Source organism: Pseudarthrobacter cremeus, from assembly GCF_051857465.1.
GTDB lineage: Bacteria > Actinomycetota > Actinomycetes > Actinomycetales > Micrococcaceae > Arthrobacter.
In genome coordinates this window covers 1-115,343 of record NZ_JBPZHC010000005.1, presented here as the reverse complement: position 1 = coordinate 115,343, position 115,343 = coordinate 1, and the positions used below count along the sequence as shown (strand labels likewise).

Sequence of the window (115,343 nt, the reverse complement as noted above, 5' to 3'; positions counted from 1 at the left end):
TATTTGCGCTGTTCGCTTCCGCCGCGGCTCTGGTGACCGGCGCGCTCGGACGGGTGCTGAGTTTGGCCGGCATGGCGATCGGTGCGACGAGCATTGCCGTGCTTGCCGCAACCGGCCTTCCCGCCAACGAGGATTTCTTCGTCTGGCCCTTCCTGCTCGTGGTGCTGTGGATGGCTGTGATCAGCCTGCGCTGGGGCTTCGCCCGCAACCATCCAAGGGTGCGGGCCACCGCACTCAGCCCGGCCAACCCCGTCACCAGCTAGGACCAGTGACATGTCCAAGGGAGCCAGCAGCGGGCTGCCGTGGCTTCCTGCAGCATGTTTCGTCGATCTTCTGCCTTGCTGCATGGTGCTGTGCCTGGATCTTGATCCAGGCACCACCTCCATGGATCACGTGTCCTCGGCCGTGGGCCTACTCGCTGCGGGAACCCTTCTGGTTATAAAACCGTCACCTGCCCGGGCGCTGCCGTCCATCCTGCCGGAGGATCACCGAGAGCATGTGAAGTATGCGGTCCGCTTGGGAGTCCTGCCACTGGCCAGTCTGTTCAGTGACTGGCGCGATGAACTCGCGCAACTGAAGAGGGTGTACTCGCTTGCCATCCGAGTCCTGCCGGCCGGGACAGCGCTGGCCATCATCATCGATGGCTACGGGATCCTCCGTGATCCCACTGGGTCCCTCTTTTTCCTCTGCTGCACCGTGGCCACCGCAATATTGGGGGTTGCGGTGTTTGCAGTCTCAGCGGTCCGGCTGACGAACATTGAGGCCGTGGAGGGCAAGCTGCGCGAACAGATCCGCCTACTGGATGCGCGTTTCTGACCGTTGCGGACGCGGGTGGGCGTGGCTCCGGTGGCCACTCCTGATTCCACTGTTGCCACCGTGCGGCAGCGGCAGGATGATCGGAGTGTTGGGCTCCTGCCGGTCAGGCGGGCCGGAAGAACGACGGCGAGTGCCCAGCCAAGGACTGAGGCGGCGGTGAGCGGGCCATGACAGAGCATCAACGGCAGCTGCGGCGGCTGCGGGTATCCGACATCAATGTCGTGAACCAGCGCACGCTGCGGAAGGCGCTGGGCGGGACCATCGTCGGTAACACGATGGAATGGTACGACGTCGGTGTGTTCGGCTACCTCATCACCACCATGGGGCCGGTCTTCCTGCCCGAAGCGGACCGGTCCGTGCAGAACCTTTTCCTGCTGGGAACGTTCGGTGCCACGTTCATCGCCCGGCCCCTTGGCGGTGTCTTCTTCGGCTGGCTGGGCGACAAGATCGGCCGGCAGAAGGTGCTGGCCATGACGCTGATGCTCATGGCTGCCGCGACGTTCGCCGTCGGCCTGCTTCCGGGGTACGCGGTGCTGGGCATCTGGGCGGCGGTGCTGCTGGTGGTCCTCAAGCTGGTGCAGGGTTTTTCGACCGGCGGCGAATACTCGGGTGCCACCACGTTCGTGTGCGAGCATTCGCCGGACCGCCGCCGGGGGTTCTACGTCAGCTTCCTGGACATGGGCAGCTACCTCGGATTTGCGGCGGGCGCGGCCGTGGTGTCCGTCCTTCAGCTGACCCTGGGCCAGGAGCAGATGGAGGCGTGGGGCTGGCGGATCCCGTTCCTGTTGGCCGGCCCGCTGGGCGCCGTTGCCGTGTACTTCCGGATGAAGATCGAGGAATCGGCCGCCTTCAAGGCCACGCTGGAAGCCGAAGCAGTGGCGGCCAAGCAACCGGAGACCGGTGAGGATCTCCGCCCGGTGGGGCCGGTGGGGATCCTGAAGGCGCACTGGCGGCCGATCCTGCTGGCCATGATCCTGGCGGCGGCCGCCAACACGGTGGCCTACGCCCTCACGTCCTACATGCCCACGTACCTGACCAGCAACAAGGGGTACAACGAGGTGGAGGGGACGCTGCTGACCATCCCGGTTCTGGTGGCCATGGCGCTGTGCATCCCGTTCACGGGGCTGCTCTCGGACCGGATCGGCCGCCGTCCCGTGCTGTGGATCGGTGCCGCCAGCACCGTGGTGCTCGCGGTTCCGGCGTTCCTGGCCATCGCGGCGGGCAGCGTACCAATGACATTGCTGGGACTCGCACTGATCGCCTTCCCGGTGGCGTTCTCGGTGCCGAACCTCGCCTCGGCGCTGCCGGCGCTGTTCCCCACCGAGCACCGCTATTCCGCCATGGGGATCGCCTACAACCTGGCGGTGGCCATCTTCGGCGGGACGGCCCCGTTCATCATTGCGTCCCTCATTGAACTCACCGGCGACGACATGGCGATTGCGTACTACCTCATGGCGGTGGCCGCGGTTGCCGCCGTGGCCATCTGGTTCCTGCCCGAATCAGCCCGGCGGCACCTGCCCGGGTCCATGCCCAGCGTGGAATCGGAGGAAGCCGCCCGCAAGCTGGTTGAAACGCAGGATACAAACCCGCTGCTGGACCTGGACTCGCTGCCGTTCGAGAGCAGCTTCGAGATCGCGCGGGCGGAGCACAAGGGGCGGCCCGGGAAGCCAACGGTGATGTGAGGCAAAAACGTACGACGGCGGCACTTGGGGGAGTGTCGCAGTCGCCATACCGGGATGCTATCCCTGTGACAGGTGTTGCGGCGCAGTTTTGTCCCGTGGCGCAGCCCGCAAGGGGAACTTTCCTGGCATTTCTGCCAGCGCCGACAACGACGTCCTGCGGACAACCGAGACTCATGGACGGCACCCCTGAGGATCTAAATTCGGCCCAGCGCGTCCGAAGCGCGTGGGAAGAGCCAGATGCCTGCGGACCTATTCGTCGTCAACTCCGTCAACTTCGTCAACTTCGTCTGCGCTCTCCGCGGCGACCAGTTCTCGGTATAGCAGTCTGGGACAGACCCCGCTGCAAGCTCCGTTGAGCGCTCCTTCGGCGCCAAACACAAGTAGGTAGACGCATGTGCTACGCAGTCCTACGCGGTCCGTATTCAGTATTGTTTTGTGCTAGAACATGAGCTACGCTGTTCTACATAGAGCTAGAAAGTAATAGAACATCTACTGGAACTATGAAGGACAGACTATTATGACCGAGTACAACGCCGATTCCCTCAGTCGAGCACTTGCCGCTGCTGCCGAGGCCTTTCTGACTACGCTTCGCAACGAGGAAGAGCACTTCAACCCAGTGACCCGGCCCGAGGACGTTACATGGGCACCTGCCACAGCGGAGCCAATCTTGTTCGATCCGTTGACCGACCCGCTCCCGATGAAGGCCACACCCGACAGGGAAGCGGACCAGAAGTTCCAGGACATGTGCTCACTGGTCTACATTGGCAGCATTGGTCGGTACTACGCCGAGACGGGCGAGGGCGCTGGCGCCGAAGAAATCCGCCGATTCGCCCTTAAGGCTGGATACAGGAACGGTCGTGCCGTGAACGGTTGGAGTTCACGGCCCGGCAGCATCCGTGCCGTGGAAGTGATAGACGGCAAGCGATATATCAATCAGACCGCCGTGAACTGGCTTCCCAAGCTGGAGCGCGCCCTCGGTGTGAAGATCAAGGGCGACACCCGGTGGGTCGAGGTCGATGATGAAGGGAACGTAACCTTTTCGTAGTTCGCAAACCGCGTAAGGCCCGTTGGCTTCTGACACGTGGACTTTCGCCAACCTTCGGGGGGAGTCCACGTGTCGGTCCCAGCTGAGTGCCGGACTGGGCCGATGCTTTTGGTGTCCCGCCATAAGAGTCCCACGTCTCGGAACTGGGCACCCTTAACTTTCATTTTTTCGTACTTTGGATCGATTTGGTTGATCATCATCTTCGTGGCGTGTATATGACCGCCGCCGTGAGGATCCGCAACTGTTACCGCCCTGACACAGCCCGCCTAAGGCCGGATAAGGGACTGAATCGGCCCACCCCGACGATTAGCCATACAGGCCGTTGACCCATCAGGAAACCGCCGTCGCCGGAGGCCAGCACCAGGGTGCGGCCGTCCTCCACGGCGCAGGCTGCCCCGCCGGCGCTGGCAAGGCCCAGGCCGATGGACTGGAAAGCGGTCCCCACCATGACCAGGTCCTGGGGCCTGGGGATGTGCAAGTACATGGGTGCCCAGGCGACGAAGTGCCCGCCGTCCCGGACCACCGTGCGGCGCTCCGGCAGCCTGGCAGGCGGCCGGCGAGGATCAGGGGCCGCTTCGCCTGGGCGAACGAAGGTGAACTGAGGCAAAGCTGGATTTCCTTGCGGGCTGGCGCTTCGTAAACCAGCCGTTAGTAATGGTAGCGGGCCTGCAGGATGGTCACGTACTGGTCATCCGCCATGTAGACGAGTCTGTGTTCCTGGTCGGTGCGCCTGGACCATGCTCCGGCCAGCGCGTGTTTCAGGGCCTCCGGCTTTCCGATGCCCTCGAAGGGATCATCGCGCAGCGTGTCTTCGATGAGGGTGTTGATCCGTTTGAGTGTCTTGCGGTCCTGGGTCTGCCAGTAGAGGTAGTCCTCCCACCCTTCGGCGGTCCATGCCAGCCTGCGGCCTTCAGTCACGGATCGGTAAGCTCGTGCTCGGTTACTTGACCATTCCGCACGGCAGCAAGGGATGACAGCAATCGCTGGGCGTTTTTAGGCGACCGCAGCAGGTGGGTGGTCTCCACCAGGGCGTCGTACTCTTCCTTGGACATGAGGACTGCGGATCCGCGCTTGGACGTGATCTCGACTTCGGTGTGATCGAGGTTGACGCGCTCGATCAGGCCGAAGAGATCACGCCGTGCCTCGCTTGTGGTGATTGCCATGTTTCCCTCCTTGCTGTACTGGATATGGTACCAGTCGGACCTGTGGTCACGCTGGTTGTTTGGCCTGCGGTCATTGCCCGGCAGGCCCCCAGGGCTCCGGTGAATCGCAGGCCTACCGGCCGCTGGCGGTTCGCTACCCCGCCACCGCAGCCTTCGCTGCCCGCGAGGCCTCCATCCACTCGCTCAGCCACGGGGCACGGACGCTCGACGTGATGCGGCAGTCGGCCACGAAGGTTCCCTTTGCGCCGGCGTCGATCCAGTCCGTGAGCGCGGAGAGGTCCGCCAGTGAGCGGATGATCGCCGACTCGGCACCGAGCGCGCGCGCCACACCGCTGAAGTCCACCTCCGGGATCAGCATGGGCTTTTCGGTCAGGCCTTGGGAGCCGTACTGGTGGATTTCGGCTCCGTAAGCGGCGTCGTTGTAGATCACCACGATGGCGCTGCTGGCCGCCCCGATGAGCGATTCGAGGTCGGACAGGCCCATCAGGAAACCGCCGTCGCCGGAGGCCAGCACCAGGGTGCGGCCGTCCTCCACGGCGCGGGCTGCCCCGACGGCGCTGGCAAGGCCCAGGCCGATGGACTGGAAGGCGGTCCCCACCATGACCAGGTCCTGGGGCCTGGGGATGTGCCAGTACATGGGTGCCCAGCCGACGAAGTGTCCGCCGTCCTGGACCACCGTGCGGCGCTCCGGCAGCACCGCATCCAGTGCCTTGGCGAGGGAACGCGGGTCCAGCCGGCCGTCCGCAGTCTCTACGGAGCCGGCCTCGTGGCCCGGTCCCTCGGCCAGGCGCTTGCGGGCTTCCGCGCGCCACGCTGCTGCGCGGCCGGCGTCCGGAGCCTCGGCATCCAGCAGCTGAAGCAGGTGCCTCGCAGCGGACTTCACGTCCGCGCTGACGAACGTGTCCACCCGGGGGTGCGTCGGCTGCAGGGCGGCATCGATCTGGATGACGGTGCTGTCCGGGCCGAGCAGGTGCCCGAACCGCATGGTGAACGGGCTCAGGCTTGCCCCGGCCACCAGGACCACATCGGCCTCGCCCATGAGCCCGGCCGCGGTGTCCGTGCCGAAGCCGCCGGCGACGCCCAAGTACCCCTCGCCTTTGAGGAGGTTGAGCGCCAGGGCTGTTCCGGCGGTCAGTGCGCCGAGGTGGTCGGCGAGTTCCCGGAGTTCCGGGCCGGCTCCGGCGAGGTGCGCACCGCGGCCGGCGAGGATCAGCGGCCGCTTCGCCCCCGCGAGCAGTCGGGCTACCTGCGCGAGGCCGCCGTCGACGTCGTCCGTCACCTTTGGTGCGTGCGGCGCCGGAAGTTCCTCGTCCGCAGCTTCGAGTGCCGCGAGGTCGTAGGGGATGGCAATTACGACGGCGGTGCGCCGGGTGAGGGCGTATTCCACCGCCTGCCGGGTGATGGAGCCCGCGGCGTCGCGGGTGACGGTGAAGGTGGCCGCGCCGAGGCCCGCGGCGATGGCCGCCTGGTCCACGTCCTGGGGCCGGGTGCCGGTGCTCGGGGCGTCCCCGGTGACCAGCACGACGGGGACCTGCGCCTGGACCGCCTCGGCGAGGGCGGTGAGGGCATTGGTGTAGCCGGGGCCGTAGGTGGTGGTGCCCGCCGCGAGGCGTCCTGACGTCCGGTAGTAGGCGTCGGCCGCGGCGATGGCGGCGCCCTCGTGCCGGACGGGGGAGAATCGGAGGCCCAGCTTCTCAGCGGCGTCCAGGAAGTAGACGTTGCCGTTGCCCATGACGCCGAAGACATCCGTGAGGTAGCTGCTGAGAACCTGCGCCACGCGGCCGGAGACGGTGAGAGTAGTCATGCAGGAATCTTGTGCGCTGGTTCACAGATCGGCAAGAGAGTCGAATCGGGTTGGGATATTTGGCAGGACGGAGCTAGCGGAACTGAAAATCTGCCCACTTGTGGCCCGCATCACTCGACTTTAGGTGGAGGGGCGGGATTCCTGTTCCGACAGCCGGTTCAGCAGGCCGTCGTAGCGCGGCGGCATGAGTTCCAGCACGGAAATGGCCGTGCTGGTCCGCTGGATCCCCTCGATTTCCAGGATCTGGTTGGTGATGCGGTAGAGGTCGGCCGTGCCGCGCGCCACCACCTTGGCCATGAGGTCCGCGTCCCCGGTGGTAGCGTGCACCTCGATGACCTCCGGAATCGCGGCGAGCCCGTCATCCACCGAACCCGTCCGCGTCTGGCTGATGGACAGTGAGAGGAAGGCCATCAGGTCATAGCCGAGCGCCGCGGGGTCCAGCCTGCGGCTGAAGGAGCGGAGGGCGCCGCTGCGCTCGAGCCGTGCCAGCCGGGCATGGACCGTGTTCCGCGCGACGCCGAGCGTCCGGGAGAGCGCCAGGGCGCTGGCCTCGGGATCCTTGTCCAGGGCAAGGATGATCCGGCCGTCGAGGGAATCGAGGGTGCGGGGGTTCGCGATGGTCATATTTTCACCACATGCAGTAGAAGTTGAGCAGAAGTCCCAATGGGTTGAGTGTATGTTGCAATGTGCGCCGGGTCACAACCATGATCGGTGTTCATGACCATCACTCAGTTCCGGACAACACCGGAAACGGCGCACCCCACCCTTCGTGACGCAGTGACCGGCCTTCCGTCCTACGTCCCGGGCCGGCGCAGCGCCGGCGTGGACATCGCAGCCCTCGCCAGCAACGAAAGCCACTACGAGCCCCTGCCCGCGGCCATCGCTGCGGTGACCACAGCGGCCGGTGCCATGAACCGCTACCCGGACACGGCCGCCGTCGAACTCCGCGAACGGCTCGCCACCCACCTCGGCGTCACCGCCGGGGAGATCGCGGTGGGGCCCGGCAGCGTGGGCGTCCTCCAGCAGATCATCACCGGGCTGTGCGACGCCGGGGATGACGTGATCTTCGCGTGGCGCTCCTTCGAGGCCTACCCCATCCTGGTGGAACTGGCAGGCGCCCGGCCGGTCCGCATCCCGCTTGATGCGGCTGAGGGCCACGACCTCGACGCCATGGCCGCAGCCGTCACCGACCGCACGAAGGTCATCCTGCTGTGCACCCCCAACAACCCCACCGGCGTGCCGATCAGCCACGAACGCATCGAGGCGTTCCTGCAGTCCGTCCGCTCCGACATCCTCGTGGTGATCGACGAGGCCTACGTGGAATACGCCGAGGCGGGCAGCGGCCCCGATTCCCTGGCCCTCTACCGCGAGTACCCGAATGTCTGCATCCTGCGCACTTTCTCGAAGGCCTACGGGCTCGCCGGCCTTCGCGTGGGCTACGCCGTGGCAGCGCCGGCCATCGCCGAGGGACTGCGCCGGACCGCTCTGCCTTTCGCCGTGAGCGCGCTGGCCCAGAAAGCGGCCATCGCGTCGCTGGACGCCGGCGGTGAGATGGAAGCCCGGGTTGGCGCCGTCAAGCAGGAGCGCGCCCGGATGGCCGCGCAGCTGGAAGCCCAGGGCTGGACACTGCAGGCGAGCCAGGGCAACTTCCTGTGGATCCGTGCCGACGAGCACCTCATGGCGAGCCTGGTGGACGCGTTTGACCACGCGGGCATCATGGTCCGGGCGTACCAGGGCGACGGCGTGCGGATCACCGTGGCCAGCCCCGCCTCCAACGACCGCGTGCTCCAGGTTTTCGAAGCCCACGCAGCCTGACAACCGACTGACCCTTAATCCCCAATCCGTTCCACCTACAACCAGAGGAATCCTCATGGAACAACAGACAAAGACGTCTGCCCGCCCACTCGGCGCCGCACTCAAACCCCGACAGCTCACCATGATGGGGCTCGGAAGCGCCATCGGCGCGGGCCTCTTCATCGGCTCCGGCGCAGGCATCCAGGCCGCGGGCCCGGCAGTGCTGATCTCCTACCTCGTGGCCGGCACCCTCATCATCCTGGTGATGTGGGCCCTCGGCGAGATGGCCGCCGCCAACCCGGACAGCGGCGCCTTCTCCGTCTATACCGCCAAGGCCTACGGCCCGGTGGCCGGTGCCACCGTGGGCTGGCTCTGGTGGCTGCAGCTCGTGGTGGTCATCGCGGCCGAAGCGCTCGGCGCGGCAGGCCTGCTGGCCACCATCTTCCCGGCCCTTCCGGTGTGGCTGATGGCCTTTGTGTTCATCGTGGTGCTCACCGCCGTGAACCTGACCAGCGTGAAGAACTTCGGCGAGTTCGAGTTCTGGTTCGCACTGCTCAAGGTGGCGGCCATCGTCGGGTTCCTCCTGGTGGGCGCGGCCCTGCTCTTCGGCTGGCTCCCGGGGGTGCAATCGCCGGGCCTGTCCAACTTCACCGGCGCCGGATTCGCGCCGGACGGTTTCGCCGGGATCGCCACGGCACTCTTCGTGGTGGCGTTTGCGTTCGGCGGCACCGAGATCGTGTCCGTGGCGGCCGCTGAGACCGCCGAACCAGCCCGCAGCGTGAAGAAAGCAGTCCGGACCGTGCTGTGGCGCATCCTGGTCTTCTACATTGGTGCAATCTTCATCATCGCGGCTGTTGTTCCCGTAGGTTCGGCCGGGCTGAAGAGCCCGTTCGCTGCGGTGCTGGACGCGGCTGGCATGCCCGGTGCGGCCACTGCCATCACCCTGGTTGCCGTCGCGGCACTGCTTTCCGCCCTCAACGCTAACCTCTACGGTGCGTCCCGGATGGCATACTCCCTCGCGGAGCGGGGCGAAGCCCCACGCCTGCTCGCTTCCGTATCCAAGGCACGGGTCCCGGTTGTCGCAGTCCTGGCCAGCGTCGCTTTCGGTGTTGTCACGGTGGTGCTTGAGCTGGCGTTCCCCGAGATGGTCCTTCCCGTCCTGCTCAACATCGTGGGCTCGACCTGCCTGCTGGTGTGGACCTCTGCATTGCTGGCCCAGCTCGCGCTGCGCCTCCGTGCAGACCGCGACGGAACGGCGCTTCCCCTGCGGATGCCCGGCTTCCCGTGGCTCACGGTGGTTGGTCTGGTCATCCTCGCGGCGATCTTCACGGTGGGCTTCATCGGCGAGGATTCCCGTCCGCAGCTCCTGAGCACCTTCGGACTCGTGGCGCTTCTGGCCGTGGCAAACTGGCTGCACCACCGGAACCGCAAGGTTTTGCCGGTTGTTGAAGCTTCGGATGGTGACAAGGAGCCGGTGCTGATCGACTGAACCAGGTGCCGTGAACCACTGACGGTTCAGGACACACGAAGGGCGCGTCCGGTCTGGCCGGGCGCGCCTTGCGTTTCCACCGGGACGCGGTTGCCGAGGCTCAACAGGCTTTGGCCACGGCGGCACCCGTGCTCAGATCCGGTCCTCTAATGGAGCATGCAACATTCTACGATTTCGCACGTTTTTCCCATCAGAAACGTGAACCGGTTACGTCAGCACTCGGACACGTCTACTGCTTAGCTGGCCACCTCTTCTGTGACGGCTACGCTTACGGGAAGCTCGCCGGCTTCTGCGCAATTAATGTGCTGCCACGTAATTAGGAACTATAGCTGGCGGGCGCACTGCTCTGGCTCCCGCTCTTATGAGCCGCGAACGGAGCTTGCATACCTAGAGAGGACCTCTGCTAGTGAACTGGTCGGAAGTTGAAAACGAAGTCCGGACTATCGCCGAAGCGGTTTGGTCGATGCCGTGCGTGAGCGAAGTCGTGTCGGGAATACAGTGCGACGGAGTGATCAAACTGAAAGAGGACTACTGGGTTCTCATTGAAATTTCCGTTCGAGATGACTTGGACAAATTGCGCAACGACATCACCAAGCTCAGTACATTGCGCAATATCCTCATTGGCCAAGGAACCTACGCCGAGTGTTTCTTCGTGACCTCGGGTGACAACCACCCTTCACTGCGTGAGACGGCCAGGGCGGCAAAAGTTCAGTTCCACACATTATCGACGTTCGCTGGCCACTTCTTGGGAGCCCGACAGTACATGCACGAACGGGCTCAGAGGCCGTTCGGAAGTGCAGTGATTCCTGAAACAGGCGACACTGACACGAGTGAATATACCCCAATTGCCTACACGGACGATAAGGGCAAGCGGTACAACGTGGCGGACATTTCGCGGGCCGTAAATGACGGGAAACGGTTCATACTTTTAGGTGAATTTGGTACCGGGAAGTCTCGATGTATTAAGGAGACTTTTAGTGAGATTACAAAGACCTCTGATGCCTTCGCGCCAATTGCCATAAATTTGCGTGATAATTGGGGGTACCGAAGCCTTAGTCATATCCTGCGGAACCACCTCGATGACATGGGGATGGGCCAGTATGCTGACAACTTGCTTAAAAGCCTCCGTCGAGGGAATCATCCACTCCTTCTCGACGGCTTCGACGAGATAGGCTCCCAGTCTTGGACTGGCGACCCGGCTCGGTTGGCCGAGACTCGCAGGAAAAGCCTGGAGGGTGTGCGCGACATCGTTCAGTCTTGTGCCAAATCCGGAGTTCTGATAACGGGACGTGAGCACTACTTCAGTTCTGATGCAGAAATGTTGGAAGGTCTTGGACTTAACTCTTCGTGCATCATCCTGCGATGCCCCGAGGAATTTACGGAGCAAGAGGCACGTCAATATTTGAGCCGAAACTCATTGATTGACTTTATTCCCGATTGGATGCCCAGAAAACCCCTGATATGTCAGCTTTTGGCTAAGTTGGACCAAGATGAGTTGGCGGCAATCCAAGAGAACTCCGATGGCGAAGTTCAATTTTTCGAGAGCGTCGTCGATGCAGTCTGTGGTCGTGAGACTCGTATTCATTCGGCTTTGGATGCAACTACGGTAAAGCGTATTTTGCTTCATCTCGCACAGTCTTCAAGGATACAAAGTGCAGTGGCCGAGACTCTTTCTGCAGCTGAAATAAATCAGGCGTTTTATCTAGTGGCGGGATTTGCACCTATTGATGAATCGTCTGTTTTGCTACAACGCCTTCCGTATCTCGGACGCGTTGGCTCAGGAAGCTCTGATCGAATCTTTATAGATGACTACGCGAAGAATGGCCTGCGTGGCCTTGCTATGAATGATACGTTCAGCCAAAGTGATCCGGACATAGCTCGACAAAGGTGGCAACAGCCATTGGATAACTTCGGGTTACGCGTTTGGGCTCAGAATTTGCCAGCCGATCAGTCGCCGTTAAAGTATGTCCGTCAGTGCGTTAACCATGGAAACGTTCAAGCCGCTGCGGACTTTGTCGCCGCCAGACTGTTACAGGACCGAGACGCTTGCGATTTTGAAGGCCTATCTGTTGATGGTGGAGCAATCACGGAGTTGCGACTCGTGGAGAAATTCGTTTCTAAACTTTCTTTGACGAATATCTTCTTCGATACGATAATTATTGAAGACGCTAAGTTTAGTGACGTCTGGATTGATGACTGCATCATAAGGGAACTAGAGGGAGTGAGCTCCCGAGATGCTCTTCCGGATGCTTTTGGGCCGCTGTGTGAAGTGGGAGAAATTCGCTACAGTCTAACCGCTTCTCGTATCAGCACTCTGAACCTCACAAACGGTCAAAAGACGCTATTGGCCATGATTAAGAAGCTCTTCTTTCAACCCGGATCAGGACGAAAGGAAGAAGCGCTTCTTCGCGGTACAGAGGCATACTGGGATGAGTCTTGCGCTCACTCCGCCTTGAATTACATGGAGCGCGAGCAGATAATAAGAAAAATAAAAGGCAATAGGGGATGGGTGTACGTACCAAGGCGTCAGTATATGACGCGTATGGGGGCCATTGTTGAATCGCAGAAAGTTTCAACTGATCCACTCTGGGAACTTATCAGCTCATCCTAACTAATGTTCCGTTGCCAGCTTATTTATGTTCAGCTGGAATGAGTATATTGAGCGCAGGATGTGATTGATGGTCTGGTCTGTTTTGGGCGTCGGGAAGCGCCTATCAGTGGCGGCTAGGTGATTGCACCTTGAGGTCTCGATGGGCCGTCACGATTACTTTATCAAATGATCGTGATTTTGCATTGCATTCAACTTCTTGTGAAACGTTATAAGCTAATTCACGTTCTTCGAGAGAATAGATTTATCGGCAGCTTCGCTCACTGCGGTTGTCTGGATTGTCGTTCTGTTGGAGTATTCCATGCCAGCAGAAAGCAGAAGCTTTTTGGTGGACGCGATGTATCGGTCAATATCGGACATAATAAGGATAGAAGCTCTCCGGCCGTATGCCTGGAGCTCCGCATGGGGAAGCAGCAAACACAGGAGCAGGGTCTTGACAGTTACATCCACACACCGGGAACTCAACGTCGCACCCGGTTCGGTGGTCCGTGTCCGTGACGAGGACTGGCTGGTCACCAGCGTCGAAAAGTCGATAGACGGCACGCTCATAAGGGTCCAGGGCCTCAGCGAGCTCGTCCGAGACACCACGGCGGCCTTCTACTCTGCACTGGACACCATCGAAGTCGTGGACCCGGCCAAGTCCAAGGTCGTAGCCGACGGCACCCCCAACTACCGGCGAGCCCGCCTGTTCCTCGAGACCACCTTTCGCAAGACACCGACACCCCAGTCGGCGGAGTACCTGACGGTCTCCACTCGCATGCTGTCGCGAAACCTCAAGTACCAGCAAATCGCCGTCGCGAAGGCCCTGGATACCAAGAACATCCGCCCGCGCATCCTGATCGCGGACGCCGTGGGCCTCGGCAAGACGCTCGAGATCGGCATGATCCTTAGCGAGCTGGTCAAACGCGGCCGCGGCGAACGCATCCTTATCGTCACCCCGCGCCACGTACTCGAGCAGATGCAGCACGAACTCTGGTGCCGGTTCGCACTGCCGTTCGTCCGCCTCGACTCCGCCGGCATCCAGAAGATCCGGCAGAAGCTCCCGGCCACGCGTAACCCCTTCACCTACTACAAACGCGCCATCATCTCGATGGATACCCTCAAAAGCCCTCGCTACCGGGCCCAGCTCGGCAAGCTGCACTGGGACGCGGTGGTCATCGACGAGGCCCACAACGTCACCAACACCCAGGCCATGAACAACGAGCTCGCCCGGGTGCTCGCGCCAAACACTGAGGCCCTCATCCTGGCATCCGCGACCCCGCACAACGGACGCAACGAGTCGTTCGCGGAAATCCTGCGGCTGCTGGACCCCACTGCCGTTCGCCCGGATGGCACCTTCGACCCCAAGCACGTGGAGAACCTCATTATCCGCCGGCACCGGCATAGCCCGGAGGTCGCTCAGGAAGTCGGCGCGGACTGGGCCGAGCGGGAAGAACCGGACAACAGGCTCATCTCCGCCTCCGCCGCGGAGAACGCTATCGCCGAGGAGCTCTCCGACGTCTGGCTCTATCCGGAAGGCAAACCGGCACCGTACTCGGGCCAGAATGGCGCGCTATTCTCCTGGATCCTTGCCAAGGCCTTCCTCTCCAGCCCTGCCGCGCTTCTCGAGACGGTCACGGAGCGTCTCAGGAAGCTCGACGCCGATTCCCCCTCCGAGGCCAAGGAAACCGAAGCCCTCAAGCGACTCAGCAAGCTCACCGAGTCCGCCAACACCGGTGAATCCGCCAAGTACACCGAGCTCGTCAGTTACCTGAAGAAGATCGGCGTCGGCAAGGGATCCCCGATGCGGGCGGTGGTCTTCGCCGAGCGCGTCGCCACCCTCAAATGGCTGAAGGAAACACTGCCCAAGGCCCTCGGCCTCAAGCCGGAAAACATCGGACTCCTGCACGGAGGCCTCAGCGACGTCGAACAGCAAAGCATCGTGGATCAGTTCAAGCGCGGAAACAGTCCGCTGCGGGTCCTGGTCACCGGCGACGTCGCGTCCGAAGGCGTGAACCTTCACGCCGAATGCCACCACCTGATCCACTTCGACATCCCCTGGAGCCTCATTCGGATCGAGCAGCGGAACGGCCGCATCGACCGGTTTGGCCAGCGCCAGAAACCGCAGATCACCACCCTGCTCCTGAACCCGCACAACACCCGCTTCTCCGGGGACATCAAGGTTCTCACTCGCCTGATGGAGCGCGAATACGAGGCGCACACGGTCCTCAACGACGTCGCCTCCCTCATGGGTCAGTACAGCGTCAAGCAGGAGGAAGACGCCATCCGCGACGTCCTGTTGGGCAAAAAGGACTTCGAGGACGTCGTCGGCGAGCCCGACGCCGATCCTGACTCCGGCGACCTCTGGGACTTCCTCGACTTCGAGGCCTTGCAGGACGGCGGGGAAACCGAAACCATCCCGGTGGAGAAACCGCTCGGTCTCTACTCCACGGACCTGGACTTCCTGGACGAAGCCCTCAACGAGGCCTTCGGCGATCCCCACAAGGTCCTCGGCTGGACCGTCCACAGCGGACACGGCCTCGCCGAACTCAACCCGCCCGTCGACCTACAGCACCGCCTGGGCTACCTCCCGCAGGACTATCTGTCCGAGCGGCGCGTCACCGAGCGGCTCAAACTCGCCACAACCGTCGACGCCGGCACACGGGAACTGAACCGCGCTCGCGAATCCGATCACATGAGCTGGCCCGAGGCCCACTACCTCGGCCCGCTCCACCCCGTCCTGGACTGGGCCAGCGACCGGGCCCTGTCCGAGATGTCCCGCAGCGAAGTCCTTGTGGTCCGCGGCGAAGTGGACGCTGCCCAAGTGCTGCTCATGGGGACCTTGATGAACCGCCGCGGGCAGGTAGTCTCCAAAGCCTTCATCGCGGTGGACTTCCCCGACCCCGCCAACCCGACGTTCTGCCTCTCCGAACCCCTCGAACATCTGGGCGAGCACCTGAGCAGCATCGGCGTCGACGCCAAGGCGACCAACCCCGGACCGGTCACGATAAACGGGCTGCAGGCCCTGCTGCCGCAGGCAGTGGAGAGCGCCCGGCAGACCATGCAGCTGACCTTTGAAGCAGCCGCCAACTCCGCCAATCAGCGGCTACAAGCGTGGAAGGACCGGGCCACCGGTTGGACCCAGCTGTCCTTCGACTTCGCTCAGCGGGCGGAAGTGAAGAAGCAACGCGCGCGTGTCAGCGAGGAGCAGCGCATCGCGGAGTCGCTCGCCCCGGCCCAACGCCTGGTCCGCCCCCTTCTGATCGTCGTTCCCCGCGCAACCCCTGTCGCCGTCCCGGAAGGTGCTGACCAGTGACGCAGTCCTTTGATTCAATCGTTGTAGGCGAAGACTGGATTAGCGAACACTTCTTCACCACGGACTCCACTAAGGAATCCTTCCAGGCCGAGGTCGTCAAACTCCGCAAGAACTGGGACGAGGAAGGCAAGCAAGGCCACTCCACGACCCCGACCCGCTTCGCCGAGGTCCGCGGACGCCTTCAGATCCTGCTCGCCGGGCTCTCGGAAGACCCGGCGCGTGCGTCCGAGGCCTACGCCCTGCTGTGCGGTGCCCTCGGGTTTAGGGGCACGACGGCGGCCGCCACCTTCGAGCGCAGCGGCACCGAAACGCTCGTCCCCGGCGTGTGGGCAACGGAGAGCTCCGAGGTCTTGTTCGTCGAGGCCGCCCCGGCGGAGGCCCTCGAAGACGTGCTGTCCACGGTGCTGCCCCTTGGGCGGGTTCTGGTGGACGGCAAAGAACCGTTCACGGCTTTGACGGTGGCGAAAACCGTGTCCGAGGCGTATCTGTCGGACAAGGCCCCGAAGTTCGTGGTGATCATGGCCGGCCGGTGGCTGGTGCTGACCGAACAGGAACGCTGGGCCGAGGGCCGCTACCTGGCCGCGGACGCGCTCCTGGTCGCGGACCGAAATGACACCAAGAAGAATGCCGAGACGGACCGGTTCCTGGCGATCTTCGGCCGGGACTCCCTTATGCCGACGCCGGACGGCTCCATCTGGTGGGAGGGCGTCCTCGAAGCCTCTGTCAAACACACCGTGGGCGTCTCCCAGGACCTTCGCGAAGGTATCCGGCGCTCCATCGAAATCATCGCCAATGATGTCCTGGACCGCCGCCGTGCAGCGGGTCTGGGCGTGGAGGACGTAGACGGCCAGGTCCTGGCCCGCCAGTCCCTGCGTTTCCTCTACCGGATCCTCTTCCTGCTCTACGCTGAGGCCTCCCCGGAGATGGGCGTCCTCCCGGTCGGAGCCGGCGAATACAACGAGGGCTACGGCCTGGACCGGCTGCGGGAACTGACTCTGGTCAACATCCAGACCCCGGAGTCCCGGCGCGGAACCCACATCTACGAATCGCTCGCGCAACTCTTTCATCTGGTGGACAATGGCCACGCCCCGGCAGGGACCAGCCCCTCGGATGATGCCTCCGGCCAGAACGAAGGCCTGGTCTTTCAGCCGCTCAAGGCCGACCTCTTCCACGATGCTGCAACGTCCCTCATCAATGACGTCATGCTCAGCAACGCCGAGCTGCAGCGCGTCCTCCAGCACTTGTTGCTGAGCAAGGAAGCCAAGGGCAAGGACCGGGGTTTCATTTCCTACGCGGAACTGGGCATCAACCAGCTTGGGGCCGTCTATGAGGGCCTGATGTCCTACACGGGATTCATCGCCGCGGAACCCCTGCACGAGGTGGCCAAGGACGGGAATCCGGAAAAGGGATCCTGGGTGGTCCCGGTGGACCGGTCAGAGTCCATTGACGCCAAGCACTTCGTTGTGGAAGAAGACGAAAGGACGGGGGAGCGCCGCCCTGTGCTGCACCCCGCAGGCTCGTTCGTCTTCCGGCTGGCCGGCCGCGAACGCCAACAGTCTGCCTCTTATTACACCCCCGAGGTGCTAACCAAATTCGTCGTCTCCCAGGCGCTCGAAGAGCTTCTGGACCAAAACGACCAGACGACGGCAGCGGACGACTTTCTGAACCTGACGGTCTGCGAGCCGGCCCTGGGGTCCGGCGCGTTCGCACTTGAGGCCGTTCGCCAGCTCGCGGATGAATACCTGAAGCGGAAGCAGGATGAGCTGGACGTCAGAATCCCCGCGGACGAATATCCGGAGGAGCTTCAGAAGGTCAAAGCCCAAATCGCGTTGCACCAAGTCCATGGCGTGGACCTGAATTCAACGGCGGTGGAACTCGCCGAAGTCTCCCTCTGGCTGGACACCATGGTGAAGGATCTGCAGGCGCCGTGGTTCGGCCTGCGCCTGCGCCGCGGCAACTCGCTGATCGGCGCCCGCCGGGCCACGTACTCACGGCAGGCAGTCACCGACAAGTCATGGCTGAAGAGCGCTCCGCAGGATGCACCCCTGACCGGGCTCGTCGAGGCCATGACTGCAGAGACCGACGACCCCAACGTGGTAGGCCGCATCCACCATTTCCTGCTCCCTGCCGACGGCTGGGGCGCGGCGGCCGACGCGAAGGAAGTCAAGGATCTGGCAGGGGAATCCCAGCAGGAGCTCAAGACCTGGCGCAACAAGATTAGGTACAAACCCAGCAAAACGCAGATCGACCGCATGGTGAACCTCGGGCGCCGGGTGGAATCCCTGTGGAAGCTCACGCTGCGCCGGCTGCAGGTCGCCGAGGCTGAGGCCCGCCGGGACATCGACTACTTCGGCAGGCACGCCACGGCTGTTGGGCCCGGTGATGCAGGCACTCCAGTCCAGGCCGTCACCCGCGAACAGATTGAGCAGACTCTCAACGACCAGAATGGCGCTTACCAGCGTCTCCGCCGGGTCATGGATGCCTGGAACGCGTTGTGGTTCTGGCCGCTGACCGAGCGGGCGACCGGCGGGGCCACACCTCCGACACTGGACGAGTGGCTCGCAACGCTGGAAATGATCCTTGGCCTGCAGGGCAAAGAGTCGAAGATGGCAGGGCAGCAGACTTTTAGTGCTGCATCGACCTGGGCAGAACTGAACGACGCCGAAAGGGCCGACCTTGAGTTTGCTCTGGTGTCCGACATCGAGATTGCCAAGAAGCAAAATTCATGGCTGCAGGTGTGCGAGAGCATCGCCGCTGACCAGGGCTTCTTCCACTGGGAGCTGGACTTCGCGTCCGTCTTCGGCCGCGGTGGCTTCGATCTGCAGGTAGGTAACCCTCCATGGGTTCGGCCGGACTGGGACGAGAATGCTGTCTATGCCGAGTTTGATCCGTGGTGGCAGCTGAACGACAAACAGACGCAAGCGCAGAAAGCCGAAAAGCAGCTCCTAGCCAGGGCGGATCTTACTCAGGTCGAGTTCATGTGTTCCCAGGCTGCCGGGATCGTGGCGGTTCGTGAGTTTCTGACGTCGCCGGCGTCCTACGCGATCGTGGCTGGCCTCCGTCCGGACCTTTATCGCTCCTTCATGGAGCGGACGTGGGCGTCTGTAGCGAAGACCGGAGTTGTGGCTCTTGTTCACCCCGAATCACATTTCACCGAAAAGAAAGCCGCACATCTCCGGGCCGAGACCTACCGCCGTCTTCGAAGGCATTGGCAGTTCATCAACGAACTGTCGCTCTTCGAAATACATCATCTGGTGACCTACGGTGTGCACGTCTATGGTGCACGTCGCGAATCCCCACGATTCAAGATGGCGGCGTCGCTCTATCATCCGGACACTATCGCCCGCTCTGAGGTCCATGATGGATCGGGCGAAGTTCCGGGTCTCAAGGACGGCGACGGAAAATGGGATACCCGGCCTCACTTGGAACGCATCATCAACGTAGACGAATCCGTTCTGAGTGTCTGGGCTGACATCCTGGACGAGCCGGGAACTCCCGCCGTCCAGGCCCGCATGGTATACCCCGTCAATAGGGCAAGCTCGCGGGTACTGGAAAAGCTCAGCAGAGCGCCACGCGTTCGTGAGCTGGGGCTGCAATATTCATCCGGTTGGAACGAGACGACAGACCGGAAGAACGGATACTTCGAGGTTGGATCTGCTGTCCCCGCTTCCTGGGACGATGTCATCCTGCAAGGCCCGCACTTCACCGTTGCGAACCCATTTGCCAAACAGCCCAACCCAACAATGAAGAACAATCTCGACTGGACAGAGCTTGACCTCGAGGCTCTACCCGCAGATTTCATACCGCGGACTAGCTACCAGCCCGCAGTTGACCGCAGAGCCTATGATTCGGACTACACCAAGTGGAAATTCGGTGCGACATCAAGCTCTGCCCGCACGCAGGCGAGGATTGCATGGCGCCGAATGGCGTCTGTCACTGGAGTTCGCACCTTCTATTCAACAGTCATTCCAGCCGGGCCAGCCCACGTAAACACGGTAATCTCAGCCGGAGGCCCAGCAGTTGCGGAACCTATGCGGTTAATGAGCCTTGTCGGATTCCTATCGGCACTTCCGGTCGATTTCTTAGTCAAGTCAGCCGGGATCGGAGATTTCTACGGCTCAGTTGTAGAGACATTGCCCTTTATCGAAGGGCATTCACTTAGCCTCGCAATCGCTTCAAGGGCTGCGAATCTCACTTGCCTGACCCAGCAATACGCCTATCTGTACGAAGCCGTAATCGGACTCCCCTGGACAAGAGAAAGAGTTTGTACAAGTGCTGCCGATCGAAGACTTACGCAGGTCGAACTTGATTCGGCAGTCGCTCTGGCAGCAGGCCTATCGGCAGACGAGCTGTGCACTATCTATCGCACTCAGTTCCCGGTCTTGCGCGGCTACGAGGAGAACGACCTGTACGACGCGAACAGCCGGAAGGTTCCCGGCGACATGAACCGGCTATATCGCAAAGTCGGCGAGAACTTGACCCTCGAAGATCGGACCTGGACCCACCCGCAGAGCGGCATCGAGTATGTCTTTGAGTTCCCGTTCCAGAGTTTCGACCGCGAGGAAGATATGCGGAAGGCCTACGCTCGCTTCTCGAGCATGCTTGAGGAGAAAGCCTGATGTCAGAGCTTCTGCCCACCACCCAGGCCGGGGATCTGCGCCGGGGGCTCTCTGACTACCTCGCCACCACGTTCGCGCTGACGGACGGGAACGCGCAGTCAGCCATCAAGGACTTCCTTTCGGATCCGGAGCAGGGGCTCTTCAAGGGCGCCTACGTCCGGCTGCGGCTTCCCTTCGAAACCGCCGAACCTGACTGGAGGGACTGTCTGGACTGGCATCATGGCTTGGAGCCATACGGCCACCAGGCGAGGGCTTTCCAGCGACTCAGCAGCAAAGGCACCGGTGGGGCCCGCCGTCGCCCGCTACCCACTTTGGTCACTACTGGCACAGGCTCCGGTAAGACGGAGGCGTTTCTTTACCCGATCCTGGACCATGTGCTGCGCGCCAAACGGGACGGCATCACTGGCATCAAGGCGCTCATTCTCTACCCGATGAATGCCCTCGCCAACGACCAGGCCAAACGCCTGGCCGAGCTGCTGACGACCCACGCGGAGCTGTCAGGCGTCACCGCCGGCATCTACACCGGCCAAAAGGACACCAATCGCACCCGAGTCGCTCCGGGCGGCCTCATCAATGACCGCGATGTCTTCCACCAGGATCCGCCGGACATCCTGCTGACCAACTACAAAATGCTGGACATGCTCCTGCTCCGCCACTCGGACGCACCGCTCTGGCAGAAGTCGGCAACCAGCCTGCAATACGTGGTCCTCGACGAATTCCACACTTACGACGGCGCCCAGGGCACGGACGTCGCCATGCTGCTTCGCCGGCTCGGGCTGACGCTCAAGAGCTACTGGCCGGACGACCTGACCGACCATCCCCACGGGTTGAGCGGGGAAGACCGGGCCCGCCCGCTCGGCCGGGCCACGCCGGTCGCCACGTCAGCAACGCTCGGCAGCAAAGGCGACCCGGACGCGATGCTTCGCTTCGCAGAGACCGTCTTTGGCGAGGTGTTCCCGCCCGACTCCGTCGTCACCGAATCGCGGCTCACCCAGGAGGCATGGACCGAGCTCGCCAGCGGAACCGTGCAGTGCCGGGATCTGAACGCCATCGCCCTCGACGTCATCACCGCCAATAACGCCGTCGCGGAACTGCGCGAGGCCGGTGGCGGCCCGGAAACCGTCATCGGGCCCGTCCTCGACACTCTCTTCGGCGAACACCCCGCAGACCTCTTGGACGCGATGCGCACGCACCCGCTGACCGCGGCTCTGCTGAGACATGCGAGCACCGCCGTCGCTCTCTCGGACCTGACCGACGCCATCTTCCCGGCCCATTCGCTACCGGCGGGGGTGCGACCGGACGCCGCGGAAGAATTCATCGCCCACGTCATCGCACTGCTCAGCCACATCCGCGCCCGCCACGGCAGGGCGGCAGTGACGGTGGAAACACATTTGTGGATCCGCGAGATGTCCCGCGTGGACGCCGCCGTCGACACTTCACCGCGCTTCCGCTGGTCCGACGACGGCGTGGATCAGTCCCACGACATGTTCCTGCCGGCACTCTACTGCCGGCACTGTGGCCGCTCGGGCTGGGGCGCTGTCCTGGCGCCCACCGGCCTGGACCTGGAGCTGGACGATTCCAAGATCCGTGAAGCACGCGTAACGAACAACCCGCGCTTCCGGACCCTCATCTCGGCCGCTGGCGAGGCGGACATCATCGAATTCCACCAGGACGGCTCGGAGCAGGTGCAGGGCCTGCACTGGCTGCACACTGTCAACCGTGGCCTCTCCACCATGCCGCCGAAGGCGGACAGCGCCGACCTTGCCGAAGGGCGCATCATTCCCGTCCTAATGCTCACCGGGCAGGACGCGGACGACCAGTCCAAGAAGGACGTCTGCCCGTCATGCCTGGCCAAGGACGGCATCGCCTTCATGGGCAGCGCCATCGCCACTATGCTCTCCGTAAGCATCTCTAACCTGTTCGGCGCCGAGGGCCTGAACGATGAGGAAAAGAAAGCCCTCGTCTTCACCGACAGTGTCCAGGACGCCGCGCACCGGGCCGGGTACGTGCAGTCCCGTTCCCACACCATGACGCTTCGCACCGCCCTGCGGCGAGCCCTCGACGTGCAGCCGGCCACGCTCTCGGAACTCGTGGACGCCGCGATTGCCCGCGCGGACACACCCGGGGCGCGGTACCAGCTGATCGCACCCGAATTCGTGGACCGGCAAAGCTTCCGGCCGTTCTGGGACCCGAAGGCCTCCCCGGCGGAACGCGTCCGGGCCCGGCGCTTCGCCAAACGCAGGCTGCAGTTCGACGCCCTCCTGGAGCTCGGCCTTCAGTCCCGGACCGGCCGGACCCTGGAACTCACAGGGTCCCTGGCCGTCGAAACCGACGCCGGTAACCCCACCCGCATGCTCTCCGTGGCCCGGAAAGCCTACGACTCGGCCCTTCACCAGACCATGGTCGGGGAGGCCGCGCCCACGCAGCAGCAGCTGCTTCAATGGATCCGCGGCACTGTGGAAAGGGTTCGCCTTCAGGGCGGCGTCCATCATGAATGGCTCAAAGGCTACATCGTGACCGACGGAAAACGCTGGCAGATCTGGGGCGGGCGGCCCAAGGGAGAAGGCATGCCGGCGTTCCCCTCCGGCCGGCCGGCCCCGGCCTTCCCCCGGATCGGCAACGCCGCCGCGGCGACCGACAACCTGGACGGCGTTACATCCTCGGCATCCTGGTACGCACGATGGACGGCCCGCTGCCTCGGCGTAGCTCCTGCTGACAGCGGCTACCTTGCCAAGGCACTCATCACGGCACTTGCAGACGACGGAACCCTCGGCAACTCCAAGACAAACTCCGGGGCCGATGTCTACTGGCTGGATCCGGAGAAGATCGTGCTCTCCGTCCCGGACGCCGAGGATCTGGCCGCCGGGCGGCACACGGTTCAGTGCAAGGTCTGCCAGGCAATCACCCCCGGAAGTCTCACGGTCATCGACCAGCTGGTCGGGGGCCCCTGCACCCTGGTCCGGTGCAGCGGGACCCTGCAGCGGCACGCCGCCGACGCCCGCAACTTCTACCGGGACCTGTACTCCTCACGCGAGAGCAAGCGCGTGGTGGCCCGGGAACACACGTCGCTGCTGGACGACGCGACGCGGATTCTCTACGAAACGCAGTTTAAGTCCGGCGCGGACAACCCGCAGGCTCCCAACGTCCTGGTCGCCACCCCCACGCTGGAAATGGGCATCGACATCGGCGACCTCTCCTGCGTCATGCTGGCCTCGCTGCCGACGTCCGTGGCCTCCTACTTGCAAAGGGTGGGCCGCGCGGGCCGCCTGACCGGCAACTCGCTGGTCCTTGCCTTCGTGCGCGGCCGTGGAGAGCACCTGCCCAAACTCCACGAACCGCTCTCCGTCATCAACGGCGAGGTCCGGCCGCCGGCCACGTATCTGGATGCCGAAGAAATCCTGGGACGCCAGTATGTAGCCCACGTTGCAGACCGCTTCGCCCGGGTTGCGGGCCGGCCGCACCCGGTTGACGCCATCCAGGCCCTCGGGAGCGTCGCGCCCGGATCATTCATCGGCGACCTCATCGAGGACGCCACGGCGAACGCTACCGCGTATCTCACCGAGTTCCTGGACCAGTTCGGCGAGCGGATTTCCGCGGACAGTGCCGCCCGCCTGACAGCGTGGGCGTCGCGGCACGACGACGGCGAGCCCAGCGGCCTCGCCCGTCACCTGGTCCGGGCGGCAGGGGAGTGGAAGGCCGACGTCGACGAACTGGACACCCGCCGCAAAGAGATCGGCAACGCCCTGCCCGAGCTGGAGGCCGCGGCCGCCCAGGCGGAACGGCTGGACGACAAGACCTCCGACGCGCACCAGGCCCTTCGGACCGCCAAAGCCACCCTCAAAATGATCCGGGACCAGCTCAAACAGCTCCGCGGCCAATATTGGATTTCGGTCCTGGAGGCTTACGGCGTGCTGCCGAACTACACACTTCTGGACGACTCGGTCAGCCTGGATGTGGGACTGTCCTGGAAGGATGCGGACACGCAGGAATTCGTCACTGACACGGTGACCTACAACCGCGGCGCATCGGTGGCTCTGAGCGAATTTGCTCCCGGCGCCACGTTCTATGCGCAGGGCATGGAAATCCTGATCGACGCCGTGGACCTGGGCCCCCAGCAAAGCCATATCCAAAAATGGCAGGTCTGCCCGCAGTGCGGCTGGATCAAGACTGACCTCGGCACCGCCGCGGCCGTGCAGAACTGTCTACGCTGCGGCACCTCGGCGATCGCGGACATCGGCCAGGTCCTCGACGTAGTGGTTATGAAGAAAGTCTCAGCTGAGGTCCGCCGGGACGAAGCCGCGATCAACGACCGCCGCGACAACCGCGTGCGGGAACGCTTCACGATCGTCGCTGCGGCGGATATCGATCCGCAACACCTGCAGAAGCGCTGGTTTGTGGAGGGCTACGACTTCGGCGCCGAATACTACAACCGGGTTGACATCCGCTGGCTCAACACGGGACGGACGGCCTCCAACGGCGGGGTGCGGACCATCGCCGGCGACGACGTCCGGACGCCCATGTTCCGGCTGTGCTCCTATTGCGGTCAGCTGGACCAGTCCGCAAAGGAGAATCTGCCCACCGAGCACCGGTTCTGGTGCAAGTACCGTAAGGCAGCCCAGGAAAGCCTCAAGGAAGTGGTACTGGCCCGGGAACTGAACACTCAGGGAGTGGTCCTGCACCTGCCCCTGGACGTGACCTACGGCGACGACTTCTCCGTCCCCAGTCTTCAGGCCGCCATGCTGCTGGGTCTCCAGAACGTCCTTGGCGGGGCCCCGGACCACCTTGGAGTCCTGCGGATCAATGATCCCGCGCACGGTGGGAACCGCGTCGCCTTGATGCTGCACGACAAAGTGCCCGGCGGCACCGGCTACCTTGCCGAATTCGCCAACCCTGAACGGGTATGGGAGCTGCTGCACACCGCGTGGCAAACAGTGCGCGACTGCAGCTGCCGCTTCGAGGAGCGGCTGGCCTGCCACCACTGCCTGCTTCCCTTCGCCGATCCGTGGACGGTGGACAAGGTGGCCCGGGCCAGCGCGGAACGCCTGCTTGGACTGCTGCTGCGCTCAGGTGAGGCAGCCAACGACGGCGCCGTCCCGCCGTCGTTCTCCGACTGGGCCGTCACCGAAGAGGCGCCCGACGCCGAGACCTCGATCGAGTCGCTACTGGAAAAGCGTTTCCGGAAAGCCTGGATGGACCGGCTGAAGGCGGTGGGCGCACACACGAAAGTGACCCCCGGTGCGATGGCCGACACCATCACCTTCCGGATCCCCGGGCAACAGTTCCAATGGCAGCTCATCCCGCAAGTGGATGTCGCCGGAACCCGCCCCGACTTCCTGCTCAAGGGACCGCCGGACCCCAACTTCCCCGTACTCGCGATCTACACGGACGGCTTCGCCTTCCACGCGTCCCCGGAACACAACAGAATCGCGGACGACGCAACCAAGCGCGACAAGCTCCGACACAGCTCTGAATTGTCCGGGGCAGCCGTGCCATGGGCCGTGACGTGGCAGGACGTGGAGGCGTTCGAAGCCGGCCGCGACGCCATTGTGGCGCTGCCTTCCTGGGTCAGTGCCAAGCTCAACGCGCAGCTCATGGCCAACTACCCTGTGAACGCAGCGATCATGGATCTGCTGGGCAGGGACGCTGTGACGATGCTCTGGGAATGGGTCAACCGGCCGGATCCCGAGGCATGGGTGGACTTCTCGGAGCTGGTGCCGCTCATGCTGATGACGCAGCGGCCCGAGCCCAGTGACGCCGACGCGATGTACGCGCATGCGTCGGCGCTATCCCAGGGCACCAAGCCGGCTTTCCCTCCTGGTACCGTCACGGCTTGGACGCACAGCTCGGGGAGCTTGGGCTTCGCGGCGGCTGGGTCGCCCAAGAGCCTGTCCACTATCGCTGTGGGGTTGTGCCTGGACGACAGGCACGAAGCGGTCGGCTCGCCATCGCACGAAGCATCCTGGCGTGACTGGCTGCGGCTCTCTAACCTCCTGGCGTTCAAGCCCATTGGTCTGACGATCGGGTCGGTGATGTCTGCCGTGAGTGCCGGTGGATCGGTAGAGGAAGAAGCTGCCCGTCTGCAGATGTCGGACGGGCTCAGCCCGGCCTGGAACGAGCTGTTGGCGCAAGCCACCGAATTCGAGAAGACTCTTCTGCTGGCTATTGCCAATGCGGACATCCGCGTCCTGCCTGAACTCGGCTTCGAGGTGGACGGCCTGCCGGTCTCGATCGCCTGGCCGGAGTACCGGATCGCCGTCATGCTGGACGGCGATGACGGGCAAGCGGAACTTCAAGCCGCCGGCTGGGCAACTGTGGGAACAGACGTTGACGATATTCGCGAACTGCTGACGACGAAGGGAGCTTGATATGGCGCTGGTGACATGGATCAAGCAGAAGGACAAGATCGACGGCACCATGAAGAACAAGGTCTACTCCTTCTTCGAGAAGCTCCAGAAGGACGACACCGCGCCCGGGCTCCATATCGAACCCATGCATATGCCCGCAGACCCCCGCGTGCGGACGGGCAGGATCGACCTCAACTATCGGGCAGTCCTCTTCAAAGTTGCGTTCGACACCATCCCGCACTACTTCTACTACGGCGCGTGGCCGCACGACGAGGCAATCGACATTGCCCGCTCCAGCGTGCTTCAAGTCAACTCCGTCAACGGCGTTCTGGAGGTCATCCGGGCTTCCACGCCTGACGGCGATACGCCTTCTGTCCCGAGCGTTCCTTATGGTGCCGTTGTTCCTGCCGCCCCGACGCCGGAGCCCGACGTCGAGCCTTTGGTTCACGTGGAGGTGCCGGAGTCGGGCAGCGACGAGATGGCCGAACCCTGGACGAACCCGCTCCTGGCGTGCGGCATGGACCTCGCTGGATTGGTCTCAGAACTTGGCCTCGCCCCGGATCTTGTGGGCCGGGCATTCGCTGCCTCCTCGGACGAAGATCTCCTGAACGTCTTGGACGAGGCGCCAGAGTGGCAGGCAACTGCGCTCCTTGAACTGGCTGCTGGGACGTCCGTTCAGGAAGTCCAGGACAAGCTCGCGCTGAGCCGCTACGTGGACGACCCGCAGGCGTCAGAAGAAGAGAAAATCCGGAAGTCACTGGAGCATCCGGCCACGAAGATGCAATTCACGTTCGTGGGTGACAACTCCGACGAGCTCAAGAAGGTCATCGAGGGTGGAGACTTCGATTCCTGGCGCACGTTCCTTCATCCGGAACAGCGTGTCTATTCCGAACGCCGCTATAACGGTTCCTTCCGTCTCTCCGGTGGTGCTGGAACCGGCAAGACGGTGGTCCTACTCCACCGCGCCCGGATGTTGGCCGCGGCCGAACCGGCGACGCGGATTGTCCTGACCACCTACACAACGACCCTAGCTGACTCGCTGGAAAGCGGGTTGGCGAAGCTGGATGCCGATCTTCCCCGGGCGGCAAAGCCAGGTTCACCCGGCATCTTCATTTCCGGTGTGGATTCACTTGTCAGCAAAGTGTTTCGCGGTGCCCAAGAAACTGAGCAGCGTCTCGCCATGAAGGATCTTTTCGGGCTGGAGGTCTCTGCGCCGGGGAAGATTCTGGACGCCGATAGTGCCCGCCAGCAATGGGAGTCAGCACTGGCCGACGTCGATCATCAGCTGGAACTCGAGCTCGCCAATCCGACCTTCCTCCAGCAGGAGTACGAGACGGTGATCCTGCCCAACTTCATCAGCGGCAAGGACGAATACTTGAAGGTGCCTCGCGCCGGCCGCGGCACGGCCTTGAACAGGGGGAAACGGCTTGCTGTCTGGAAAATCGTCGAAGCATACCGCTACTACAACCGGATCGAAATGCACGCCTCGTTCGTGGAGCTGGCGCATCTGGCTGCTCTGGTGCTCCGCCAGCGTGCAGAGGCCAGCGGAGCACGTCTTGTTGATCATGTACTCATCGATGAAGCGCAGGACCTGCACGCTGGCCACTGGCTGTTTCTCCGGGAACTGGTCCAGCAGGGTCCGGATGACCTGTTTATTGCCGAGGATTCGCATCAGCGCATTTATGGCCAAAAGGTCCCGTTGTCCCGCTTTGGAATTGGCATTGTCGGGCGGTCACGCAGGTTGACGCTCAATTACCGCACCACCCAGCAAAACCTGGCGTACGCCGTCGGACTTCTTAGCGGAGCCCCGGTTACGGACATTGAAGGCGATCAGGAATCAATTAACGGATACACCTCCTCGCGGGTGGGGCCGCGGCCCGAAGAGATAGCGTCGGCTTCCATCGCTGAGGAACTCGACAATCTTGCTGACTACCTGCGGAAGTGGAAGGACGAAGGGGTGCCGCTGGAGACCGTTGGAATTCTGGTCCGCTCCAACTTCCAGATAGGCAAAGTCATCAACGGTCTGAATGAACGTGATCTCGAAGCCAGAACTGCGGGTGCAGCGACGATGCCCGGCGTGCCGTCTGTCATGACCATGCACCGGTCAAAGGGCATGGAATTCACGCGGGCGGTTCTTTTTGGCATTTCGGACCAAACCCTTCCGGCTTCCTATCAGGTCAAGGGCCTGGCGCCGGCCGAGCAGGCCGACGCTATTCTCCGTGAACGCTCGCTCCTGTACGTCGCGGCAACACGCGCACGCGACGGACTTGTCGTGTCGTGGAGCGGCAAACCGTCGGAGCTGCTTGGTACAAAGTAGGTTCAATATTCACGACTATCAGTGACGACTATTTGGGGGAGTAATGACTATTAGTGCGGTTGGGAACAAGGCGCGTTGGTGGGACGGCGACGCCTCGCAGCGTTACTGGATGGAATTGGTCAATGTGGACACTTGGGGGAGCGAGCTCATTGCACCCGACACGTCTCGCTACGACTTGATGAAGGACGTGCGCGTCGGCGACGTCGTGCTTCATTGGGTGGGGAAAAACAACCCAATGGGATTTAAATCGGGAATGTACGGCGCCTCGATAGTGGCTGGGGAATTGCAGTCCCGTGCGGGTGACTGGTATGGAAAGCCCGCCAACACCATCCCCCTGACCGGCTATACCCCGCTGCCGAGCCCTTACCTCCTGACGGATCTACGTGCCGACCATCAGGCGGACATCCTTGGCATAAAGGGAAACCTCGAATCCGAATATCCGACGGGGCGCGGCAAATTCACAATTTATTTCCCTTTCCAGAAACACCCCACCAGCGGCCTGAAACCTAACCAGGGATACTTGTTCAAGCTACCTGCGGAAGTCCTCCAAGCTGCCCCGGATCTGCTTCCTGACAGCGACTGGGGCGGGTTCGACCGGCCACTCGTCGCACCGCCGGTGAGTGGACAAAATGGCGTTAGGCAGCGCTACGCGGGCTTCTGCGCCGACCCTATATTGAAGAAGGCAATTGAGATGCAGGCCGTCCGGCAGGCGATTGTTCACTACGAAGCAGCCGGCTACAGTGTGGAAGACGTTGGTGCCTTCCGCTCCTACGATTTGCTGGCAATACGTGGTGACGAAGAGAGGCACATCGAAGTAAAGGGATCTCAGGGATACGTCCAGAAGGTCATTCTTACGCGCAATGAGGTTACGCACGCTAATGACTATCGTCTGACGGATTTGGTTGTGGTGGCTGATATCAAGTGGGAGCGCCACCTCGATGGTTCTATAGCAACCGACGATGGAACGATGAGCGTCTACCCGGATTGGCGGCCTTCGCCGGAGAACCTGAAGCCGCTGAGCTACGAGTACTTCCTAGACTAGAGCCGGCTCTGCTGTGGGGGGCGGAGGACCGCCCCCCACAGCAGGACATTAGTAGACCTTGTCGGCCAGCTTGTCTGCGAGGTCCGCGGGTGCAAAATCGTTCGTATGGTAGGTAGTCCAACCTTGCTCCGCGAGCCAGTCGTCGCGTTCGTCATCCCGTTCGACAAGTACCGCCACCCGCGAAGCCGCCCAGGATAGATCAACTTGCCACTGGTTGTCGGGGCCGATGTCGGCGCCCCAATCGCCGAGCTCAACGGCGACTTCTACGAGCTCGGGAATGAGTTCCTGGAGCTGAGGACCTGATTCGGCGAAGACCGTCAGCCATGGGCTTTGACGCACGCTGACGGGGATGCTGTCGTCATGGGAAACCTCCGAAGCGCTGCCCGGTTTTTCAGCGCCAGTGGTGGCACCGGGGTTCAACGATGCCCAGTCCAAAAAGCCAAGCCCAATCTGACCATGGACGCCAAACAGGGAGCCCCGGTCGAGATTGGAATTGTAAAGTTCGCAGCTTGTTTCCGGCACGAGGACGCAGCAGTGGCAGGCGGCCAGGTTTCGCGCATCGGTACCAGAACCGCGGGATTCGATGCAGACAGGATCCGCTGAACACCAGGACGTGCGGAACAGTCCTTCATCCAAGGAAGGGCCGAGACGCGCGGGGCTGGCCTGTGCTGCGACGCCGCCCAGGCTGCCTGCAGAGTCGGACGATGCCGTATACAAGAGCACTCCGACTTGATCGGGACCTACATACAAGCGTTCCCGGATCGACGACGCAGGGTAGCCAGCGTCCAGAGAGAGCTGGTCGATGATGATGTGGGAGAGCGTGTGGATCAGTGTCTCCACAATGCTGACTGGAATCGGGTCCTGGCCGCGTTGCGCAGCTGCGCGCTTCGCATTCAGGCGGAGAGTTTTTTCTCTGCCTGCTGCGAAATCCGTTTCAGCCCAAGCCTCAACCTGTGATCGGTCCAGCGCAACGAAGAGGCCCTCACCCAGCGTCTCAATCGCGGGCAGCCAATTCTGGCGGTTGTCGTCAGGTGACAGCGGCGACAACTTGGCGTCAGGCTTGTCTTCGCTCCTGGGGTGCAGACGACTAAAGCCGTACAAGGCGCGGACCTCCCTGAGTCGGGTGACCTTTCGTGCCGCCTTGATCCAGTGTTGGTGGGCCTCCGGTACGGCGACTTTCTCAGCGACAAAATCGGTGTCCGGACTGTCGCGGCGGCCGTTCATCAGTGCGAGGAACTCCTGCTCACGTAGCTGGTCCTCGGAAAGCTCAGTTTCCTCACTGCCATGGAATTGGCGCCTGATTTCAGCGCGAAGCTCGTCAACGGAGAAGCGGCCGTCAAATTCCTGAACCACGCCTTCGAGAACCCAGGTGGAACCGGGATCCAGAGCCTGCGGTTGACTGAGCTGGGAGGCTTTTGACGTCACCACCTTGGCGAGAAACTCCGAATATGGCGGGATGGAAATTGCAGACCTCACCACCGGGAACCAGACATTTGACGCACCGCGCTGAACCGTCTTAGGAGCTTTACCGCAGTCGCGTTCCCGATAACCCCAGCCGAGCCAAGGACGATTGCCTTGGCATTTCATCTCCCTCAACGCCACGGAATTGAACGCGTCCGCCATGGTCCGGGATTGTCCGCAAGAGCACCGAACCACCATGTCTGCCAGCGATGAAGTGCGACCTTCGGAAGCAAGGGAGAGCAAATGGTTAGCATCTTCAGTCGGCGTGAACCCGTGTACCCAATATGCATAGGGGAAGTCATCAATGTGCCCGTCCTCGCATGCTACGACGAAACGGGAGGGAGTCAGCGGTGCCAGGGACTTGCACAAGCCACACTTGGGGTCCTCATAGGAGGCCTGCAGCTGCTGGACTCTCCCCAGACGGCTGCAATTCGGGCATATCAGCAACTGCGGAAAGCGGACGACCGGGATTTTCCCCCGTGCACCCGCCGGAGGCAGGAGGAGCTCGGATACTCCCAGGCTGCGCGCCAGGCGCGGCTCGCTGACTGGCTTCAAATGCTTCTTATCCCATTGGTCAATGCTGGTGATCATGAAGCTGTTGTTTTCGGCCGGAAACAGACTTCCCACCCCAAATGTTGAGACTAGCTGACTGCGTCGGGCGGCGTAGGTTTTCTTAGCCAAGGGAGGCGTCCTTCCTCATCGGTGCTGGCCTGAGCGTGGTTTCAGCGTCCACGTCACGCATACTTCGCGGTGTGGGCCAGGGAATGGTGCTGGTGCTGTAGACGAAGTCCGGATCTTCGAGGGCCTTGCTTGAGTCGATGAGGAGCGAGCGAGGGGACTTCTTTGTGTCCTGGTACGGGAGATCGTCGTCGGCAAGTGCCGCTTTCCGCCAGATGTTCAGCAGCCGCTCGAGCTCTTCACTAGTGGCCGCTGCTTCCTCCGGGTCAACTGAGAGGACCCGATTGCGTATCCACGCCATTATTTCGTCCACGGCTGGTGACTCATCCCGGACATGGCCGCCGGAATTTCTCAATTCGGGGACCAGCATTCTTAGCGCCGAGACCAGGGTGGCGTGAAGGCCTCGGTCGCGTGACCGGGCAGCAAACGGCGTTGCGCTTGTTGCTTCGACTGCACGGTAAAGCGCAGCGTGGAAGTCGTTGAACGACTCGTAGTGCGACCGGTCCCGTGTTCGCGCCGCGTTCAAGATGGTCACAACCAGCCCTGGGTGAACGCGGCCAACCCGGCTGGTCGCCTGAATGTATTCGGCGCTGGACTGTGGCTGGCCCATAACGGCCATCAAGCCCAAGCGGTCAACGTCCAACCCCACGGAGATCATGTTGGTGGCCAGCACGACATCTTCGGGAGTTTGACTACTCATCAAACTCTTCTCCAGGGACTTGAGAGCCTCCGGAATTTTGTGGTTTTCCACTCGGCTTGTGAGCTCGCTCAGTTGGACACCGCGACCCTCTAGACGACCTTCTCGTTTGGCTAGGAGATTCAGTCGCGCCCTCACGTCGTCATAGACCTGGAGGTACGCCGAGCCGAGAACGCGGAGACTGTTGAAATACCCGACCAGCGTCCAATATGGATCGCGATCTTCAGCAGTCGCCCCTTCGATGAGATTGGCGGAGTGCAGCAACGACGCGTAAGTACGAACCATAAGGGTGGCGTGACTTGTACCGGAGGCTAGAACCCCGACATACTGCCGCGTCCCGAGCTGGTCGGACGAGGCTTCCTTGGCGAAGAAGGAGTCGGCAGGGTCAAGCCCGGGAGGTGGAAACAAGCTGGAATCACGATTGAAGACAGAACGAATCTGGTCCTTGGCTCTTCGGATGGTCGCCGTCGAGGCAACGATCTTGGGCTTACGACCGGCTGATCCGTCCCCACGTCCGACGCCGCTGGCGGCCAAATCAACTGCCGTTTCGAAGAGCCCAACTGTGGAGCCGAGCGGCCCGGAAATGAGGTGCAGCTCATCCTGGATGATGAGATCCGGGCCAAGGTCGGTGGGAGAGATTCTTCCGAAGAGAGTGGCAATTTCTCCTCTCCAGGCCATTCCGGCGAACTTGTCTACTGTACCGATCACAAGTTCGGGTCGTTCCCTGTAGACGTCTGTGTCGATGATGTGGACAGGGAGTCCGTTAGAGAAATCGCATGATTGGTTGGAGCAGCTAACCACCATTCGGTCAGACGGCACCTTGACGATTCGGTAGTCGTCGACCGTGAGGCGGGTGCCGCACCAAGGGCATGCTTCGATCTGCTTTGGATTTCCTTCGACGACTTCCTGGTTGTTCCTGAGTTTGCCAAGGTTCGTCCTTGCAGTCGCGACATCGTTCGGTGTGGCGCCTCCGCCGACCCAGAGGCCTATTCCGAACGGGGCAACCCCCAGACGGTTCTCGTCCTCCAGCCGGACTGACTCGAGAGAACAGATCAGCATGGCGGCCCGCTCGAACTGCTGGATGGTGAGGAGTCTCAGGGTATAGCGCATAATCACGGCGACACCGCGGACGCTTGCATTGCGCAGGCGTCGAAGTAGTAGGAGGTACGCGACAAGGCCCAGGTAGGCTTCTGTTTTTCCTCCACCTGTGGGGAACCAGAGGAGGTCAGCTATGTCCCTCTCTGGGTGCTGGTCGTCTGTCACAGAGGGCAAGTTGATGAGGATGAACGCAATCTGGAAGGGCCGCCAAGCCTGGGCACCCAGCACGAACTCGCCCTTGGCCCCGTTTCGGACCCAGTCCTGACGCGAACGCTGCATGTGCATAGCCTGGTTGGCCAGCTGAAACGCGGCGAAGGCTTCGTCGTCGTGGGCCAGCAGATTGATGCCCGCCGTGATTCGCTGGTGAGCCTTCCCGGCCTGCGACATATGATCAGCCGCCACCCCCCGGAGATGAGGTGGAACGTGCGCTGGGCCGGCTTCTGTCATTGAATCAGTGGATCCAGAAATCCACGAAGAGTAGTCCTTGGCGAGAAGAGTAAGCTCAGCGACTACCTTGTCGCGCGTGGATGAGGCCATAAAGGACAGCGACAAGTTTGCGTCGCTGCCGCCTGCCATCGACCTATGGACATCCTGGCGGGGGACAAATGTTGTGGACACCCTCCGGCATAGCCGGCCGTCGACGTCGGACGCCTTGACGTCAACAGCGCAACCATGACCGGCGCCGAAGATCATGTGGGTACGGTAAAGCAATTCGGAGGTAGCCAGATCCGGGTCGGTGGGAATATCGGTGCGCAGTTTGGACCGGTCTACAAACGCGGGCACATTGCTGTGGAGCGACAAGCCCACTTGGAACCAGCACGCCACATCCTTATCTGCTGACGGACCAGGCTTTGGCTGAGTGTTTCGAAGGACGACTGTCACAGTTACGACATCGCCCTCGGCCTCCCGGACCAGTGCATACAACTCCAAGGCTCCGCCCTCAAGCAGATGACGCTGAGGACCTGGAACAGAGAGGTCGACCTCGACTTCTGGGAGCATCGCGGCGACGCGCTGCCAGTCGTACGTTTCGTGTCGTTTACTCCCGCTTTCACGAACTGTTGGAATGGGAGAGTACTTTGCCGCCTCCGGCGAGGCGAGAAGGACCGACGAAAGCTTCGTATCAACAGAGACCGTGAGGCCAACGCTGCTTGGATAAGTCAGCCGTGCATTCGCGACGGGGCTGTCAACGGAGGCCTCCCCGGTAGCAGCAGCGACGGACTCCGGCTCGTCGGGAGCTTCCGCATAGCTGTCATCGGCCGCTGGCCACAGGACCCCGGTGACATAGCGTTCCAAGGGACGTTCTGTGATCAGTTCTTCCGGAGAACCGGGTCCGTAGAGGTCTGTTACGAGGCGGTCCACCATTTCACGGCGGAATGCGTACTTGGAATCTAGCGTCGACAATTTGCTGCTCCTAATTCTTTGTTCGCGTGATCAGGCCGGTCAGCCGGGGCACTAACCACATGCCCGAGGAGCCGAGTCCCATGAGCTTCGTCTCCTCTGGGTGGCCGGTCGCGCACTCAATAGACGTGACGCGGGCGCCAGTGAAACCTGATGGCCACGCCTGATTGCGGCTGTATTGAAGGCCGAAGCTCTTCTTCAGTGCGGAGGCGAACGATTGGCTGGTCCGGCCGATTATCCTGCCGTCACTGGTAGTCAAGACGTACCGTGGGAATTCGCCGTGCGCTGGCTCAGTCTCCAGGGAACCGGATACCACGCTGCCCAAGAGCTCGTCCAACACAAGGTTGTTCTGGACAGCACAAGCGTCGCCGTCGGCAGGGTAATAAGGCGAGACGTCGTCCACATCCGAGTTGAGGAACTCCATCCGGGCGTTGTACTGCCCATATTTGCCATAGGCCTTCTCTAACCAACGCCCCGAGGAGCCATCGGCACGCTGGAGCAGCTTCTTGGGCAACTTGGTAGAAATGACTTCTTCCCTGGCACGGCTCAACGCAACGTACTTCTGCTTTAACGTTTCCTCGTTTTGCTCTGCTGCCGGAGAGCCGAACTCCGGTTGAAGGTAGAGGACGTTGGTAAATTCCAGCCCCTTCGCCCTGTGTACGGTGGAAACAACAAGGGGTGCGGCGTCATCCACAGTCAGCGTCAAGGGAATTGATCTGCTGCGGAGCCGCTGGCTCAGCTGCGATACGTTGAGCGAGTTATAGGCGGAGAAATTGCCTTCAGCCGTCTTGAGTGCAAGCCACAAATCCCTTGCGGTCGCACCGTAGAGGGTGCTGAGCCTCGACTTGATTTCATCGGCATCGTAGGTCTTATCTTCGAGGTCCTTGAAGACCTGATGCACCCACGGCGCTACGCTCATATCCTGCGCTTTGCGGCGGATCAGATGCGGATAACCGTTCTGCCACAGCAGTTCACTCGCGATCAGCACTTCGTAATTCGTTGAACACAAAAGAGCCGTCGTTTCCCCAAGATTGGGACTAAGAGCTCCCGACTCGTTCAATACGGACGTGCTGGATACCTGCCTGCGGAAGTCATCGATAAGGCCGTGCGCCGCCTCACAACGCGGGTCGTCGAGGGTTCCGAGGCCGCGTATTTCGTCGCCTACCGAGATGAGCTCTCGGGTGCGCTCCGTCATGGCCCGATAGTGCTTTGTCAGCACCTCACGCTCGGCGCCGAAGTCATTGACCAGGTTCTCAATTAATTCGGCAGACGTCAGTTTTGACGTGGACTCCTCCAATTGGAAGTCGTAGATGCCCTGCAGGGGGTCGCCGAGCACAGTGAAGCCAAGATCATCCCCTAGCGCGGACAATAACGCCATGACGAGCTCAGCCCGATCTCCAACGAGGTCCTGGGCCTCATCCACCAGGACGTGCTTTAGATGGGTGATCCGATCCGGTGTTTCTTCGCCGGCGATGTATTTGGTGGCTTTCCTGATCCGAGCGTCGAAGCTGTTACCCGCGGTTTCTTCGTCCATGTCGATCAGGATCTGCGCCGCAAACGAATCAAAGGTCCTGATCTGAAGCCCGTCTACGTCGTGCATTCTTGCCCGCTTCCGCACAGCCTCTACGGCAGCCCGGGAAAAGCTGAGCACCAGGATTTCGTCGGCCGGGTTCAATCCGTCCTCAACCAGGGTCTTCACACGAGCCAGAAGTACTTCCGTCTTTCCTTGCCCTGCCGCGGCCGTGACGAACATCCGGGCATCTGATTCTGCCTCGGCCACCGCTCGCTGACTTTCGTCCAGTTGAATCTCAGCCAGCACTGACTGCCTCGTTCCGCCACAGATAGTCGAGTTGCGTGAACGCCAGCTTGTGCCCGTACTGATCGAGGTTGTCCTTGACGTTCACAATCAGGACCTCTTCGCTGCCGCCGTTTCGTGGCCCGCGCAGGCCGCGCCCGATCATCTGGATGTATTTGTTTGGTGAGAACGTCGGACGGCACACATAAACGGCGTCGACCTTGGGTGCATCAAAGCCTTGGGTGAGGACATCGAAGTTGGTCAAAACGCGGATCTTGCCGTTGCGGAAGTCCTCGATGATTGAGCGTCGGTGCCCTAAATCGGTTTTGCCCGAGATGGCGGCTGCAGGGATGCCTTCGACGGACAGTACTGCCGCGAGGGCTTCAGCGTGTTCCACTGAAGCAGCAAAAACGAGAGTTGGCCCCGTCGTTTCCGATGCCATGATGTGATTCAAAATCGCTTCGTTACGCTTTGTGCTGTCCGCTACTTGTTGGAGGTCAATCCTTGCCTCCAACATGGCGCTTTGGGAGTCTTCATCCGTGGCAGACTGCATATCCTTCAGCTTGAGCTCGATACCCTTGAGCTCTTTATGGTTCACCCTTGCCAAGACTTTGAGGCCTTGAAGATACTCGTGGGCGTTGTCCGCGGTGAACTCGTCAGGCTCAATGAGGTTCTTGCCAAATCGCGCTACGAGCCGTTCTGTCTCTTTCTCATTCGAACCCCGGTAAGGAGTCGCAGAGAGTCCGAGGAGCGACCTCGATTTTTCGGTGAAAGAGCGGCCGAACCATGCGAGCACGGGGGTGTATGACGTCGCAATGGCACCGTGAGCCTCATCGATAATGACGAGATCCGGGTTGGACATCCAGTCGTACATCTGCCGCCGGCTTTGCTGGATGCTGGCAAGTGTCTGAATCGTCGCAACAACGAGGTGGAGCTTGGTTTCTTCACGAATGGCTCTATTGCCGCCCCAAAGCCTGCTCACAGCCATTCGTTCGCCGGGGGAGCCGACGGCCTGCCAGACATAAGTCCACGTTTCGATCGCCTGCTCGCAGAGTTCTTCGGATTGCGCGATCCAGATGACGAGACGGTGATCTTCCTTGGGGGAGGCTGCGATGTCGCGGATGACAGACTCGACGGCGACGCGGGTCTTGCCTGCACCGGTGGGAAGTTGGACGAGACCACGGCTGTTGGTGGTACGCCCAGCAAGGAGATCGACGATCTTTCTGCTGGTTGTTTCTTGGTACTGATGTAGCGGGTTCAAGCCAACCGGTCCGACGAACTCTTCCCGTTCCGGCTTCTTCTTGATTGACTCGCCCGCCATTGCAGGGGAGAACCCGAGTTCTTTGACAAACTCTTGGGCTGTACGGCCACCACGGAATTGGTCTGGGGTTTCAATGCCGGCTTCAGAGAGGGCAGGCTTGAGAACTTTCAGGAGGCTGGTGCCGTGCAAATTGCTAACGATCTCGAATAGGCGCTCGTCGGTCAGCTCAAGTTCACGGGCGTCCAGCATCCTCATGACAGCGTCGGGAATCAGCTTGCGAAGGGTGTCACGACCGACAAGTTCGGCGATCTTTCCGGCATCCGTTTTTTGCTTGTTGACTCGTCCAATTCGAGCTTGGGCTTCGTCATCCTTTTTTAGCTGCCGCATGGTCTGCATGACTTGCGCGGACGCACGTTTGCTGCCGAACGCGCCGAGAATTGTTGTGAGTAGAGCCTGGTCCCCTTGTGGAGCTCGGTAGTAGAGCACACCATCCTGAAGATAGGAAGCTCTAGGCGTTGCTTCCGCACGTGCGTCGAAGCTGTTTGTGCGGACTTCATCCACCGAACTGCATGGAACGCAAAGGGTTTGGACGGCAACTTCACCGGCTGCGCGTTTAAGGAATGGGAACCTCGACTTTACGCTTTCCGGCGCTTCCCCTTCTATTGGAGCCGCGCGCGCTGAGGTGTAGAACTCGACGGCAACAGGCTTGAGCCCCCAGTTCTCGGTCAGGGCTTCATCCAGATCTGGATGGCCGGTGTATATGACGGGCACGTCGGCTGTTTCCACGAGGTAGTCTCGGGACTCGATGTCCATCGCAAGAACCAAGTCCGAGGTCAGATAGCGCGTGTTTCGTCCTTCACTGAGGGGGGCTAGTAGCTCCTTCGGAGGGCGAACATCCAGGACAGCTAAGGCGCCGTAAAGTTCGTGCAGTTGGCGGATAGGCAGGAGCTGCTCTGCCAGTGAGAGGACCGAGGTCCACTGGATTTTGCGTATGTCTGTTGGCAAGCCCAGAGCCTTTGCCTCTTCCTCGCCAGGAAAGGGCAAATAATCTGTGGGGATCCCATCGATTTTTCCAACGCAGTGCCTGGTGTCTATGACTCCAAGCGGGGTTTCAAGGGCCCCGTGGTTCTTCACCCACCAAAGGTCCGGCCCATCAATGGTTTCAGGGGCACGGAAACCGCTGCTGAATTCTATTTTGGTTGGATACTGTGGACGGCTCAGAACTGTGCGGGTGATCTTTGCGCGGGTGGCTGCTGACGCATCAACTAGGAGGTGAAGGCCATCCGTTGTCAATGCTTGGCCAAAGCGGATTCCCGCCTCGGAAAGCCGAACAGGGCCGTTTTTCGATTGCTCGGAAAAGCGGCCCGCTTCCCCTGTTTTCCATAGATCGTAGGAGCCACCAGCACGGACCATTCTTGCGTCCGCAAGTGACGTTCGTGCTCCAAGGTTTCTCAGTAGAGCGATGTCGTTGGCATGAAATTGATCATCTACCAGCAAATGCTCGTCACCAATGTTGGTCTGAGGAATCAAACCACCGGATAGCCAGACGTCACCCAGCTGACGCCATTTGTGATCTCGGCAGCGGACCAGAATTTTCGTGGGGTCTGTTCGCTCGTTTACAATCGCCAGACTTTCTGGGACGGCGAGCGAACGGGTCAATTTCCAAAGGGACGCCGCCAGTTCTGCATCTGCATAATCGCCAGCGACACTGCTGGCGACGCGGCTAACGATTCCCCGGCCATCTTGCGCCTGGAGGTCCAGGGCGCGAAGGTACGTGTTCGCATTCCCGTGATGCATCAGTTCGTAGGACACGACATTGGCTGACTCGTCGTCGGCCTTCATCGGTAGAAAGACCCTCGAACTGATTGGCGGTTGGACGCTGCCATCTGACATCAGGACAATTCGACTCTGCCGCATTGCGTGCCGGTAGTCGGTGTAAGACTTGTCGATCATCGCCGCGATCTGCAGGGCGTTCTCGTAATCCTGTAGTTCTCCACCTGCGACAATTTCTTCGAGCCATTCTTCAATGGATGCGCGCTTGAGGTTCGCTTCCCTCAAAATTCGTATGACTTGGGATTCCCGTCGCAAGGCGGATGAGTGTAGCCAGTGCCTCTCCGCTGGCACCCATGTGTCCCACAGAGCGATCAGTCGAGTGGCTTCTTCCAGTGCCGGTTGTACTTTGATTTCACTGGGCAGCCTGAGGATGCCTGATCTATCGGGCAGACATGGTGCGAACGGCAGAATTTCAAAAATGGGTTTATTGATCACGGAGTCGGCCCACGAACTTGACTCTTTTTCACGCGACGGCAGAATGTCCAGAAAGAGCGCCGGATCTTCGGGTGTTCTTAGCTCCTTCAGGGCGCTCGCCACCATGCGAGGAAGCGTCCGGGTGAGAATTTCCCGGTTGTAGAGGGTCTCCAGCATGCTGTGGCGGTCTTCGTTCATTTTGAAGGCCGCGTTAACGATGCCGCGAAGCGAAGTCTCGTGCTGCGTCGGGAAGTAGTTCCAGAATCGGCCCATGTTGCGGCGCTGGTTGCCTGTCAATGGAACAGCCCAAGTCACGTCGACATTTTGTCGCGCGACGATGCTTCCTGCCTCGACCGCAGCCTGGGTGCTGACCTCGTGCCGATTCTGAAATATGAGCCATTCGCTGCTGTTGGCGCCGTCGGAGAGGCTGACGCGGTTGCCGTCCCGCGCTGCTGTCCACGCCCAGGAAGAACTTTGGGCCCTGTCTTCGAATTCGAGGGAACCGATTTTGTCGGAGAAGAGAAGGAACTCCTCAGGAAACTTCTTCATTTCGTCCGAGAGCCAGGTGACGCTGCCGCTGAGGGGAAGCTTGACCACCGTGGTGGCCCACTCAAAAAGTTCAGAGAGGACTGCGTCCTGCGCGGCTTCAATGTCAGGGTCCACAGGGGTGGCCAAGCGCAAGATCGGATAGGCGGCAAGTCCCGGATACAGGCCTTCTAGAAGACCTCGGCTGTGATCCTGGCTCCATGAGACCGAGCCGCTTCGGCTGAATATGCGGGGTTCGGCGGTGACCTGAATAACTGATTTGAATCCGAGGCCGAACCGGCCGATCTCGTCGTCCCGTTTCTCGGAGGAATGGGACAGCATCAGTGTTCTGAAGCCAGCTTCGGTGAAGGGCTGTCCTTCGTTGGCGCAGTAGAGTGCATCTTTGGTCAGGACAACCCGGATTCGGCCGCCTGGTTCCTTGATGGCATCAGCTGCGTTTTGCACCAGCTCATTGAGCTGCTTACGGCCGTAGCCGCCCTGTGAGATCGCCGCCTCAATGTTGCTATGTTCGCGCACGAGGTCGGGGCGGGCTCGGTAGGCATTCAGCGCACTAGCGGTTTCTGCCGCAACAAATCGGCTGAGCGAAGACGTCGTTCCTGCCCATGAATCTTGAACCACCATTGGTTCCATCCCCCAATTCGACACTGGTGCTCTCGGCCCCTGCCGAAGTCTTCAGATAATATCTACCATCCAAAGGCGACATTTAGGGGAATCCTTCGTTGCCAGCTCGGTTGTGGCGTCAAAAGGGCCCTAGAAATGCTGGACCAGTTGGGCAGCTATGGCCTGTCCCAGCGCCGTGGGAACTGCATTTCCGATCTGCTTGGCAATCGCCGTCTTGGATCCAACCCACAGCCGATTGTCCGGGAAACCCTGTAGTTTGGCGGCCTCAAGATGCGTAATAGCGCGGTGTTCTGTGGGGTGGAGGTACCGGCCCTTCTCCGGCTTGAAGAACTCAGTCCTGACAGTGACTGAAGGCTTATCCCAATGCATCCGCCCCATCACGTCACCCGAACCCGACTTGTGGTCCTTCCAGCACCGAGCAAGCAGAGCCTCCGGCAGGTCAAATCTGTTTCCTCCCAACGGGATGTTCACAAATCTATTGAGAGAGAGCTCCGCGTAGTCTCGGGCAAGGTGCAGCTCGCTTGTACGAAAGGCGCCGGCAAAAGTCCGGCCCGCGTACTCCGTCGACCGAGTCGGGAGAAGCGTGGCGGTGACGCTAGGCTCTATGCCCTTCAGTGCGTGCCGCACCGTCCGGTGGCGCCCGATGTGGGTCGGCATCGGGAACCCAGGAAAGGGTAAATCCCTTCGGTGGCCGATGAGAATAGCTCTCTTTCGCGCTTGGGGAGCGCCGTAGTCGGCCGAATTCAGGACGTGCCATTGGAAGTCGTAGTCCTCGATGAGGCCACCTTTGGCAGTTGCGTCCCTGAAGTCTTGAAGCTGCTGGGACTTGCTGAATGCCGGCACGTTTTCGACGATGAAGTATTTGGGCTTGGCCCTGGACAGCGCTTCGGCATACGGCTGCCACAAGCTGTTCCTGATGTCTTCCGGGTCCTGTTTGCCCAGCTGTGAGAACCCCTGGCAGGGTGGGCCTCCGATGACCACGTCTACGTTTGGGACGGTTTCCTTCTTCAGCCAGTCCTGAATTGGCCCGGGGTATACCTTGTCGCCAAACGTTGCAGCGAACGAAGCCGCAGCTGCTGGTTCGAACTCCACTGCGCGTTCGGTGACGAAACGAGGAGAGGCAGCATAGAAGCCCTGAGTGAGTCCGCCAGCCCCCGAGAAGAGGTCCAGCACGGTGATGGATTTACGGGTCTTCTTGCGCTGGTAAGGAGCGACTCGCGGAACGGTGACTGTACTCATGTTGGACTAAGAATATCGGTCCATGAGCCTCGCCTCGTGTCTTCACTCCGTGTCCTTGCCGTTCAGGTTGTACCGTCGGCTCAATTCGCAGTTCACTGGCGAGCTGCTGTTGGGCCTTAGCCAGCTGCGCAGCCTGTGCATTGCATTGGGGGTGATCGCCCTGCAAACCAGCTCGGGGCCAGCTCAAAGTGGTGGCGGGTGACCGGCCAAATGGGCTACATACCTGGAGCCCATTCCTCTCTATAGTCAGGATGGTCTTGGTACGGCGCGGCCAGACAGCGGACCAAGCAGGCATTGATGGGGTCCAGCTGTTGGCCTTGTTTTTCAATGACGTTAATGATTCGCGTCTTTGCGGCGCATTCTGCGATCACTTGCCTGGGACTATGTTTGTCGATGTGCCGGAATGCCCGACGCGTCGCTTGGTAGTGTCCCTGCGTCAACGGCTCGGTGAATGCCCACCAGCTTGAGTCCGTCGGATGCGCTTCCGAAGCATAGCGCGCCCTGTCTTTTTCGTCGATAACACGGGCGCGTAGGAACTCGATGATCTCCATGCCGCTAATTCTTGCGGGGTGAAGCGCTGAGTCACCGGAGGAAAATGGCTCAAGGTGGCTTCCGCCACCTGGAAGCCACCTTGAGGGCCTGGCCGTGGTAGGCCGCGCAAATGCCGTCCTCGAAGGTTAGGGCGCCGGCGCCGATGAGCACGCAATTTCTTAGGACGGTGACTGCAAGCCACTGCGGCTGCTGGGTGCAGGTGAGGATGCGGGTCTGAGGCGAGGTCGGGCAGCTCTAATAAATACACCAAGAAACCCTGCGTTGAGGCGCTGAGTTGGAAATACACAAATGGTGACAAATCGATGGTCGAGGCTTCCGGTTGTGGTTCTCCATCGCTCAGTATGACGTTCTCATCGATAATCTATTGAGCCAAGATAAAGCGAGCAGGTCCAGAAGTGGCTAATCTTTGACGTGATCTTGAGCAAAACTGTCGTTCTTCAGCCATAAGCTGCTCCGACACACTGGCACTCGAATCCTGAGGTACATCGAACGAAATTCAAATTGTTGGGGATAATGGCTTTCTTGCCGCTTGTACTCGCAGGGTGCGGAGGAACACCTCAGGTCACGCAAGCAGCGGAGTCAGTTGATGCGGGCTCCGGATCCAGCCCTTCGGCAATTGCAGCACCAACTCCCTCACTTACAGCGACGCCTTCTCCGAGTCCCGCTAGCTCAAAAACAGCACGCGGCAACGTTACAAAAAATGTTGGTGAGACAGCTTGGGTGAGGAATAAGGACGGATCCATGGCTGTCAGTCTCATCGTCAAATCAATCCAGGTGGATCCGATCTGCACCTCCGGTTTTAGTAGAAAAATCTAGGTCTGGCCACTTAGTCGTCCTTGAAGTTGATGTGGAGACCACTTCTGCCTTGGCGGAGCATGTCAACAAGCAGTTCCTGTTCGCAATCCATGGCTGGAAGGTGATAGCCGAAAACGGCACGACCGCCAACGGAAAATTCGACTCTTTTGAGGCCTTCGCCTACTTTCCCGACGCCGAGAAGCTACCTTCGTCCATTGGCCCTGCAGAAAAGGCCAGCGGCAAGATTGTATTGGACGTTCCCACGTCAGCGGGAATCCTCATAAATGATCCCGACGGTGCTGGAGGTTGGGAGTGGGACTATCCGGCGAAATAAAGGGTTGCAGGGGCGCGGACTAGCCCCGCAGCGGCATGGACTCGTAGTCGGCCGGCGGTGCGGCGCTGGCGGACTTCCAAAAAGCGAGCCCGGCCAAAACGCTATTGGAAATTGCATTCAATGTCATAGGCGCTGACTATAGTTGCGTTCATGGGGAAGACAACAGGTTTGCTTGAAGAACGGTTCGTGGGAGACATTGAAGGCAAGTTCTTCATTCCGGCCTATCAGCGCGGATACCGTTGGGGCGTCGACGAAGTCACGCGTCTTCTCGACGATATTGCTGAAAGCCGTGAGCAATCGTCTTATTATCTGCAGCCAATCGTCGTGAAGCGCATGGCCGACGGTCGTTGGGAACTCGTAGACGGCCAGCAGCGACTAACCACCTTGTTTCTGATTCTGCAGGACATCCGACGATCGTTACCGTCAGCGAGTGCGCGGTTCGAGCTCGAGTACGAGACCCGAGGCGGGAGCCAGAAATATCTGAAAGACCCAGACGTGGTGGGAAGCGCGCTCAACATTGACTTCTACCACATCCACAAGGCTGCTTCTACGATCAGATCATGGTTCGAGGCCCTGGGGGCCGGAGAGATTCAGGCGGCAATCGACCTCTACACCGATCTGTCGCGTCGCGTGAAGGTCATTTGGTACGAGGCGCCCGAAACGACAGATTCGACTGATTTGTTCACAAGGTTGAATATTGGGCGCATCCCGCTGACGGACGCCGAACTTGTCAAGGCGCTCCTGCTGACGCGGGCGAAGGGTTCTCCGGGCCAGCCAGATCGGTCGCAGGAGATCGCCGCGCAGTGGGACACATTCGAGCGCGATCTGCGCACACCCGAGGTCTGGGCATTCCTTACGGGTCTTGCGAACAGCCAGGCAACGCACATAAGCCTGCTGCTCGACAGCCTTGCGGGCGGGCCTAGGGGAACCGAGCGTCCGCCCTTCCACACCTTTGGGGCGCTGCGAGCCGAGATCGATGCCAATTACAAGACTTTCTGGAACAGCGTCATTGACCGGCATTCCCTGATCCTCGGCTGGTTCGAGGACCGAAACTTGTTCCATAAGGTTGGGTATTTAGTCGCGACGGGGACGCCGTTCGACGAACTCGTTGCTGCCGCGGGCGGCAAGTCCAGAAGCGGCTTCGATGCCACGCTCGACGACAGAATCAAGACGAAATTGGCCTTGACGGAGACAGCACTATCCGGGTTGTCCTACGAAAACGCATCAGGACGGGAAAAGGCGTCGCAGGCACTGCTATTGATGAACGTCGAAACAATTCGCAAAATGCAGCATTCCTCGGAGCGCTATTCATTCCGTGCGCACGCCGCCGGCACATGGTCGCTGGAGCACATCCACGCGCAGAACGCCGAAGCACTCAATACGGGCGAGCAATGGTCGAGTTGGCTCCGATTGCATCGTGACGCGCTAGTCGGCCTGCCGCTCAACGAGGAGCGTCGTCGCGAGATTATCCGTCGGATCGACGACGCGATCCCGACGATTACCCGGGAAACGTTCAGGAAGCTGGAGCGCGAGGTCAATGAGATCTTTTCCTTTGGTGATGAGGGTGCGGAGGGTGACGTGCACGTCATTGACAACCTTGCTCTTCTCGACAGCCGGGACAATAGCGCGCTGAGTAATTCGGTCTTCGAAGTAAAGCGGCTAGAAATACTCCGACGAGACCGCGTGGGCTCGTACATCCCCGTGTGCACACGAAATGTGTTTCTGAAGTACTACACAGACGAGAGCGCACAGCAGATCCACTTTTGGGGCGCATCGGATCGTCGCGCCTATCTCGACGCATTCCGCGATGAAATCGGCGCGTATCTAACGGAAGAAGTGAGCGAAGCATGAGTACCCAAAGCCGGCCCACGACGTTCACAGGCCTCTTCTTGCCCAACGAAATAGATGAGATTCAAGCCATCGAGATCCCGCTGATTCAGCGGGACTACGCCCAAGGACGCGAAAGCCAGGCAGTCGAGGAGATTCGCAAGAACTTCATCGATGTCCTTCACTCAGCCATCGCTGGGGAGAAACCGGCGCCCGTCGACCTGGACTTTGTCTACGGAGAAGTGAAGTCAGGTGTACTGGAGCCTCTCGATGGTCAGCAGCGGCTCACCACGTTGTTTCTGCTGCACTGGTATCTCGCATCGCGAGCAGGGGAGCTTCGTTCCAATCAGGCGTGGACGAAGTTCACGTACGCCACTCGGCCGGGTGCCCGTCTATTCTGCGAACGGCTTGTGACGACCACGCTGCCAGACACCGTTGAGCAGCCGTCATCATGGGTCATTGATCAGCCTTGGTACCTCTTCGTCTGGCGCCACGATCCAACAATCCAGTCCATGCTTGTCATGCTCGACGCAATCCACAAGCGATTTCGGACAGCGGACGCCAAGGTGGCTTGGGAGCGGCTCGTAGACCCGATCGAGCCGGCGGTGTCCTTCCTCCTGCTCGCGCCTTCTGACATGGGGTCGGCATCAGACCTCTACATCAAGATGAACTCCCGCGGGAAGCCTCTGACTGAGTTCGAGAACTTCAAAGCGCATTTTGAGAAATCTATCGAGTCCACCGAACACGCCAAGGAGTTCGCGGAAAACGTGGACGGTGCGTGGTCAGACCTACTCTGGGGATTCCGGGGCGACGACGACTTGGTCGACGACGAATTCATGCGCTATATCCTCTACGTAACCGAGTTGTGCGATTGGCTCGATCCTGACGGCGAGGTCCGTGAGGATCCTGAACGTCCTAGCCACCGAACTGAGCGGGTCTTCGGCGCAGGCAATCCCAGGCGCGCAGAGTCACTGGACTTTCTGTTCACGGCGTTCGACGTATGGGTCGGACGCGATGTAGCCGGGGTATTTAGCGGGCTCTTCAAAGGCACTACCGAGCGGCAGGACGGAGTCGAAGCGGATCTTGTGGCGCTCTTCTTCCGGGACCAGCGGACCAACCTGTTCGACGCCTGCTGCCGCACCTTCGGAGATACAAGCGGCAGAACAAGGGTCTTCACGTTCGGGCAGAGCCTCCTGCTTTTCGCGGTACTCCGCCATCTCATGTTTGAGACAGGCGCTGTTCAGACCCGGATCCGCTCGCTGCGCAATCTAATAGAGGCTTCCACCAATGAGCTACGCGTTGACCGGATGCCTAGGTTGCTCCGGGACGTCGAACGACTTGTGCGCGACGGCGCCCTCCGTGAAATTGACAGTTTCAACAAGCAGCAGGTCGAAGACGAACTGCTGAAACGGGAGTTCCTGGCCGCCAACCCAGAGCTCACGGAGTCGCTTCATCGCTTGGAAGATCATCACCTCCTGCGTGGGTCTATCGGTGCGTTCGAGCTGGAGCCAACGAAATTCGATGCTCGGTCCAATGCGTTCTTCCGTTTGGCGTCAGATCCCGAGTGCTGGCTCGACGCAACGGGTGCGCTCCTGGCTGTCGGCGAGTATCAGCGGACGACGAACAACAGAAAGTTTCAATTCGGAACAGGTTTCAAGCGTTTTGAGAATGCTTGGCGCGAACTGCTCACGGGCGCAGACCGTGAGGCACTTTCCGAAACGCGTTGCGCTCTTGCCAAACTCCTGGACGCCATCGATGAGGGCGACGATTTGAAGCAGACCCTTGTGGCCGTGCAATCCGAATGGCTCGCTCAGCGTGAATCGGAACCCTACTTCGACTGGCGGTACTACATGATGAAGTATCCGGCCATGCGTGAGGGCGGCTCGGGAACCTACTACTCAGAAGGGGGAGCCCTCGGCTACTCGCTCTGTATGCTCCGCGGTGGTACGAGCACGCTCAATAGCAGGTACCGGGATCCATACCTCCTTGCGATATGGCGCAATCTCGGTAACCCACACCACGTGGATGACCCTTGGTTCACTGGCCATGAAACCATTCCCCGATGGTTAAAGCTCGGACGCAGCGGCGTCAGGATTCGCTCAGTATCCACAGGGTTTGAACTGGAAGGGTCGGTGTTGGATGATTCGCTTCGGCGCCAGCTCGGTGCGTCGCAGGAGGGCCTCATCGAGATCGAACAGATAGACGGAATCGACGCGGTTGACCGCATCGCGATCGGAACAGAGATTGTGCGGCAGCTTCTTGACCGAGGACTGTGATGTCCGGGTCATCCCTGGACTGGAATCCCGATTCGATGCGTTCGAGAAATAGATGCGGGGCGGCCGCGAGGATCTGCTGACTGCATCGAAGTCAGCCAGCGTCGGCGGTCCTTCTCGCCGATCTTGAATCAGGTGGTCCACCCAACCCTGGATGATGTGCTGGGGGCAGGCGGCATGGCAGTCAAATATTGACGTCGCATGTGGCGCTGGTCGTGGGGACGACAATCCGGCAGCGACTATGTCGAAACCCTTTGATGTCAGAGCCAAGTGCAGGAGTGACCCAAGGGAGAACAAGAAGTTCACCCGGAAATACGCTGTTGTCGTACTGGGGGACAAGACCATGAACGCAGGATTCGCCGTCGTCGATGTGGAAACGACAGGACTCTTTCCGGGGAGCCATCGCATAGCCGAGATCGCAGTGGTGCACGTAGAACCGGACGGTACCGTCAGCAATCGCTGGGAAACGCTTGTGAATCCACAGCGCGACCTGGGACCGCAGCATATCCATGGCATTCGGGCTGCGGATATTTTGCATGCGCCCGTCTTCGGTGACATCGCCCATGACGTGATGGAGCTGTTGGCCGGCCGTGTACTCGTTGCGCACAACGTGCACTTCGATTACCGCTTCGTCGCACACGAAATGGGCCGCGCGGGATTGGAATTGCCGTTCGAAGTCCACGACTGCATGTGCACGATGAAGCTTGCCCGCCAGTATCTTCCTGGCGCAGGCCGTTCCTTGAAGGACTGCTGCGACAGCTTCGGGCTGGATCTGAGAAGCGCGCACTCCGCCGGTGATGACGCTGAGGCGGCTGCACATGTCCTGAGCAACTACATCCGTATGGATGGAGAGAACCCTGACTGGTTCTCTGCCTTGGATAGGGCTTACTTCGCTTCTTGGCCCGCTGTGAACCCGCAGCGTTTGCCGCAGGCGTTTCGCCGTTCCGGAAGTGAGCCCCAAGCGCACTTCCTGGAGCGGCTCGTGGACCGCATGCCGGATATTGCGGGCCCAGATAAGCACAGCGCTTATCTGGCAACTCTTGACCGGGCACTCCTGGACCGGCAAATTTCGGTGTCGGAGGCGGATGGGCTTGTGAACCTTGCCGATTCGCTGGGCATAAGCCGAAGCATCGCTGAACAGCTACACGTCACGTACATGATTGCCATGCTGGCGGCAGCGTGGGATGACGGGGTCATTACTGACGAGGAGGCAGCTGACCTTCGGATTGTTGGCGATCTCCTCGACATCAGCCAAGAGTCCGTAACTCAGGGACTCGCTGCGCCCGTCGTCGGACAGAACGAACAAACGGGTGCAGCAGTCCAATCTTTGGAACTGGAAGCGGGTGTGACAAAGTCGTCCTGACGGGCGAGATGTCCCGGGATCGCGATGACATCGAAGCTGACCTGCGCGCTGCGGGGTTCATCCCTCATCCGGCGGTCACTAAGGCGGTCAGACTGTTGGTTGCAGCGGATCCGGACAGCCTGTCCGGCAAGGCGAAGAAGGCACGCGGCTATGGAATTCCGGTAGTTGGCGAGGGCTACCTGGCAAAGCTGCTGGGGAACTAACGAGGGACTGCTTTAGGGCAATCACGAAGCTTCGACATAGGAGTACTCAATGAAGATGGACAGACAGACGCTCATAGATGACGGGTTCAGAGGCTTCCTGTCATTCGCAGAGCTGGAAATCAACCAGGTTCCACAGGTACCGGGAATTTATGCGGTGCTGAAACCAGAGGGCTTTCAGCGGCTGTTCCTAGCGACGAGCGTGGGAGGACAGTTCAAAAAGCGGGATCCGTCCATCCTCCAACCCTCCTTGGAATCGCACTGGATCGACGACGCAGAGGTCCTCTACATCGGGAAAGCAGGTGCAGGAACCGCCGGCACCAGGGGACTTCGAAAGCGTCTTCAAGAGTTCGCTGACTTTGGCCGAGGAAAACCCGTAGGGCATTGGGGTGGGCGGCTGCTGTGGCAGCTCGCCGACTCTCAGTCCTTAGTCATTGCCTGGAAAGAATTGGAGGCGGCCGAGGTCACTTCCGCCGAAGCCGAATACCACGCAGAGTTCATCAGCCTCTACGGACGGCTGCCCTTCGCCAACTTGGTCCAGGCTCGGTCCAACGGAGCTCAGTAACTGGGACGATTCCTTACGGCGTTCTCGGCCACCGCTGCGAAGTGCTTAGATGTGCCGGTACCCGAGGTACTGGGTGACCTCGAGTACCGAGCCGGTCGGGGGAGGTGCGTCTGGGTTCCAGGTCTTGCTGGACCTGCCTCCCGTGACGAAGGTGCCGAGCCGGTCTCCGTCCATCAGGAGTTCGCCGTCCGGCGCCAGCACCCGGAGGGCTGTGACGCGTTCGCCTCTGCTGCTGATGACGAACGAGCCGCCATCCGCGCTGATCTGCAGGTCGAGGCCGGCGAGGTCCGGGGTGCGGACGGGTCCGGGTTGGAACGGCACGCGGCTGGTGCGGAGGATGTCCTCGGCGAGGACCCTGAAATCGACAACCAGTGAGGCGAGACTTCCGTCTGCGGCCACGCCCCAGTAGCACGGGTACATCCCGTCGCCGTACCCGCTGGAGACCACGGCCGCATCCACCACGTCTCCGGCGAGGCCGAACATTGTGCCCGGTGTTCCCACCAGCAGTGCCGCCTGCTCCTGGAACAGCTCCTCGATGTGCTGGGCCTGGCATCCCACCAGCGACCCGGCGTCGAGGATGGCGACGTTCCCGGCGTCGACCCCTACACCTTGCGCACCATCGGTGAACTCGGCGGGGTGCCAGCTGACCGCCGGCGCCCCGGAAAGCCGCAGCCGTACTGCGACGGTCATTTCCGCCACGGTGGCGACGTCCACGGCGTACGTCCCCGGCATGATCCGCCGTGCCAGAGGGGCGAATCGTGCGTCGACAAAACCCAGGTCAAGGACCGCGAGCACGCCGGAAGCACAGGTGAGTTCGCCAAGGTGGACGACTTCGAGCTGCGCCGGGTTGCCGAACGGTGCTACTACCCGGCCGGCGGTAAACAACCCCGGAAAGTCGAGTTCCAGATGGGGCGGCAGCTCGGGGAGCGCCGCTTCAGGTGTTGCACCGAGCAGGAGCGCCTCGGCCGTCGCCGGATCGATCAATGGTTTGCCGGGCGGGTCGAGGAAGGCCGAGAGATGGGAGATCCGCCAGCCGTCACCGCCGCGCAGCAGCCGGTACTTGTAGTAGGAGGTCTGGTTCCCTGCGGCGTGCATGACCGAGCGGGCCGTCGCAGTGTCCCCGTCAACCTCGATGCCGGTGATTTGTTCGGCGTCCGGTTGGTGCGCGGGAGTGGAACTCAGCGCACCTTCCTGGCCGGTGCGCATCCCGGGCGTGCCATGGGTGTCCACCAGGGCCGCCAGCTCGTTTGCCCACGCTTCGAACACGCCGGGGTCGAAAGCGAACATCCCGGGCGAGGTGCCTGACCGCTGCCAGCTGGTGTGGAAATCGGCCACGAAGGCCTCGATTCTGCCGCGGACCTCTTCCTGAGTCATGCGACACACCCTACCTGTGCCGTTGCCGGTGGAGGTGATGGAGGTGCAGACCAGTTCGGATCCGACCACGGGGGAGGCGGGGTACTTGTAGCCCACTTTGACCTCGTTGGCCCAGTTGCGGTGCACGTCGCCGGTGATGACCACGGCGTTGCGGACGCAGACAGGCCAAAAAGCCCGATGATTCGAAACGCAGAACCAGAACCACCGGGCCCTGAGTTTCGGCACGCCCCTGCCACCGAACTCCTAAGTCTTTATCACTCGCAGCCCACGCCATCGCGATCGTTGTCGAGGCCGTAGATGTCAGATCCGATGACTGTGACGGGTCCGCGGACATAGGCCGGACCATTGCCGCTTCCTCCGGCGCAGTCGACGTCCGATGCAATGGGCACGCACCCGCCCGCGTAGTTCGGGTCGCATCCGGAGGGCGCTGCAGGCCGCACGGGCGCCGGGGCTTTTGCAGCTGCCGCGGCCGCTGCAGCCGCAGCAGCGGCCTGCTGCTGGCGGGCGGCTTCTGCTGCGGTAGCTTTCTGGCGGGCCGCCTCTGCAGCCTCCTGCGCTGCCTTGTCGGCAGCGGCCTTGTCTGCGGCCGCCTTCTCTGCCGCGACCTTCGCCGCCGCTGCCGCTCGCGCGTCAACTACCCTTTTCGATTCCGACTGCTCCATCCACAGCAGCTTTCCGGCGTCGGTCTTCGTGCAGACGAAGAGCTTGGGCGCGTACTTTTCGGTCGCGTTCTCGGTGAGGCAGGCGGATGAAGCCGGCGCGGTTGCACTGGGTGTCGGCACTGCCGTCGCGGACGCGGAGTCACTGACACGGGAAGAACTCAGCGAGGCCGCCGATTGGCCTCCGCAGGCCGTCGCTGAAATCACTACGGCGACCGCCAGAGCCCCACCAGCCACCCGCCGTCGGGAAATCCGTGAACGCTTCGATGTCCGGAGCATATGGCCACCTTCAACACCGGCCGGCTTCCGCGCGTCATTGCGTGGGAAAAGCGTATTCATTTATTGCTCCCGTATTTCAGATTGATACGAACTCACCTTGCGGAACGCCATGGAAATTCTGACGGCGCTGCCTCAAGGCTTCCTCAAGTTCCTCGCAGCTTTGGCTCAGGAACACGCACCGCCGAATCGGGACCGGTGGTTTCGTGCAGTTGGGCGGCCTCCTTGTACTCCGGGAGCCTTTGCGACGTCAGCGGCGACGACGCACACGTAATTAGGGGTTCAGGTTCATGCCGCTCTGCACTACCTTTCTCCTATGGCCATGGGCAAGCAACGGTGCTCTGACCCCTAACAGGAATTTCTACTCAGAAGGAGTGGGAAAGGTCATGAATCGACGAAACAGAATATTCATAGCCCTAGTCGTCCTGCTGCTGGTTGTTGGCGGGGCGACTTTATTTGTCCTGGACAACACACAACGGAGCAGGGCCGCGGAGTACAACCCGCAGATCAACCCTGCCGACTTCACCACCAAAATAACCAACAAATACTTCGCCCTCCCCGCCGGCAAGAAGCTGACCTACGAGACCACCGAGCAGGGAAAGGCCACCGAGAGGATTGAAATCGAGATCCTCCGGGAGACCAAAACCATCGAGGGCATTGAGACGGCCATCTATCTGGACAAGGAATTCAAGAACGGCCAGCTGGTCGAGGAGACCCGGGATTACCTGGCGCAACACACAAACGGTGACGTGTGGTACTTCGGCGAGGACGTGGACAACTACTCGAACGGCATCCTGCTGAACCACTCCGGCAGCTTCATCCACGGAAAAGACGGGGCAAAGGCAGGCATCTGGATGAAGGCCGAGCAGCGCGTCGGCGATTCCTACAAGCAGGAGTTTTACCCCGGCCATGCCGAAGACACGCGCGACACCGTCGCCATCGGCGAGACCGTCACCACGAAGAACCGGACCTACACGGACTGCGTCAAGGTGTACGACTGGACGCCGCTGGAAAAGGACGCGCAGGAGCACAAGTACCACTGCCCTGAGGTGGGCGGGCTTGTCCTGACCGTGGACCTGAAGTCCGGAAGCCGCTCGGAACTCGTGGATGTTGTCCAGCAATAGCCTCTGAAAGCACACCGTCGGCTCCAAAGCCCTCGCCGGCCGGTTCCCTAGGCTGCTGGCGCGGGCTGCGTAAACCTGCGGGCGGCCCGTGAGCCGGCGATGGTGCTCGCCCCGATGCTGATGAGGGCCCCGAGGATAATGGCCGCGGCTTCTCCCGGTTCCAGCAGATGCAATTGGGAGCCGATGGTGGCGGCGGCAACCGGCACTCCCAGCTGGGACGCTGCAAGCACCGCGAGCGGCAGAGGCTGGCCGAGCAGCCGCAGGCTTCCATGGACCAACAGCGTTCCAAACCCCAGGCAAATGCCGAGGAGAATCATCTTGGGGCTTCCCGCAAGGGTGTGCAAGTCAAGCGATGCGCCCAGCCATACAAAGAACACCGGCCCCAGAAAGCCATCGCTGACGGCGAAGAGCTGATGAGCCAGCCGCCGGGGTTCTCCCACGGCTGCGACCACCAGGCCGAAGGAGAACCCGGCCAGCATGATGGACACGTGGCCCGCGACGGCAAGCCCGGAGAGCGCGAAGAGCAAGGCAAGCTGGATCCTAAGCTCCAGGGCGAACTTACGGTCCTCGGACACGTCATGCATCCGTGCGCGCGTGCCGTTACGCTCCAGCCAGCGAAGGACAAAGAACAGGACCGCAGCGCACGCCGCGACGACGGCCGCCCCTATGGCTGCCCTCGGCGCGTTGGGCGGGTCCAGAGCAAGCGGAAGCGCCACAATACAGGCGATGTCTGCCACCGCCACCTGCGCCGTCGTCGTCAGGACTTTTGGTCCCGTCAGCCGCAGTGAATCGACGATCGGCAGGACCATTGCCGCCGAAGAGGAAGCAAGCAGAACGACGTACAGGGGAGCATGTCCCGTGCCAAAGGCAAAGGCAATGACGATTCCGACGGCGGCCGCGAGCACTGCGGCGATGCCGGCCCGCAGGGCGCCACTACCCAGTGCTCGGCGGATGGCTTGGTCCCGCACGGGGACATGCGTCCCGGCGACGAACATGACCAGGGCGAACCCGATGTCGGCCACAAAGGTGAACGTGGGATCCGAGGAGTCCACCAGTCCCAGACCTGTGCGACCGATGGCGATACCAGCCAGCAACTGCCCCAGCACCACCGGAAGGTGCCAATTTTGGGACAGCGCCAGCAGCGGTCCGAGGAGCGCGACCGCGGCGATCAGCGAAAGCTGAAAGAACGACACATCCCTCCTTCTACCGGCGTTGCGGTTCGCTTGCGGTGGTTAGCGGGGCGCGTCAGCCAGTTTGAGTGGGATGTCGGTGTTTTCGTCCGTGTAGTAGCTTGCGCACACCCGGTGGTAGCCGTCGGCCACCTGCGCGGGAATCCCCCTGGCCAAGTCACCTCTGACCATCAGGATGGGCGAGAGCTTCTTGCCTTCCTTGATCTTCTTCAGGTCCGATGCCACGTGGGCGTTGTCCTCAGGTAGCAGCACCAGCCTCGCGGCCCGCAGAATGTCCTTTGCCTTGCGATGCTGGATGGGGGCGACCCTGAGAGACGCAACAATGGCGGCAACGCCGTCGTCGGATTCAACCAAAGACAGATAGGCCGCCGCGCCCGGATAATCTTGATCCTCCGGCTGAGGCAACCAACGGACCTCGCCCCTGTTTTCGTCAGGCATGTGAGTCTGCGCTCCTCTTGTAATTGCCGCCGATTGCCGCCTTTCCACGGCCCGGATTAATAATGGACTCATGCTGTCACACCTGCGCCGCGCCTGGCCATGACCTAGCCCTCCGGGCAATTTCCCGACGGGTTTCGGACGGGCTCAACCACCGATGAGCGAAGTGTCCGGGAAGGCTAACTGGATGGTGCCAGCAGTCCTGCCGCGACCAGCAGGCTCAGCAGCACGATGATGATGCTGATTGCGCCGACGATCCAGATCCGGCTGTGCTTCCCTTTGGGTGCCCGCCAGATGGCGATGATCGCGGCGAAGAGCAGACCGGCAGCCACCGGGATGAACGCCAGCTGCCTGGGTTCTGTGTTGAGGGGGAGCAGCCGGTCGGCACCGTAGAGGGCCAGGACCAGGGCCGGGATTCCGAGGCCGAGCGAGGCCACCGCGGCAAGGGTGTTGAACGCGGACTGTGAATCGGCTTCCCGGGAATTTGAAACGCTGGCGGCTGCGGCCATGAGGTCGCGGGCGGAACCGGACTCGGCATCAAGCTGTTTGCGCATCTCCAGACATTGGCGCACTCCGGCGTCATGCAGCCGCATCCAGCTGCGTGTAGCCGCGGTTGCCGCCGCGGCAATATTGATGATCGTCGGGTCCTGGAGCCTGCGGTACGAGTGGTAGGCCTCGGAATCCGATAAGTGCAGCCAGAGGCCTTCCCGGACCGCTTCCCGCGCCTCGTCCGCAGCCCGCCCACAGATGATGTTCAGCTCGAGCAGCGACGCCACAATGGGTGTGTTGCTGGTGGTGGGGTGGCCCTTGCTGCTGAAGTGGGCCAGTCGGTGTTCGAGGTCGTAACGGATCTCCCTGACGCTGGCTACCGCGTTGCGGGACAGCTCGGCCAGAGCCTTGGCGTGTTTGGCGATGTGCATCTGCCGGTCGTCCGCGGAGGCCGGGTCAGGCCAGTCCGGGAGGTCGCGCTCGAACTCTGCCGTTGCGGCCGCGACCCGTTTGTCTGCAGGCGCAGCATCAATTTCCACCCGGGCGAATTCACCCTGCTCTGTCCCCTCCACCCACGCGTTGGTCACAAAGGACTCTATGGCGACCCGGTCAATGTCCTGGATGACCAGGCGGCTGTGGCCCACCAGCACCACGCGTTTTCGTTTTGGCCCCGACACCCGGAGAAGCGGCACCACGCGCAGGATGCTGGGACCACCGGCACTGCCGGAGTGCCCCGCCGCTGCTCTTGCCTCCATGCCTGTCTGGGTGAGGAGGTGGTTACTGTGCTCGGTGATGACAGCCGGTGAGGTGGCGGCGGCGAGGTCCGAGGCAGAAGGTGCATGCATGGCCTCATCGTATGTTCAGGCCGAACAAGGAGTGGGTATCGACAGGCTCAGTCACCGGAGGTTTCGCGCGAAACCCCCGGCCGAGTGTACTCGGCCGGGGGTTCGAGGGTTTCGGAAGGTTCTACTTGGCAACCAGCCCCGGAACCCCGTCCTGGATCGCGAAGGAGGCCTTCGTGCTGACGGGGGATCCCGGCGTCGTGACGTAGTCCAGGACGCGGAAGTCCGCGGTCATCGCCTCCTTGGTGATGGTGGTGTTCACGTAGCCGCGGTTGTCGTTGTAGAACTTCAGGTGCGGGTTCCAGGCCATGGTTGGATCTGCGGTGGAGCCTGTGCCGTTGCCGGTGGAGGTGATGGAGGTGCACACGAGTTCGGAGCCGACCACGGGGGAGGCGGGGTCCTTGTAGTCGACCTTGACGTCGTTGGCCCAGTTGCGGTGCACGTCTCCCGTCAGTACGACGGCGTTGCGGACGTTCGCGTCCATCCAGCCCTGGGTGATGCGGCGGCGGGAGGAGGCGTAGCCGTCCCATCCATCCATGGAGACGTCGTCGATCTCCGGGGCTGCGTTCCTGTCCCTTTCGGCGAAGAAGACCTGCTGGCCCAGGATGTCCCAGCGCTGGGTGGAGTTCTTGAAGCCGTCCAGCAGCCATTTCTCCTGCTCGGCGCCGGTGATGGTGCGGTCCTCGGCCAGGCGCTCGGTGACGTTCTTGCGCCAGCCGTCGCCGGCGAGCTGGTCGTCGCGGTACTGCCGGGTGTCCATCATGTGGAAGTTGGCCAGCTGGCCCCATTGGATGGTGCGGTAGATCTTCATGTCGTACCCGGCCGGCACGGACGAGGCCCGCAGCGGCATGTTCTCGTAGTACGCCTGGAACGCGGCGGCCCGGCGCTGCCGGAAATGCTCGGTGGTGTCGTTCAGCTGGGCGGGATCCGTGTTCTCCGGGACCTCGTCCGCCCAGTTGTTGTCCACCTCGTGGTCATCCCACACCACCAGCCACGGTGCGACCGCGTGCGCGGCCTGCAGGTCGGCGTCGGCCTTGTACTGTGCGTGCCGCTGGCGGTAGCCGGACAGGGTGGTGGTCTCCGGGCCTTCGTGGTCGCGCGGGTTGCCGCCGCCGATCACGTAGCTGCCCTTCTTGTACTCGTACAGGTAGTCACCCAGGTGCAGCACCAGGTCCGGGTGGTCCTGCGCCAGCCGGGTCCAGATCACGAAGCCGTTGGCTCTCGCAAGAGCGTTTAGCGTGCGGGCTGGGTCCGTGGCGGCGTCTATATGCTCTAGGGAGACCGTGAAGACGAAGGAGAAACCATGAACACCGCACCGTCAGTCATTGTTTTCGACGTCAACCAAACGCTTTCGGACATGTCGCCGATGGGGGAGCGGTTCGCCGAAGTCGGCGCCCCTGCCCAACTGGCGAAGCTTTGGTTTGCCATGCTGCTGCGGGACGGCTTCGCGCTCACCGCGGCCGGGGGCAACGGTGCCTTTGCCGAGATTGGTGCAGAGGCCCTGCGCGGGCTGCTTGCCTCTTCTGATTTAGGGATGGATCTGGACCAGGCGGTGGAGCATGTCACGGCGGGAATGGCAGGACTCGGCCTGCACCCGGACGTTCCGGGAGGCGTCCGGGCCCTGCGGGCAGCCGGATACCGGCTGGTCACGCTGACCAACGGCTCCGCCCAGGTCGCAGAGAAACTTTTCGCGCCCGCCGGGATCCGGGACCAGTTCGAACGGCTGCTGTCCGTGGAGGATGCCCCGGCATGGAAACCGGCCCCGGCCGCCTATCACTACGCCGCCAGGGCCTGCGGCGTGGAACCGGGAGAGATGCTGTTGGTTGCTGTCCACCCCTGGGACATCCACGGCGCAGCGCAGGCCGGGCTGGCAACGGCATGGATCAACCGCACAGGATCCACCTACCCTGCCTATTTCTCCGCACCGGACTACACCGTCGCTTCCCTGGACATACTGCCGGAGGCGCTGGGGGCGGTGCCGGCGTAGAGGTCCTTGGGGCGGTGGGGGTTACGCACCGAGCCGGTGGGCGAGTTCAATAATGCTCGACGCCGTGAGGTCCCAATCGCTCTCCGGCGTCAGGTCCGCCACCTGGCCAGGGCCGTATTCGGTGGGGCGCGCGACGAATGCCGTTGCCAGCCCGGCCTCCCGGGCAGCACGCAGGTCAGTGTTGTGTGCGGCCGCGAGCATCACCTCGCCGGGCCGAAGGTCCAGGAACTCCGCAGTTCGAAGGTAGGCCGCCGGCAGCGGCTTGTACGTGCGCGTCATGTCCGAGCCGATGATCACGTCCCAAGGAAGACCGGCGTTTTTGGCCATGTCCAACAGCAGTGAAGTGTTGCCATTGGACAACGGTCCCACGATGTAGCCGCGGCGGACCGCGGCCAGGCCCTCCACGCTGTCGGGCCACGGGGGCAGGCGGTGCCAGGATCTGTTCAAGTCCGCCAGGGTCCGTGCGTCCAGCCGGTCCGGGTCCAAGCCGTGGCTGCGGAGCACCTGGTCCAGGTTTTCGCGGTGGAGGGTGTCCAGGGTGGCGAATTCACGGGATCCGGAGCGGATGGCCTCCATGGCTGGCTGGTACAGCGCGCGCCACTCACCGGCGAACGCCTCGGCGTCGAGCTCCTGCCCGCGCGCCGTAGCGAAGGCAGCCACCTGCCGCGCAACGCCGGTGCGCCAGTCCACCACCGTGCCGAAAGTGTCGAAGAGGACGGCGCGCACCTCGCACCCCGTTGATGGTGAACGGTATGGCTGGAACCTCATGTCCCGTCTCCTTCCCTGCCCGTAGTCTGGCAGCATGCGAACTGATTTCAGCCCCACTGACACGTCCGCCCGCGATTTCTACCGGCTACTTACCGCCGTGGTGGTGCCCAGGCCCATCGCGTGGGTTTCCAGTGTCTCCCCGGAGGGCGTTGACAATCTTGCCCCGCACTCGTTCTTCACGGTGGCTTCCACGAATCCGCCCATTGTGCAGTTCACCTCGGTGGGGGAAAAGGATTCGCTTCGCAACATCACGGCATCCGGCGAGTTCGTGGTGAACCTTGCCCCGGCCTCGCTGCTGGAGGAGGTCAACGCCACCGGCACGAATTTCCCGCCGGACGTCAGCGAGTTCGACGCCGCCGGCCTCACGCGGGAGCCGAGCCTCACCGTGGGTGCGCCGCGGGTCAAGGAATCCCCGGCGGTGTTCGAATGCCGCCTCCACTCGGTCCTGCCGATGGGAGACTCCATCCTGGTCTTCGGCGAAGTGACGCACGCTGCGGTGAGCGATGCGGTGCTGGACGGGAGCCACCCGCGGATCGAACTGCTGGAGCCGCTGTCCCGGCTTGGCCTGGACGAGTGGGGCACCCTGGGCACCATCCAGGACCTCAACCGGATCCGGCTTAAGGACTGGCCGGGGCATTTCCGCCCGAAGGCGTAACAACTGAGGGAAAGGGAAGGGAAAGGGGCGCCCGTCAGGACACCCCTTTCCCTTCAGCCTCGCAGTGTTTAGCCGAGGCCGAGCTGCACGAACACGAACCACACCAGGAGCGGCACTACGCCGATCATGGCGATGGCCCAGAGGAGCAGCGCCCGGAAGAACATCCGCTCGTCCTTGGGCTGCGCGCTCGCCATCAGCAGGGCGCCGCTGGTGGACATCGGGCTCACGTCAACCACCGAGGAGCTGATGGCAATGGCCGTCACAACCCCGATGGGGGTGAGCAGCGGATCCATGGCAATGGGTGCCACCACCGGGCTGATCACGCCGAGGGTGCCGGTGGTGGAGGCGAAGGCCGAGACGATGGCCACCACATAGCTGGTGAGCAGGGCGGCAAGGGAGCTGTTGCCCAGGCCGGCGATGCCTTCCTGGAGTTCCTTCAACGCACCCATCTTTTCCAGCATGCCCACGTAAGTGACGATGCCTGTCACCAGGATGATCGCGGACCACGGCATGCTTTCCACTGCCGGCTTCTGCACGCTCGAGTCCAGGACGATCAGCACGGTGGCAATGACCAGCGAAGCGACGCCGACGTCCAGGCCCAGGACGGTGGTGAGCACAAGCAGGGCGCCGATGCCTATCAGGGTGAGGATCCGCATGGGCGTTGCGGCTACCTTCTCGGTGCCGGTCCGGGTGGTGTTTGAGGTACCGACGGCGGTATGCGCCGGGGCGGTAAGGACAGCCGTGGCTGTCCCGGCCGGGCCTGTCGCGCTGCTTCCGGAGGGAGCGGCAGCACCGCCGTCGTGCCTTACATCTCCAGCGTCACCGGCCTGGTGAGCGGCCCCCACCTTGACTGTGCGGCGCTTCATGATGGCCTGGACCAGGACATAGGCGATCGCGGCCAGGATGGCGTTGAAGACGAAGCAGTAGGCGTAAAGCTTGAAGGAATCGTCCGAGGCTCCGGCATTGTCCAGCATCTTGTTGGCCAGTACGCCGAAGGGGTTGACCGGGGAGAAAGCGCCGGCGTTGGCGCCCTGGACAATGACGAGGCCCATGGCAAGGGTGCTGATGCCGAACCGCATGCCCAGGGCCAGGCCTACCGGCGCCACGATGGCGATGGCCGCGGGGGTGAACGCGCCGGCCGAAGCCAAGGCGGCCGTCAGCAGGAACATCAGGATGGGGACCAGGATCTTCCGGTCGCCGGCAAGGCGTTCAGCCCAGTACGCCAGCAGATCGATGGTGCCGTTGATCCGGACAATGGCGAAGAGCAGGGTGGCACCCACCAGGATGAAGAACAGCCCGGCGGGGAACTGGCCGATGACGTCCTTGATGGACATGCCGGCCAGGAGGGTTCCGACGCCGAACGCGGCCACGGTGGCCAGCAGGCCGGCGTTGATTTTGGTGAAGGAGCCGACGGCGAAGGCCGCCACCAGGACCAGGAACGCGATGAGAGACAGGGACACGGTGCCGCCCGCCTAGGAGTTCGCGGGTGTGAGGACGCCGGCGCCGGACAGCAGGCTGCCGGCTCCGGTGATGGCGGGCTGGTGGCCCAGTGCCTTGAGAATCTCGTACGTGGTGGCCGTGGCCGCCGTGATGACGGGCAGCCCCAGTTCGTCCTCCACTGCCTGGACCGCGGCCAGCGACGGCATCTGGACGCAGGCGGAAAGCACCACAGCGTCTGCACCTTCGCGCTGCAGGCTGCGGGCAAGCGCGGGCAGGTTCTGCGGGTCAAGGCAGCCGACGTCGAGGTTGTCCGCCACCTCGAGGCTGATCGCGTCCAGCACGGTGATGCCCGAGCCTTCGATGTAGTCCACAACCATCTGGGTGAGCGGCTTCATGTAGGGGGTGATCATGGCCACCTTTTGTGCGCCGATTTCCTGCAGGGTCCGGACCAGGGCGCCTGCGCTGCTGGTGACGGGGGCAGGGTGCCCGTTGCCGGCGGCGGCGTCCGCGATGACTTTCTCCGAGCCCACGTGGGCTTCGGGGCCCTGCGCCATGACGGCGACCAGGCAGGCATAGGCGATGACGTCCACATCGGCGTCCGAGACCGCCTCCGCGCAGTCAGCTGCCTTGCCCACCATTGCCAGCAGCTCTTCCCGGGTGACCTTCTTCATGCCGGCGCGGGCTGAGTGGAACGTGTATTTGTGGCCGGTCGCCTCGGCCTGGCGGCGGAACAGCTCCGGCAGTTCAGTCTCCATGGTGGTGTTGGAGCTGGGGACGATCAGTCCCACCCGGGAGGAGCCGGGGCGCTTGGGCTCGGGCGCGGTTTCGGAAGTGATGTCGGGGATGCTCATGGTTTCTCCACGTCGTTGTGCTGATACTTGGGGGGTGTGACCCACACTGCGGGTTCGGTTCCCATGATGTGGGTCACGACGGTAGGATGTCAAATAGATCACGTTCCGAGGGTCCGCTTCCGGCTCACTAAGCTGGAGGCTGCTCGCGGAAAAGTAGTGGAAAGGACGTGCAAGTAGTGGCGACGGAACCGGGCGCTGGGGCCTCACCCCTGCTGGTCCTGCACAAGGTGGCGGAAATCCTGGACTGTTTTACCGTCGAAGCGCCGGAGCCGACGCTCCAGCAGATCATCCGCATGACGGGGCTGCCGTCCAGCACCTGCCAGCGGCTGGTGCAGAACATGCTGCGGGAGGGCTTCCTGGACCGCGACGGCGACCGGTACCGGATCGGTATCGGGCTGGTCCGCTGGGCTACGCCCGGGACATTCGGGCTGGACGTGGTCCGGCTGGTGAAGCCGGTCCTGCAGCAGTTGCGCGATGAGACCGGCGAAACGGCATGCCTGTACGTCCGCGACGGGGCCTTCCGGACCATCATTGCCGTGGCGGAGACGCGCCACGTGGTGATGCGGCCGTTTATGGTGGGCATGGTGATGCCGCTTCACGCCGGGGCCCCGGGCAAAATCTTTCTTGCGTTCGACCCTGAGGCGTGGGACGCCCTGGACGAGCACGGCCTCGATCGCTTTACCCCGGACACGCCGGTCTCCGTGGAGCTGCTCCGGCAGCAGGCCGCGGTGGCCCGGGAGCAAGGGTTCTACGCGGCTTTCGGGGAACGGAACGAGGACGTTGGTTCCATCAGCGCACCTGTGTTCGACCACGCCGGGCGGCTCGCTTGCGCTATCGGCTTGGGATTCCCGAACCAGCGGATCCGCCCCGCGGACGTTGAACGGCTCGGTCCTGTGGTCGCCCGCGCAGGCCTCGAAGCCAGCCGCGCACTGGGGTATGACGGGACCCACGCGGCTGGCTGACACTTCTGCCAACCGCCGGGCCAGCGGCGGCGCCCAGCTCTGATGGTTGCTTGTAAGGCCAAAATGGCCCCGACAGCATGTGAAGCTGCTGTCGGGACCATTGCCGATTACTGATGTGGCGGTAGTACCGCCGGCGGGAGCGGCCTAGGCGTGTGCCTTGGCGTGGCCCTTGGTGAGGATCACGGCGAGGGCAACCATGCCGACGCCGAGCAGCAGGTGCAGGACGTTGTCAAAGCCGTTCAACGGAACGAAGTTACCGGCTGAATCCTGGGGGACCACCAGGCCGTAGCCGAACAGGACCAGGTAGATGATGCCGCCGTAGAGGAGGAACGAGCGGGCGCCCGTGGCCGTCCGGGCCAGCAGAAGGCCCGCCGCGCCGAAGAGGAGGTGGATGATGTTGTGCAAGGCCGAGACCTGGAAGAGGCCCAGCAGCAGGGCTTCGGAGTGGTGCCCCGCGAAGTGCAGCTGGTCATAGTTGGCCGTGATGCCCGGAACGAAGCCCAGCACGCCGACCAGCAGGAACACGGCACCCACAACCATGGATGCCTTCTGGACGTTGGTGCGGGTTGAGGTGGGGGTGTTGGTGTGTGTTGCCACGGTGAACTCCTGGAAGCGATATGTGGTTGCGGCTTCGCCGGCTTTTCTTTTGCCTGCCTAACCGACGGGTTATACCAGCTAATCGGGCTATGTCGGATTGCGGATGGGTGCAGAGTTTATAAATTGCCCGACCGCACTAGCCAGCTACCCCCGGGCCACGAGTCCCGGAACGCGGTCCTGGATCGCGAAGGAGGCCTTCGTGCTGACGGGGGATCCCGGCGTCGTGACGTAGTCCAGGACGCGGAAGTCCGCGGTCATCGCCTCCTTGGTGATGGTGGTGTTCACGTAGCCGCGGTTGTCGTTGTAGAACTTCAGGTGCGGGTTCCAGGCCATGGTTGGATCTGCGGTGGAGCCTGTGCCGTTGCCGGTGGAGGTGATGGAGGTGCACACGAGTTCGGAGCCGACCACGGGGGAGGCGGGGTCCTTGTAGTCGACCTTGACGTCGTTGGCCCAGTTGCGGTGCACGTCTCCCGTCAGTACGACGGCGTTGCGGACGTTCGCGTCCATCCAGCCCTGGGTGATGCGGCGGCGGGAGGAGGCGTAGCCGTCCCATCCATCCATGGAGACGTCGTCGATCTCCGGGGCTGCGTTCCTGTCCCTTTCGGCGAAGAAGACCTGCTGGCCCAGGATGTCCCAGCGCTGGGTGGAGTTCTTGAAGCCGTCCAGCAGCCATTTCTCCTGCTCGGCGCCGGTGATGGTGCGGTCCTCGGCCAGGCGCTCGGTGACGTTCTTGCGCCAGCCGTCGCCGGCGAGCTGGTCGTCGCGGTACTGCCGGGTGTCCATCATGTGGAAGTTGGCCAGCTGGCCCCATTGGATGGTGCGGTAGATCTTCATGTCGTACCCGGCCGGCACGGACGAGGCCCGCAGCGGCATGTTCTCGTAGTACGCCTGGAACGCGGCGGCCCGGCGCTGCCGGAAATGCTCGGTGGTGTCGTTCAGCTGGGCGGGATCCGTGTTCTCCGGGACCTCGTCCGCCCAGTTGTTGTCCACCTCGTGGTCATCCCACACCACCAGCCACGGTGCGACCGCGTGCGCGGCCTGCAGGTCGGCGTCGGCCTTGTACTGTGCGTGCCGCTGGCGGTAGCCGGACAGGGTGGTGGTCTCCGGGCCTTCGTGGTCGCGCGGGTTGCCGCCGCCGATCACGTAGCTGCCCTTCTTGTACTCGTACAGGTAGTCACCCAGGTGCAGCACCAGGTCCGGGTGGTCCTGCGCCAGCCGCGAGTAGGCGGTGAAGTAGCCGTGCTCGTACTGCGCGCAGCTGGCGAACGCCATGGCCAGCGCCGCGGGCGTTTCGTGCAGCGCCGGGCTGGTGAGGGTGCGGCCCACCGGGCTGATGTGCCGGCCGGTGCGGAACCGGTAGAAGTATTCGCGCCCCGGGCGCAGCCCCTTCAGCTCCACGTGCACGGAGTGGGCGGTTTCGATCCGGGCCTGCTCGACGCCGCGGGCTACTACAGTGCGCATGCCGGCGTCTTCGGCGACTTCCCAGGCCACCGCGACGTTGCGGGAGGGCATGCCGCCCAGGCCGTCTCCGGCCACCGGGTCCAGCGCCAGCCGGGTCCAGATCACGAAGCCGTCCGGCCACGGCTCGCCGGAGGCGATGCCCAGCAGGAACGGATCGGTGCGGAGGCCGGCGTCGTCCGCTGTTGAAACGGCGACGGCGGCACCCGGCCAGGCGGCGACGAGACCGGCCCCGAGGCCGGCGGTCAGGAGGGATCTGCGTGAAATGTTGTCCATGGCCCCGACCGTACGGCGGCCGGTTGGACATGCTGTGAGAGCGGTATGAATGCGCGGTTAACTGCGTGACAAGAACTGTTGTGTTGTCCCTACTTGCGGGAGTTCAGGGCGTCGAACTGCTTCTGCCAGAGGGCCAGCTCCTCGTCCACGTAGCGCCGGTGGGCCGGAGTCCACTTGGGCCAGATGTCGGACGGGGCAGGGGCTGGTGCAGGCCGCGGTGCGACGTTGCGAACTGGGGCTACTGCCCGGGGCGGAACCCGGTGGGGGATGGGGCGCTGGACCTGGGGAGGGTTCCGCCTGACGCCGGCGGCTCTCTTCTGGCCGGGCCGCGCTACCAGGCTCAGTATCCCCAGTGCCAGATGGGACAGGCCCCAGAGGATGCCACAAATGACAAAAACGGCAAGGAGGAAAGCAATCCAAAGTATGAGTCCGATGAAGACCAACATGGTCTATTTTAGCTTCCCGGACCTCGATTGCATCAGGTGATTTCTGTTCATGAATCACCTGAAACATGGGCGTGGCGAGTCGCTCAGCCCACCGAGTTGGCCAGGGCAGCCTTACCGCACTGACTTCCTTGGTTCACTGACGCCTTGAGCCTGCTGGCAAATCGGCCATCACGGCGCCAAAACATTACTCCGTGGGAGGGGACAAGCAAAGTCGCCTGTCCGCAACCCAGAGTTTGGCTGCGGACGGGCGACCCTCGCTTCAAAGCCCGGAGATGTTTTCCGTCCGGGGCCCTCCAGAACGATGCCACCAGATTTTCCCGGTCCGGACGGTGTCCCCGTTGGCGCTTACAGTGGCCCGTAGCCTGAGACTCCAACCAGGAACGTAGGGCACGGCTTGTCGTAGAAGTCCACCTGAAAAGTCACGCTCTGTCCCGCAGCCAGGTCCGCATCTGGCGAGGCGTATCCCGTTTGGCTGCTCAGTAGCGAACCGACAGCGTCAAAGCAAGTGACATGAACTCCATAGGGTCCCTTGAGCTTGTTTTTCGACGTGTTGGTTGCCTTCCCAGTGATTGACGTCGCCATGGCGTTAGCTTGGTCGACCTTTAGGTCCTGAAAGTAGGGATCGCCTTTCAGTTGCTTTGAGGCAACCGTGAATTCGAGCTTTGCCGTGGTCGGCAGCGACGCGCTAAAGAATACGTAACCCAGAGAGACACCCCCTGCTGGCACCACAGCAGGGGAGAATCCCTGGCTTCGGCCGGAAGCTAGTATCTTGCCACTTTCATCCATGGCGGCCCCGCTGACCTCGACACTTGTGATCGTCTCATTGGTGCCATTACGCACTGCGACGGGCAGCGTCACGAGCCCGGCGGAGTTTACTTCTATCGGGGCGGAGGCCACCACATCGACCTTGCCCACTCCGCCGGCCGGGAAGGCGGGCTGGGCGGTACCGGCGAGCCAACCGCCTGCGATGGCGTCCGCCGTTGTTCCCATCTTCACCTCGGCCGCGGCTGACGGCGTTGCTGATGCGGCCGACTCTGTGCTGGTGGCGGCCGCATTACCGCCACCGGTCTGAGTGGCTGGCGCGCCACATCCGCTTGTTGCCAGTGCCAGCAGGGCCGCCGCTACGGCACCTAAACGCTTATTCAATGTGTCCCCCTGAGAGTGCGTGCTGCCCGCGTCGTCATCGACGGCGGACAGGATGATCTGTACGGGTAATTAGTACACGAACTGCGAGTAATAGACGGTATTCCGCTGTTCCATGACGATTCGCGGTCTCCCCAGGGCGGAATTGGCCGGGATCTGCGCGTTCCAAGGCGTTTCGATGCACGTACCGGGCAGGCACTTCTGAACCGACTGCTGATTCCTGAAACGTCCTACGGAGCGTCACAGTCGACCTGTCGTTCACACCCGTATCATCGGATCTATGCATAGACATCTAGTCGCCCTTGGGGTGGCGGCAGTCATCCTGGCTGGCTGCTCGGCCCCTTCAACTCAGCCGGCAGTAACAACGGCCGCTCCAGCAGCCACTTCATCATCGGCCATACCGACGCCGACACCGACGCTGACTCCCACCAAAGCCGCTGACGCGACCGCAGTCGCAACGGAACTCAAGGCAAAAGTCCCCAGCATCACCGGGATAACCACGGTCACGGAGGAGTTGGATAGCAACAAGCTCCTCGGCCGGCCCAACCAGTACACCTCGGCAGCGTGGATTGCAGACGCTGGTGCAACCCCGGGTGAGACCGGTATCGACAGCGGAGCGGTGGTGGAAGTGTTCGCCAACGAGGCAGATGCAACAGCACGTTCTGAGTACATCTTGCGTATTTTGAAGAAGGCTGGGCCTGCATTCGGCACTGAATGGCACCATCAGAAGGGCAACGTCCTCCTGCGTGTCAGCGGAGTTCTGAGCCCCAGTGTCAACGACCAGTACAAGGCCGCAGTCGGCTCGTAACCATGTCTCGTCCGAACTTCAGAAGCCCTGCACGGCATCACATGCAGGGCTTCTGTAGGTCTAGGCGGCTGTTAGAACTAGACATAGGTCTGCCTGTCCCGTCTCAGCGGACGGGCAGAATGTCCTGAGGCACCCCCGACGTTGGACAATACCGTTCCCCCATTGAGAGAATCTGCGACTGTTGATGTTCGGAGCGCCCTATGTAGCGCCATACTAAGGTGTTCGGACGGTAAGTAAGTTCTATGGCAATTGATCTTGACTGTTCCTCCTGCCAAAACGACGAACACGTCGTGCGAGTCGAACTGCTAACAGGGTCCCAGCGGAGGCTCAAGTGCAGAACTGCGGACTCGAGTGGCTTCGAGGGGAGCCGGCGCGGCAAAAGGTGCCCCTGCCAAACCTCGAAGACATTAAAAGGAGATTTCCCAAACCGGGGGACGTCGATCCGGGGAAGCTCGCACGGGCCAATGAACTCAAGGCTTAGTTTCTCGCGCGAGAGCCCGATCCTGAGCCAAGGGTCGAACCATACTGGGCCAAGTACCAGCAGGTGTTCAGTGCCGACGGCCTACCCGGAGCGGATCCGCAGGACCTCAAGGACTTCGCCAACTCAAACATTGGCGCTAATCCCGGCAATATGTCCGTCTTCAACACTGCAGTCCTTCTGGTCTGCACTTACATAGCGGACGAGGATATCGGTGACCGGGCAATCATCCGCGCTGACTCCCGGAACACGGCATCGCTCGGTGTAGCCGAACACTGCGGGTTCCGATTCATCGCAGCGACGACATGGATGACTGGCCACTGTGCGGACGCGTCGCCAGTCAAATACGTGAAGTACGCGCTCGATCTTCGCGACAGAGCAGGCGCCCGGTAATCGCCGGGCTGGGGCTGTAGGCTCTGGTTCGTGATTGCTCAAATCTTGGGAGAAGGCCTTCCGCTCGTCGTCATCCACGGATTCGGTGTAGATCATCGGATCATGCTGCCGTTGGAAGATGCCATCAGTGGGTGCGGGTGGCAACGGATCTATATCGACTTGCCGTGGGCCGAGGGCAGTGCTGACACCAACGCGAGCGGCACCACCCACGTCGCGGAGGGGGCTCTGGACGACATCCGGGAGCAGCTGGGAGACCGGCCCTTCGCGCTGATCGGCAACTCCTTCGGAGGCATGATTGCCCGGTACGTGGCTCACGAGCGCCGGGGCCAGATCCTTGGCCTGGCTACTCTTGCGGGTGTGTACGAGCCGGCCCATCAAGCGCGCAGCCTTCCCCGGCGGCAGGTTGTTTTGGAGGATCCCGCCGTCCTGGCTTTGGCAGGACAGGGGAGGGCAGACTACGAAGAGATGGCTGTCGTCCAGAGCGAGGCCACACTCGAGGCATTCACCCGGTACGCGCTTCCTGGTCTTTGCGGAGCGAACCAAAGCGTTCTCGAACAGGTGGCGTCGGAGTATGCGCTCGCTGTCGAACCGGAGGTCGCGCATCCCGCTCGATTCGAGGCGCCCTCGCTGCACCTTTTCGGCCGTCAGGACCATGTGACTGGCTACGAGGACGGGTGGAAACTCCGCGACCACTATGTCCGGGGTACCTACGCGGTGCTCGACGCCGCTGGCCATAACGCCCATCTCGAGCGCCCGGACCTTACTGCCGCGCTAGTGAAGGATTGGCTCGCACGGATTTCCACGGCCTTATGAAGGATCCTCACTTAACAGTGACATGGCCGTTCCCGGACGCGTTCCAGACAGGCTCCGAAACCGGCCGGCACCTGAGGAGGCGGATCCTTCGGCGGAAGGTACTTCTACCCGGTTCTCCGGAGCAGCGTGGCGAGCCCATACGGCTCCAGAAAGCTGGCCAGCAAATCTCCGGGAGAACTTGACTTCATCACGCCGGCGGACGGGCCTGCCAGTTCAACGTCGAGTTCGTTCAGAAGGGTTTCACGCCTCCGGCCCTGGGGACTGACCAGGCTCGTGGCCGCCGGCGTGAGGCAGTCAGGACGGTTTCCTTGGCCACAGGCGTGGACGCCGCGTTACTTGCGCATTTTCCCTGGCGGATGTGACGAACATTGGAGAACCGCCGACCGTCATGCTCTGCTGAAGCGGAGGTGGCTCACCTATGAGGTTGACCCGCAGTTGCAGTTCATTACCCAGCGATGTCCGACACTTCCCTCCCGGCGACAGCTGCCATGGTCAGGGCAACGCGCGCAGCCGACCACGAGTAATCCACCGGTAGCCCCGTGGATTACAAGCTCGCGGTGGACAGGTTCTCCCAGGCATTGGCAGCGGCGGAATCCGCGGCCGAGGTTCCGTAGAAGGAGCCGCTGCCCGGACTGTTCACTAGCAATGCATGACTTAGGTCAAATGGGGTCGCTCAAAACCAACGGTATAGAAGCCCCGTCCCGGCCTACAATCAGGTTTGTGGCTACTTATGAACCTGCAGAACTCGCCCGTGAACTCGGCTATACCGACGAGCAGCGACCGGGGAAGGTCGTCCGGGATTACCTTCGTGCGAGATACCCGGACCACCCGAAGTACCAGCGGTGGGTGCTTGATGAAGTCCAGGCCGCAGACGTCCGCGTCAACGTCCCTCGGAAGAGTTGACTCGCGCCGCGCCCTCGGTTCCAAGCGTTTCGTCCGGGCTGGCGTGATCCTGTTCGCCTATCGGTGCCTGCATTAGCGCCTCGACATCGATCGGTTCCTCGTTAGTAGCATCCGAAAAATTCGAGCGACTCAACTGCCGCCGTCGGCCGTTCCACCGCGCTCCGTGCCGGGCGCCGAACCGGCCCCAGGCACTCGCCGGCATCCCGCCGTCGGACGTTGCCGGCAGCGACCCCTCCGCCACGTCCTTCAGGACCTGCAGGTGCCGTCCTTCGCCGGATTCATCGGCCGACGAGCCGGGTGTGCGGACTACAGTGTCTCCGGAATCGGCCGCCCCGGGAAGAGCGTCGAGTACTGCTTCCGGTACATCTTGCGCCCGATGAGCCGGTAGGCGAGGCGGACCGGTGCGGGGATCTCCTTGAACAGTTCCTTCCGGTCAGCGGGCGGGTTCGTGGCCAGCACCATCCCGAGGTAAGCGACCATGAACTTCTTGTCGAACTTCTTGATCCCGTGCTGCCCTACCGCGTTCATCTCCTCCTCCGTCATCACCCTGTCCACGGCGGGCATGATCTCGGTGACCTCGCGGCGCAGGTGAACATGGAGGACTTCGGACAGGTCCTCGTAAAGTGCAGCCAGTTCGCGGCCGGTCTCTGCCTCGGCCGTCTCCATCCAGCGCAGGCGCACGGGCTCTATGTGCTCCAGCCGCTGTGTGACAGCTTTGTGCTGCGCGAGCATCTGCCCTATGTGCAACGCGCACGCCGGAGCCCGTTCCGTCAGCTGCGGGTACATGAGCAGGTCCTCGCCCTCATGGTGCGTGTGGAGTACTTTGTCGAAGTTCCCCAGCACTTCCCCCACGTAAGCCGCGCGGGCGGTGTCGCCGGCTCCGGCGGAACGCACCAGCCCGGGTGCCTCGTCGTAGGCCCACAGGAAAAAACGGTGAATGCGCCGCATGCCGGCCGTACCAGTGCAGAGTACGGGCCCGGGCGGCAGGGGAGCTGCGGTCTCGCCGGGCTGCATGGTGAAGAAGTCGGTCACTTGGAATGCCCCTAACTGTTGTCAGTCCGAGACCACGACCTCTCCCCGGGAGCATGGTATCGCCTGCCCCTCCTGCCGAACAATGGCCGCGGATTTCCGCCGGTCAGGTCCCTGACCAGCGCCGCAGGGTGCTGTTGATCAGTCCGATCAGCACGGCTGTCCACCAGCATGCCTGGGAAATGGTCAGTGCGATCATCAGCCGTGCCCTTAGCCTGCGGCCGAGTCCGCCGAACCGGGTTTCAGCAGGCAGCGCCATCAGTTGGTGCATGGCGGGGGCAATGCTCAGTCCATTGAGCATCAGGACCAGTACGCAGCCGAGCTTGATGGCGGTGACGGGGTTGGCCAGGTCGGGGTCGATGAGGGCTCCGGAGGCCAGGAGCAGGACGAGTCCGCCCCAGATCAGGGGCTTCGCTGCGGCTTCAAGTTTGCCCGATTCATGCATGTGGACCTTGCCCAAGAGCCACAGCAGACCCAGCCAGTCCACCGCCAGGATGGTGCCGAAGGACAGGACCAGGGCGAGGATGTGGACAGCAAGGCCGACGCGGTGGAGTTCCGGTCCGCAGTCCACGTTGTGACCGATCAGCACCGAGGCCAGCCATCCGGCGGTGCAGAGCACGCCCAGCAGGAACAGCCGGGTCTTCTTGGTCTTGCCGGCCACTTGCCGGTCCGTTCCGGGGGCCGGTTCGGCCGTCGTCAGGGCAGGGGCCGTCACCTTTGTGGCCTATCGTCCCTGCCCGGGGTTGGTGGGGACCCGGCGGCGGCGGTAGAAGGCCGGAGCCGGACGGCATTGCGGCGGAAGCCGGGGTGGCCGGGCGCGCGGCGGTGCGCGGGCGGCGTCGATGGAGTCATGATGTTCCTAGGGAATTAGGTTTACCTAACTCCGGAACAGTACAGCCTTCCTTAGTAATTACGAAAACATTTCATGACGTATTTCTTCCCGGCGTCCCGGGACTTCTGCGCCTGACCCGGCCCGGCGCCGTCGTCCGTTACTGCCGTCGTCTTTTACCGAAGTCCGGCGAAGACGGGTCCGCCCCGCCGAAAAGGTATCTTTGGGGAGGGGGGACCGTACCGGTCACGTCCTACACCGGTGTTCGGTTGAGCGCGGCCAGGCCGAGCAGCAGCACGTCGCCCGGTGTCCGCGTCGACGGCAGTGCCGCCGTCATCATGACTCAGGAGCGTGACTGGTGAGCAACGCCAGTGAATGGGCTGTCAGGCTCAAAGCATTCCACGAGAAGCAGCTGGACCGTCCTCGCCGTGTGTACCGGCTCGGCCGCACCAAGATCCTCCTGACACGTGGCCATATAGCGTGCACGCTGGGCGCAGCCGTCGGGGCCGTGTCGGTCGATTCTCCTGACTGGCTGTTCTGGGTCGCAGCCGTTGGCGGGTTTGTGGGAGGAAAGTACTTCTACCCGGTTCCCCGGAGCAGCGTAGCGAGCCCGTATGGCTTCAGGGAGCTGCCGAGGAAATCTCCCGGTGACCTGGACTTCATGTCGCCGGCGGAGATCCAGGCCTACCAATTCAACGTCGAGTTCGTCCAGAAGGGTGTCACCCCTTTGGCGACGGGGACCGAAGACGCTCTTGTCCGCCAGCGCGAGGCGGTGAGGGCCGTGTCCTTGGCGACACGCGTCGATGCCGAATCGCTGGCGCACCTTTCCCTGGCGGAGGTGAAGGAATACGGCAGGACCGCCGGCCGTCACGATCTGCTGAACCGGCGGTGGCTCACCTATGAGGTTGACCCGCAGCTGCAGTTCGATTACCCCGCGATGTCTGACGCTTCCCTCCCGACCACGGCGGCCATGATCAGGGCCAGGCATACCGCCGACCACGCGAGAACCACGGGCAATCCGGCTGATTACAAGCTCGCGGTGGACAGGTTCTCCCAGGCTCTGGCCGCGGCGGAAGCGGCGGCCGGGGTTCCGTAGGGCAAACCAGACCTGCTGTGTGGAGTCTGAACTGCCCGCTCAGCTTGGGGGTGTTCCCAGGTATTTCCGTGCAGTTGCGACCTTCATATACATCCTCAAGTTGCCTCCGCCGGTTGAAAGAAATCCGTGACGGGCATACCAGTCCACCAAGCCGGGATTGTCGGCGTCGACCACGATTATCTGGCCACCGCCGAGCTCCGAAGCCCCCACGATCGTCTCGAGCGCCGCACGCAGAAGCTGCCACCCCCACTGGTTGATGTTGTCGCCGCGCAGGGAAACGTCTAGCGCCAGCTTGGCCAGTAGCCATCCAGGCGCATTGCGCAGTACTTCCCGCTGGAGCGGCTTCGGCATACCGTCCCGGACCACGAGCGTGGGGCAGATGGCAAAGTATCCTACGACCCGTTCAGCTTCGCCGGGCCGGTGTTCGACCAGCAGATAAACCATGCTGGCGCCGGCCTCTACGGCCTGACCTGCATAGTCTGTCAGCCACTGGTTGTAGGCTGCTTCACCACAGTCAAAGGCCCCCAGATCGTACCCGGGGGCCAGCTTCACAACGCGAACAGTCTGCTCACTCATCGAGCAATACGACGCGGCAGCTTGGACAGTGCTGCCAGTTCTGCGGACTCGTCCGGTATGTCGAGGGAGGCCATCATGGCGTCGAAGATCTCCGGTGCCATGAGCGTGACGTCCGACCGGGATATTACTTTTTGGGCAGCCTGCCGCGCGGCTTCAGCGACGAATGCCGACTTTGTCACATGAAGCAGCTCCGCGGCTTCGGTAATTAATTCATCGGTGCTTTCGTCCGTGCGCAGCTCTAACCGTCGTGTCTTGGTGCTTGTCATGGGATGTCAGCCTCCTTTCTGACAGTGTACGGCACTTGTACGGTTAGAAGTAGGAGTCTTTATTCGTCCCGTCGACCCGCCAGGCGCCCCAGAGCCTCCACAGCCGCCGAATCCGCGGAGCCCATAGCCGTGGACAGCCAGCGGCTGATAAGCCCGGCGTCACCACTGGATCGCACAGCGGCTCCCAGCGCCAGGTCCAGCCGGTCACGGAGGAGCTGCACGGCCATGGTCCCGGACCGGCTGAGCAGAGGAGCGCGGTAGGCGTCGAGCGCCTCAGCCACCCTGCCCTCACGGAGGAGCCGCAGCACGCGCCCGGCATCGGAACACCCGGCGAGCCCCGCTACAAGGCGGTAGGGGTTCGACGCCACAGCGTCGCCCAGCAGGGACCGCACCCTGAACATCTCCGTTCGTATGGAGGCGGCGATGCCCGCATCGCCGTGAAGCTCATACGCCAATTCTTCCGCTGACCAACCCTGCGTCCGCGAATCCAGCAGCGCCAGGATCTCCGCACGCCGCAGCGTCAGCGGCACACGGCTGCCGTCACGGAAAACCGCAGCCGGCCGGTCGCCGAGCAGTTCGAGCGACGCAACAGCCGCCGTCGGCCGTTCCACCGCGCTCTGTGCAGGGCGCCCAACGGACCCCGAGGCCCCCGCTGGCCTCCCGCCGTCGGGCGTTGCCAGCAGCATCTCCGCCATGCTGACAGCACACCGCACCATACGCAGCGTGTCCGCGGTGAGGGACTCCAGCGGGCCCGAGACATCAAGCACGCCCAGCAACTTACCCGTCAACGGGTCCCTGATGGGTGCCGCGGTGCAGGCCCACTCGTGGTGGGTGCGGACCAGGTGCTCGGCGGAAAACAGCTGCACCGGCCGGCCGGTGACCAGGACCTCGCTGATGGCGTTGGTGCCGATCCCGGCCTCCGACCAGTCCGCACCCTCGGAGAACTCAAGCTGGTCCGCGCGCCCCAACACCCGGGGGCTGCCCACCCTCCACAGGATCTCCCCGCCGGCGTCCGTCAGCACCAGCAGGTGCCGTCCATCGCCGGATTCATCGGCCAGCAGCTCCCTGAGCGCCGGCATGACCAGCTGCAGCCGGTGTTCCCGCCGCAGCTCCAGCACCTCGGAGACCTCATGCAGGTGGCGGGGACTGTGCTGGTCGGGGCTGATGCCCAGCGCCATCGACCGGCGCCACGAATCGGCCAGCGGCTCCGGAATCTCGGGACGGGGAACGCCGGAGATCACCAGTTCGTGGGCGCGGCGCAGCACCCGCGAATATTTCGCCGGGTCCGAAAACTTCAGGCCGTGGTCCATGGTTCCCTCCCACTGCCGGTCGCCGTCGACCATGCAGTGCTGATGCAACGCTGCTGTAACCCCCACTGCGTTTCACTGGGGTGATGCAGCTCACGTCCGCCCAGCATATCGCAGGGGCCGGGACGGAATCGGGGCCGCCGGACCACCAGCTACACGGACCATCACACAAAGGAGTGGACATGACCGAAACACCCACTGCAGCCGCGCAGGCCTGGCTCAAGGGCCTGGATGACGCCCTTCAGCGGCGCGACGTGGACGCAGCCCTGGAACTCTTCGAGGACACCAGCTACTGGCGTGACTTCGTCGCCTTCACCTGGAACCTCAAGACGCTCGAAGGCAAGGCCGATATCCGGCGGATGCTCGAATCCACCCTTGACCGCGTGCAGCCCGCCAACTGGGCACTCGCCGAGGACGCCACCGGCGACGCCGACGCCGTGGAAGCCTGGATCACCTTCGAAACCGGCGCCGCCCGCGGCTACGGCCACCTCCGGCTGCGGAACGGCAAATGCTGGACCCTGCTCACCACCATGAAGGAGCTGAAGGGCTTCGAGGAGAAGAAGGGGCCGCGCCGCGAAAAGGGCGTTGCCCACGAAATCGTCAAGGGCCGCCGGTCCTGGCTGGAGCTCAAGGAAGAGCAGGAGGCGAGGCTCGGCCACGACGAGCAGCCCTACTGCGTGATTGTGGGCGGCGGGCAGGGCGGCATCGGCCTCGCGGCCCGGCTGCGGCGCATGGGCGTCCCCGCCATCGTCATCGAAAAGAACCAGAAGCCGGGGGACTCCTGGCGGAACCGCTACAAGTCCCTGCACCTGCACGATCCGGTCTGGTACGACCACCTGCCCTACCTGCAGTTCCCGGACGACTGGCCCGTCTTCGCCGCGAAGGACAAGATCGGCGACTGGCTGGAGCACTACACCCGGATCATGGAGCTGAACTACTGGTCGGGCACCGAGTGCGTGGGGGCGGCGTTCGACGACGGCACCCAGGAATGGGTGGTCAACGTGGTCCGCAACGGCGAACCTGTGACCCTGCGGGCCAAGCAGCTGGTGTTCGCCTTGGGCGTCTCGGGTTACCCCAACATCCCCGCGTTCGACGGCGCCGAGAGCTTCCTGGGGGAGCAGCGGCACTCCTCCCAGCACCCGGGCGGTGGAGACTGGGAGGGCAAGAAGGCTGTGGTGATCGGGTCCAACAACTCGGCACACGATATCTGCGCCGACCTGTGGGAGCACGGCGCCGACGTCACCATGGTGCAGCGGTCCTCCACGCACATCGCCCGCAGCGAATCCCTGATGGACCTGGCGCTGGGCGGGCTCTACTCCGAGGAGGCCCTCGCCAACGGGGTCACCACCGAGAAGGCCGACCTGCTGTTCGCCTCGCTGCCGATGCGGATCCTGGCCGAAACCCAGGTGCCGGTGTACCAGGCGATGGCAGAACGCGACGCCGGGTTCTACTCCCAGCTGGAGGCCGCAGGCTTCGACCTTGACTTCGGCGTGGACGGTTCCGGGCTGTTCGTGAAGTACCTGCGTCGCGGCTCCGGTTATTACATCGATGTCGGCGCTTCCCAGCTGCTGATCGACGGGCGGGTGAAGCTCAAGTCCGGCCAGGTCTCCAAAATCACCGGAAACGCCGTGGTCATGGCCGACGGAACCGAGCTCGAGGCGGACCTCATTGTCTACGCCACCGGCTACGGCTCCATGAACGGCTGGCTGGCCGATCTGGTCTCTCCCGAAGTGGCGGACCAGGTGGGAAGATGCTGGGGTTACGGCTCGGACACCCCGAAGGACCCGGGCCCTTGGGAAGGGGAACTGCGCAACATGTGGAAGCCCACCAACGTAGCCAACCTCTGGATCCATGGCGGAAACCTGCACCAAAGCCGGCACTACTCCTCCTACCTGGCCCTGCAGCTCAAGGCACGCATGGAGGGACTGGACACGACTGTCTACGAACTGCAGCCCACCCACCACACGCGCTGATCCACGGTGGTTGAGCCTGCCGAGGCCAGTCTTCGACATGCTCGACCACTGGGAGGGAGAGCATCAGCCTGAGCCCGCCGTCGCGGCACAGGACCCTTCTTCGCCGGCAACCAACCAACCAACCAAAGGTCCCTACCGAACCTCCGGAACCGGTGCGAGGATGTTCGGGTGCGGCCCGGGCGCCCCGCAGGACCGGGCCCTTCGAGGATATTCACGTTCACAGAATGGAAGGATCATCATGAAGGCAGCACGTTTCCATGCCCGCAAGGACATCCGCATCGAGGACGTTCCGGAGCCTGAACTCAGGGCCGGGGCAGTGAAGATCGACGTCGCGTGGTGCGGCATCTGCGGCACCGACCTGCACGAATACCTGGAAGGCCCCATCTTCTGTCCCGCGCCCGGACATCCGCACCCGCTCTCCCACGAGGAATCGCCGGTGACCCTGGGGCATGAATTCTCGGGGACTGTCTCAGAAATCGGCGAGGGTGTGGAGGGGCTGGAAGTGGGCGACAACGTCGTCGTCGAACCGTACTTTGTGGACGGCGACTGCGACATGTGCCAGGCGGGCAGCTACCACCTGTGCCGGCAGATGGGATTCATCGGGCTCTCCGGCGGCGGGGGAGGCCTGAGTGAAAAGGTCGTGGTGGACCAACGGTGGGTGCACCCGATCGGCAGCATTCCCCTGGATGAGGCGGCCTTGATCGAGCCGCTGTCCGTGGCCCACCACGCAGTGGCCCGCAGCGGTGTGAAAGCCGGGGACACGGCGCTGGTGGGCGGGTCCGGTCCCATCGGCCTGCTCACCGCCGCGGTCCTCAAGGGCATGGGGGTGAGCACGATCATCAGCGAGCTCACCCAGGCGCGCAAGGAAAAAGCCACGTCCAGCGGCGTGGCCGACCACGTCCTTGACCCCAGCCAGGAGGACGTCCCCGCGCGGGTCCGGGAACTCACCGGGGGAGCCGGGGCCGACGTCGCCTTCGAGTGCGCCGGCGTGAACGCCGTGCTGGACACCATGCTCGACGCCGTCCGGCCGGGCGCCGTTGTGGTGAACGTGTCCATCTGGGGTGCGCCGGCCACCATCGATATGCAGAAGCTGGTGCTCAAGGAGATCGACCTCCGCGGCACCATCGCCTACGTCCGGGACCACCCCGCCGTCATCAAGATGGTGCAGGAGGGCAAAGTGGACCTCAAGCCGTTCATCACCGGCAGGATCGCTCTGGATGACCTCGTGGCGCAGGGCTTCGATACCCTCATCAACCACAAGGACACGGCCGTGAAAGTGCTGGTGCATCCGTAGGTGTGGCGGGCGGACGTCAGGAAAGTTGATGGCAGGAGGCAAATGCCGCCGTCGTTCTTCTGCCCGGTTTCTACTTGTGGGAGGTCGCCTGGCGGGCGCTGTTGCGTACAACAAGAGTGGGTGCGATTGGGGTGCGGTCTACCTCCCGCCCTTCCATTGCACCAAGAAGCACTTCCATGCTCATGAGCGCTAAAGCCGTGAAGTCTTGGCGAACAGTGGTCAGGGGAGGCAGGAAGTAGTCTGAACCCTCGATGTCGTCGAAACCGACCACACTCACATCCTCCGGCACCCGGATCCCGTTTTCAGCGAAAGCGCGTATTAGCCCGAGGGCCGTGTGGTCGCTGGCCGCGAAGATAGCCTGGGGTACCTTTTGTTCCCGTACCAGCCGGAGCGCGGTCTCGTAGGCCCACTTTGGGCTCCAGTCACCTTCAATGCAAAGCCGCGGCTCCAGCCCTGCATCCCGCAGCGCCGCTTCCCAGCCGCGCTTGCGGACCCGTCCATCGAACCAGTCCATGGAACCGGCAATATGGGCGATGTCCGTATGACCCAGGTCTATAAGGTGCTGGGTGGCCAGCCGCGCTCCCAGCTCCTGATTTTCCGAGTAGGTGAAGACATTGGGAGTCGACGAGGCTCCGGCGGCGATCATCTCCACCGGTACGCGGCATGTGGCGTTCCAGACAGCTGCCGCCATATCAACAACAGGCGCGATGACGATGATCCCTCCCACGCCGCTATCGTCCAGGCTGTCGAGGGCGTCTTGAACAGAGTCTTCGTAGGGCTTCTCAACGCTGATGACTGTTGCGGCGTAGCCTTTCTTCCGCGCAACGTTTTCCAGCGCCAGGAGCGTTCCCACCGGTCCGAACCGGGGCGAGCCGTCGGAGAGTATGCCGATGGACGTCGAGCGGCTGGTAACCAGTGCCGTGGCTGCCCGGTTCCGCCGGTAGCCGATGTCTTTGATGATCTGAAGAACGCGTTCGCGGGTTGAGGCGCTGACGTCCGGCGCGTCGTTCAGGACCCGCGAGACAGTACCAAAGGAGACGCCGGCCAGCTGCGCCACATCGTTGATGGTCGGTTTCCTGCGCGACGGTTCTGCCGGAGGCCGGTCATTGCCCTCCCGGCGGACTGCCATGCCTGCCATGCCTCTCCTTGTCCTGCACTGTGCGAGCTGAGCCTGGGACAGCTGTGAGCCTGCTTAAGCTTACGTCCCTGCGCCCACACCAGCCTGCCACGTGATCGTTGACACCATCTCCGTTAGCGTTTACGCTAAATACCGTAAACGTTTACGGAAGCTTCGTAAGCGTTCACGGAAGGCAACCTGGACAGAGAGTGAGCGGGATGAGCGACACAATCGCGGCCGCTCTTTCGCTCGATCCCGGGACCAGCTTCCGGACCGTTGATGAAGCCCAGTGGGGACATCTTGAGGTACTGCTTACGGGCACAGCACGTGATGATCTCGCAGCAGCTGTCCGCACTTTTGTCCCCGCAGGTTCCTCGGCTGTTGTCGGCGTGTTCGATGACAACACCCTGTGGGCAAGCCTGGTTGTTTCTCTCGACCAATCCGGCACGCCTGTGTCACTGACGACCATCCAGGGGTCAGTAGCCGAGGCCGCCGGCGGCATGCCAAAGGCGGCAGGGGAGGCGGTGAGGTGGGTGCAAGCCCACCACGGACCGTGTTCGCTGGGCCTTTTCGTAGACAAGGTCCACGCGGAAGCCTTCGTGAAGGCTTCCGATAAGGCGGCCGCTGTCCGTGCGGCCGCAGCCGCAGGCGGCCTTGTCCTGTCGCCGGTTCCCCCTGCCCTCGCCTTAGCGCTGGCCTGACTCAAACAACCACACCACCCATTCCATACAAGCACTGGAGAACAATGATGATCCGCAGGCTTCCCCTGGTGGCCTTGGCCGCAGTTCTGTCCCTTTCCGTCGCATCCTGCAGCAGTTCAACCGCGAGCACCTCCAACGCCCCTGATGCAGGCGTTTCCGAGAAGGCCCAGCAGGCCCTCGACAAGATCAAGGGACAGGTCCTGAGCAAGGGTCCCAACGGTGAATCTCCGTCCCCGGCCTCCGTTGCGGACCTGACGCCGGAGGAGATTGAAAAGGTCAAGGCACTCAATGCCAAAGCCGCTATCGTGATGCACTACGGCGGCAACGACTGGGCCACGGCCCAGACCAACGGCCTCAAGAGCGAGTTCGAAAAGCTCGGCATCCAGGTGATTGCCACAACGGACGCAAACTTCAAGCCCGACAAGCAGGTCTCCGACCTCGAGACCGTCATGACGCAGAATCCGGACGTCATTGTGTCCATCCCCACCGACCCCGTTGCCACCGCCTCGGCCTACAAGAAGGCCGCGGCCGCCGGAACCAAGATCGTCTTCATGGACAACATTCCCCAGGGACTGACCGCCGGCACGGACTACGTTTCGGTCGTTTCCGCGGACAACTACGGAAACGGCGTCGTCTCCGCACACCAGATGGCCAAGGCCATCGGCGGCAAGGGCAAGATCGGACTTGTTTTCCACCAGGCTGACTTCTTTGTGACCAAGCAGCGCTACCAGGGCTTCAAGGAAACGATCACCAAGGAATACCCCGAAATCCAGATCGTCGAGGAGAAGGGCATCGCGGGTCCGGACTTCGCCGGTGACGCGCAGGCTGCCGCCAACGCCATGCTGAGCAAGTACGCCGACCTCTCGGGTATCTGGGCAGTATGGGATGTCCCGGCAGAAGGTGTCATGGCTGCGGCCCGCGCCGCCGGCCGGCCGGACTTGAAGATTGCCACCGAGGACCTCGGCAAGAACGTCGCCATCGCCCTGGCCAAAGACCAGCTCGTCGTCGGCCTCGGCGCCCAGGTTCCCTTCGACCAAGGCGTCACTGAGGCCCGGCTGGCCGCAGGAGCCCTCATCGGCAAGCAGGCACCGGCCTACGTGGCGCTGAGCGCACTGCCGGTGGATCACTCCAACGTCCTCGAAGCCTGGAAGCAGGTCTACCACGAGGACGCCCCCAAGGACATCCAAGAGTCCTACAAAAAGTAGCCAGACCTGACCGTGCGGGGGCTGCAATGCCCCCGCACTGTCCCGAAAGGGCACCAATGAACACCGCAGACAATGCCGTCGAAATGCGTTCGATCTCCAAAGGCTTCAACGGTGTCTCCGTGCTGAAGGACGTCAGCTTCGACGTCCGGAAGGGCGAAGTCCACGCCTTGGCAGGCGGCAACGGCGCCGGGAAATCCACGCTCATGAAGATCCTCCAGGGCGTTTACCAGACGGACGCGGGCGAAATCCTCATCGGCGGGAAACCCACCGTCATCAACTCGATCCAGGAAGCCAAGGCAGCCGGCGTCGGCATGGTCTTCCAGGAATTCAGCCTGGTCCCCAGCCTGACCGTGGCCCAGAACATCTTCCTTGCCGCCGAGCCCCTCAGCGCGGGCGGGTTCATTGACGACAGGGCTTCGGTCCGGCGGGCCAAGGAAATCTTCGCCGAAATGGAGGTCGATGTAGACCCCCAGGCTGAGGTCTCCCGGCTCGGTACCGCGTACTGGCAGCTGACCGAGATCGCCAAGGCACTCTCGCAGAATGCCCAGGTACTGATCATGGATGAGCCCACTGCCAGCCTTGCCCGGCACGAGTCCGAAGCACTCTTCGAACTGATTGACCGGCTCAAGCAGCGCGGCATTTCCATCATCTATATCTCCCACCGCATGGACGAGGTCTACCGGCTCGCGGACCGGATCACCATTCTCCGCGACGGCCGCCGGCTCCTGACCGAACCGTTGGCCGCAGTGACCCCCGAACAGATCGTAGAAGGCATCGTTGGCAAGAAAATCGAAGGCCAACTTGCCTACCGCGAACGGGACACCGTGGCCCATGGGGGAGTACCCCTGCTGGAGGTCCGCGGCCTGAACGTCGGGCGGCGGGTGAAGGACATCTCCTTCACGCTTCAGCCCGGCGAAATCCTGGGACTGGCCGGGCTCATGGGAAGCGGGCGCACCGAACTCGCACGCGCACTGTTCGGCATCGATCGGCGTGACAGCGGTGAAATCCTCATCAGGGGGAAGAAAAGCACCATAGCCTCACCGCAGCAGGCCATCGACGCCGGCATCGCCCTCATCCCCGAAGACCGGCGGGCGCAGGGCCTTGTCCTGGACCATTCGGTCCGCGACAACCTCCTGCTGCCGCTGCTTGGCCAGATCAGGCGCGGACCGCTGCTGGACGGTGCCAAAGGCAGGGAACTCTCGGCATCCCTCATCAAGAAGTTCGCGGTCAAGGTGGCCCACCCCCACCGTCCGGTGCGGCTGCTCTCCGGCGGAAACCAGCAGAAGGTGGTCATCGCCAAATGGCTGGGCACTAATCCGGACATCCTCATCCTCGATGAACCGACGGCCGGCGTCGACATCGGTACCAAAAGCGAAATCCTGGACATGATCCGCGAACTCGCCAGTGCCGGCAAAGCCGTCATCGTCATCTCTTCCGAGTACCCCGAACTACTTGCGGTCAGCGACCGCGTCCTCGTCCTCAAGGACGGCTCCGTCATCCGTGACATCCCCCGCAGCGAGATCGCTGGCGAGGAATATCTCCAACTTGCAGTCCAGGGAGTCTGAACAGTGAGCAACGCAAACACCATCACCCCGCCCGATGCCGCGGTAACCCGCAATTTTGGGTCCATGCTGAAAGAGCTGGACTGGCGGCGCTACGTCATCTACATCGGCTTCGTCGTCGTCTTCATCTTCTTCGCCGTCCTGCTGCGGGACCAGGGCTTCCTGTCCCCGCAGAACCTCCTCAACATCTTCCGGCAGACGGCCACCATCACGGTCATCGCCGTCGGCATGACGTACGTCATCTCGTGCGCGGAAATCGACCTGAGCGTGGGCTCCGTGGCGGGCCTTTCCAGCGTCTGCACGGCCATGGCACTGGCTCAGTGGGGCCTGGTCCCCGGCATCCTCGCAGGCCTCGCCGTCGGGCTCGTAGTCGGCTCCGTCAACGGTGCACTCGTCAGTCTCCTCGGAATCCCTTCCTTCCTGGTGACACTGGGCATGCTGGGCATCGCCGTCGGCGTCGCGCAGTGGATCACCGCCTCGGCCCCGCAGCCGATTCTGGACGACACCTTCAACGTGCTGTTCGGGTCCGGTGACTTCGGCCCGGTGCCCGGCCTGGTGGTCTGGAGTGCCATCTTCGTGGCCATCGGCGCCGTCGTGCTGAACCGCACCAGATTCGGCCGCCAGGTCCTGGCCACGGGAGGCAACCGCAACGCCGCAGATTTCACCGGCATCAACACCAAGCGCATCAAATTCCAGGTTCTCCTCATCTCGGCCATGGCGGCAAGCGTCGCCGGCATGCTCTACGCCGGGCGCCTCCAATCCGGACGGTTCCAGTGGGGATCGGGAGACGAACTCTCTGCCATCGCCGCCGTCATCCTGGGTGGAACCAGCCTCTTCGGCGGGTTCGGCTCCATCATCGGCACACTCTTCGGCGCCCTGCTGATCGGCCTGATCAACAACGGACTGATCCTCGCCGGGCTCGACAGCAGCCAGCAGCAGGTTGTCCGCGGCGCAATCATCATCCTGGCCGTCGCTATGGCCCGGAAGAAGTAGCACACATGACTTTCCAACTACGCGCCGGAATTATCGGAACAGGATTCATGGGTTCTGTCCACGCCCATGCGGTGCGCGCAGCAGGCGGTGAAGTCATGGCAGTCGCCGGGAGCAGCCAGGCTTCCGCCGAAGCCGCAGTATCCGCGCTCGGCGCCCGAACCGCAGCCGAATCTCCTGAAGCGCTGATCGCACGGGCAGATGTGGATGTCATCCACATCTGCACCCCGAACGCGACCCACGCCGACCTCGCACGCAAGGCTATCGCAGCGGGGAAACCGGTTGTCTGCGAGAAGCCCCTCGCCACCTGTGTTGAGGATGCCCGGGAACTGGCGGACCTCGCCGATCGGTCAGGTGTCGTCACGGGCGTCCCCTTCGTCTACCGGTTCTATCCCGCCGTCCGCGAGGCCCGCGACCGTATCCTCCGGGGCGACGCCGGCCGCCTCTGGATGCTGCACGGTTCCTACCTGCAGGATTGGCTGGTTGGCGCGGAGGCCACGAACTGGCGGGTCGACTCAAATCTCGGAGGAGCCTCTAGAGCGTTCGGTGACATCGGCGTGCACTGGTGTGACCTGATGGAGTTCACGACCGGACATAGAATCACCAGGCTTGTGGCGAATACCAGCCGGGCATACGAAGAACGCGAAACCGGCGGGCAGTTGTCCTCCGTTGCCACTGAGGACGGGGCCACGCTCCTGTTCGAGACGGACAGAGGTGCCACAGGATCCCTGGTGGTCAGCCAGGTGAGCCCGGGCCGCAAAAACCGCCTCTGGTTCTCCTTTGACGGAACCGAAGCGTCATTCAGCTTCAACCAGGAGCGACCGGACACCCTTCAGGTGGGCAGTACCGAGTCCAACTCGGAAATCGCGGTCGGCCCGCAAACGCTAACAACTCCGGGTGGTCGGCGGTACGCCAAACTCCCACCGGGCCACCCCCAGGGATACCAGGACAGCTTCAACGCCTTCGTCGCCGACGTATACGCGGCTGTCCAGGGACAAGAACCCGAAGGCCTGCCCACGTTCAGGGACGGCCTGCGCGCGGCCCTCATCACCGATGCAGTCATTGCCTCCGCTGCGCAGCAGACGTGGGTCGATGTTTCCGGCACTGACACCCCTTTCGAATTACTCAAGTCTTCCTCAGCAGCTGAAAGGCAGAAGCAATGAAACTCGGTTACTGTTCCATCACCTGGGGCGGCGTCGTTGGCCACCCACAAGGCGTGACGAGCGTGAAGGACCTTTTCTACATGACCCACGGGTCCATGCGGGACGCAGTGCAGGACATCGCGTCAGCGGGCTACCAGGGTATTGAAATGTTTGACGGCAACCTCGCAGAATACGCCGAGAAGCCTGAAGAACTCAGGGAAATCCTGGGTACCGCCGAAGTCGAACTGGCAAGCGTCTACACCGGGGCGAACTTTATCTACGCCGACATACTTCCCGACGAGCTGCACCGGATCCACCGTGCCGCCGAATTGGCTGCCACCTTTGGAGCAGAACGGCTTGTAGTAGGAGGCGGAGCACGGCGCGCCGCCGGAACCACGGATGAGGACTACCAACGCCTCGGTGAGGCGCTTGACAGCGTAACGGACATCGCGGAGAGCTTCGGCCTGTCGGCAAGCTACCACCCGCATCTGAGCACCATCGTCGAAAGCCCGGAGGAACTGGACAGGCTGATGCCGCTCACGCGAATCGGCTTCTGCCCGGACACCGCGCACCTTGCAGCCGGCGGGGCGGACCCGGCCGCAGTCATCCGGAAGTACCCCGACAGGATCCGGCACGTCCACCTCAAGGACTTTCAGAAGGACCCTTTCAATTTCCTGCCACTGGGACAGGGCGAGCTCGACTTTCCCGACATCATCGCCGCAATCCGCGAAAGCGGATACGACAGCTGGCTCATGGTCGAACTCGACAACTACGACGGCGACCCCCGAGCCGCAGCAGAACTGAGCAAGAAATACCTGGAAAAGCTCCTCTCTAACTAATTTTTCAACCGCAGGGGCTGCCGTAGACGGCAACTGCCCCCGTCTTCCGGAAGGAACCAGATTCACATGCAAAACCTCAACGTCGGCCTCATCGGAGGCGGCTTCATGGGCAAGGCCCACTCGCTGGCTTACGCCGCCATGCCCATGTTCTTCTGGCCTGCACCGGCACTTCCGGTCCGCAAGGTCATCGCTGAAGCCACACCGGATCTCGCCGCGGAGGCGGCCCGCCGCTTCGGGTTCGAGAACTCCACCGCAGACTGGCGCAGCATCATTGATGATCCGGACATCCACGTCGTAGACATCGCCACGCCCAACCATCTCCACGCCGAAATTGCCATCGCCGCCGCCGAAGCAGGCAAGCACATCATCTGCGAGAAGCCGTTGGCGCGTACGGGCGAAGAATCCAAGGCCATGTACGACGCTGTCAAGGACAAGAACCTCGTCCACATGGTCGCCTTCAACTACCGGCGCACACCCGCCGTCGCGCTGGCAAAGAAATACATCGAAGAAGGGGCCATCGGACAGATCCTCAACTTCCGGGGCACCTACCTGCAGGACTGGAGCGCCGACCCTAACTCCCCGCTGTCCTGGCGCTTTCAGAAGTCGATCGCAGGTTCCGGTGCCCTGGGCGACATCGCAACGCACGTCATCGACATGGCCCGCTATCTGGTCGGCGAGTTCAGCGCCGTCAACGCTCTCCTGTCCACCTGGATCCCCGAGCGACCGCTCCAGACGGGCGGGGCCGACGCACTCGGCACGGTACGCGGCGGGGAAGGCCCACGCGGCCAGGTCGACGTCGACGATGAAGTCATGACGATGATCCGCTTCGCCAACGGAGCCGTGGGTTCCGTGGAAGCAACACGCAATGCCCACGGAAGGAACAACTACATCACCTTCGAAATCCACGGAACCGAAGGAAGCATCGTGTTCAACTACGAACGGCGCGATGAACTGCAGGTTTGCTTCGCTTCCGACCCCAGTGACCGCCGGGGATTCCGCACCGTTTACACCGGGCCGGCACACCCCTACGGAGAAGGACTCTGGCCCATCCCTGCCCTCGGCATCGGATACGGCGAAACGAAGATCATCGAGGCCTACGACTTCTTCAAGGCCATCGCAGAAGGCGGCAGCGTAAGCCCGAACTTTGCCGACGGCTATCAAGTAGCTCTCATCGACGACGCCATCGTCGAGTCCGCTGCAAAAGAATCTTGGGTCGAGGTTCCGCAGATCAACGCATGACCCAAACGGGAGGGGCGGCGACCAGTCCGCCCCTCCCGCAGGCCCGGCAGCACACGAGGACGTAAAAACATGCCCCACACAACAGTCAGCCAAGAAGAAGCGCAAGTCTGGTTAATGCCAGTGTTCAATGCAAAAGCCGGGCAGGAAGCAACGCTAAATGAAGCACTGGTTGCATTGCAGTCTTTGAGCCGAAAAGACCCAGGATGCCTGGAATATACCGTCTTCTCTGACGATCAAAGGCCAGGTACGTTCGTCCTCATTGAGGGATGGGCCCGCCACGGGGACCTGCAGGCCCACAACGAAGAAGTCCATGTAAAGGAATTCGTGAAAGAGGTGCAGTCCTTGCTGGCAGCACCCTTCGAGGTGACTCCCATCACTCCTCTAGCCGAACCTTCCAGCGAAACCCAAGGAGCCTGACATGCCCCGCCCGTACACCCTCTTTACCGGCCAGTGGGCCGACCTCCCCTTCGAGGAAGTCGCCCGCCTGGCCTCCGGCTGGGGCTACGACGGCCTGGAAATCGCCGTCTCCGGGGACCACCTGGACGCTTGGCGCTGGGACGAACCCGGCTACGTCGAAGCCAAACTCGCCGTCCTGGACAAGTACAACCTCAAGGTCTGGGCCATCTCCAACCACCTCAAGGGCCAGGCCGTGTGCGACGACCCCATCGACTTCCGCCACGAAGCCATCGTCGGGTCCAAGGTATGGGGCGACGGGGACCCTGAAGGCGTCCGCACCCGCGCCGCCGAGGAAATGAAACACACCGCCCGGCTCGCCAAAGCACTCGGCGTGGACACCGTCGTCGGCTTCACCGGCTCCTCCATCTGGCAGTACGTGGCGATGTTCCCGCCCGTCCCCGAACACGTCATCGACGCCGGATACCAGGACTTCGCGGACCGTTGGAACCCCATCCTGGACGTCTTCGACGAATGCGGGGTCCGCTTCGCCCACGAGGTCCACCCGAGTGAGATCGCCTACGACTACTGGACTACGGTCCGCACCCTCGAAGCGATCGGCCACCGCGAGGCGTTCGGCCTGAACTGGGACCCCTCGCACATGATGTGGCAGGGCATGGACCCGGTCTCCTTCATCTGGGACTTCAAGGACCGGATCTACCACGTGGACTGCAAGGACACCAAGCTCCGCCAGACCGGCCGGAACACCGTCCTCGGCTCCCACCTGGCCTGGGGCGACCCGCGCCGTGGATGGGACTTCGTCTCCGCCGGCCGCGGCGACGTGCCGTGGGAATCCTCCTTCCGGGCGTTGGCTGCCATCGGCTACGACGGCCCCATCTCCATCGAATGGGAAGACGCCGGCATGGACCGGCTCCACGGCGCCCCCGAAGCCCTCGCCGCGCTGAAGAAGTTCGACTTCCCCGCCTCGAACACCTCCTTCGACGCCGCCTTCAGCACCACCGACTAGAGGTGCTGCAACGACCCCTAGAAACCGCACAAGTGCCGCCGTCGTCCGTCCTTCCTGTGGTTGTGCGGATCCCCGAGGTACCTGAACCAGCCCGTGCGAGAATGGCGCCATGACCCACGAGCAGCACCACTCCACCGCGCTGGCACTACACCCCGCATTCGAAGCCGCCCATCAGGCCGCCCGAAAGAGCCTGGCTGAAGGCGGCATCCCCATCGGAGCAGCGCTCGCCCGCGACGGCATGGTCATTGCAAGCGGGCACAACGAACGGGTCCAAAACGCCGATCCGATCGCGCACGGGGAAATGTCCGCGCTCCGCGCCGCCGGCCGGCAGAGGAGCTACCGGGACACCACGCTCTACACCACCCTCGCCCCGTGTGCCATGTGCGCCGGAACCATCATCCAGTTCAAGATCCCCCGCGTGGTGGTGGGGGAAGCACGCACGTTCGACGGCGAAGTGGAGCTCCTGCGCTCACGTGGGGTTGAGGTGGTGGTCCTGGATGACCAGCGTTGCGTGGACATGATGCGCACGTTCCAGTCCGACAACCCGGACCTGTGGGCCGAGGACATCGCCGAGTAGGTCCTGCGGTCACCCCGGCGATCCGCTCCCTTTTTGGCTAGGGGAAGGGGTCCAAACTGCCCTGCCTACACAAACGGTCCTGACCCGCACCTTTCGTGCGGGGCAGGACCGTCCCTGTTGACGGGCCGGGTGCCTATCCGGCGGCGCCCACGTACGTAACTGCCGGCATGGCGGGGGTTTCCATGCCCTCGCCGATGAAGAAGCTCGGGTGCGGCGGCTGGTTGTACGCCACGTTTTCGCGGGCCACTCCCGTGCGGTACATCGGATCGTGCATCAGCGTGCGGAGCCGCACCTCGGTGGGCGCCGTGGTGGTGTAGATCCGCAGTTCACTGCTGTCCGACGACGGGAAGGCCAGTTCCTCGCGCCAGTCGCCCAGCAGGTCCGCCTGCAGCGACGGGTTGCCCTTGGTGGTGTTGTTGGACCGGGCACCGGTGGCGGTCAGCAGCCGGTCGCTGGTTTCGGTTTCCCAGTTCCACTTGGAGATGGTGGGCACGCCGCGCGAGACGGTGGCGTCGTAGTCGTGGTCCACGATCTCGCGCAGCAGGTCGCCGTCCCACCAGGCCAGGAAGTTGGCCGCCGGGATCTTCTCGGCGATCAGCTCGCCCTTGGCGGACATCAGCTGGCCCCGCGGGGAGTTCCAGGAGGCGTCGCCGCCCACAGCCCAGCCTTCGGCCCCGGCGTAACGGGGATCGATGTCGCCGGCAGCGCCGCGGCCCGTGTCCTTGACGGCCGGGATGCTCCAGAGCACTTCGCCGGTGGCCGAATCGCGGAACGTGGCGCCGCGGTTGCCGCTCTGGCCCATGCTCTCGTGGACGGCGAAGGTCTCCAGGCCCGGGCGGGACGGATCCAGGTCGCTGGTGTGGATGGCGTCGCCGTGGCCCAGCTTGGTGTTGTAGAGGGGTTTGCCGTCGTCGTCGATGGTCATGGAGCCGAAGACGAACTCATCCTTGCCGTCCTGGTCCACGTCGGCCACGGACAGGTTGTGGTTGCCCTGGCCCTTGTACTCGGCACCGGCCACGTCCGAGTCAAAGATCCAGCGCTTCACCAGCTTGCCGTTCACCAGGTCATAGGGGACCAGGACCGTGCGGGTGTAGTAGCCGCGGCTGAACATCATGGACGGGTGTTCGCCGTCCAGGTAGGCCACGCCCGCCAGGAAACGGTCCACGCGGTTGCCGTAGCCGTCGCCCCAGGAAGAGACCGCGCCACGGGCCGGCTCATACGCCACGGTGTCCATGATGGTTCCGGTCTCGCCCTTGAACACGGTCAGGAACTCGGGGCCCGAGAGGACGTACCCGGCGCTGGTCCGGTAGTCCACCGCACCGTTGCCGATCACGGTGCCTGCCGCGTCCGTGGTTCCCTCTGCGGTCTTCAGGGAAAGCTCGGCTTTGCCGTCGCCGTCGAAGTCGTACGCCAGCAGCTGCGTGTAGTGGGCGCCGGCGCGGATGTTGCGGCCCAGGTCAATGCGCCACAGCTTGGTGCCGTCCATCTTGTACGCGTCAACATAGACGTTGCCCGTGTAGCCGGACTGGGAGTTGTCCTTGGCGTTGGACGGGTTCCACAGCTGGATGATTTCGTACTTGCCGTCCCCGTCCAGGTCCGCCACGGTGGAGTCGTTGGCGGAGTAGGTGTAGGCCTGCCCTGCGGGTGTGACGCCGTCGGCCGGCTTGTCCAGCTTGATCGGCAGGTAGTTCTGCGCCAGCGGGGTGAACTCCTCGGTAAGCCGGTCCTGGCCGTTGCCGTTCCCCACCGCCTGGATGACGTACTTGGAGGTGGCCGTTCCGTCAGGGTCCACGTACATGGTGCTGTTCCGGATGGGATCCACGGTGAGCTGGACGCCGTCGCGGATCACATGGAAGCCGATGCTGTCCTTGTCCAGGCCGAGCATCCGCCAGCTGAGCGTCACGCCCTGGCCGGTAAGGACTGCAACCGGGGCGCGGTCCAGGTTTTCAACCTGACGCTTGAGGTCAGCGGTCCCGGAGTTCTGTGCCGCCGCGTTCTGGCTGGGCTCCGCCTGCGCCAGCGGGACACCGGTGAAGGCAAGGGCCGCTGCCGTGAGGGCGGCCGCGGCCGCCAACGGCGCAGCCCTAAAGGGTTTGTACTGAGGGGAACATGTCGCGGGATAGGTCAAGGAACATCTCCTTTGATGCAGGTGGCAGCTGAGTCTGCCGCTCGAGTTTTGTAACGTTTCATTCTTGCGGCGGCCAAGCAACTGAATTTGAGAGGTTGCAGGGGCCGGAGCAAGAAAGCGCTTTCCGCCCCTAAGGTTTATCAGGATGTGACTGACGCGGTCAAGACCTTGACGGTCTGAAATGTGAGTAATTGTTCCGTTGGTGTGAGATCCCGCCCGCTTGGTGCCGTCAGCTACGGGGTCACTGCAAAGTCAGCCGGCGGGCAGCACGGCGGCCACCTCAACCGCAACCCCGGTGTCACGGAACTTCTGCACCTGGGCCGGGTCGGCGCCGTCGTCCGTTACCAAAGTCCACGGCAGTGGGAGCCTGGCCCAGGCGTGGAAGGGCCGCAGGCCCAGCTTGGAGGAATCCGCCAGAACATAAACAGCATTCCCGCGCCGGGCCATGAGCTCCTTGAGCCGGGTCTGGGCGTGGTCGGCCTCGCAGATACCGTCCTCGGCGGTGACGGCGTCGGCGCCCAGGAACACGCGGTCAAAGCTCATCCGTTCCAGGGTGGCTTCGGCGAGTGGCCCCACAAAGCTCTGGCTGACGCTCCGCAGCCGGCCGCCCAGGCAGTCCACGTCGATGCCGTCCGACTCGGACAGCTCCTGCATGGTGTTGATGCCGGGCGTCGTCACGGACAGCTTTTCGAAACCGCGCAGCTCGTGGGCCAAGGCACCCACGGTGGAGCCGGCGTCGAGCAGGATGTTCTCCCCGGGCCGGATTACGGACGCCGCCCAGCGGGCGATAGCGTGCTTCTGCTCAAACGCCTCGCCGGTGCGCTGCCGCAGCGACGCCTCCGGGTGGGCGCCCATGGCCATGGCGCCGCCATAGGTGCGGGCCAGCCGGCCCTGACCGTTCAGCAGCGCCAGGTCGCGGCGGATGGTGGAGGCGGTCACCCCGAACCGGGCCGAAAGTTCCTCCACGGAGGCCAGGCCGGTGGTGACGGCGAGGTGGTAGATCTCCTCGCGCCTGGCATTTGCGCTCAGCATTCCGGTCTCCTTCCCGTGGGCGTGGTTACCATGCTAGTTCCGGTGCCCGCCAACTCGAGGGGCACCGCGCTGCGCGGAATGCGCAACGGCCGGTCAGCAAGCTTAGCTGACCGGCCGTTCAGAGGGACCCGGTTGCGGGTTGCCTGCCTCTCAGGTTCTCCTAGAGAACTTCTTCGCGCGCAGGCGCCAGGTCCACTGCCTGCCGCAAGGCCTCAAGAAGGGACTCATGGTCCGCGATGTTCTTGCCCGCGATGTCGAAGGCCGTGCCGTGGTCCACCGACGTGCGCACCACGGGCAGGCCCACGGTGATGTTGACGCCGTTCTCCAGGCCAAGGACCTTGACCGGGCCGTGGCCCTGGTCGTGGTACTGCGCAACCACCAGGTCGAAATCGCCGCGGCCGGCCAGGAAAAAGAGGGTGTCGGCCGGGAGTGGGCCGAAGGCGTCGATCCCGTCGGCCTGGGCCTTCTCGATGCCCGGCTGGATCTTCTCCGCCTCTTCGCCGTAACCGAACAGGCCGTTTTCGCCCGCGTGCGGGTTGATGGCACACACGGCGATCCGCGGGTTCTCGATCCCGGAGGCACGCAGAAGTTCATAGCCGCGCTTGATGGTCCGGTACACCAGGTCCCCGTTGATCTTGGCGATCGCGTCGATCAGGCCGATGTGGGTGGTCACGTGAATGACGCGCATCTTCGGGGCGGTCAGCATCATGGAAACTTCCTCGGTGCCGGTCAGCTCGGCGAGGAGTTCGGTGTGGCCCGGGTACTTGTGGCCCGCGGCGTGCAGGGCGGCCTTGTTCAGCGGGCCGGTGCAGATCGCATCCACCTGGCGGTCCATGGCCAGGGCAACGGCTTTCTCGATGAACAGGAAGGAACCGTGCCCGGCTGCTGCCGAGAGCTCGCCCCATGCGAGGTCCTCCGGGATGCAGGCGATATCGAGCACGTCGATGGTGCCTTCGGCGAACAGGGCCTCGGACGGTTCCGACACCCTGCGCAGGGCCAGCGGGCTGGCGACGATGTCCGCGGCGAGCTGCAGCCGGCGAAGATCGCCGACGACGAGCATGCGGGCCTTCGACCGGAGTTCCGCGTCGGCCAGGGCTTTGACGATGATTTCCGGGCCAATGCCGGCCGCATCGCCCATGGTGATGGCAACAATCGGGCGTCCCATTATTTGATACTCATTTCAGTCGTTGTGCCAGTGAGAAATTGTGTGGTCCGGGCCAGCGTACCGGCGTCCCCGAACGCGCCGGCCTTGGTGACCAGCAGGGGGAGCGGTTCAGGAAGCAGGCTCATCACGACGCCGGGTTCAATCTCACCCAGGACGGTGAAGCTGCCGGCGCCGAGGGCCTTCAGGACTGCCGTGGCCGTTTCCCCGCCGGTCATGACAAGGGCGTCACAGTGCCCGATGCCGGCGGCGGTGGCCCTGGCCAAAGCTTCTGCCACCACAAGTGCCTGCGACTTGTCCACGATCCCCATCGGATCCGGCGTCAGCACCACATCGTTACGGGACATCGCGTGGGCCACCTCGCGGGCAACCGCCGGCTCGTCCAGTGCGTCATGGTCCAGCTTGATATGTTCAGCGCCGGCAGCAACAAGTGCCTCGGTCTGCTGCCGGGCAAGGCTTGAGTAGCTGCCGATCACGGTCAAGGTCCGGGTGACGCGCCGCACCTGCGCATTCCGCGCACCCGTGTCTTCTTCCCGCGCAGCAATGTGCCCCGCCAGTCCGCCGGAACCCACCAGGAGTGCGGGAAAGTCCAGAAGGCCCGCAGCGGCTGCGATGGCTTCCAGGTCCTGGTCCGAGGAGGCGTCCAGTACGACGGCGTCAATTCCGCGTGCCTGCACGTCCCGCAGGTGCGCCGCGAGTTCCTCCGGCGTGCGCCCGCGTTTGACGGCCACCACTTCGGCGGTCAGGCCGCCGGTGGCCAGGGCACCGGTGACGTCGCCGCCGAAGCGTCCTTCTCTGTTCCGGACGCCGCCCACGTGGACGATACCGCCCACTGTGGTCCTTCCCGTGCCCGGAAAGGCCGGCGCCACAATGGCCAGACGCTTGCCGCGGCCCTGGGTAATCCCCGCCAGCGTTGCGGCGACCTCGGCGCCCACATTGCCCCGGAGCAGCGAGTCGATCTTTTTGAAGACCCGGCGGTCCTGCTTCAGGGCGCGCCCTACTGCGGAGGTGACGGCCGAAGCCGCCTCCTCCGCTGTCAGGTAGCGGCTCTCGGTGTTGATCGACAGGATCTCGGACTCGGGCCAGGCGGCGTCGACGTCGAGGATTACGGAACTGGTGTGCGTGGGTCCGTACGCTGCGGCGGCATCTGCCGCCCCCGTCAGGTCGTCGGCGATGATTGCCCAGTGCGTGGCTGCGTGGGTGCTCATACCGTGGCGGTCACCTCGGGTGATGTGGTGGCGGCCTCTTTCGTCCGGAGGCGCCTGGCGTACCAGGCGACCATCAGCGGGCAGCCGATGGCGGTGACCACTACGGACGCGGCAACCAGAACGGTGGCGGGTCCGGCGGCGGGGAGGTACGCAGGGTTGGCTGCAGCCACCAGCATGGGGACTGTTGCGGCGTTGCCGGCGGTGGTGGCCGCGGCCAGGCCGGCCAGGCCGGTGCCGCCGCTCAGCTTGTCAGCGAAGAAGAGCACGGCGCCGCCGACGATCAGCACGAACAGGCCAAGCGCCACACCCAGCAGGCCGGCGCTGAGTACCTTTTCGAGGTTCAGGCCGAAGCCAAGGGCCAGGGCGAAGAACGGAATAAGAACGGGCGCCGCAGAGGAAAGGAACTTGCGCATGGCCGGGTCGAGTGTGCCCAGCAGGACCCCGAGGAGCAGCGGGATGATGGCACCGACAAGGGCCTGCCACGGGAAGGCCGACAGGCCGGCCACACCGAGTGTGAGCATGGTCAGGAAGGGGCCCGATTCGAGCGTCATGACGGAGTAGGCGGCAACGTCCTTGGGCTTGCCGTACTGGCCCATGAGCGCCATGTACATTCCGCCGTTGGTGTCATTGAGGGCTGCCAGGATGGCCAGGACGGACAGGCCGGTCAGCAGCCCGCCATCGATGGGAAGTTCGCCCAGGAACCTGCCGGCGATGACGCCGATGATCACGGCGAACAGGACCTTGGCACCGAATAGGACTCCGCCCTTTTTCAGGATGTAGGGGGTGGCCTTGATATCGATGCTTGCACCCATGCACACGTAGAACACGGCGAGGATGGTGGTGCCGCCGGTGAACAGTGCGCCCGTGAACGACCCGAAGAATTTAGCGGAATCCGGTGCGAAAGTGGCCAGGAGTGCGCCAATGAGCAGCGGAATCAGCATCATGCCGCCGGGAACTTTTTCCATGCTGGCCTTGATCGGAATAGACATCAATCAACCTCATTGTTGGGGGAGGGGAGAAAAGGGGGATCGAGCCGCGCCGGGCACGATCATGATGTAGATCATAGAATGGTTTGCGTGTTTAGCGCAAGACGTTCTGCGCGAAACGCGCAAACCCGTTTGGGTGGCCCCCATGAAAGCCCGCCCTCAGCGGCGTTTCATTCCGGACGCAGACGTACCATATTGGGCATGGCTCGTTTTAGGATGAAGATGGCATGCACCTTCCTGGCACTTTGTGGACTGGCTGTCACAGGAATGGCTTCAGTGACAGCAGCTACACCACCCGGAAATACGGACCCGGTGGGCAACGACGTTTCCTGGCCCCAGTGCGGTAAGACCCTTCCCAGCGGGCAGGCGTTCGCGATCGTGGGCGTGACCGGCGGACTGGCCAACAACACCAACCCTTGCCTCTCAGCGCAGCTCGCGTGGGCCGCTGGCTCCACCGGGGGAACTGCCCAGCCCAAGGTTGCTTTGTACGTGAACACTGCCAACCCAGGACATGCCGGCTCCTGGTGGCCCTCGTCCAACGTCTACCCCGACGTGCAGGTAACCAACCCCTATGGGACATGCGCAGGCGCAGTGGACCCCGCCTGCTCATACATGTATGGCTACGCCAAGGCATACGACGATGCCAATCGCCGAGGCGTGGCGGGCCCTGGCAAGTATTTCTGGTGGCTGGACGTGGAGACCGGCAACAGCTGGCAGACCGGCACAGGCGGCACAGCCCTGAACCGGGCGGACCTTGAAGGGATGGTCGCCTACTTCAAGACCATCACCGCCGGAGTTGCGGGCGCCGGCGTCGGGATCTACTCCACGGGCTCCCAGTGGGGAACCATCGCCGGGACGGTGCCCGCGAGCAGCTCCCTCACGGGCCTGCCAAGCTGGCTTGCAGGAGCGAAGACCCTGCGGGGAGCGAAATCGAATTGTTCTTTGCCTGGCCTGACGCCGGGCAGCCCGGTGTCTGTGACGCAGTATGTGTCGGCAGGGCTCGATTACGACTACTCCTGCCGCTAGGCAGCGCCTCGGCAGACACCTCAATGCGGGGTCCCGTCGCCGGACTTAAGTCCCTGTTCCGGGGGACCGCTCCGGCGTAGGTTGAGAGCGGGTCCGGAAGATCCAGGGCCCCACCTCAAGGGGGCATCATGACCAGGCCCGGGTTTTCGGCAGTCAGCGTTCTCGGGGTCTGCCTCCTGTTCACACTCTCAGGCTGTTCCGGCACTCCGGCCCCGGCACCCACCACCGGCTCCGCTTCCGCGACGGCGACGGCGACGGCGACAGCGAGCCCTTCCCCGACAGCGCCGACCAGCCAGGCGGTGACGCCGAGCCCGACGGCGACAGCCCCGCCGTCGTCCGCTCCGCCGTCGTCCGCTCCCGCGGGCCCTACGGAGACGGCCACCCCGACGGCGGAACCCACCTTTACGGGGTTCCCGGAGCAGACCGGCCCGCTGACGATCTACTACGTCGCCATCGGCGACAACGGCGTATCCGGGCCCATGATCGGCTGCGGTGACAGCATCGTGGCGACCACCACGGCCCCGGTCCGCTTCACGGACCAGGTGGGCCCCAGCCTCGGGACCTTGCTCGTGAACAAGAGCCGCGACGTCGGCCTGTCCGGGCTGGTGAACGTCCTGTACCAGTCAAACCTGACGTACGTCGGCGGCGAACTGGTGGGCAGCACCATCAACATTTACCTCTCGGGGCAGTTCATGCTCGGAGGCGTGTGCGACATCCCTCGGGCGAAGGCCCAGCTGGAGTACACGGCCATGGCAGCGTCCGGGGCCACGAGCGCCCAGGTGTTTGTGGACGGCCGCCCGATCGACGAGGTGCTGAGCCTCAAATAGCGGATCAAGAACTGGTGTTCAAATACCAAGGAGGGAACGGGTTGGGATGCGCTGGGACCTGGGAATCGGCGGTTTGGCTCTGCTGGCGGCCATGGCCCTGGCGTTCGGCCTGATCGCCCACCTGATTGTGGGCAAAGGGCTGACGCGGTGGCTGTGGCTTTTCGCCGCGGTCAGCTATTTCGTCGCCGGGATCCTGGTCAGTGAAGTCGGGTTCGGGTGGGCGACCCAAGAAGAGCTGCAACCGAACATTGACGGGCTGTCCTTTGATGAGGTGCAGCTGGTGACCCTCGCAGGGCTCATTGCCGCCCTCATCGCGCGGTACGCGGTGAGGAAGAAGGGACGAACAGCGGGACCACTGCGCAAATCCGCAACCTGAGGGGGCCACCGGACGGCCGGTGATCGGGCCTGCCTGGATCCAGAAGGTGACTATGGTTCCAGACAGGCCCGATCAAGAGGTTGTTCAGGCCCGTGCCTTCGCGTGCCCCTTGGTGAGGATCACGGCCAGGCCGATCATGCCGGCACCAAGCACCAGGTGCAGGACGTTGTCCAGGCTGTTCAGCGGCACGAAGTTCCCGGCTGAGTCCTGGGGGACAACCAGCCCGTAGACGAACAGGACCAGGTAGATGACGCCGCCATAGAGAAGGAATGAGCGGGCGCCGGCGGCGGACCTGGCCAGGGCGAGTCCGGCAGCACCGAAAAGCAGGTGGACGATGTTGTGCAGGGCCGAGACCTGGAATAGGCCCAGCAGCATGGCCTCGGAATGGTGGCCGGCAAAGGCCAGCTGGTCGTAGTCGCTGGTGATGCCGGGAACGAAGCCAAGAATGCCGACCAGCAGGAACACTGCACCGACAATCATGGATGCCTTCTGGACGTTGGTACGGGCGGTAACGCTGGTACTGGTGTGAGTTGCCATGATGATCTCCTGAGTGCGATCCGTGTATACATCCGCCGGTTTTCTTTACCGGCCACCCTCAACGGGGTTATGCCTGACATTCGAGGCGGCGCCGCGTCCCGGATGGGTTAACCGGCGCCAAACCTTCAGCTTCGCGTCGTACCCTTAGCCGTAAACCGGCATTTTCGAAGATCGACGTGTCCGAACGGAAACCCATGCCCGAGTTGAACGTCCGGAAGCGGACCTCCCTCCAGCTGCCCATCGCCGAGGCCGCGGGCCTGTCTGCGGAACAGGTGCTGGCACAGCTGGGCTCCGGCCCGGAAGGCCTGTCCGAAAAGGAAGCCGCCCGCCGCCTCGCGGACTTCGGCCCCAACGCCGTCCGCACCCACCGGGCCAAAGGGTGGGCGGTCCTGGGCCGGCAGTTCGCCAGCCCCATCCTCATCCTGCTGCTCATCACGGCCGGGCTGTCGCTGTTCCTGGGCGATGCCACCAACTCGATCGTGATCGGCGTGATCCTCCTGGTCAGCGTGGGCCTGGGCTTTACCAACGAGTTCCGCGCCGAGCGTGCCTCCGAGGCCCTGCACTCCCGCGTCACCCACCGCGCCGTGGTGCTCCGCGGCGGCACCCCTGGCGGAACCGGTGGCGGAACCCCGGCCGGAACCACCCGCGAAGTGGACGTCACCGCCCTGGTGCCCGGCGACGTCGTCCATCTCTCCCTCGGCGCCATCATCCCCGCCGACATGCGGCTCCTGGGCACCAAGAACCTCCTCTGCGACGAAAGCATCCTCACGGGGGAGTCCCTGCCGGCAGCCAAGGACCCCGCGCCGGTCCCGGCCGGCGCCTCCCTGGGCGACCTCGCCTCCTGCGTGTTCATGGGCACGGTCATCCAGTCCGGCGGCTGCACCGGCGTGGTGGTGGCCACCGGCGGCCGCGCCGAATTCGGCCGGATCGCCCTGGGCCTGGGCGAGAGGCAGCCGCAGACCGAATTCCAGCTCGGCCTCAAGCGGTTCAGCTTCCTGCTGCTGCAGGTGGCCGTGGTGCTCACCACGCTGATCTTCATCGCCAACCTGGTGCTGCAGCGCCCGCTCCTGGAATCCCTGATGTTCTCCCTGGCCATCGCCGTGGGCATCACGCCGCAGCTGCTGCCCGCCGTCGTCAGCACGTCCCTTGCCACCGGCACCCGCCAGCTGGCCCGGCGGAAGGTGCTGGTCAAACGGCTCGTCTGCATCGAGGACCTCGGGGACATGGACATCCTGGTCACCGACAAGACCGGCACCCTCACGGAGGGGCGGATCAGCTTCACCGGCGCGCTTCCGGTCACCCCGGAAACGTCCGACGGCGGCGTGCTCACCTTGGGGCTGCTGGCCACCGAAGCCGATTACTCCGAGGCCAGGCTCTCCTCCGCCGGGCAGAATCCGCTGGACGCCGCCCTCTGGGAAAGCTCTGGCGCGGCAGGCTTCGACCCCGCCCGCTTCGAGCGGCTGGACCTGATCGATTTCGACCACCAGCGCCGCCGCACCACGGTGCTGGTCCGCGAGGCCGGCGGCCCGGCACGCCTGGTCACCAAGGGCGCCCCGGAGGACGTCCTCGCCCTGTGCGGGCCCACCACGCCCGCCGTGCAGGCGATGCTGGATGAACAGTTCGACGCCGGCTCGCGGGTGGTTGCCGTGGCCACCCGTTCTGCGGCGGGGAAGGTCCAGCTGGCCCCCGAGGACGAGCACGATCTGGTTCTGGCCGGGTTCCTGATCTTCCTGGACCGGCCCAAGGCCAATGCGAAGGCCTCGCTGGACGAACTCGAGACGCTCGGGATCTCGGTCAAAATCGCCACCGGGGACAACGCCAAGGTGGCCGAGCGGGTGTGCGCGGAGGTGGGCGTGATCTCCGGCGGGACGCTGACCGGCGCGGACATCGACGCGCTGTCCGACGACGAACTCGCCGGCTCGGCCCGGACCGCCACCATTTTCGCCCGCGTCTCGCCCGAGCAGAAGGCCCGGATCATCGTCCTGCTGCGCCGCAGCGGCGGATCTGTGGGTTTCATGGGCGACGGCGTCAACGACGCCCTGGCACTGCACAAGGCCGATATCGGCATCTCCGTGGACAGCGCAACGGACGTGGCGAAGGACGCCGCCGACGTCGTCCTGCTGGACAAGGACCTTGCCGTCCTGGCCGAGGGGGTGCGGGAAGGCCGGCGGATCTTCGCCAACACCATCAAGTACGTGCTGATGGGCACCTCCAGCAACTTCGGCAACATGTTCAGTGCGGCCACCGCGTCCGTGGTGCTGAGCTTCCTGCCCATGCTCCCGGGCCAGATCCTGCTGAACAACGTGCTCTATGACTCCGGCCAGCTGGCCATCCCGGGCGACCGCGTGGACAAGGAACAGCTCCGTGCCCCGTCGCACTGGAACATCGCGTTTATCCGCCGGTTCATGTTCCTGTTCGGGCCGATCAGTTCGGTCTTCGACTTCGCCACGTTTGCGCTGATGCTGTTTGTCTTCGACGCCGTGCCGGGGGAGTTCCGGGCCGGCTGGTTCATCGAATCCATCGCCACCCAGACGCTGATCATCTTCGCCATCCGGACCCGGCGCGTGCCGTTCCTGCGCAGCCGTCCCTCCGCCGGGCTGATCGGGGCCTCGCTGGGTGTGGTGGCGCTGGGCATCTTCCTGCCGCTCTCACCCGTGGCCGCCGTGCTGGGCTTCGACCCCCTGCCGGTCCCGTTCTTCCTGGCACTGCTCGGCATGATCGTGGTCTACCTGGTCTTGGTGGAATTCGCCAAAGCCTGGTTCTTCGCCCGCGACGCCCAGCAGCTGCCCGCCGGGCCCATCCTGGTCCGCCGCCGGCCCGAGAACCATCACATCGCCCGCCGTGCCTTCCGCTTCAGCGCCCCGGTCGCGGTGGTTGCGCCGCGGCACAGGCGCCGGCCCCGCACCCGGCTCTAGGGGTTCCGTTCGACGGCGTTCCCTTCCGCGCGTTGCAGGTTCTCATGGAACGCGGAGTCACTTACGGCCCAATAACTGCCGTTTTTTGGGCGATATGTGACCCCGCGTTGCAGTTAATAAGCCGCTTCAGCCTGCTCCCAGTGCCGACGGAGCAACTTCGCCAGCCGCTCCGGTTCGATCCGGTGTGGCGGGTCGAAGTGGTGCCGCTTCGGGAACAGTTCCAGATGGAAGTCGGGAAAGAAGACCCGTGAGAGCCGGTTGGCTATCTCGCCGTAGTCATCGGGATTGCTCAGGCCGCCGAGGGCGAAAAACACCGGCTGCCGAAAGGCGGCAAGGCGCGCCCTGTCCAGGTCATAGGTCTTGAAGGTCCGCAGGAATGCCCTGATGCCCGCGGGACGCTTTGCCATCCACGGCGGCGGGGGATCCGGCGGCGGCAGCAGGACGACGTCGGGCTTGACCCCCAGCCTCATGAAAGCGCGCATGAACTGCTCCGGCGGGAGCGTTTCCAGCTGCTCGTACTGCTTCCAGAGCTCAGTGTGGGCGGGGCTCCAATCCCAGGCTCCGGCCCACGCCGGTTCCAGCAGTGCCAGGCTCAGCAGCCGGTCCGGGTGCTTGGCCGTGAACGCCAACGCCGCCGCGCCGCCGCCTGAATAGCCCACCAGATGGAACGTCTCCCATCCCCGGGCGTCGGCCTCGCGCAGCACACCGTCGACCTCGGTGTCCAGGCTCCAGTCCGGCGGGGGAGCGTCGCCGGCGTACAGCTCCAGGTCTTTGGCGACGGCCTGGACGTCCGGTCCGAGCGCCTTGATCAGCGCACCATAGGCAGGTTCGGCGGGGAGCACGCTCCCGGGGAGAAGGATGGCCCGAATTGGTCCCATGGCAGGATGCTACGCCCTGCCGAAGGTCCTGAAAACCTGACGCCGCAACAGCTCCATATGGGCCGGAAAGTGCTATATATAGCCTTAGGCAACTAAATGGGCTGCCTGCAGAACAGTGATTCGGTCGGACCCGGGCCTGCCCGGAGGCTGGAGGCGAGGTGCGGGACAGGCCAGCCAGCGCACACGCCGCCCCTCGAAAACGGCTGATCGCCGGGTGCCTGGGCGCACTCGCTTTCCTCACCTCCTGCAGCGGCGGCGTGACGGGCACTGTCTCAACTGCCGTGAAGGACAGTTCGTCCGCCATCGCCACCGCCCGGTTGGCACTCCGTCAGGACACGGACGGCCAACTTACCCGTGCCGCAGCCTCCACCGCGCTGGACGATGCCCTGAAGGAGCTCCTGGCCAGCAGGGACACCGTGCTGAAGCTCTCGCCCGGCACCAACGAGGACCGCGTTACAGTGCAGGAAACGCTCACCGTCCTGGATGCCTGCGCTGCCGGCCTCACTACTGCCCGTAACTCTGTAGCCAGCCTCGAGGGCACTCCAACCAGGGAAGACGGCAGCCGGGAGCTCGCATCCGCTGCGGACCGCCTCTCCGGACTGGCGGCCTCGGAGGGCGGCAAGTGAAGCGCCTGCTGGGGGTGGCCCTGGGTGTCCTGACCGCGATTGGCGGGTTCGTGGACATCGGCGACCTGGTGACCAACGCCGTCGTCGGTTCCCGTTTCGGACTCTCGCTGGTGTGGGTGGTGGGCGTCGGGGTGCTGGGCATCTGCCTGTTCGCCAACATGTCCGGGCGGGTGGCGGCAGCCTCAGGCCGGGCAACCTTCGAGGTGATCCGCGAGCGGCTGGGGCCGCGCGCCGGCCTGGCCAACCTGTCCGCGTCATTCCTGATCAATCTGATGACCGTGACGGCCGAAATCGGCGGCGTCGCCCTGGCCCTCCAGCTGGCGAGCAGCGTGAACTACCTGCTCTGGATTCCGGTGGCAGCGCTCGCCGTGTGGCTGGTCATCTGGCGGGTGAAATTTTCCATCATGGAAAACGTCACCGGCCTCCTGGGCCTGACCCTGATCGTGTTCGCCGTGGCACTCTTCCTGCTCAAACCGGACTGGGGAAACCTGGCAGGGCAGGCCCTGGCGCCAGCGGTCCCGGCCGAGGAAACCGCACCGACCTACTGGTACTACGCCATCGCGCTGTTCGGCGCTGCCATGACCCCGTACGAGGTCTTCTTCTTCTCCTCCGGGGCTGTGGAGGAAGGCTGGAAGGTCAAGGACCTGGTCCAGTCTCGGATCAACGTCCTGGTGGGCTTCCCGCTGGGCGGCCTGCTGTCCGTGGCGATCGCAGGTTGCGCCGCCGTCGTCCTCCTGCCCGCCGGCATCGCCGTGACATCCCTGAGCCAGGTGATCCTCCCGGTGGCCGAAGGCGCCGGGAAAGTGGGACTGGCGTTTGTGCTGGTGGGCCTGGTGGCGGCGACGTTCGGCGCGGCGCTGGAGACCACGCTGTCCAGCGGCTACACCCTGGCCCAGTTCTTCGGCTGGTCCTGGGGCAAGTTCCGCCGCCCCGCCCAGGCCGCCCGCTTCCACCTGGCCATGATCATCTGCCTCTTCACCGGCCTGGCGGTCCTGGCCACGGGCGTGGACCCGGTGCTGGTCACGGAGTACTCCGTGGTGTTTTCCGCCATCGCGCTTCCGCTGACCTATCTGCCCATCCTGATCGTGGCCAACGACCCCCAATACATGGGCGAGCACGTCAACGGCCGGCCCGTGAACGTCCTCGCGATGATTTACCTGGTCATCATCCTGGTGGCCTCCTTGGCCGCCGTCCCGCTGATGGTCGTGACGGGAGCCGGAGCATGAAGTCCGTCCGCCCGCTGGCACCGGTGCCCCCGACTGCGGGACGCACCCTGGATGCGCAGCTCCACGTGTTGGACCGCCAGGTCCTGGATAACGACGGCGTCCCGGTCACCACTGTGGACGATATCGAGCTCAGCGGGCCTGCCCTGGACACGGAGCTGGAGCCTGGGACCCCGGCGCCGGTCCTTACCGCGCTGCTGACCGGCCCGGTGCTGGGCACCCGGATCTTCGGCGGCAGGCCGCCGTCGTCCCGGCTGATCCGCATCCCGTGGAAGGACGTTGCCGACGTCGGCGTGGTGATCCGCCTGGGCGTCAGCGGCGAAAACCTCGACGCCGGCTGGGTGGAGCGCTGGATCCGCGACAAGATCATCGCCCGCATCCCGGGAGGCCGCCATGATCCTCGGTGACCTGCTGGGCGTCCACGTTTACGACGACGACGGCGCGCGCCTGGGCCGCGTGGCCGACGCCCGGTTTGTGGTGGACGGCGCCCCGCGGCAGTTGATGGCCGACGCCCGCCTGCTTGGCCTGGTGGTCAGCCCGCACAGCGCGTCCTCGTTCCTGGGCTATGAGCGGACCGGGCTGACCCAGCCGTGGCCGCTGCCGGCGATGCTCCGGTGGCGGCACCGGGGCTCATTCCTGGTGCTGTGGGAGGACATCGGCAGGATCGGGGCGGAGTCCGTGCGGCTTCGGCCGGGGTTCACTGCGTACTCGCCGGCGGTGGACAGGTCCGGCCAGGAGTAGACCGGCGCGGTGCCGTCGTAACGGACCTCTATCCAGCCGACGAAGATAAGCGCAAAATGACCAAATGAAAAAACTTGTTGTGGCTACTCTCGCGGCGGCAATGATGTCGCTTGGCGGAATTTCGTTGGCAGCCCCCGGCAACGCAGCGGCTGAGTCGTCCCCCATTGCGGGGCAAATCATGGTCAAGTTCCGCGACGATGCCGCGGCACCGGGCGTACTTCGCCAGTATGGCATGAGCCAGGGTTCCAGTATCGGCAGCACCGGTGCCTTCCTCATCAAAGTGCCGGCCGGAAAGGAAGCTCAACTCATCGCCGCGTTGAGCCGGAACCGGGCCGTGGAATACGCCGAGCTGGACGAGCTTGTGACGGCCACAACGGATGACACCTTCTTTGACCGCCAGTATGCGCTGCAGAACGTCGGTCAGTCGTTCTGGAACACCAAGGGCGACATCTTTGTGCCTGGCGGCAAACCGGACGCTGATGTGGATGCCGTCGAGGCGTGGGCCCTTACCAGGGGAAGCGACACCAAGGGGAACCGCGTCAAGGTTGCGATCATCGATTCAGGTGTGGCGTTCAATCACCCGGACATTTCCGAGAAGGTGGTTGACCGGATCAACTACAGCGGCAAGGCCATAGACGTAGAGGAGGACTACGACAGGTACGGCCACGGGACCCACGTGGCCGGCATCGTTGCGGCCAAGTACAACAACAACGAGGGCGTCGCGGGTGTATGCCCGGAATGCGACATTCTGGATGTCAAGGTGCTCAACGACACCGGGTCCGGTTCCAGCTCGGCCATTGCCCAGGGCATCGACTGGGCGGTGGACCACGGTGCCAAAGTGATTAACATGAGCCTCGGTCAGCGCGTTTCATCGCGCACCCTCGAAGCAGCCGTCAATAACGCCTGGAACCAGGGCGTGGTGTTGGTGGCCGCGGCCGGTAACGCCGGTACACAGGCCCAGATCTATCCAGGCGCGTATCCGAATGTTATTGCCGTGGCGGCGACCGACAACTTTGACAACAAGGCATCCTTCTCTAGCTACGGCAGGTGGGTGGACGTGGCGGCGCCGGGGGTCAACGTTTATTCGACGTTCCCGTACTACAAGTTCGCCCTGATGACGCAGTACAACCGCTCGCTGAACTACGACATGGGCAGCGGCACCTCAATGGCTTCCCCGATTGTCGCCGCCGTCGCCGCGCTTGTGTGGAGCACTGGTGCTGCCGACAACCAAGCCGTCCGGTGGAAGGTCGAGCACACTACGGACAGTATTTCCGGCACGGGCACCTATTGGACGTACGGCCGGGTGAACGCCTGCCGTGCGGTGGGCTGCACGCCCCCTCCATCCTGAAGCCCAAAGCGGGCTGGACCCGCGGGCTCTGGACGCACAGATTCAGCGGGCTTACCCTGTGAAAAGAGGACAAAGGAGTCGTCGTGAAACGCTTGCTCGTGGGACTGTCGACGGCGGCCATGATGGCCCTGAGCGCAGCACCGGCCGGAGCCGCTCCCAACATTTACCACACGATTTCATCGACCCACGGCTCTGCAGCGGTGGTTGAAACCGTCGGCTGTGAGCAGACCGAAATCTTCGTCTCGTCGAGTGCGGCCCAGTACGCTGCCCAGCCCGGCCCCGTCAACAAGCAGGGCCTCACCGGTGTGTTCGTTCGCATTACCGATATCTGCGCTCAGGCGCCCGGTGCGGTGGCTGCGGCTGCAGCCCCGGGGGCGGTGCTCTTCCAGGCAGACGGCCAGAACATGGCACCCTTGGTTGTGGATCCGAGACTGACCACCGCATCCATCACCACACAAATGCCCGGCACCGACGGTAACGGCAACCCGGTAACCATCAGCCTCTCGGCGTCGTGGACCGGCACCGGCCCGCTCGAGCATGACACCGTCAGCACGCATGAGAACTTCCCCGGAGTGGGCAACGTCAACTCAACGGACAACAACCTGAGGCGCGCCGCCACGGCAACTGTTTCGGTCACGGTCAACGGGCTGACAGCTGCGGGAACGGACAGCAATGCGCTCCTGGAACAGGTGAAGTCGCGCTGCATCGAGGTTGCCCGCCCGGGTGTGGAGGAGTTCTTCCCCTGCTTCGGGTTCCCTGGGTAGCCTGCAAGGCCCCTGGGGGCTCAACCACCGGTTCTTGCCAGCGCCCAGTCCCAGCGGATCAGCTCCTGCTCCAGCCTGACGGCGGTGCCGAAGGTGTCGCCACGTAACGCGTCGTACAGAGCGGATTCCTCGGCCGTCAAGCGGGTGAGGGCCGCACGTGACGGCGCGGGCTCTGTGCCCCACATGTCACGGTGGGTGAGCAGCGTGGCCTCGTCCATCAGCACGCTGGCCACGTGTGGGTGGACCGCGCGGAGCTGGTCCAGGATCCGGAACCCGTGCGTATCCAGGTCGCCCCAGTAGAGGACGTCGCAGTTCCGCAGCCACGCGGCGTCGCGTAATGACGAAAAACCGTAGCCGCCGCCGTAGATCGCCAACGTGTCCGGGCGCTCGGGGAGGGCCAGGAAGTTGACGAGGTTTTCGGTCATGAGGACCGTCCGGCCGGGCAGCCTCAGCGTGCTGAACGCCTCAGCTGTCACGGTCAGGTCCCGCGCCTCGCCCAGCAGCTGCACCTGGGGGTCAAGCAGGCGGAATCTGACCAGTTCAGGCGGATGCAAAAAGCCGTGTGCCGCGGCGAAACGTGCCGCCGGTGTCCTGGCCGGTGCCAGGCCCAGCAGCGAGCCGGGCTCGGCCGGGCTTTCAGGGAAGAGAGGGTCCTCCGCAGGATCAGGGGCCGGGTCCACAACGTTCGCCTGGTCCAGCACGTTCGCCTGGTCCAGCAGAGCAGCAGCCAGCTCGCCAATCACGGCCCGGTGGGTCTCAACGAACTTGCTATGCACTCCGGCCAGGCTCAACTGGCGCACATAGATACCAGCCTCCGGATTGTCCCGAAGCCACAAGGCCACCCGTGCTGCTGTCAGAGCGTCGGCCCCGAGTTCGAGAAGCTTCAACGGCCGACGCAGGGCCCAGCGGCGAAGCGCCAGATCCAGCGCTGCCAGCCCCGCCGCCAGCTCCACGAACCGGGCGGCCTCCTTCGACTTGCCCGCAAACGCGATCTCGTCCTCCGCGGCGGCAAAAACCGCAGCGGCCGGAAGCTGGTTTGCCCCGATCGTGGTGCGGCCCACCTCGGCGGTCTCGAGACTGAAATGGCCGACGGCGGCAGTCAGCTCGGCTGCCCACGCGCGGGCCGCAGCGTAGTCACTACGGAGCGTCGCCGCCGTCGGACGCTTCAACGGACGACGACGCGGGTACAGTCCGCCGGGTTCCAGTTGCTCGCGCAGCAGCGAACCGCTGGCCCACGCTTTCAGGGACTGCGCCCGCAGGTCGGCCAGAGTGGTCCAGCCCTGTGCCCTGCCCGAAGCCTCAGCCGGCACGGCGGTCCCGTTCGTCCCGGTACTCCTGGATGGTCATGTTCCGCAACTGGGAATCGTTGCCGTTGGTGTTTGCGACGAAGCCCACGTGTGCCACAAAAGGCTCGATCACGTGGATCTTCTGCAGGGGAGTGACGATCAGCAACTGGAGCTTCATCCGCTGGAACAGTTCCAGGCCGTACCGTGCCGATTCGTCGGAGCCGCGGCCGAATGCCTCGTCGATCACCACGAACCGGAAACTGCGGCCCTTGCCGGCGCCCGCAGCCGAACCCTGGCCGGCCCCCAGCCCGAACTGGAACGCCAGCGCCGCGGCCAGGATGGTGTACGCCAGTTTCTCCTTCTGGCCGCCGGACTTGCCGCCCGAATCGGTGAAATGCTCGAATTCCTCGCCGGTCTCGGTCCATTTCTCCGACGCCGAGAAGGTGAACCAGTTCCGCACGTCGGTGACTTTGGCCGTCCACCGCTCATCAAGGTTGGTGAACCCGTCGCGGCCGCGGAACCGTTCAATCAGCCGTTCCACCTGCAGATACTTCTGCTCCGAGTACTGGTCATCGTCCCCGATGGTGCCCTCCGAGCATGCCCGCAGGTCAATGCCGAACTGCCGCACATCCAGGTCCGTGGAGTTCTGGTGCTCCAGCTGGATATGACGGCCCCGGTTGTACTCGATGGTGGCCAGGGACAGGTTGATCTCGGTGATGCGGTTCACGATGTCCTGCCGGCGGCTGTCCAGGAACGCGTTGAAGGCCACCACCTCGTGGATGGTGTTCTGGTTCAGTGACTCCTTGAAGTGCGCTTCAAACTTGGGCAGATCGTTCTTCTCCAGCTGGTCCAAAAGCCGGTCGTATTCCCCGGCCGCGTCCAGCGAGGCATCAATTTCCGTTGTTTCAGTCCGGTACTTGTTCCTGAAATCGGCCATGAGGCGCACGGTGTTGGTTTCCGCTGTAGCCAGCCGCCTTGACAGGGCATCAATGTCCGCAGTCAGCCGCGCCCGCACCGCGCTCTCCACCGCCACCGTGTTCTTATAGGTCAGGACCTTCTCTCCGGGTGCCGCGGCGGCGAGGCCGGCAACCGAGGCCAGCACGCCGGCGTCGTCCGTCAGCGGTTGTTCCGCCAGCAGGTCGCGGCACTCCGCGATGGCCTCGGCGAGGTTCTCCGCATCCGTGTTGTTGGCGCCGATCCGCTGCTGGAGTTTGCCGGCCCGCTCCTCGAGGCGCCGCAGGTCCAGGTTCAGGGCTGTTTCCTTGGCCGCGAGCTCCTGCAGGACGTCGCTTGCCGACTCCAGCTGCCGGCGCTCTTTCTTGAGTTCCTCGATCCGGCGGGCCGTGAGCTCCCAGCTGATCTCGCCGAAATCCGCAACGGAGCGGACCGTGCCGAGCTGCTGGTTCTTCCGGCCGATATCGCCCAGCTGCCGGTCCACCTTGGCGAGCTGCGTGTCCGCCACCCGAAGCTGGCCTGTCACCTCGTCCAGCTCGGCCAGGAACCGGTTGATCTTGTCCTGGTTGTCCCAGCCCAGGACGTAGTTCCGCCGGTCCGTCAGGTCTTTGCGGTCATCCTTCTCGTGCCGGCCGCGGCCGCCCTTGAGCTGGCCGTTGGCCGTCAGCGCCTTGGGGAAGCGGCGGAAATCCGCCAGGCTGTCGCAGCAAACGTAGTCGAACCGGCTGGCCAGCTCATCCATCAGGAAATCACGGAACGGGGTGCCCTGCTTGATGGCGATCTTGGCACCCAGCGTCCCCGCTTCCGCGGCCCTGGGGGAGTGCGCGTCTCCCACCTTCAGGTAGACCAGTCGGCCCTTCAGGTTGTTTGCATCCACCCAGCTGCTCACCGCCGCGTAGTGTTCCGACGGCACCAGCAGGGACAAGGCAAAGCCATGCAGCGTGCGTTCCGCTGCGCCCTCCCAGCCGGCCTCGCCGTCGCGGACGCGCAGCAGCTCACCGGCGAACGGCAGCGCCTTCTCCGCCACGCCGGTTCCCTCAGAGAGCCGACGCCGGATCTCCAGCTGCTGCAGCGGCAGCAGGTTGCGCCGTGACTGAAGGCTGGTCAGCTCGGCTTTGATATCGGTGGCGCGGGCGTCCAGGACCGTGCGCGTCATGGTCAGTTCGGTGCGTTGCTCCTGGAAACCGCTGTATTGCTCAGCCAGCCCGGTTTCGACGGCGGGCAGCGCGTCCCGGTTCCCGTCGAAAAGGACACGGTCCTCCGGCGCCCTGAGGCCCAGTTCCGCGGCGGCCGCGGCGTAGGTCCCGTAGCGGGTCCGTTGAGCGCCGGCTTCGGTGCCAAGCCGTGCGACGTCGGCGTCGATGGCGGCCAGCCTCCCGCCGCCGTTGGTGCGGATGTCCTCGGCCACGGCGGTCAGTTCGTGCCGGACCTCCATTACCCGGGCTGTGAGGGAAGTGTTGTCCTCGCTCAGGCGTTTTCCGGTGCTTTCCAGCTCCGCCTGATGTTCCAGGCTGAGGATGAGGCGCTGGTTGGTAAACCACGGGTGCAGCTGGTCGCGTTGTGCCCTGGCGAGGTCGTCTTCCAGGGTCAGCCTGGCGTGCCCCGCGGCGCCGTCGCGGATGGGGGCCAGCAGGCTGATCTGGTCCTTGGCGCGCAGCACGGCGCCGTGGGCCTTCTTGAGGTCATCGAAGTGTTGGATCAGGTTGCCGATCCGGGTTTGGACGTCGTCCTCGTCCAGCATGTTGGTGCGCACGAAGTGGGTGATGTTCTCCACTTGCTTCATAGACACCGTCCGGTGGAACAGCTCCATGGCCTGGTTCCCGCTGATGCCGAACTGCCTCTTGAATGCGGCAGCGTAGGGCTCAAAAGTGTCATGTACCGTGGCGCCGGAAGCCTTCAGTTTTTTCTTCAGCTTGGCGGGGTCCTGGCCAAAGTTGGAGAAGTCCTCGGCGATGGACTGGTCCGTTTCTGCAAGAGAGTAGAAGCGGTTGGGCTGCCCTGCCTCCTGGACGGCCCACAAGGTAATTGCCAGGGTGATCGATTTCCCCAGTACGGCGTTATGGAAGACGGCGAGCACCACGGTGAGCGCGCCCGTTCCGCGAAGCGACACCGGTTTGGAGTTTTCGCCACCGGTGCTGCGGGTGCTCTTGTGGTAGCCCCGCACGTAGGACATGAGGCTGCGTTCCTTCTTCTGCGCACCTGCGGCCTTGTTGTACTCGATCTTGTTCGCCGGCAGCAGGAGCGTGGTGATCGCATCCACCACGGTGGACTTGCCCGAGCCGATGTCGCCGGTGAGCAGGCTGTTGGCTCCGTCCAGGCGGAACGTCCGCACACCCTGGTGGAACGTGCCCCAGTTGAGCAGCTCCAAACGGTGCAGCCGGTAACCCGGGGGAGTCCCGCCGTCGTCCGGTCTGCCCTGCGCTGCGGCGTCCTGCGGTTCGTCGAGGCTGAAAAGGCTGTCCTGCAGATCGGCGGTCACGGGAGGTCCCCTTCGGTTGTTTCACTTTCGGCAGTGTTGGACGCCGTGCCCGGCGGCCCCTCCAGCGACGCGCGGTAGTCGGCCAGCCGCGCGTCGAACTCCTCGAGCCACTGGGCATCAACGTACGCCTTCAGGATCCGGGCCACCTCGTACGTGCCGGGCTGTCCGCTCATCCTGCGCAGGAAGCCCAGCTCCACCACCTTCTTGATGTTCGAACCCAACCTGTCCAGGATCCTGGCCTGATTGCTGGATTCGGGCAGGAACACGGCCACCATGTCCATAATCTCCTGCTCAGTCATGATGAGCCGGAGTTCGCTGCTGTTGGTGTCGAACTCCAGCATGCGGCCGCGGAGCAGGGCCAGCAACAGACTGACGTCGAAGGTGAGCCGCCGCCGGGGAATGAGCCTGGGAAGGGTTCCGTCCGGGTCTTCCCGGGACCTGAGGAACGCGTAGCCCTCCGATTCGTCCAGGATCAGGTCCAGCCCCAGCACTGCCACGTAGTCCCGGGCCTGCGACTCCAGCCCGATCAGCGACTGCCACACCTTCTGGTCCGACTCGGCATACAGCACACCCCGGAACAGCCTGGTCACGACGCCGGGAAGTTCCTCAGGCGTGCGGCTCTCCGTTGTTTCGGTGTTGTCCATTGCCTCGGTGGGATTCATGCCGGCCTCACAAAGATGATCTGGTTGATGGTCGCTTCGCGGATGCTGCCATCCGGGAGTGCCCAGGACAGCTGCTGGGGTACGTCGTCATGGATACTGGCCCACTCGGAATCGCTGGCCAGCTGGTAGTACGACACGATCTCCGCGAGCCCCTGCTGCAGCGGATAGGCCCGCGTGACCTCCGCCAGTGTGGCCTGTTCGGCGTCCGCCAGGACGGCGTCGACGTTCGACTTCAGCCGCTCCTTGTCCACATGGAACTGACTGAACAGGGCACCGGCGTCCACATCCGCATCGTCGGCGGTGACGACGTCGTCGTCCACCATCACCTTCCTGCTGGGCTCATACAGGGGCCGCTCGAACGGCAGTGCCACGTCCACCGACTGCGCGGTGATCTCCATAAAAACGCCCGACGGCGGCGCCTCCCGAGTGCCGAGCGCGCCGGATTCGATGCTGCGGATCAGCCGCATGATGCGCTTGTTTTCCAGGAACACCTTGTCGTCCAAAAGCCGCCGCATCTGCTCGGAGAGCTGCCGGACGGTGGCCTGCGTCTGATCGACGGCCGGCAGCCAGTCCTGGTGGAGTTTGGTGACGGCGTGCAGGTCCTCCACCCCGGAGAGCGCCTCTATCTGCGTGGCGCGTTGCAGCAGGTCCTGAAGCTCCGCGCGAAGCTGCGGGGACATGAGGTAGTCCCAGAAGCCCTGGAACGTGCGGCCCTGGAGGGAGCTGCTGATGCCCTGCTGGTTGGCGAAGATGCTCTCCAGGAGCTCCCCCTGGCCGCCGTCCCAGGTGGCGATCTGTTCCCGGACCTGGCGGTCAAGCTTCCGGAAGTTCTGCTCGACTTCGCGGAAATCTGACAAGAGGTCCTTGGCCAGTGAGGTCAGCTGCTGGAAATGGTCCAGCGCTTCGGGGGCCGTCATGACCTTGATGTTGCCGCCCCTGATCCTCTGCATCTCGGCTTCGATTCCGTCCCGCTGCCGCTGGAGCTCGGCCAGCCTGACCTCGGGATCGGTTTCGGACTGCTGGACCAGGGCCTTGAGGACCGCGAAGATACTGGTCAGCCGGGACTGGGTGGCCACAAAGTCCCTGCCCCGCAGGCTCTCCACCCAGCGGACCACGTCCTCCGCGGCGGGAGTGAGATCGTAGTGCGGCTCGTCCTGGCCGGGCACATAATACTTCCGCAGCCAGGCCCGTTCCGTGGCGGCCCAGTCGTCCAGATACTCGCCTGCCGGGCGGGGGAACTTGTCCTCGCCGTAGACATCCCGGAGCCCGAAGAGGACGTCGTCGAGGTGGTCGATGAGCTCCTGCCGGCCGATGTCCCGCTGGTTCGGACCCGTGAAGGCCTTCATAAAGAAGCTGATGGCCAGCGGAGCGTTCTGTGCGCGAAGCAGGGACCACCCGGGGTGGGTCTCGCGCAGGGCGTTGATGGCGTAGAAATCCATGGCGTCCTCGGGACGGATGTACTTGAGCGAACGGGATGACTGATCAGGCTTAAGCTACACGGCGCCGCCGACAATTGCTCCTGCCACCCTTGAAGCAACGCGGGGTCAGATACGGCCCAATACATCGCGGCAGAATCATACGGTCGTTGCAACATCTGATTTCTGGAGGTTGCCATGCCGAGTGGTTTTCGGGCGCCCGATGCGCTGAAGGATGAGTTCTTTTCGCTTCTGCGGCAGGGGGTGTCGGTG

88 protein-coding genes and 2 pseudogenes (1 of these 90 running past the window's edge) are annotated in these 115,343 nt (G+C 63.2%); 48 read left to right on the top strand and 42 right to left on the bottom strand.

Features of this window, described 5'->3' with window-relative positions; translation table 11 throughout:
- The 4 genes from ACS5PJ_RS10825 to ACS5PJ_RS10810 form a co-directional block, all read left to right on the top strand.
- Nucleotides 1-263, top strand: the final stretch of a protein-coding gene (locus ACS5PJ_RS10825; protein ID WP_439434890.1) for a hypothetical protein. The gene continues 502 nt to the left of window position 1, outside the view; only the last 263 of its 765 coding nucleotides appear in the window; its start codon lies off the left edge, out of view; it ends in the stop codon at nucleotides 261-263.
- A 10-nt stretch (nucleotides 264-273) separates the two neighbouring features.
- Nucleotides 274-816, top strand: coding sequence for a hypothetical protein (locus ACS5PJ_RS10820; protein ID WP_439434889.1), 543 nt, complete (start codon nucleotides 274-276; stop codon nucleotides 814-816).
- 167 nt (nucleotides 817-983) lie between these two features.
- Nucleotides 984-2,498 carry an MFS transporter gene (locus tag ACS5PJ_RS10815; RefSeq protein ID WP_439434888.1) on the top strand — a complete coding sequence of 505 codons (1,515 nt, stop codon included), beginning with the start codon at nucleotides 984-986 and terminating at the stop codon, nucleotides 2,496-2,498.
- Between the two features lie 517 nt (nucleotides 2,499-3,015).
- Complete coding sequence (locus ACS5PJ_RS10810; protein ID WP_439434887.1) at nucleotides 3,016-3,543, top strand: hypothetical protein; 528 nt, start codon at nucleotides 3,016-3,018, stop codon at nucleotides 3,541-3,543.
- A gap of 298 nt (nucleotides 3,544-3,841) precedes the next feature.
- Here the strand turns inward: ACS5PJ_RS10810 and ACS5PJ_RS10805 are convergent.
- From ACS5PJ_RS10805 to ACS5PJ_RS10785, 5 genes and pseudogenes are all read right to left on the bottom strand, one after another.
- Nucleotides 3,842-4,090, bottom strand: a pseudogene (locus ACS5PJ_RS10805) (thiamine pyrophosphate-dependent enzyme); the annotation flags it as partial.
- 101 nt (nucleotides 4,091-4,191) lie between these two features.
- On the bottom strand, nucleotides 4,192-4,461 hold the full coding sequence (locus tag ACS5PJ_RS10800; protein WP_439434886.1) for a Txe/YoeB family addiction module toxin: 270 nt from the start codon (nucleotides 4,459-4,461) through the stop codon (nucleotides 4,192-4,194).
- Entirely contained in the window at nucleotides 4,458-4,706 is a 249-nt protein-coding gene (locus ACS5PJ_RS10795; RefSeq protein WP_439434885.1) for a type II toxin-antitoxin system Phd/YefM family antitoxin, read from the bottom strand. The genes ACS5PJ_RS10800 and ACS5PJ_RS10795 overlap by 4 nt, the downstream gene beginning before the upstream one ends.
- A gap of 133 nt (nucleotides 4,707-4,839) precedes the next feature.
- Nucleotides 4,840-6,510: a thiamine pyrophosphate-binding protein gene (locus tag ACS5PJ_RS10790; protein WP_439434884.1), complete on the bottom strand. Its 1,671-nt coding sequence runs from the start codon at nucleotides 6,508-6,510 to the stop codon at nucleotides 4,840-4,842.
- A gap of 120 nt (nucleotides 6,511-6,630) precedes the next feature.
- On the bottom strand, nucleotides 6,631-7,134 hold the full coding sequence (locus ACS5PJ_RS10785; RefSeq protein ID WP_439434883.1) for an Lrp/AsnC family transcriptional regulator: 504 nt from the start codon (nucleotides 7,132-7,134) through the stop codon (nucleotides 6,631-6,633).
- Nucleotides 7,135-7,227: 93 nt separating this feature from the next.
- On the opposite strand from ACS5PJ_RS10785, the gene hisC reads away from it, so the two are divergent.
- From hisC to ACS5PJ_RS10745, 8 genes are all read left to right on the top strand, one after another.
- Nucleotides 7,228-8,325 carry a histidinol-phosphate transaminase gene (gene hisC / locus ACS5PJ_RS10780; protein WP_439434882.1) on the top strand — a complete coding sequence of 366 codons (1,098 nt, stop codon included), beginning with the start codon at nucleotides 7,228-7,230 and terminating at the stop codon, nucleotides 8,323-8,325.
- A gap of 55 nt (nucleotides 8,326-8,380) precedes the next feature.
- Nucleotides 8,381-9,793: an amino acid permease gene (locus ACS5PJ_RS10775; protein WP_439434881.1), complete on the top strand. Its 1,413-nt coding sequence runs from the start codon at nucleotides 8,381-8,383 to the stop codon at nucleotides 9,791-9,793.
- Nucleotides 9,794-10,199: 406 nt separating this feature from the next.
- Nucleotides 10,200-12,404, top strand: a complete 2,205-nt coding sequence (locus tag ACS5PJ_RS10770; RefSeq protein ID WP_439434880.1) for an NACHT domain-containing protein — start codon at nucleotides 10,200-10,202, stop codon at nucleotides 12,402-12,404.
- Nucleotides 12,405-12,834: 430 nt separating this feature from the next.
- Nucleotides 12,835-15,696, top strand: coding sequence for a helicase-related protein (locus ACS5PJ_RS10765; RefSeq protein WP_439434879.1), 2,862 nt, complete (start codon nucleotides 12,835-12,837; stop codon nucleotides 15,694-15,696).
- On the top strand, nucleotides 15,693-20,315 hold the full coding sequence (locus ACS5PJ_RS10760; protein ID WP_439434878.1) for an Eco57I restriction-modification methylase domain-containing protein: 4,623 nt from the start codon (nucleotides 15,693-15,695) through the stop codon (nucleotides 20,313-20,315). Before ACS5PJ_RS10765 ends, ACS5PJ_RS10760 begins: the two co-directional genes overlap by 4 nt.
- The gene (locus tag ACS5PJ_RS10755) at nucleotides 20,315-26,680 is read left to right on the top strand and encodes a DEAD/DEAH box helicase (RefSeq protein WP_439434877.1); all 6,366 of its coding nucleotides are present in this window, start codon (nucleotides 20,315-20,317) and stop codon (nucleotides 26,678-26,680) included. Before ACS5PJ_RS10760 ends, ACS5PJ_RS10755 begins: the two co-directional genes overlap by 1 nt.
- A 1-nt stretch (nucleotide 26,681) precedes the next feature.
- A complete protein-coding gene (locus ACS5PJ_RS10750; RefSeq protein WP_439434876.1) occupies nucleotides 26,682-28,976 on the top strand; it encodes a 3'-5' exonuclease in 2,295 nt (764 codons plus the stop codon).
- A gap of 43 nt (nucleotides 28,977-29,019) precedes the next feature.
- Nucleotides 29,020-30,018, top strand: coding sequence for a protein NO VEIN domain-containing protein (locus tag ACS5PJ_RS10745; protein ID WP_439434875.1), 999 nt, complete (start codon nucleotides 29,020-29,022; stop codon nucleotides 30,016-30,018).
- A 48-nt stretch (nucleotides 30,019-30,066) separates the two neighbouring features.
- On the opposite strand, the gene drmB is transcribed toward ACS5PJ_RS10745, so the two are convergent.
- From drmB to ACS5PJ_RS10715, 6 genes are all read right to left on the bottom strand, one after another.
- A complete protein-coding gene (gene drmB, locus ACS5PJ_RS10740) occupies nucleotides 30,067-32,160 on the bottom strand; it encodes a DrmB family protein (RefSeq protein WP_439434874.1) in 2,094 nt (697 codons plus the stop codon).
- Nucleotides 32,153-35,353, bottom strand: coding sequence for a helicase-related protein (locus ACS5PJ_RS10735; protein WP_439434873.1), 3,201 nt, complete (start codon nucleotides 35,351-35,353; stop codon nucleotides 32,153-32,155). Before ACS5PJ_RS10735 ends, drmB begins: the two co-directional genes overlap by 8 nt.
- Nucleotides 35,354-35,363: 10 nt before the next feature.
- Nucleotides 35,364-37,169 (bottom strand): UvrD-helicase domain-containing protein, encoded by a 1,806-nt coding sequence (locus tag ACS5PJ_RS10730; RefSeq protein ID WP_439434872.1) that lies wholly within the window; start codon nucleotides 37,167-37,169, stop codon nucleotides 35,364-35,366.
- The gene (locus ACS5PJ_RS10725) at nucleotides 37,159-41,829 is read right to left on the bottom strand and encodes a DEAD/DEAH box helicase (RefSeq protein WP_439434871.1); all 4,671 of its coding nucleotides are present in this window, start codon (nucleotides 41,827-41,829) and stop codon (nucleotides 37,159-37,161) included. Before ACS5PJ_RS10725 ends, ACS5PJ_RS10730 begins: the two co-directional genes overlap by 11 nt.
- Nucleotides 41,830-41,949: 120 nt before the next feature.
- The gene (locus tag ACS5PJ_RS10720) at nucleotides 41,950-43,059 is read right to left on the bottom strand and encodes a DNA cytosine methyltransferase (protein ID WP_439434870.1); all 1,110 of its coding nucleotides are present in this window, start codon (nucleotides 43,057-43,059) and stop codon (nucleotides 41,950-41,952) included.
- Between the two features lie 215 nt (nucleotides 43,060-43,274).
- Nucleotides 43,275-43,610, bottom strand: coding sequence for a DUF6221 family protein (locus ACS5PJ_RS10715; RefSeq protein ID WP_439434869.1), 336 nt, complete (start codon nucleotides 43,608-43,610; stop codon nucleotides 43,275-43,277).
- An 848-nt stretch (nucleotides 43,611-44,458) separates the two neighbouring features.
- Between ACS5PJ_RS10715 and ACS5PJ_RS10710 the strand changes: the two genes are divergently transcribed.
- From ACS5PJ_RS10710 to ACS5PJ_RS10685, 6 genes are all read left to right on the top strand, one after another.
- Nucleotides 44,459-44,740, top strand: a complete 282-nt coding sequence (locus ACS5PJ_RS10710; RefSeq protein ID WP_439434868.1) for a hypothetical protein — start codon at nucleotides 44,459-44,461, stop codon at nucleotides 44,738-44,740.
- 150 nt (nucleotides 44,741-44,890) lie between these two features.
- Nucleotides 44,891-46,591 carry a DUF262 domain-containing protein gene (locus ACS5PJ_RS10705; protein ID WP_439434867.1) on the top strand — a complete coding sequence of 567 codons (1,701 nt, stop codon included), beginning with the start codon at nucleotides 44,891-44,893 and terminating at the stop codon, nucleotides 46,589-46,591.
- Nucleotides 46,588-48,843: a DUF262 domain-containing protein gene (locus ACS5PJ_RS10700; protein WP_439434866.1), complete on the top strand. Its 2,256-nt coding sequence runs from the start codon at nucleotides 46,588-46,590 to the stop codon at nucleotides 48,841-48,843. The genes ACS5PJ_RS10705 and ACS5PJ_RS10700 overlap by 4 nt, the downstream gene beginning before the upstream one ends.
- 340 nt (nucleotides 48,844-49,183) lie before the next feature.
- Complete coding sequence (locus ACS5PJ_RS10695) at nucleotides 49,184-50,203, top strand: 3'-5' exonuclease (protein ID WP_439434865.1); 1,020 nt, start codon at nucleotides 49,184-49,186, stop codon at nucleotides 50,201-50,203.
- Nucleotides 50,204-50,211: 8 nt separating this feature from the next.
- On the top strand, nucleotides 50,212-50,406 hold the full coding sequence (locus ACS5PJ_RS10690) for a BRCT domain-containing protein (RefSeq protein WP_439434864.1): 195 nt from the start codon (nucleotides 50,212-50,214) through the stop codon (nucleotides 50,404-50,406).
- Nucleotides 50,407-50,455: 49 nt separating this feature from the next.
- Nucleotides 50,456-50,968 (top strand): hypothetical protein, encoded by a 513-nt coding sequence (locus tag ACS5PJ_RS10685; protein WP_439434863.1) that lies wholly within the window; start codon nucleotides 50,456-50,458, stop codon nucleotides 50,966-50,968.
- A 45-nt stretch (nucleotides 50,969-51,013) separates the two neighbouring features.
- Here ACS5PJ_RS10685 and ACS5PJ_RS10680 read toward each other — a convergent pair whose 3' ends face one another.
- Together ACS5PJ_RS10680 and ACS5PJ_RS10675 are read right to left on the bottom strand one after the other, a co-directional pair.
- The gene (locus ACS5PJ_RS10680; protein WP_439434862.1) at nucleotides 51,014-52,567 is read right to left on the bottom strand and encodes a DUF4241 domain-containing protein; all 1,554 of its coding nucleotides are present in this window, start codon (nucleotides 52,565-52,567) and stop codon (nucleotides 51,014-51,016) included.
- 29 nt (nucleotides 52,568-52,596) lie between these two features.
- A complete protein-coding gene (locus tag ACS5PJ_RS10675) occupies nucleotides 52,597-53,124 on the bottom strand; it encodes a hypothetical protein (RefSeq protein ID WP_439434861.1) in 528 nt (175 codons plus the stop codon).
- A gap of 539 nt (nucleotides 53,125-53,663) precedes the next feature.
- On the opposite strand from ACS5PJ_RS10675, the gene ACS5PJ_RS10670 reads away from it, so the two are divergent.
- Nucleotides 53,664-54,401 (top strand): hypothetical protein, encoded by a 738-nt coding sequence (locus ACS5PJ_RS10670; RefSeq protein ID WP_439434860.1) that lies wholly within the window; start codon nucleotides 53,664-53,666, stop codon nucleotides 54,399-54,401.
- Nucleotides 54,402-54,448: 47 nt separating this feature from the next.
- On the opposite strand, the gene ACS5PJ_RS10665 is transcribed toward ACS5PJ_RS10670, so the two are convergent.
- The 4 genes and pseudogenes from ACS5PJ_RS10665 to ACS5PJ_RS10650 form a co-directional block, all read right to left on the bottom strand.
- Nucleotides 54,449-55,594, bottom strand: a complete 1,146-nt coding sequence (locus ACS5PJ_RS10665; protein ID WP_439434859.1) for a cation:proton antiporter — start codon at nucleotides 55,592-55,594, stop codon at nucleotides 54,449-54,451.
- A 39-nt stretch (nucleotides 55,595-55,633) separates the two neighbouring features.
- Complete coding sequence (locus tag ACS5PJ_RS10660) at nucleotides 55,634-56,029, bottom strand: hypothetical protein (RefSeq protein WP_439434858.1); 396 nt, start codon at nucleotides 56,027-56,029, stop codon at nucleotides 55,634-55,636.
- Nucleotides 56,030-56,205: 176 nt separating this feature from the next.
- Entirely contained in the window at nucleotides 56,206-57,360 is a 1,155-nt protein-coding gene (locus ACS5PJ_RS10655; RefSeq protein ID WP_439434857.1) for a hypothetical protein, read from the bottom strand.
- Nucleotides 57,361-57,481: 121 nt separating this feature from the next.
- A pseudogene (locus tag ACS5PJ_RS10650) lies at nucleotides 57,482-58,567 on the bottom strand (alkaline phosphatase D family protein); the annotation flags it as partial.
- 93 nt (nucleotides 58,568-58,660) lie between these two features.
- Between ACS5PJ_RS10650 and ACS5PJ_RS10645 the strand changes: the two are divergent.
- Complete coding sequence (locus tag ACS5PJ_RS10645; protein WP_439434856.1) at nucleotides 58,661-59,344, top strand: haloacid dehalogenase type II; 684 nt, start codon at nucleotides 58,661-58,663, stop codon at nucleotides 59,342-59,344.
- Nucleotides 59,345-59,365: 21 nt separating this feature from the next.
- On the opposite strand, the gene ACS5PJ_RS10640 is transcribed toward ACS5PJ_RS10645, so the two are convergent.
- On the bottom strand, nucleotides 59,366-60,112 hold the full coding sequence (locus tag ACS5PJ_RS10640; protein ID WP_439434855.1) for a haloacid dehalogenase type II: 747 nt from the start codon (nucleotides 60,110-60,112) through the stop codon (nucleotides 59,366-59,368).
- Nucleotides 60,113-60,146: 34 nt separating this feature from the next.
- On the opposite strand from ACS5PJ_RS10640, the gene ACS5PJ_RS10635 reads away from it, so the two are divergent.
- Nucleotides 60,147-60,767 carry a flavin reductase family protein gene (locus ACS5PJ_RS10635; RefSeq protein ID WP_354146903.1) on the top strand — a complete coding sequence of 207 codons (621 nt, stop codon included), beginning with the start codon at nucleotides 60,147-60,149 and terminating at the stop codon, nucleotides 60,765-60,767.
- 68 nt (nucleotides 60,768-60,835) lie between these two features.
- Here the strand turns inward: ACS5PJ_RS10635 and ACS5PJ_RS10630 are convergent, their stop codons facing one another.
- Nucleotides 60,836-62,227, bottom strand: a complete 1,392-nt coding sequence (locus ACS5PJ_RS10630; RefSeq protein ID WP_439434854.1) for an SLC13 family permease — start codon at nucleotides 62,225-62,227, stop codon at nucleotides 60,836-60,838.
- 12 nt (nucleotides 62,228-62,239) lie between these two features.
- Complete coding sequence (locus tag ACS5PJ_RS10625) at nucleotides 62,240-63,058, bottom strand: maleate cis-trans isomerase family protein (RefSeq protein WP_439434853.1); 819 nt, start codon at nucleotides 63,056-63,058, stop codon at nucleotides 62,240-62,242.
- A 176-nt stretch (nucleotides 63,059-63,234) separates the two neighbouring features.
- Between ACS5PJ_RS10625 and ACS5PJ_RS10620 the strand changes: the two genes are divergently transcribed.
- Entirely contained in the window at nucleotides 63,235-64,020 is a 786-nt protein-coding gene (locus ACS5PJ_RS10620) for an IclR family transcriptional regulator (RefSeq protein WP_439434852.1), read from the top strand.
- Between the two features lie 144 nt (nucleotides 64,021-64,164).
- Here the strand turns inward: ACS5PJ_RS10620 and ACS5PJ_RS10615 are convergent, their stop codons facing one another.
- The 4 genes from ACS5PJ_RS10615 to ACS5PJ_RS10600 form a co-directional block, all read right to left on the bottom strand.
- Nucleotides 64,165-64,617, bottom strand: a complete 453-nt coding sequence (locus tag ACS5PJ_RS10615) for a DUF4383 domain-containing protein (protein ID WP_439434851.1) — start codon at nucleotides 64,615-64,617, stop codon at nucleotides 64,165-64,167.
- Nucleotides 64,618-64,761: 144 nt separating this feature from the next.
- On the bottom strand, nucleotides 64,762-66,351 hold the full coding sequence (locus ACS5PJ_RS10610; protein WP_439434850.1) for an alkaline phosphatase D family protein: 1,590 nt from the start codon (nucleotides 66,349-66,351) through the stop codon (nucleotides 64,762-64,764).
- 89 nt (nucleotides 66,352-66,440) lie between these two features.
- Nucleotides 66,441-66,797, bottom strand: coding sequence for a hypothetical protein (locus ACS5PJ_RS10605; protein ID WP_439434849.1), 357 nt, complete (start codon nucleotides 66,795-66,797; stop codon nucleotides 66,441-66,443).
- Nucleotides 66,798-67,142: 345 nt separating this feature from the next.
- The gene (locus tag ACS5PJ_RS10600) at nucleotides 67,143-67,943 is read right to left on the bottom strand and encodes an FxLYD domain-containing protein (RefSeq protein WP_439434848.1); all 801 of its coding nucleotides are present in this window, start codon (nucleotides 67,941-67,943) and stop codon (nucleotides 67,143-67,145) included.
- 277 nt (nucleotides 67,944-68,220) lie between these two features.
- On the opposite strand from ACS5PJ_RS10600, the gene ACS5PJ_RS10595 reads away from it, so the two are divergent.
- Nucleotides 68,221-68,748, top strand: coding sequence for a hypothetical protein (locus ACS5PJ_RS10595; RefSeq protein WP_439434847.1), 528 nt, complete (start codon nucleotides 68,221-68,223; stop codon nucleotides 68,746-68,748).
- A 604-nt stretch (nucleotides 68,749-69,352) separates the two neighbouring features.
- Here ACS5PJ_RS10595 and ACS5PJ_RS10590 read toward each other — a convergent pair.
- Complete coding sequence (locus ACS5PJ_RS10590; RefSeq protein WP_439434846.1) at nucleotides 69,353-69,715, bottom strand: hypothetical protein; 363 nt, start codon at nucleotides 69,713-69,715, stop codon at nucleotides 69,353-69,355.
- 6 nt (nucleotides 69,716-69,721) lie between these two features.
- Here ACS5PJ_RS10590 and ACS5PJ_RS10585 point away from each other — a divergent pair, with 6 nt between their 5' ends.
- Together ACS5PJ_RS10585 and ACS5PJ_RS10580 are read left to right on the top strand one after the other, a co-directional pair.
- Nucleotides 69,722-70,432, top strand: a complete 711-nt coding sequence (locus ACS5PJ_RS10585; protein WP_439434845.1) for an alpha/beta fold hydrolase — start codon at nucleotides 69,722-69,724, stop codon at nucleotides 70,430-70,432.
- Nucleotides 70,433-71,152: 720 nt separating this feature from the next.
- The gene (locus ACS5PJ_RS10580; protein ID WP_439434844.1) at nucleotides 71,153-71,335 is read left to right on the top strand and encodes a hypothetical protein; all 183 of its coding nucleotides are present in this window, start codon (nucleotides 71,153-71,155) and stop codon (nucleotides 71,333-71,335) included.
- Nucleotides 71,336-71,641: 306 nt separating this feature from the next.
- Here ACS5PJ_RS10580 and ACS5PJ_RS10575 read toward each other — a convergent pair whose 3' ends face one another.
- Both ACS5PJ_RS10575 and ACS5PJ_RS10570 read right to left on the bottom strand, forming a co-directional pair.
- On the bottom strand, nucleotides 71,642-72,367 hold the full coding sequence (locus ACS5PJ_RS10575) for a hemerythrin domain-containing protein (protein ID WP_439434843.1): 726 nt from the start codon (nucleotides 72,365-72,367) through the stop codon (nucleotides 71,642-71,644).
- Nucleotides 72,368-72,470: 103 nt separating this feature from the next.
- A complete protein-coding gene (locus ACS5PJ_RS10570) occupies nucleotides 72,471-73,079 on the bottom strand; it encodes a hypothetical protein (protein WP_439434842.1) in 609 nt (202 codons plus the stop codon).
- A gap of 472 nt (nucleotides 73,080-73,551) precedes the next feature.
- Here ACS5PJ_RS10570 and ACS5PJ_RS10565 point away from each other — a divergent pair, with 472 nt between their 5' ends.
- A complete protein-coding gene (locus ACS5PJ_RS10565; RefSeq protein ID WP_439434841.1) occupies nucleotides 73,552-74,289 on the top strand; it encodes a hypothetical protein in 738 nt (245 codons plus the stop codon).
- A gap of 39 nt (nucleotides 74,290-74,328) precedes the next feature.
- On the opposite strand, the gene ACS5PJ_RS10560 is transcribed toward ACS5PJ_RS10565, so the two are convergent.
- Genes ACS5PJ_RS10560 through ACS5PJ_RS10550 form a run of 3 tightly spaced genes read right to left on the bottom strand, consistent with a single transcriptional unit; the run spans nucleotide 74,329 to nucleotide 76,507 of the window.
- Nucleotides 74,329-74,865, bottom strand: coding sequence for a GNAT family N-acetyltransferase (locus tag ACS5PJ_RS10560; protein ID WP_439434840.1), 537 nt, complete (start codon nucleotides 74,863-74,865; stop codon nucleotides 74,329-74,331).
- Nucleotides 74,862-75,131 carry a type II toxin-antitoxin system TacA family antitoxin gene (locus ACS5PJ_RS10555; protein ID WP_439434839.1) on the bottom strand — a complete coding sequence of 90 codons (270 nt, stop codon included), beginning with the start codon at nucleotides 75,129-75,131 and terminating at the stop codon, nucleotides 74,862-74,864. Before ACS5PJ_RS10555 ends, ACS5PJ_RS10560 begins: the two co-directional genes overlap by 4 nt.
- Nucleotides 75,132-75,190: 59 nt before the next feature.
- The gene (locus tag ACS5PJ_RS10550; RefSeq protein WP_439434838.1) at nucleotides 75,191-76,507 is read right to left on the bottom strand and encodes a GAF domain-containing protein; all 1,317 of its coding nucleotides are present in this window, start codon (nucleotides 76,505-76,507) and stop codon (nucleotides 75,191-75,193) included.
- A 113-nt stretch (nucleotides 76,508-76,620) separates the two neighbouring features.
- Here ACS5PJ_RS10550 and ACS5PJ_RS10545 point away from each other — a divergent pair, with 113 nt between their 5' ends.
- The gene (locus ACS5PJ_RS10545; protein WP_439434837.1) at nucleotides 76,621-78,411 is read left to right on the top strand and encodes an NAD(P)/FAD-dependent oxidoreductase; all 1,791 of its coding nucleotides are present in this window, start codon (nucleotides 76,621-76,623) and stop codon (nucleotides 78,409-78,411) included.
- A gap of 238 nt (nucleotides 78,412-78,649) precedes the next feature.
- The gene (locus tag ACS5PJ_RS10540; protein WP_439434836.1) at nucleotides 78,650-79,705 is read left to right on the top strand and encodes a 2,3-butanediol dehydrogenase; all 1,056 of its coding nucleotides are present in this window, start codon (nucleotides 78,650-78,652) and stop codon (nucleotides 79,703-79,705) included.
- A gap of 70 nt (nucleotides 79,706-79,775) precedes the next feature.
- On the opposite strand, the gene ACS5PJ_RS10535 is transcribed toward ACS5PJ_RS10540, so the two are convergent.
- Entirely contained in the window at nucleotides 79,776-80,843 is a 1,068-nt protein-coding gene (locus tag ACS5PJ_RS10535; RefSeq protein WP_439434835.1) for a LacI family DNA-binding transcriptional regulator, read from the bottom strand.
- A gap of 197 nt (nucleotides 80,844-81,040) precedes the next feature.
- On the opposite strand from ACS5PJ_RS10535, the gene ACS5PJ_RS10530 reads away from it, so the two are divergent.
- The 10 genes from ACS5PJ_RS10530 to ACS5PJ_RS10485 all read left to right on the top strand — a co-directional run bounded on the left by ACS5PJ_RS10530 (nucleotide 81,041) and on the right by ACS5PJ_RS10485 (nucleotide 90,497).
- Nucleotides 81,041-81,523, top strand: coding sequence for a hypothetical protein (locus ACS5PJ_RS10530; RefSeq protein ID WP_439434834.1), 483 nt, complete (start codon nucleotides 81,041-81,043; stop codon nucleotides 81,521-81,523).
- Nucleotides 81,524-81,567: 44 nt separating this feature from the next.
- Nucleotides 81,568-82,728 (top strand): substrate-binding domain-containing protein, encoded by a 1,161-nt coding sequence (locus ACS5PJ_RS10525; protein ID WP_439434833.1) that lies wholly within the window; start codon nucleotides 81,568-81,570, stop codon nucleotides 82,726-82,728.
- A 56-nt stretch (nucleotides 82,729-82,784) separates the two neighbouring features.
- A complete protein-coding gene (locus tag ACS5PJ_RS10520) occupies nucleotides 82,785-84,293 on the top strand; it encodes a sugar ABC transporter ATP-binding protein (protein WP_439434832.1) in 1,509 nt (502 codons plus the stop codon).
- Between the two features lie 3 nt (nucleotides 84,294-84,296).
- The gene (locus tag ACS5PJ_RS10515; RefSeq protein WP_439434831.1) at nucleotides 84,297-85,283 is read left to right on the top strand and encodes an ABC transporter permease; all 987 of its coding nucleotides are present in this window, start codon (nucleotides 84,297-84,299) and stop codon (nucleotides 85,281-85,283) included.
- Between the two features lie 5 nt (nucleotides 85,284-85,288).
- On the top strand, nucleotides 85,289-86,443 hold the full coding sequence (locus ACS5PJ_RS10510) for a Gfo/Idh/MocA family protein (protein WP_439434830.1): 1,155 nt from the start codon (nucleotides 85,289-85,291) through the stop codon (nucleotides 86,441-86,443).
- The gene (locus ACS5PJ_RS10505; RefSeq protein WP_439434829.1) at nucleotides 86,440-87,261 is read left to right on the top strand and encodes a sugar phosphate isomerase/epimerase family protein; all 822 of its coding nucleotides are present in this window, start codon (nucleotides 86,440-86,442) and stop codon (nucleotides 87,259-87,261) included. Before ACS5PJ_RS10510 ends, ACS5PJ_RS10505 begins: the two co-directional genes overlap by 4 nt.
- Before the next feature lie 66 nt (nucleotides 87,262-87,327).
- Nucleotides 87,328-88,500, top strand: coding sequence for a levoglucosan dehydrogenase (locus ACS5PJ_RS10500; protein WP_439434828.1), 1,173 nt, complete (start codon nucleotides 87,328-87,330; stop codon nucleotides 88,498-88,500).
- 69 nt (nucleotides 88,501-88,569) lie between these two features.
- A complete protein-coding gene (locus ACS5PJ_RS10495; RefSeq protein ID WP_439434827.1) occupies nucleotides 88,570-88,917 on the top strand; it encodes a putative quinol monooxygenase in 348 nt (115 codons plus the stop codon).
- Between the two features lies 1 nt (nucleotide 88,918).
- Nucleotides 88,919-89,920 carry a sugar phosphate isomerase/epimerase family protein gene (locus ACS5PJ_RS10490; RefSeq protein WP_439434826.1) on the top strand — a complete coding sequence of 334 codons (1,002 nt, stop codon included), beginning with the start codon at nucleotides 88,919-88,921 and terminating at the stop codon, nucleotides 89,918-89,920.
- A 109-nt stretch (nucleotides 89,921-90,029) separates the two neighbouring features.
- On the top strand, nucleotides 90,030-90,497 hold the full coding sequence (locus tag ACS5PJ_RS10485) for a nucleoside deaminase (RefSeq protein WP_439434825.1): 468 nt from the start codon (nucleotides 90,030-90,032) through the stop codon (nucleotides 90,495-90,497).
- Nucleotides 90,498-90,630: 133 nt separating this feature from the next.
- Here the strand turns inward: ACS5PJ_RS10485 and ACS5PJ_RS10480 are convergent, their stop codons facing one another.
- The 5 genes from ACS5PJ_RS10480 to ACS5PJ_RS10460 form a co-directional block, all read right to left on the bottom strand.
- Nucleotides 90,631-92,625 (bottom strand): rhamnogalacturonan lyase, encoded by a 1,995-nt coding sequence (locus tag ACS5PJ_RS10480; RefSeq protein WP_439434824.1) that lies wholly within the window; start codon nucleotides 92,623-92,625, stop codon nucleotides 90,631-90,633.
- Between the two features lie 252 nt (nucleotides 92,626-92,877).
- Complete coding sequence (locus tag ACS5PJ_RS10475) at nucleotides 92,878-93,657, bottom strand: DeoR/GlpR family DNA-binding transcription regulator (protein WP_439434823.1); 780 nt, start codon at nucleotides 93,655-93,657, stop codon at nucleotides 92,878-92,880.
- A 160-nt stretch (nucleotides 93,658-93,817) separates the two neighbouring features.
- Nucleotides 93,818-94,822 carry a 4-hydroxythreonine-4-phosphate dehydrogenase PdxA gene (pdxA, locus tag ACS5PJ_RS10470; RefSeq protein WP_439434822.1) on the bottom strand — a complete coding sequence of 335 codons (1,005 nt, stop codon included), beginning with the start codon at nucleotides 94,820-94,822 and terminating at the stop codon, nucleotides 93,818-93,820.
- Nucleotides 94,822-96,027, bottom strand: coding sequence for a four-carbon acid sugar kinase family protein (locus ACS5PJ_RS10465; protein ID WP_439434821.1), 1,206 nt, complete (start codon nucleotides 96,025-96,027; stop codon nucleotides 94,822-94,824). Before ACS5PJ_RS10465 ends, pdxA begins: the two co-directional genes overlap by 1 nt.
- Nucleotides 96,024-97,016, bottom strand: coding sequence for a 2-keto-3-deoxygluconate permease (locus ACS5PJ_RS10460; protein ID WP_439434820.1), 993 nt, complete (start codon nucleotides 97,014-97,016; stop codon nucleotides 96,024-96,026). The genes ACS5PJ_RS10465 and ACS5PJ_RS10460 overlap by 4 nt, the downstream gene beginning before the upstream one ends.
- Before the next feature lie 198 nt (nucleotides 97,017-97,214).
- Between ACS5PJ_RS10460 and ACS5PJ_RS10455 the strand changes: the two genes are divergently transcribed.
- From ACS5PJ_RS10455 to ACS5PJ_RS10445, 3 genes are all read left to right on the top strand, one after another.
- Nucleotides 97,215-98,039, top strand: coding sequence for a glycoside hydrolase family 25 domain-containing protein (locus tag ACS5PJ_RS10455; protein WP_439434819.1), 825 nt, complete (start codon nucleotides 97,215-97,217; stop codon nucleotides 98,037-98,039).
- Nucleotides 98,040-98,167: 128 nt separating this feature from the next.
- Nucleotides 98,168-98,866 (top strand): hypothetical protein, encoded by a 699-nt coding sequence (locus ACS5PJ_RS10450; RefSeq protein ID WP_439434818.1) that lies wholly within the window; start codon nucleotides 98,168-98,170, stop codon nucleotides 98,864-98,866.
- A gap of 46 nt (nucleotides 98,867-98,912) precedes the next feature.
- On the top strand, nucleotides 98,913-99,242 hold the full coding sequence (locus ACS5PJ_RS10445; protein ID WP_439434817.1) for a hypothetical protein: 330 nt from the start codon (nucleotides 98,913-98,915) through the stop codon (nucleotides 99,240-99,242).
- An 84-nt stretch (nucleotides 99,243-99,326) separates the two neighbouring features.
- Here the strand turns inward: ACS5PJ_RS10445 and ACS5PJ_RS10440 are convergent, their stop codons facing one another.
- Nucleotides 99,327-99,779, bottom strand: coding sequence for a DUF4383 domain-containing protein (locus ACS5PJ_RS10440; protein WP_439434816.1), 453 nt, complete (start codon nucleotides 99,777-99,779; stop codon nucleotides 99,327-99,329).
- A 194-nt stretch (nucleotides 99,780-99,973) separates the two neighbouring features.
- Here ACS5PJ_RS10440 and mgtA point away from each other — a divergent pair, with 194 nt between their 5' ends.
- Nucleotides 99,974-102,694, top strand: coding sequence for a magnesium-translocating P-type ATPase (gene mgtA, locus ACS5PJ_RS10435; protein WP_439434815.1), 2,721 nt, complete (start codon nucleotides 99,974-99,976; stop codon nucleotides 102,692-102,694).
- Nucleotides 102,695-102,807: 113 nt separating this feature from the next.
- On the opposite strand, the gene ACS5PJ_RS10430 is transcribed toward mgtA, so the two are convergent.
- Nucleotides 102,808-103,572 (bottom strand): alpha/beta fold hydrolase, encoded by a 765-nt coding sequence (locus ACS5PJ_RS10430; RefSeq protein WP_439434814.1) that lies wholly within the window; start codon nucleotides 103,570-103,572, stop codon nucleotides 102,808-102,810.
- A 158-nt stretch (nucleotides 103,573-103,730) separates the two neighbouring features.
- On the opposite strand from ACS5PJ_RS10430, the gene ACS5PJ_RS10425 reads away from it, so the two are divergent.
- From ACS5PJ_RS10425 to ACS5PJ_RS10400, 6 genes are all read left to right on the top strand, one after another.
- Nucleotides 103,731-104,198 carry a hypothetical protein gene (locus tag ACS5PJ_RS10425; protein ID WP_439434813.1) on the top strand — a complete coding sequence of 156 codons (468 nt, stop codon included), beginning with the start codon at nucleotides 103,731-103,733 and terminating at the stop codon, nucleotides 104,196-104,198.
- Nucleotides 104,195-105,424, top strand: coding sequence for an Nramp family divalent metal transporter (locus tag ACS5PJ_RS10420; protein ID WP_439434812.1), 1,230 nt, complete (start codon nucleotides 104,195-104,197; stop codon nucleotides 105,422-105,424). The genes ACS5PJ_RS10425 and ACS5PJ_RS10420 overlap by 4 nt, the downstream gene beginning before the upstream one ends.
- The gene (locus tag ACS5PJ_RS10415; protein WP_439434811.1) at nucleotides 105,421-105,828 is read left to right on the top strand and encodes a hypothetical protein; all 408 of its coding nucleotides are present in this window, start codon (nucleotides 105,421-105,423) and stop codon (nucleotides 105,826-105,828) included. The genes ACS5PJ_RS10420 and ACS5PJ_RS10415 overlap by 4 nt, the downstream gene beginning before the upstream one ends.
- A complete protein-coding gene (locus ACS5PJ_RS10410) occupies nucleotides 105,815-106,162 on the top strand; it encodes a PRC-barrel domain-containing protein (protein ID WP_439434810.1) in 348 nt (115 codons plus the stop codon). Before ACS5PJ_RS10415 ends, ACS5PJ_RS10410 begins: the two co-directional genes overlap by 14 nt.
- Nucleotides 106,163-106,226: 64 nt before the next feature.
- Complete coding sequence (locus ACS5PJ_RS10405) at nucleotides 106,227-107,510, top strand: S8 family serine peptidase (protein ID WP_439434809.1); 1,284 nt, start codon at nucleotides 106,227-106,229, stop codon at nucleotides 107,508-107,510.
- Nucleotides 107,511-107,593: 83 nt separating this feature from the next.
- On the top strand, nucleotides 107,594-108,274 hold the full coding sequence (locus tag ACS5PJ_RS10400; RefSeq protein WP_439434808.1) for a hypothetical protein: 681 nt from the start codon (nucleotides 107,594-107,596) through the stop codon (nucleotides 108,272-108,274).
- A gap of 20 nt (nucleotides 108,275-108,294) precedes the next feature.
- Here ACS5PJ_RS10400 and ACS5PJ_RS10395 read toward each other — a convergent pair whose 3' ends face one another.
- From ACS5PJ_RS10395 to ACS5PJ_RS10380, 4 genes are read right to left on the bottom strand one after another with little or no spacing between them, the layout of a single operon-like run.
- Nucleotides 108,295-109,584 carry a Wadjet anti-phage system protein JetD domain-containing protein gene (locus ACS5PJ_RS10395; RefSeq protein ID WP_439434807.1) on the bottom strand — a complete coding sequence of 430 codons (1,290 nt, stop codon included), beginning with the start codon at nucleotides 109,582-109,584 and terminating at the stop codon, nucleotides 108,295-108,297.
- A complete protein-coding gene (locus ACS5PJ_RS10390) occupies nucleotides 109,574-112,993 on the bottom strand; it encodes an ATP-binding protein (RefSeq protein ID WP_439434806.1) in 3,420 nt (1,139 codons plus the stop codon). The genes ACS5PJ_RS10395 and ACS5PJ_RS10390 overlap by 11 nt, the downstream gene beginning before the upstream one ends.
- Nucleotides 112,990-113,655, bottom strand: coding sequence for a DUF4194 domain-containing protein (locus tag ACS5PJ_RS10385; RefSeq protein ID WP_439434805.1), 666 nt, complete (start codon nucleotides 113,653-113,655; stop codon nucleotides 112,990-112,992). Before ACS5PJ_RS10385 ends, ACS5PJ_RS10390 begins: the two co-directional genes overlap by 4 nt.
- On the bottom strand, nucleotides 113,652-115,094 hold the full coding sequence (locus ACS5PJ_RS10380) for a DUF3375 domain-containing protein (RefSeq protein ID WP_439434804.1): 1,443 nt from the start codon (nucleotides 115,092-115,094) through the stop codon (nucleotides 113,652-113,654). Before ACS5PJ_RS10380 ends, ACS5PJ_RS10385 begins: the two co-directional genes overlap by 4 nt.
- Between the last annotated feature and the right edge of the window lie 249 nt (nucleotides 115,095-115,343).

Excerpts from the sequence above, each read along its gene's own strand:
- ACS5PJ_RS10820 (WP_439434889.1), top strand. The coding sequence starts at position 274 with ATGTCCAAGGGAGCCAGCAGCGGGCTGCCGTGGCTTCCTGCAGCATGT.
- ACS5PJ_RS10815 (WP_439434888.1), top strand. The coding sequence starts at position 984 with ATGACAGAGCATCAACGGCAGCTGCGGCGGCTGCGGGTATCCGACATC.
- ACS5PJ_RS10810 (WP_439434887.1), top strand. The coding sequence starts at position 3,016 with ATGACCGAGTACAACGCCGATTCCCTCAGTCGAGCACTTGCCGCTGCT.
- ACS5PJ_RS10795 (WP_439434885.1), bottom strand. The coding sequence starts at position 4,706 with ATGGCAATCACCACAAGCGAGGCACGGCGTGATCTCTTCGGCCTGATC.
- ACS5PJ_RS10790 (WP_439434884.1), bottom strand. The coding sequence starts at position 6,510 with ATGACTACTCTCACCGTCTCCGGCCGCGTGGCGCAGGTTCTCAGCAGC.
- ACS5PJ_RS10785 (WP_439434883.1), bottom strand. The coding sequence starts at position 7,134 with ATGACCATCGCGAACCCCCGCACCCTCGATTCCCTCGACGGCCGGATC.
- hisC (WP_439434882.1), top strand. The coding sequence starts at position 7,228 with ATGACCATCACTCAGTTCCGGACAACACCGGAAACGGCGCACCCCACC.
- ACS5PJ_RS10775 (WP_439434881.1), top strand. The coding sequence starts at position 8,381 with ATGGAACAACAGACAAAGACGTCTGCCCGCCCACTCGGCGCCGCACTC.
- ACS5PJ_RS10755 (WP_439434877.1), top strand. The coding sequence starts at position 20,315 with ATGTCAGAGCTTCTGCCCACCACCCAGGCCGGGGATCTGCGCCGGGGG.
- ACS5PJ_RS10750 (WP_439434876.1), top strand. The coding sequence starts at position 26,682 with ATGGCGCTGGTGACATGGATCAAGCAGAAGGACAAGATCGACGGCACC.
- ACS5PJ_RS10745 (WP_439434875.1), top strand. The coding sequence starts at position 29,020 with ATGACTATTAGTGCGGTTGGGAACAAGGCGCGTTGGTGGGACGGCGAC.
- ACS5PJ_RS10725 (WP_439434871.1), bottom strand. The coding sequence starts at position 41,829 with ATGGAACCAATGGTGGTTCAAGATTCATGGGCAGGAACGACGTCTTCG.
- ACS5PJ_RS10720 (WP_439434870.1), bottom strand. The coding sequence starts at position 43,059 with ATGAGTACAGTCACCGTTCCGCGAGTCGCTCCTTACCAGCGCAAGAAG.
- ACS5PJ_RS10715 (WP_439434869.1), bottom strand. The coding sequence starts at position 43,610 with ATGGAGATCATCGAGTTCCTACGCGCCCGTGTTATCGACGAAAAAGAC.
- ACS5PJ_RS10705 (WP_439434867.1), top strand. The coding sequence starts at position 44,891 with ATGGGGAAGACAACAGGTTTGCTTGAAGAACGGTTCGTGGGAGACATT.
- ACS5PJ_RS10700 (WP_439434866.1), top strand. The coding sequence starts at position 46,588 with ATGAGTACCCAAAGCCGGCCCACGACGTTCACAGGCCTCTTCTTGCCC.
- ACS5PJ_RS10695 (WP_439434865.1), top strand. The coding sequence starts at position 49,184 with ATGAACGCAGGATTCGCCGTCGTCGATGTGGAAACGACAGGACTCTTT.
- ACS5PJ_RS10690 (WP_439434864.1), top strand. The coding sequence starts at position 50,212 with ATGTCCCGGGATCGCGATGACATCGAAGCTGACCTGCGCGCTGCGGGG.
- ACS5PJ_RS10685 (WP_439434863.1), top strand. The coding sequence starts at position 50,456 with ATGAAGATGGACAGACAGACGCTCATAGATGACGGGTTCAGAGGCTTC.
- ACS5PJ_RS10670 (WP_439434860.1), top strand. The coding sequence starts at position 53,664 with ATGAATCGACGAAACAGAATATTCATAGCCCTAGTCGTCCTGCTGCTG.
- ACS5PJ_RS10660 (WP_439434858.1), bottom strand. The coding sequence starts at position 56,029 with ATGCCTGACGAAAACAGGGGCGAGGTCCGTTGGTTGCCTCAGCCGGAG.
- ACS5PJ_RS10655 (WP_439434857.1), bottom strand. The coding sequence starts at position 57,360 with ATGCATGCACCTTCTGCCTCGGACCTCGCCGCCGCCACCTCACCGGCT.
- ACS5PJ_RS10645 (WP_439434856.1), top strand. The coding sequence starts at position 58,661 with ATGAACACCGCACCGTCAGTCATTGTTTTCGACGTCAACCAAACGCTT.
- ACS5PJ_RS10640 (WP_439434855.1), bottom strand. The coding sequence starts at position 60,112 with ATGAGGTTCCAGCCATACCGTTCACCATCAACGGGGTGCGAGGTGCGC.
- ACS5PJ_RS10635 (WP_354146903.1), top strand. The coding sequence starts at position 60,147 with ATGCGAACTGATTTCAGCCCCACTGACACGTCCGCCCGCGATTTCTAC.
- ACS5PJ_RS10625 (WP_439434853.1), bottom strand. The coding sequence starts at position 63,058 with ATGAGCATCCCCGACATCACTTCCGAAACCGCGCCCGAGCCCAAGCGC.
- ACS5PJ_RS10610 (WP_439434850.1), bottom strand. The coding sequence starts at position 66,351 with ATGGACAACATTTCACGCAGATCCCTCCTGACCGCCGGCCTCGGGGCC.
- ACS5PJ_RS10605 (WP_439434849.1), bottom strand. The coding sequence starts at position 66,797 with ATGTTGGTCTTCATCGGACTCATACTTTGGATTGCTTTCCTCCTTGCC.
- ACS5PJ_RS10595 (WP_439434847.1), top strand. The coding sequence starts at position 68,221 with ATGCATAGACATCTAGTCGCCCTTGGGGTGGCGGCAGTCATCCTGGCT.
- ACS5PJ_RS10590 (WP_439434846.1), bottom strand. The coding sequence starts at position 69,715 with ATGATCTACACCGAATCCGTGGATGACGACGAGCGGAAGGCCTTCTCC.
- ACS5PJ_RS10585 (WP_439434845.1), top strand. The coding sequence starts at position 69,722 with ATGCTGCCGTTGGAAGATGCCATCAGTGGGTGCGGGTGGCAACGGATC.
- ACS5PJ_RS10560 (WP_439434840.1), bottom strand. The coding sequence starts at position 74,865 with ATGAGTGAGCAGACTGTTCGCGTTGTGAAGCTGGCCCCCGGGTACGAT.
- ACS5PJ_RS10555 (WP_439434839.1), bottom strand. The coding sequence starts at position 75,131 with ATGACAAGCACCAAGACACGACGGTTAGAGCTGCGCACGGACGAAAGC.
- ACS5PJ_RS10545 (WP_439434837.1), top strand. The coding sequence starts at position 76,621 with ATGACCGAAACACCCACTGCAGCCGCGCAGGCCTGGCTCAAGGGCCTG.
- ACS5PJ_RS10540 (WP_439434836.1), top strand. The coding sequence starts at position 78,650 with ATGAAGGCAGCACGTTTCCATGCCCGCAAGGACATCCGCATCGAGGAC.
- ACS5PJ_RS10535 (WP_439434835.1), bottom strand. The coding sequence starts at position 80,843 with ATGGCAGGCATGGCAGTCCGCCGGGAGGGCAATGACCGGCCTCCGGCA.
- ACS5PJ_RS10530 (WP_439434834.1), top strand. The coding sequence starts at position 81,041 with ATGAGCGACACAATCGCGGCCGCTCTTTCGCTCGATCCCGGGACCAGC.
- ACS5PJ_RS10525 (WP_439434833.1), top strand. The coding sequence starts at position 81,568 with ATGATGATCCGCAGGCTTCCCCTGGTGGCCTTGGCCGCAGTTCTGTCC.
- ACS5PJ_RS10520 (WP_439434832.1), top strand. The coding sequence starts at position 82,785 with ATGAACACCGCAGACAATGCCGTCGAAATGCGTTCGATCTCCAAAGGC.
- ACS5PJ_RS10510 (WP_439434830.1), top strand. The coding sequence starts at position 85,289 with ATGACTTTCCAACTACGCGCCGGAATTATCGGAACAGGATTCATGGGT.
- ACS5PJ_RS10505 (WP_439434829.1), top strand. The coding sequence starts at position 86,440 with ATGAAACTCGGTTACTGTTCCATCACCTGGGGCGGCGTCGTTGGCCAC.
- ACS5PJ_RS10500 (WP_439434828.1), top strand. The coding sequence starts at position 87,328 with ATGCAAAACCTCAACGTCGGCCTCATCGGAGGCGGCTTCATGGGCAAG.
- ACS5PJ_RS10495 (WP_439434827.1), top strand. The coding sequence starts at position 88,570 with ATGCCCCACACAACAGTCAGCCAAGAAGAAGCGCAAGTCTGGTTAATG.
- ACS5PJ_RS10490 (WP_439434826.1), top strand. The coding sequence starts at position 88,919 with ATGCCCCGCCCGTACACCCTCTTTACCGGCCAGTGGGCCGACCTCCCC.
- ACS5PJ_RS10485 (WP_439434825.1), top strand. The coding sequence starts at position 90,030 with ATGACCCACGAGCAGCACCACTCCACCGCGCTGGCACTACACCCCGCA.
- ACS5PJ_RS10475 (WP_439434823.1), bottom strand. The coding sequence starts at position 93,657 with ATGCTGAGCGCAAATGCCAGGCGCGAGGAGATCTACCACCTCGCCGTC.
- pdxA (WP_439434822.1), bottom strand. The coding sequence starts at position 94,822 with ATGGGACGCCCGATTGTTGCCATCACCATGGGCGATGCGGCCGGCATT.
- ACS5PJ_RS10465 (WP_439434821.1), bottom strand. The coding sequence starts at position 96,027 with ATGAGCACCCACGCAGCCACGCACTGGGCAATCATCGCCGACGACCTG.
- ACS5PJ_RS10460 (WP_439434820.1), bottom strand. The coding sequence starts at position 97,016 with ATGTCTATTCCGATCAAGGCCAGCATGGAAAAAGTTCCCGGCGGCATG.
- ACS5PJ_RS10455 (WP_439434819.1), top strand. The coding sequence starts at position 97,215 with ATGGCTCGTTTTAGGATGAAGATGGCATGCACCTTCCTGGCACTTTGT.
- ACS5PJ_RS10450 (WP_439434818.1), top strand. The coding sequence starts at position 98,168 with ATGACCAGGCCCGGGTTTTCGGCAGTCAGCGTTCTCGGGGTCTGCCTC.
- ACS5PJ_RS10445 (WP_439434817.1), top strand. The coding sequence starts at position 98,913 with ATGCGCTGGGACCTGGGAATCGGCGGTTTGGCTCTGCTGGCGGCCATG.
- ACS5PJ_RS10440 (WP_439434816.1), bottom strand. The coding sequence starts at position 99,779 with ATGGCAACTCACACCAGTACCAGCGTTACCGCCCGTACCAACGTCCAG.
- mgtA (WP_439434815.1), top strand. The coding sequence starts at position 99,974 with ATGCCCGAGTTGAACGTCCGGAAGCGGACCTCCCTCCAGCTGCCCATC.
- ACS5PJ_RS10430 (WP_439434814.1), bottom strand. The coding sequence starts at position 103,572 with ATGGGACCAATTCGGGCCATCCTTCTCCCCGGGAGCGTGCTCCCCGCC.
- ACS5PJ_RS10415 (WP_439434811.1), top strand. The coding sequence starts at position 105,421 with ATGAAGTCCGTCCGCCCGCTGGCACCGGTGCCCCCGACTGCGGGACGC.
- ACS5PJ_RS10410 (WP_439434810.1), top strand. The coding sequence starts at position 105,815 with ATGATCCTCGGTGACCTGCTGGGCGTCCACGTTTACGACGACGACGGC.
- ACS5PJ_RS10405 (WP_439434809.1), top strand. The coding sequence starts at position 106,227 with ATGAAAAAACTTGTTGTGGCTACTCTCGCGGCGGCAATGATGTCGCTT.
- ACS5PJ_RS10385 (WP_439434805.1), bottom strand. The coding sequence starts at position 113,655 with ATGAATCCCACCGAGGCAATGGACAACACCGAAACAACGGAGAGCCGC.
- ACS5PJ_RS10380 (WP_439434804.1), bottom strand. The coding sequence starts at position 115,094 with ATGGATTTCTACGCCATCAACGCCCTGCGCGAGACCCACCCCGGGTGG.